Origin of the sequence: Burkholderia sp. Bmkn7 (genome assembly GCF_041103175.1) — a bacterium.
GTDB classification, from domain to species: Bacteria; Pseudomonadota; Gammaproteobacteria; order Burkholderiales; family Burkholderiaceae; genus Burkholderia; species Burkholderia cepacia.
In genome coordinates, this window is sequence record NZ_JBGCUH010000002.1 from 682,455 (window position 1) to 794,530 (window position 112,076).

Consider the following 112,076-nt stretch of genomic DNA (forward strand, 5'->3'; position numbering starts at 1 on the left):
GCGAACGGCACGAAACCCAGCATGACGGGCAGCGCCGCGCGCAATCCGCGGCCCATCTCGGCGACATAGGCGGGCTTGTCGCGAAGCCCTGACGACGTTGAAACGCTACTGCTCATTACTCCTCCTTCGGGGGAGGGATTGTCTGCTTTTTTGACTCGAATCGGGTTGCGTTGTGGCCATGATTTTCGGAGAATTTGGCATCGAACGAAGGATTTGGGAATTTCTTGGAATCGGATGCCAAATGAAACTTGACGCCATCGACCGCCGGATCCTGAGCGCGCTCCAGCGCGACGGCCGCATGCAGAACGTGGAACTCGCGCACGAGGTCGGGTTGTCGCCATCGCCGTGCCTGCGGCGCGTGCGGCTGCTCGAGGAAGCCGGCGTGATCGAGAAATACGTGGCCGTGCTGAATCCCGCGAAAGTCGGCAAGGGCCTGACGATCTTCACGCGCGTGTGGCTGAAGGGGCAGGACGCGGAATCCGTGAACCGTTTCGCCGACGCCGTCCAGCAGATGCCGGAAGTCGTCGAATGCCACCTGATGGCGGGCGACTGCGATTTCCTGCTGCGCGTCGTCGCGGCCGATATCGACGACTACCGGCGCTTCCAGATGGAAACCCTCACGCGCATCCCCGGCGTGCTGAGCGTGAAGACGGACATTCCGATGCAGAAGGTCAAGCTGACGTCGGCGCTGCCGACGTAACGCGACGCGGGCGCGCGGAGTTGCGACGACGGGTCGACGAACGGTCACGGCTCGGTGACAATCGCCCGATAGACTGACGCATCGCGCCGCTTCGGGCATGTCGCCCGTGTTGTCGCACGGCGTTCGATGCGCAAGCAACTAACGGTCAATGTCGACGCAAATGGGCAGGCGGCGCCGCGCGCCGGGTCATGCGCCGGCGCGGGTACGTTCCTTCTTGTCGGGCCATTCATGCAGCCATTCAACAATCCGTGGAATTCGCTGGAAATCGTCAAGCTCGTGCTCGGCGTGCTGACGCCGTTGTCGGTCGCGTGTCTCGGCTGGCTCGTCGCGCGCCGGCTGAAGCGCCTTGAACTGGTGCAATGGACCAACCAGCGATTGATCGAGAAGCGGCTCGCGCTGTACGACGCGGTCGCGCCGCAGCTCAATGCATTGCTGTGCTTCTACACGTGGATCGGCTACTGGAAGGACATCTCGCCGGACGACGTGATCCGCGCCAAGCGCGAGCTCGACCGCACGTTCCACATCTATCGTTACCTGTTCGACGACGACGTGTACGACGCGTATCACACGTATATCCATGCGCTGTTCGACATGCATACGGGCCCGGGCCGCGATGCGCGGATCCGCTCGCTGATCCAGGCGCCCGACGGCGACCGCAGCCTGCACGGTTCGTATGAGTGGAAACCGGTGTGGTCCGACCGTTTCGCGACGGCGAATGTCGTGCCGAAGGACGACGTGCTGCGCCACTACACGCAGTTGATGGAACGGCTGCGCGTGGCGCTGGGCGCGACGCGCTGAAGGCGGCGGCGCCCGCGCGCCGCCTCACCCCGGTATCGAAATCCGCCACCGGGCGGCGCGAATACCTGGCCTCGCACACGAAGCGGATGCGGAGTCCGGCCGCTGCTGACATGCTCGCGCCATCACCACTTGCGCGAGGTCCGTATGGTCGTCGACACCGGCCGCCAGCCGCTCATGATCCGCTCGCCCGGCGCGTGCCGGCGGCGCCTCTTCTGCGTCGGTTCTCCCGAAACGCATCATGTGTCGTTGCCGGTCGCACCGGAGATCGGCGACATCGTGTTCATTCGTGTGACCGTGCGGCCGTTCCTCGAGGTAGCGAGCGCAACGCGCTCATGGACGAATCACGTCGGCATCGTCGTCGGCGCGCGCGGCGGTGAAACGCTGATCGCGGAGAGCACGTTTCCGCTATCGCGCGTGACGACGATGTCGCGATTTCTCGCACGCTCCGATCGCGGCGCATGCGTGATCGCGCGGCTGAAGCAGCCGCTCGATGCAGAGCAGCGGCGGCGGCTTGTCGACGCGGCGATGCGCCGGACCGGCGTGGTCTACGACACGGGTTTCAATCTCGCGTCGCGCCGGCAGTTCTGCTCGCGGTTCGTGCGCGAAGTCGTGCGCGATGCGACGCGGATCGTGCTCGGCGACGTCGAGACCTTCGACATGCTGTTGCGCCGGAATCCCGATCATCCGCTCGGTTTCTGGAAAATCTGGTATTTCGGGCGAATCCCGTGGCGCCGCCGCACGGTGACGCCGGCGAGCTTGCTCGAGAGCGACGCGTTGCGGGTGGTGGCGGATACGCGCGGGTGTGTCAAGAACGGGCCTGAACCTGGCCGTTCGGGCGGCACCTGAATCGGGCGGCGGCTACGACTACTGCCGCCCCGCCACCGCAAGCCGCGCCGCCAATCCGACGAATACCGACCCAAGCAGATACTGAGGCAGTTTCGACGGCCGGCGGCGCGCGCCGATCCGCTGGCTCAGCCGGCTCGCGGAAAGAATGACCGCGCCGTTCACGACGAGTCCGATCAGGTTCAGCACCGTCGCGAGCACGAGAATCTGCCCGGCGATCGAACCGTGCTCGGGGCGCACGAACTGCGGAAACAGCGCGAGCACGAACAACGCCATCTTCGGATTCAGCAGGTTCGTCGTCAGGCCCTGACGGAAGATCGTCGCGGTCGAGTGGCGGCGTGGCGACGCGACGGGCGACAGCGCGGTCGCATCCGAACGGAAGGTTTTCCACGCGAGATACAGCAAATACGCGGCGCCTGCGAAGCGCACGGCGTCATACGCGAGCGGCACCGCGACAAAAAGCTGCGACAAGCCCAGCGCGGCCGCGAGCGCGTGGCAGTAGGTGCCGGCCTGAATGCCCGCGAGCGTCGCGAAGCCTGCACGCCGGCCCTGGCTCACGCTGCGGGACGCGATCAGCAGCATGTCGGGGCCGGGCGTGGCCGTCAGGGCGAGACATGCGCCGGAGAACAGCGCGAGCGTGGAGAGGTCGATCATGGCAGTCCCTTTTGTCGGTGCGGCGTAAAAGGGAGGTCAGTTTAGGAGGGCACGTGAGCGCGGTCAATCGAGCGAACGGACGATGGCCGGACCGCGCGGATCGCATGACACATGCATCATGCTCGCGCGATCAGCGCGCCCCCGGCTTGCGGCACGCGACCCGGTAGTCGATCACGGTATTCGCCGAAGGCTTGTCCGGCTCGCCGCCGGCCGTCGTCACGCCGAGCACGCCGGCTGCATTCCGGTAGCGCAGCGCGCAATACCCCATTCCAGTACCCGAACACGCTTCGGCTTCGAAGATGCCGTGCTTCGCGAGCGTTGCCGCACCGTCCGTTGCTTCCGGCTTCTCGCGCGGGCGCAGCGGTTGCCAGCCGTGCGCGATCAGGATCCTGCGTGCCGCATCGAGCGGCGCGCCGTACACGTTCGGCACGACCGCACGGCCGCCGCAGTGTGTGCTTTCGGCGGCGACACCGGTCAAGCGCAGGTCGCCGTTCTCTTCATGCAGTTCGCCGACGGGCGGTGCCGGGCCGTCGCCGCCCCAGATCAGCAGCGCGCCGTTTTCCAGCCGATCGACCGAGCCGAGCTGCCAGCCGGCCTTGCGCGCGGTATAGCCGAGCGCGACGAGCGTCGTGCCGTCGAATACGCCGATGTTGCCGTTGCGCGCGAAGCAGATCGCGCTCGTGCCGGCGCGGAAGCCGCTCGAGAACGTGACGACCGTGTAGCGCCCGAGCGGCGCCTCGGACGTCACGATCCAGTCGCGCTTCGCGACTTCGCGGCCGGCCGCGGTGGTCGTCTTCGCGCGATATCGCTCGCAAAACGGATCGAGCGAACCGTCCTCCGGCGAATGCGGCAGCACGCCGAGCGGCACGAGCGACGCGCCGGCGATATCGGATGCTGTCCGCAGCGGGGCGGCCGATGCCGTGCCGCCGAGCGCGGCCCAGGCAACGGCCGTGATCGCGGTGGCCGTCGCGAAACGACGGCCCGAAGCCAGAGCACTCAAGCGAGACACGCGGGCGATCTCCAGGGAAGCGGATACGGATGCGACGGTTGCGGTGTTCCGCACGTGTGCCGCCAACGACTCAGCCCTTCGCGACGACGTCGATGCGCAGCGCTTCACCGCCGTCGACGATCGCCAGCAGACGATCGACGTTCGGGTGCGCGCCCGGGCGGTTGCGTGCGTCGGCCGTATGTTCGGCGAACACGGCGAGGCCGTGCTCGGCCGCTTTCGCGTCGAGCGTGCCGAATGCCTGCTGCAGATAGTTGTACACCGCGAGCGAGCCCTGCTTGCCCGGCTGGTTCTCGATGGTCGCGACCACGTCGCCGTTCGCGCCGGCGAGATCGATGTGCGCGATACCGTCGATGGCCGGCAGTTGCGCGAGGTTGTCCTTGAATACAGGGGTCGGTTGAATCACTGAAAACACTCCGTCGGTCTGATCGTGGAAAGGTGGCGGCCTGTATGTTATCTGATTCGCCGTGATGCACTTTCCGACGCAACCGGGCGATTTGCACGGAGTCTGATCATCCGATCGCAGACGCGCACGGCGGCCGAATTTCATGACCGACGAGGCGGTGAGTCTCGCGTCGATCCGATCCCTTGGGTTTGCTTGCGGCTAGCCCGGGCCATCGCTGGCGGCAGCGAGAAGCGGAACGACCAGATCGCTGATCGGCGTCGGAATGCCGTGCGTTCGTCCGTAGCGCTGCACGACGCCGTTCCGGCAGTCCCATTCGAGCGGATGGTTGCCTTGTCGGTCGGCAAGGATGGACGTCCCTAAATCGGGCGGAAAGCCATGCAATCCATCGACGATTTCCTGCGGCACGTCATCGCCCAGCTTCGCGCCCTCCGCCCGCGCGACCTCGAGACATTCCCGCAGGTAGGCGAGCGACAGTTCGGTGATGTCGCTTCGCGTGTACATGCCGGCGCGGCGGCCGGTCAGCACCATGAGTCCCGCCACGGCGTTCTGCAAGAGCTTGCGCCACGCGAGCGAGATGAAATCCTCCGCCACCTCCGGCGCGCAGCGCGTGCCGTGCAAAGCGGCGACCACCACGTTGCTCGCCGGCGTATCGGGCAGCGTGAGCCGAGGCTTGCCCCGCAGCCACACCGATGCGCCCGATTCGCGCTGCGCCGGAAACCAGACGACCGACGGCACGACCGTGGCGCCGGCCGCATACGGCGCGAACGCGGCTTTCTGCTCGACGCCGTTTTGCAGCACGCAGACGACGGTATTCGCATCGCATAGCGCGGAGACCCAGGGTGCCGCACTCGCGATCTGCGTCGACTTGACCGCGACGAACACGAGATCGAACCTTTCCTCGACCGCGTGCGGATCGGTCAGTACGGGCCCGGGCACGACGATCTCGCCGCCGTCGAAGCGCAGCTTCAACTGTTCGTGGGCCGAGCGGCCGCAGATCACCGGCGTGCGGCCGGCTTCATGAAGGGCCGCGGCGACGGTCGTTCCGATTGCGCCCGGACCGACGAGGGCGACGGTCGGGTAGCCAGCGTTCGTCATGGTGTTCATCCTGTTCAGTCATCCGCCAGATGCGGGCGCAGTGCGAGGGCGAGCGGAAAAATCGCGAGGGCGGTCAGCGCGGTCGCATACGTGGCGCCATGCACACCGATCCTGTCGCCCAGGAAACCGTAGAGAACAGGCGATATCGCGCCGGATGCGATCGTCCCCGTGTAGAAGATCGCGAATGCGCGCTCGGTGCGCTCGGGTGCGGACATCTCCGGAACGGTTCCGTACAGCACCGACGAAGTGCCGTTGAGCATCATACCCAGAATCGGCAGCAGCACCATGGCGAGTGCCAACGGGAGATACATCACCGCGACGATGCACGCGGCTGTACCGCCCTCCGTGAGCAGCACCGTCCTGACCATACCCAGGCGCGCGCCCAACCAGCCACACAGGAATTTGCCGGCCGCACCGCCTATGAACACGAGCGCAAGCGCCGTTCCCAGCAGTTGCGGCGAGACACCCTTTGCCTTGAGCAGGAAAGGCAGAAATGTCAGCAGTCCCATGCGTACCGCCGTATCGAGCACGCCGATGGAAAAAAGCATGGGGAAGCCGCTTCCTCCGGTGCCGCTGCGTTGAGCGGACGCCTGTTCTTTGGCCGCCGTGTTGCTTGCGCCACGCGGCACGGCGGGAAACCAGAGCGCGATGACGGCGGCCACGACGCAGCCCAATCCGGCGACGATCCATAGCGCGTGACGCCACGGCATCAGGGTCACGAGCAGCGAAATGGCGGCCGGCAGTGCGGATTTCCCCAGATCGCCGGCAAAGTTGTAGATGCTCAGCGGGCCTCTCGCGTCGCGTCCATAGAGGCGGGAGACGGCGCCCGATGCGATCGGATGCTGCGTGCTGGATCCGCCGCCCGAAATCGCCAGCGCCACGCCCAGACCGAGCAGGCCACCCGACACGCCCGCGAGCGCATAACCGAGCGCGGCGAGCAGTGTGCCGAATGCGAGGGTCGTGCCGCTGCCCAGGTGTTGCGCGAGGCGCCCCGCAGACAACTGCAGCGTCGCCATCGTGCCGGCATAGATGCCGCGCAGGATCGCCAGGGCCGCAAAGTCGAGCCCGAATTCCGACTGCCACACCGGCAGCAACGCGTAGATCATGTCCGTATAACCATCGTGCATTGCGTGCGCAATGCAGGACAGCCACAGCACGCGCCGTCGGGGCGTTGCAGTCTCCCGCGTCACGAGAGGGGAAAAAACCGGCAGGCGCATCGTCATTTGCTCCGTGCGAGCGGTCGGTGGAAGCCGCTCGTGGCATCGTTTTCACGCTCGATGCGTCAATTTTATGGGGGAGGCAGCGGCCATTTCAATTGAACTAAAATCGCGTCAACGGAGAGAAAAAGTCACGTCATGAACGACAACCAGGACACGGCGAAGCATCGGGGCGAGTTGCCCCCGCTCAATGCGCTGCGCGCTTTCGATGCGGTCGCGCGGCACGGCAGCTTCGCGGGGGCGGCGGTGGAACTGCATGTCACCCACTGGGCCGTAGGCAAGCAGATCCGGCTGCTGGAGGACTGGTTCGGGCTGCCGTTGTTCGACCGTCGTCCGCGCGGTGTCGTGCTGACCGACGAAGGGGCCGCGTTGCTGAACGACGTCAGCCACGTGTTCGAGCGCCTCGGTACCGCGGTGGGGCGGCTGCGTCACGACACGTTCAAGCACCGGATATCGGGCGTCGTGCGGGTGAATGTGCCGATGAGCTTTGCGCTGTGCTGGCTGCTGCCGCGGCTCGCCGATTTCCATTCGCGATACCCCGACATCGACGTGAGGGTGTCGACGACATCGCGCAAGTTGCGCTATGTCGCCGACGCTTTCGATATCGGTGTGCGTTCCGGTCCCGAGCAGGGCGCGGGCGTCGTATCGCGCCCGTTGATGCCCGACCTGCGCGTGCCGGCCTGCAATCCCGCATTGCTGCGCCGGCATCCGATACAGGGCGTGGCCGACCTGCGCCATCACACCCTGCTGCATTCGGCCACGACGCGCTCCGCCTGGTCGCACTGGTTGCAGGAAGCGGGGGCTTCCGATCTGCGCGCCGCGCGTCATGTCGAATTCGATCATGTGAATCTTCAGCTCGGCGCGGCCATCGAGGGGCTCGGCGTGGCCCTGGCATCGCTGCCGCTGATCGGGCGCGATCTCGCCGAGGGGCGCCTCGTGTGTCCGATCGCGTCGCCTGTATGGCGTGCCGACGACTACATGCTGGTGACGAACGCCGATCGTGCCGACGATGCCGCGGTGTCCGCGTTCGAGCAGTGGATGGAACGCATGGCGGGCCGCGAGGCGGAATAGGCTCGCGGTGTCGATCCGCGCGATCGGCACCGCGATGCACTGGGCCGGCAGTGCGAGGCGGAACGAGGCGGTGCGGGGTCGGCGCAGCCGCCTCGCTACCGCCGGTGGAGGCATGACGAAGCGCCCGGTTCACTGCGATTGCGCCGGGCGCTTCGTTACCGTCCGGCGCCGGTCAACATGCCCGCTTCACGCGAACGTTCGATGTCGGGGCTGCGATACGCGCGCTCCGGAATCTCCGCGAGCCGCGACGCATGCACCTGCCGCGGCTCCAGCCCGTAGAACTTCTGGAAGCTCATGATCAGCGGCGACCACTTGTCCGGATCGATGCGGTCCGCGTAGCCGTCCATCAGCAGGTCGGGATGCACGTGCACGCGCTGGATGCGCAACTCGAACACGCGGATATGGCCGCGCAGGTCCGGCGCCTCGTCGCCGATCCCGTGCGTGGCCGCGACGACCGCTTCCATGTGCACCGGGCATTCGAGCGCACGCGGCGGCGCGACGGTTTGCGACGCGGTTGCGGTGAGCCCGGCCGAGCCGAACTTGTCGGGTTCGAAGACGTAGCCTTTCGCGCGCTTGCCGTCGGGCACCGGATGCGTGCCCGTCGTGCGTGCGATCCGGTCGACCGCGTCCGCCTGCGCCGACGACGGCAGGTTCAGCACGCATTCGCCGGTGCGCATCAGGTTGCGGGTGGTCTGCGAGCTGGCGGCGATGCCGATCACGCCGCGCCAGCCGAGCCAGAACGCGGACGAGATCGGCGCGAGATTGGGCGTGCCGTTTTCGTTCAGCGTGCTGACCAGCACGACGGGCGTGCCGAAATAGAGGATGTTCGGTTCGGTGACGCAATGCGGCGCATTCATGGCGGGTGCCCTCGGTGACGGATCAGTCCGCATGCTGATCCTGTCGCGGCGGCGCGGCGCTCCGAATCTTGTCGTGTCATTCCGGAAGGGCACAGGCGGCATGGGCGCCGCAACGGGCCGGCCGGCATCGCGCGCGCTTTTCCGCTAGAGTAGGAAATCGCAGGCCGCGACCGCGCGGCCACGTTCCGCCAACGCACACGAGGGCCCGATGGATACCGAGCAACGCTATACCGCCAATGCACCGACGCGCGCGGAAGTCGACGCACTGGGCGGCGCAACCGTCATCGAATTCGGCGCGAACTGGTGCGGGATCTGCGCGGGCGCGCAGCCCGCGATCGTCGCGTCGTTCTCCGCGCATCCCGCGGTGCGGCACCTGAAGATCGAGGATGGCCCGGGCCGCCCGCTCGGCCGTTCGTTCGGCGTGAAGCTGTGGCCGACGCTGGTGTTCCTGCGCGACGGTGTCGAGGTCGCGCGCGTCGTGCGCCCGGCCGACGCGAAGCAGATCGAAGCCGACGGCTTCGCCGCGCTGGCCTGAGGTCGCCGAGATGCAACAGGCCCTCACGCACATCGGCGTCGACACGCGCGGCAGCGGCCTCGTCGAATTCACGCCGCAGGTGCGTGCGTTCGTCGACCAGCAGGCGATCCGCACCGGCCTGCTCACCGTGTTCTGCCGCCATACGTCGGCGTCGCTGCTGATCCAGGAGAATGCGGATCCGTCGGTGCAGCGCGATCTCGAACGCTACTTCGCGACGCTCGCACCGGAGGACGCCACGCGCTACGAGCACGACACCGAAGGCGCAGACGACATGCCCGCGCATCTGCGCACGGCGCTCACGCAGGTACAGCTGTCGATCCCGGTCGAGCACGGACGCATGGTGCTCGGCACGTGGGAGGGCATCTACCTGTTCGAGCATCGCCGCGCCGCGCACCGGCGCGACATCGTGCTGCACCTGATCGGCGAATGAGCCTCGACGGGTGACGCCGCGCGCGGCTCGCAATGCGGTGCCTGTGCGCACACGGCATCGCGGGCTTACGCGAGCAGTTTCTCGACGAGCGCGCCGAGTTCGCGCAGGTGGACGGGCTTCGGCAGGAATGCGTCGAATACCCGCTTGTTCTCGCGCAGCGCAGCCGATTCATACGCGCTGACGCCGAGGATCGCCGGATGCCGGCCGTCGTCGTCGGGTTGCGCCACCGCGCGAATGCGCCGTGCGACGTCGAAACCGCTCAGGTCCGGCAGCTCGAGATCGAGCACGACGATGTCGTAGCGGCTCGCACCGAAGCGCGCGACGCCTTCCTGCCCGGTGCTGCACAGATCGACGTCGATGCCGAGCGCCGACAGCATCGCGCCGAGCGTTTCGCGTGCGTTGTCGTCGTCGTCGACCACCAGCGCGCGCCGGCCGCGGTATGCGGCCGCGTGCGGCAGCGCGGGCGCGTCGCCGGCCGCGTTGCCGGCGGTGTCGATGCCGGGCACTTCGGCCGGCAGCGTCACGACGAACTCGCTGCCTTCGCCCACCGTGCTGCGCACGTCCACATGCCCGCGCAGCGTCGTCACGATTTCGCGCACGACGGCGAGCCCCATGCCGATTCCGTCCACATGCAGCCCGACCGCGTCGTTCGCGCGATAGAACGGCTCGAAGATCTTCGACAGGTGCTGTTTCGCGATGCCGGCGCCCGTGTCGCGCACGGCGATCTTCAATTGCTGGCCGGCCGGCGCGTCGGCGAGCGTGATCGACACCTTGATCGATCCGCCGAGCGTGTACTTGACCGAGTTCTCGATCAGGTTCGACAGCACCTGGCGCAGCAGCTTGCGATCGGAGCGGATCGCGAGGTCGTGCGGCTCGACTTGCTGCGTGACCACGATCCGCCTGGCCGCGATCTTCTCGCGCAGCGGGTCGAGCACTTCGGCCAGCAGCGGCGCGATGGCGACGGTATCCAGCTCGGCGAGACGTTTCGTCGAGCGCAGCTTGATGTAGTCGGTCAGGTCCTTGACGAGCGCCTCGAGGGACAGCGCGGAATTCTGCAGCCGCCGGATCGTCTTCAGGTTCGCGTCCGACTGCGGGCGCGCGAGCAGGATCTCGACCGATCCGCAGATCGCCTGCAGCGGCGTGCGCAACTCATGGCTGACCATCCCGAGGAACGCGTTCTTCGCCTCGATCATCTCGAATGCACGATCGGACGCCTTGCGTTCCGCGTCGAGCGCCGCGTCCTGCCGTTCGAGCAGGTCGTCGCGCGTGCGCATCGTATAGAACAGCAGCAGGAACAACGCGCACAGGATGACGCCGAGCACGATGCCGAGGATCAGGATCGCGCGCTGCTTGTCCCTCAGCTGATGGAACGTGAAGTCGCGCTGCGCCATCTCGATCGCGCGGAAATAGTTCGCGAGGCCGTTGACCTTCGGCCAGTACGCATTCACGTCGTCGATCACCTGCCGTGCGCGCTGCGGCGAATCGCGCAACGGCGGCACGTCGCGCTTCAGGCGCGTCATGAATTCGCCGAGCGCGTCGATCTCGTTGCGCGCGCGCGGGATGCGCAGCCAGTACTGGGACACTTCCGACGGCCGCTGCAGAAAGCCGAACGACACCGACAGGCTGTCGAGCTGCATCTGGACGTGATTGAAGTCGTCGTCCTCGTGCGTCGCGTAGAGGATCAGTTGCCGGTCGAACCGCGTATAGACGTTCCGGTATTGCGCAGCGGTCCAGAACACGCCTTCGCGCGGCCCCTCGAGTACGCCTTCGTTGACCGAGGTGGCGAGGAGGTCCCACAGCAGGAACGCCCACGCGGCGAACCCCATGATCCACAGCGAGCCGAGGACCAGGATGATTTTTCTATTTTTCCATCGCCCGCGTTTCATTTCACCGTCAGGCCGATGATCTGCCATGCGAACTTGGCTTCGCCGAGCGGCGTCTTCAGTTCGTCGGGATACTGGTCGCGCGGGTACATGATCCACAGCGGGCCGTAGTTGTCGTTGTCGAGCACCTTGCCGTTCATCGTCCGCGCGAGGATCACGCCGTAGCGATCGGCGTCGGACACGGGAATCGTGAACGTGTACTCGTCGATGCAGCGGAACTCGATCTGCGTGCCGTGCGCGCCGACGGTCTTCAGGATGTCGGACAGGCGCGGGCCGGTGAAGGTCGCCTTCGGTGTCCAGCTCGTCGACGTGACGATCGTGTGCTGGGGCAGCGCCATCAGCGCCTGTTCGGAGAAGACGTAGGCCGTCTTGCCCGGCTGGTTGTGCCTGTCGATCCTGCCGTCGACGGTGAACGTGAACGACGAGGCAGCCCACGCCGCGGCGGCCATGCCGAGCAGGCAGGCCGTCAGCAGGCCCTTGGTCCAGATGGTCGGAATTCGCATGTCATTCCCTCGGTTTTGTCGTGTTGTGTGGTGGCTTGTGTTTCTGGTCTCAGTTCGCGGCGGCCGCGGCCGGCAGCGTGATTTTCAGTTCGCGCGCCACTTCGGCGAACAGGATCGGCAGGCGCACCGGCTTTTCCTCGCAGCGTGCGTTGTAGTGCGACACGATGTGCGCGATTTCGTCTTCGCTCGCTTCACCGGTCGAGATCTTGCCGGTCAGCAGGAAGATCGGCGCGCCGCTGTTCTCGCTCGAGCGGATGCCGCGCACGAGTTCGGCGGCGGTCTGGTCGCCGAGCATCCAGTCGAGGATGTAGCCGTCGAAATCCTCCACTTCGAGTGCCTTGCGGAACGATGCGCCGTCGAAGTACGGGATCGCGTTCACGCCTTTTTCGATGAAATATTCACAGATGGTTTCGGCGACGTCCTGCGAATCGTCGACCACGGCGATCCGCGCCGCATACACGTTCGGCTGGGTCGAGCGCAGCTCGATCACGTCGACCGGATACGTGCGGCCCTCGCGCGCGTGCTGACGCTCGGTGATGAGCCACTCGCCCTGCCACTGCAGCGCGACGAAGTCCGTCTCGATCTGGCTGCTGGCCTTGGTCGAGATCGCGGCGCGGCAGCGAAAGCGCCGCGACTCGATCACGAGCGTCGCGTCGATCATCTCGGCGGCGGCCGGCTGCGTGCCCTTGTCGTCGAGCAGAATCGCGGGCGGCACGCCGAAATGCGTCGCGATGTCCTGCAATTGCGACAGGTTCCACGGGATCATGCCCTTCATCTTGCGGGTGACGACAGAGAAGCTGAGGCCGAGCACGTTCGCGATCGTCGTGTTGTGACTTCGCGGCGGAATGCCGTTCCGGTTCAGTAGGTCGCGCACCTTGTTGGCGGTGATCAGATCGACGTTGGCCTGCTCGCTGTTGGACATCTCGATGGGGTCTCCAGGGGTTTTTGGCGAGGGAGAGCATATCAAAACTGACGTGACACGCAAACTTTGAAAAAGCGAATCACCTTGACATGCTGTTTTTCTCCATTATTATTGCTCACCACGTCACCTTTGTTTGTCGCGTCATGTTTGGAGATCGCAGCCGGCAACAGCCGGTACAACGAAAAGCGACAACAATGAAGCGGTGACTGAACGATTCGAAGAGAGAACCTGAGAGAGCCTTGGAGTGCGTGTCGGCGTCGACGGATTGTATCCGTTGCGCCGCGCGCCGCCGGGTGCGAGCTCACGGGGGTGAAAAGCTCGAAGAATTGCGGCGCCAATAAAACTTGAGGAAAGTACCAATGTTCCGCCGTCTACTCGCACCGGGGCTGCTGTTGCTATTGGCCGCGTGCGCGCAGGATCCGTCCGTCACTGGCAACACGGTGCGGATCTGCGACGACACAGGCTGTTCTGACCGTCCTAAAGATCAGGTGTCCTATCAGAAAAAGGACGATTCGGAAGACCGGGAAGATCCGCGCATCGCCGCGCTGAAGCAGACCGCGAAGACCCAGCCGAAGGCCGCCTACGACCTCGGCCTGCGCTATTTCCGCGGCGACGGCGTGCGCCAGGACAGCTACCAGGCCCTCAAGTGGATGCGCGAGGCCGCGGAGCGTGGCGACCTGCAGGCGCAGAAGGCGCTCGGCAGTTTCTACCTGTTCGGCCTCGAGGAAATGGGCTCCGATGCGCGCGAAGCGGAGAAGTGGCTGTCGATCGCAGCCGCCCGCGGCGACAAGGAGTCGAAGAAGCTGCTCGACCTTGCACGCAAGGCCAAGAAGGAAGACGAAGAAGACTGGAAATGGCGCACGCAATGGCGTGACGTCTATTACGGCTACTGGTACTCGGGCTATCCGTACTACGGCGTCTGGCAGCAGACGTACTGGTACTACTGACCGGGCCTGAAGCAACGGGGGCAGCAGCGGGGAGACCACCATCGCGCGCCAGCCGGGGGGCTTATCGAAGTTCGCACGAACACATAAGCCGAACAACGACTCTAATCGATCGACAACGACATGAAGACCAACCTTTCCCAACGTCTCACTCAAGGTGCGCTGGTTGCAGCGCTTTGCGCGTCCGTGGCGGGCTGCGGCGGCGTCGTGACGCCCGGCGGTCAGAACGCGGGCGTGACCGGTGCCGCCGCGGGCGGCACGAGCGCCGGCGCCGACACGGGGCTGCAGCGCTGCGCGTCGCCGCTCGGCACGATCGCCGTCGACGACGGCCGCAATGCCGACTGGTGGGGCCCGTTCGGCAGCGCGACCAAGATGACGACGATCGACCCGCTGCTGCGCCTGGCCGTCCAGCAGTCGAACTGCTTCGTGATCACGTCGATCGGCAACCAGAAGAGCGACGCGCGCCTGTCGCGCATCACGCAGCTGCAGCGCAACTCGGGCGAATACCGCGCGGGCTCGAAGCAGCAGAAGGGCCAGCGTGTCGCGGCCGACTACTACATGGAACCGCAGATCGTCATCAACGATTCGCCGATCGGCGGCATCGGCAGCATGATCGGCGGGCTGATCGGCAACAGCGCGGTGGCGGCGGTGGCCGGCCACCTGCAGACGAAGGCATCGGTCGTCACGCTGACGCTGTTCGACGTGCGCTCGGCCGTGCAGATCGCGGCATCGGAAGGCAGCTCGACGGCGACCAACTACGGTGCCGCGCTGGGCGGCTTCGGCGGCGGCGTGGGCGGTGCGCTCGCGGGCTTCTCGTCGACGCCGGAAGGCAAGGCGACCGTCGTCGCGTTCATCGACGCGTACAACAAGATGGTCGTCGCACTGCGCAGCTACAAGGCGCAGGACGTCAAGGGCGGCCTCGGCCGCGGTGGCCAGCTCCAGGTCAACTGACGTCCAGGGCCGGCGGTGCGCCGCCGGCCGGTTTCCGCTTCGCAATCGTCCGTGCGTGCGGCGTGAGCCGCGCGCGCCGGCTTCGTTCGTCCTGTTTGTCCTGTTCGTTTCGAGGTGATTCCGATGAAAGCCGTTGCATTGATCGCATTGACCTGTCTCGCGCTGACCGCCTGCGGCGGCGACGACAATTCATCACCTGCGTCGTCCGGCGGCGGATCGGGCACGAGCAACAACGGCGGCACCGGCGGGACGGGAAGCGGCGGTAGCGGCGGCTCGGGTGGGTCGGGCGGCTCAGGCAGCGGCACGCTGACGCTGCGCTACGACGCGCAGCCGACCGCGGCGGACCAGGCGAGCTTCCTGACGCTGCTCAACAGCGAAGGCGCGAAGGGCTACCGCTACCTGGGCGACTACTACTACGCCCCGTCCGACGGCGGCTCGCGCTCGATCTTCGTGAACGACGGCACCGTGCAGACCTACACGTACCAGTTGCAATCCGCGCCGGGCGACTGGACGACCTTCCTCAACCAGGCCAACACGCAGGGCACGAACGGCTATCGCTACGAAGGGCCGCTCACGTACGGCTACCTGTATCGCAAGGATGGCGGTTCGTCGGCCACCTACACGTATACGACGACCGGCCTGCCGGCCGACCCGAACGCGTTCCTCACGCAGGCGAACGGCCAGGGCCAGTCGGGTTACTGGTTCCTGGGCCCGATGGTGATCGGCTCGGTGCAGTCGAACGTGTACATGAAGAACAACGCGTCGAGCGCAACCTACACGTACGATGCGCTCACGCCGACGACGAGCGTCAGCGACTTCATCGCGCAGGCCAACAGCGAAGGTGCGAAGGGTTATCGCGCGAAGGGCGCGATGGTGTTCGGCAGCACGATCTCGTGGGTCTACGTGAAGGACCAGACGCAGTCGCCGACCTTCACGTACCAGTCGGCCGCGATCCAGTCGAGCGGCGCCAGCTTCGTCCAGCAGTCGAACACGTTCGGCGCGCAGGGTACCGCGTATCTGAGCGATCTCGCGCTCGGCGCCCCCACGCCGGTGATGGCGTCGTTCTATTTCAAGCCGGCGAACTGCACGGGGTTCCTGTGCACGACGCTCAACCCGCTCACGCAGAACTGACCTGCCGTCGTTCGACGGCCGCCGAAGTGCCTCGCCGCCTGAGCGGCGCTTCCGTGGGGGTATGCCGCTTGATGGCCCGCCCCCGCCTTTTTCCTCGCCTCCTCTTCCTCCCGGTTGCGCGTCGCAGGGTCCGACGTGCAGCCGGGATGTGTCCGAACGCCACATTTTCCCGCACCGAATTTCGGTCAAGTTCTAAATATCTGCTCAATAGGATTTGACGTGTACGAAACGGTTCATTTGGGGTGGACGCTCCCATACCCGTTTGGCATCGTCGGAATTCATTCCATCTTTTCCATGGTGAATTCCGGCCAGGCGTCGCACTTCGAATCGGCATCGTTCGAGGGCGCGACCCTCGTCGCGCGTCATGCCGCAGAGTCCGCTTCAATCCCTCCGCCGCTATCTGAGCATCTCGGTGTTCGGTGGCGGCATCGTCGTTACCATCCTGGTCCTGATCGCATGCGGTCTCGGGATGACGGCGATCGTCTCGGGGCATGTCGAGGGCGAGCGGCGCAATTACCTGAACGGGCTGGAGCAGACGCTCAACGAGATCCAGGTGAGCGAGACCTCGTTCCGCAACGGCGTCGCGAATGCGCAGCTGATCTGGCGCGAGGCCGATAGCGCGCCGGAATCGGTCGTCGATGCCTTCTTCGGCGACGACCAGCGTGTCGCGATCCGGCCGCATCCGTCGCTCGTGCTCGGCGTGCCGGGGCAGACCGGCGATCGCATCGAGGTGGCGCGCTACCTGTCGCTGTCGGTGCTGCTGGCGCGCATCTGCGCGGCGAGCTCGATCAATCGCGGGCGCACGCTGGAGGGCTACCACTACAGCACGCGCACGGGCATGTTCGGGCTGGTGCCGAACCGGAACCGCGACGACCCCGCGCTGGTGTCGCCCGACGATCGCGCACGCGTGCTGGACGCGCTGCGCATCGATTTCGAGCGCGCGTATCCGGGTGTCGTCGATAGCCGTCCGCACGTGCGCTGGCTCGCGCCGTTCATCGATCCCGTGTCGGGGCAGCCGCGCATCCGGATCGCGGCCGAAGCGCACGACAACGGTAAAACGTTTGCCGTGCTCGTCACCGAATATCCGCCCGAGTACCTGCTGTCATGGCTGGCCGACTATCGGCCCGACGGCGTGTTCACCATCGCGACGGCCGACGGCCGGCTCGTCGCGATGGATCCCGCCGTGGGCGACGCCGGCCGCGCGGCGCGCCTGCTGGAACTGGCCCGGTGGCGTGGCGGCGGCCCGTCGGGTTCGCCGGTGTTCCGCGACGGCTTCCTGATGTTTCACGGCAAGCTCGAATCGACGGGCTGGACGTTTACGTATGCGCTGTCGTGGGCCGACGTTGCGGCCGGCGTCGCGCATTCGGCGGGCACGCTGGCGGCGGCGACGCTGCTGACGCTCACCGTCATGTGGGTGTTGCTGCTGCGCTTTCACCGGCGCGAATTCGCGCCGCTCTATGCGCGCTCGCAGCGCGTGTTCGACAGCGAGGCGCTGTGCCGCAGCGTGATCGAGATGGCGCCGATCGGCCTTGGGCTGATCGCGCGCGACGACGGGCGCTGCATGCTGGCGAGTCCCGCGCTCAGGGAGATGGTCGCCCGCAACGGCGGCGATCATCGCGAGCTGTCGAACCAGATCGCCACCGCGTGGCAGGCGCACGTCGCGAGCGGTGGCGCGGGCCGCGTGCTGCACGACGATCTCGTGATCGGCAGCGGCGAAGCCGCGCACCTGCATCTCGAATTCATCGCATGCGGCGCACGCTATCAGGGCGCGGACGTGCTGATCGCCGCGGTCACCGATACCACCGCGAAGCACCAGCTGATGCAGAAGCTCGAAGAGGCCGTGCGCGCGGCCGATTCGGCCAATGCCGCGAAATCGTCGTTCCTCGCGGCGACGAGCCACGAGATCCGCACGCCGCTGAACGTGATCCTCGGCAACCTCGAACTGCTCGAACGCTCGGCGCTCGATGCGGTCCAGCACGGCCGCATCGGCACGTTGCGCACGTCGGCGACGAGCCTGCTCGCGCTCGTCAACGACATTCTCGATTTCTCGAAGATCGAGGCCGGCGCGATGCAGGTCGAGTCGATCGAGTTCGACGTGATCGCGACGGTCGCACGCGAGCTGAGCGGGTTCGCGCCGATCGCGAAGGCGAAGGGCCTGCAGCTGTTCTGCGAAATCGACGCGGCCTATACGCAGCGGGTGCGCGGTGATCCGACGCGATTCGCGCAGGTGCTCGGCAACCTGCTGAACAATGCGATCAAGTTTACGAGCACGGGCCGCGTGACGGTGCGCGTGGCCGTCGTTGCGGACGGCCACGGCGCGCCGGTGCTGTCGGTCGCGGTCGAGGATACCGGCATCGGCATTGCCGACGAGCATCGGCGCAAGCTGTTCAAGGCGTTCACGCAGGTCGATACGTCGATCACGCGGCGCTATGGCGGCACGGGGCTCGGGCTCGCGCTGTGCGACCGCCTCGTCGCGGCGATGGGCGGCAGCATCGGCGTGGAGAGCGAGCCGGGTGTCGGCAGTCGCTTCACGATCCGTCTGCCGCTCGGCACGAAAGTCGCGATGCTCGGCCGGCCGCACGGCGTGCGCGCGCATGCATGTGCGCTGACGCTCGTTGCCGCGCATCGCGAATGGCGCGAATTCGCGTTGCCGCACCTGCATGCTTGGGGATTCGACGTCGACGTGTACGACACCCTGTCGAGCCTGCCGGGCGATCTGGCGGGCCCGGTCGTGCTGATCGGCGATCCCGACACCTGGTCGCACGCCGAACTGGGCAACCTGCGCGGCTGTGCGCCCCTGATCCTCGCCACGCGCGATGGCCCGCTCGAACCGCACCGCGCAAGCGGCACGGTGCGCGTATCGAGTTATTCGCTCGGCGGGCTGCGCGCCGCGCTGTCGTGTTGCGCGTCGTGTCGCGGTGAAAGCGCGATTGCCGCTTCATCCGGTGGCGAACTTGCGCTTGTCGCCATGCCCGGCCGGCGGCGCGCCGGGGTGGCACAGTCACAGCCGTCCATCGCTCGTGCGCCGCGCGTGCTGGTCGCTCGCGACGAAGCCGTCGACGGGTCGATTTTCCGCGAGCAGCTGCATGCACTCGGCTGCACGGTGGCCGAGGCCGGGTCCGGGCGCGCGGTGCTCGAATCGCTGGCCGGCGGCGACTGGGACGTGCTGCTGATCGGCGCCGATCTTCCCGATCTGCGCGCGCACGAGCTGGCGGAAGCCGCGCGCGACCAAGGTGCCGCGTGCGACGTACTGGTCATCACGTCGCACGTGTCGCCCGATGGCATGCGCCGCTACCTGTCGGCAGGCGTGCGGCGCGTCCTGACGAAACCCGTGACGCTCGTCCACCTGCGCACCGCGCTTGCCTCTGTGTGGCAGCGGTGCGGTGCTGCGCCGGAAAGCGCGGCGAGCGCGCCGGGCGATCGCGAGGCGGCACTGCATGACAAGTAACCGGCAACACGGAACCCGGCAACGCATGTCCGACATGACAGGGGCAGAGTGCCTGCGCCGGTCGCAATGCACATTTCAAATCACACTGGAGGGGAAGACCATGCGTCACCTGGGGAAGATATTCGCATTGCTGATCGAATTCGCGGCGCTGTCCGAGCGGTCGCGCAAGGAATTTCTGACGATAATGAACGAGTATCTGCTGATGTCGCCGACTCAGAGACGGCGCGCGATCAACGATTGGAAAATGCGCCAGGAAGGTGCGCGGCATGACGAACCCGGCGAGTCGGTGCACCGATAGTGCGTGGTGGCGGGGCGGTACGTAGCGGGATCTCCCCGCGCCCGTCCGCCGAGACGCCCTCCGTATGATGGCGGCAGGCGGTGGAGGACCCGCACGGGCCAGCCGCTTGCAAGTGCCGCCTCTGGCACGTACGGGCGCGCCGCATAGCCGATTTCCCCGGTGACGCGTGTTCGATCCCTCAAACTGCGCGACGTGGCCATCGCAGCCCGTTCGCCAGTTGGCGCGCAGGATGCGCGATGCATCGACCGCCCGACCGGCAAACGCGGCCGGATTTATCTTAAAATTAGGTCACTATTGTCCGGCGGCCGTATGTAGCTGACGATCGGCCGACGGCGCGAGGATGCGAGCGTTGCGTCGTGCGCCGGATGCGTGACGGGAAGCCTCGGGGAGAAACAGGAGCATGGACGAATTTTCAGTGCGCGTGATGGTGGCGGATGATCATCCGGCGTCGGCGCTCGGGATGTCGCAGGCGATGCAAGGCAACAGCACGATCAAGCTGGTGGGCGCCGTTTCGAACTCGACGGATCTGGTCACGGCGCTCGATGCGCAGCCGAGCGACGTGCTCGTGCTCGACTACGTGATGCCAGGCGGCAAGTACGGCGATGGCCTCGTGCTGCTGTCGTTCCTGCAGCGTCGTTACCCCGCGCTGCGTATCGTGACGATCACGATGATCGACAACCCGAGCGTGCTGCGCGCGATCCAGAAGCAGGGCGTGCACTGCATCCTCAGCAAGTCGGATGCGCTGTCGCACCTGATCGGCGCCGTGCACGCGGCCTATGTCGGCGCGAACTACATGTCGCCGTTCGTGAAGCAACTGCTTCAGGATGGCGATGCGATGCCCGTCGCGCGCGCGCTGACGACGCGCGAGATCGAGGTGGTCCGGCTTTTCGGCGCCGGCTACACGGTGGGCGAGATCGCCACGCAGCTGCACCGCAGCAAGCAGACCATCAGTTCCCAGAAGTCGAGCGCGATGAAGAAGCTGGGGATCGTTCGCGACGCGGACCTGATCCGGTATGCGGACGAAGGCGACGTGCAGGATCCGTCCGCTCCGGGCGCACCCACCGCACGTGACTGACCTGGGCACACGGCTCGGCACCGGCCACAGGCAGGCGCGCAGCGCGGGCGGCACGGTGACGCACCGTTCCTGCGCGCATGTCCGATGCGTGACGGTTGCACCCGCGGCAAGCTGTTGCCAGCAAGGGCGAATACCGGCTCACGTTCGACGACAGTGAAACCACATCGAAGCGTATGCCCGACAAACTGAAAAGGCTGGCCGCGCAGGCTGCCGCCGTTGGCGGCAAACCGTTCGACCCGGTCCGGGTCCGGCGCCAGCAGTACGCGCTGCTGTACGGCGGCGGCGTGGCGATCACCGTGTTCATCGTGCTGTGTGCGTTCCTGGTCGTCCGGCTTGCCGTCGACGACTACGTTGCCCAGATGCGCTCGTCGTTCCTGCGGGAAGCGGCGCAACTGCACGGCGAGTTGCAGGTGACGAAGGTGTTGCTTGGACGATTCGCCGACAACATGACCGCGGCCAACAGCAACCCCGAAGTCGTGCCGCCGTCCGATCTGCAGACGTTGATCGACAATGGCGGCCGGCTCGATTGGCCGAACCCGTACGGGAAGTCGAGGGTCGTCGGGTTCGCCGATATGGCGCCGGGGCATTCGCCTGCTGCGTATCTGCGCTATATCGGCGCGCTCTACCGGATGGGCCACGCCGTGGCCACACCGTCGCCGGTTTCGATTGCGCTGAGTTTCTCGGCTTACCTGATCGGCGTGAACGACGACTATCTGGTGTTGTTCGGCGCTGAACTGGCTGCACGGGCCCCCGCGCGGCTGGCCCCGTCCGATCTGCGGGCGCTGGCGCGACGCCTCGAACCGGCGGGCGTCGATGACCGCGTCGTCATCGAGACGCGCGACGATCCGTTGCTTGGCAGGCCCGTGACCCGGATTGCGCAACGGCTGCGCAACGAGAACGGCGAGCCGTTCGCATGGCTTGTTTTCAACGGGCGTCCCGAACTCGACCGGATCATGGCGCCGCAGGCGCCGGACGAAGAGAAAGTGCTCGTCGACACGAGCGGGCATATCGTGATGGGGCGGACGCATGACAGCGGAGTCGTCGCGCGAATGCTCGATCGCGTGCTGAATCGGGATCGTGCGCCAGCCGTTCCGCATCGCATCGGCGGCCGCTTCGTGCTTGGGGATCGCCTGCCAGGGGCCGACCTCGTGCTGATCAAGAGCGTTTCGTGGCAAAGCGTGGCGATGGCCAATGCCACGCGTATCGGCATCACGTGCGCCCTGGCGCTGTTCGGCATCGCGGTGTTGTGGACCGCGATCGTCCTGTTCGACCGGCGCGCGCTGCGTCCTGCGAATCGGCGCGCGATACGCCTGATCGAAAGCGAGGCGCTGAATCGCACGCTGATTCGCACGGCGCCGGCCGGCCTCGCGCTGCTGTCGCTCGCCGACGGTGACGTGATCGTGCGCAACGATGCGATGGCTGCCTACGACAAGGCCGTTTCGGGGTCGCCGCTCGGCAAAAGACTGTGGCAGGTTTATCGCGATGAGGTGCGCGTCGACGATGGCGCGCACGGGCTCGTCACGCATGAATTCGCGATCGAGCACGCGGAACACGGCACCGCGTATCTCGATGCGCACATGGTGCGCGCCAAGTACCGCGGCATCGACGTGCTGCTGTGCACACTGATCGACATCACCGCGCGCAAGGAAGTGGAGGAGACGCTCCGTGCGGCGCGTGTGGCCGCCGAGGATGCGAACAAGGCCAAATCCACGTTCCTCGCGACGATGAGCCACGAGATCCGCACGCCGCTCAATGCGATCATCGGTAATCTCGAGTTGATGGCGCGCGGGGCGCTACCGTCGGCGGAGCGGCGGCGGTTGAATACGGTCGCTTCGTCGTCGGACACGTTGCTGCGCGTGATCAACGACGTGCTCGATCTTTCGAAGGCGGAGTCGAACCAGATGGTGCTGGAAAGCATCCCGTTCGATCTGCGTCGCCTGCTGGACGACGTGACCGCGATGTTCCGTCCGCTCGCGGAAGCGAAAAACCTCGGGCTTGCTTGTCGCGTAGCGCCGGAAGTGGCCGACGGCTACGTCGGCGATCCGACGCGGCTGCGTCAACTGGTGTCGAACCTCGTCAGCAATGCGATCAAGTTCACGAAGCGCGGCGACGTGACGGTCGAGGCGCGGCCCGCGCCGGCCGGTGCCGCGGGAAGACGAGTCGAGATCATCGTCCGGGATACGGGCATCGGCATTCCCGAAGACGGCGTGTCGACGCTGTTCGACGTCTATATCCAGACCGACGCATCGGTGTATCGCCGCTTCGGCGGCACGGGGCTCGGGTTGCCGCTGTGCAAGCGCATCGTCACGCTGATGGGCGGTGAGCTGAGCGTCGACAGTCGTCTTGGCGAAGGCACGACCTTCGTGGCCGCGTTGCCGCTGTCCGAAGCCGCACCCGGGTGGCGTATCGACGTGCCGGAACTGCCGGCGTTCGCGGATGCGGTGCGCGGTTATGGATCGGCATCGGAAGCGGATGACGAGTCCCGAGCGACGGCGGCGGCCGACGCGGGCCCGCCGGGCCGGGAGGACGACGAGGAGCCGCTGCGTGTGCTAGTCGCCGAGGATCATCCCGCGAGTCGCGCATTGCTGCGCGACCAGCTCGACGCGCTGCATTACGACGCGACGATCGTATCCAACGGCGTAGAGGCAATGCGCGCGTTTTTCGAGCATCCGTTCGACGTCGTGCTGACGGATCTCGGCATGCCGGAACTCGACGGGTTCGCGCTGGCGAATTTTCTGCGGGAGCAGGGCGCGACAGTGCCGGTGATCGCGATGACCGCGCACGCGACCGATGAGGACCGCCAGCGCTGCGAACGGGCAGGTACGGTGGAGGTCGTGCTGAAGCCGTTGTCGATCGGAACGCTCGAAGCGGTGTTGCGCCGGCATGGCGGGCGGCGGGTGGTGGCGAGCGGTGAGGCACATGCACCGGTGCGTGACAGGCCGTCAGTTGTGACCGATGAGATGCGGCAGACGTTACGCGAGGCGACGCTGCGTTCGCTGGCGGTGATCAGAGGCGCGCTGGCAGCTGGCGAGATCGATCTGATAAAGATCGAATTGCACTCGATGCGCGGCGGCTTTGCGCTGGCAGGCGATACCGAGGCAAGTGACGCGTGCGCGCGTGCCGAACGAACCGCGCCCGAAGACGGCATCGAAGCGATAAGGGCGGAATGGCCGGCGTTCGAGGCGCGGATCGAACGCGCGCTGGAACGGCTGTCCGGGAGCGGGTCGTGCGGCTCGCCAGAGCCGGTCTGATTTGCGACCGAGTGTGGCGCGATGTGGGCGCGCCACGATTGTCGATTCGCGGGCCCATGGCGCGGCGCATTGCTCGAAAAATGACATGGCGCAGTGCCGGAGAGCCGTGATGTGACTATTTGGTCGAGCCGTTTGAATGCGTGCCCGTTTCTTTCGCAGCCGCGCATGTCAGCATCACCTTCCCACGACTGTTCGGAACTCTTGGAACGTCGACCGCCATGCATTCCGGCATCGCTCGATCCCCGTCGAGTGATTGCGCCCCATCTCCCTCTTTGAACTCGACACGCGTGAACGCATGACTGTGCGCATCCACGCGATGCGTTAGATACCGACGCGTGCGCGGATACCCGTTTTCGGCGTTTTTCCGAACGGGACTAGCCGCGCGCCTTGCCGTTTTGCTCCTTCCGTCGTCTACCGACAACCGCTGCCATTGACAGTGAAGTGATCGCGATTCCCGCAACCCGAGCTTGCGTGACGCGCGTGAAGGGGGCTCATCACCAGGTGCGATCGGGGCGTCGAGGGAATTGTGATATCGAATTGACAATCAACGGCTTGAGCTTGCCGAAAACTGAAATTCGTACTCGTACTAGATTTTGCGGTCGACTTATAAAGATTGTCCTATTTATCGTCGATCGCGATTTCTTGAGAATATCGTTAGTGGAATTGATCTTCCACGCGGTGAATGTGAATTTAAATGCGCATTCAATCTCGCAGTATTAATTTTTAAAACAGAGGTCACTCAATGAAATTCAACAAACTCGTTCTGGCTCTGAGCATTACCGGTGCACTGTTCGCCGTCGCACAAACGGCGCAGGCCGATTCCGTGTCGAAGAAGATCACGCTGACCGCGCAGATCAACGACGGCATCTTCGTGTCGAAGCCGGACGGCTCGACGTGGTACGGCACGGAGGAACTCGACGCTAACGACTACACGCAGACGAAGTTCTCGAAGACGCTGCCGATCCGCGTGTGGACGAAGAACGCCGATTTCAACATTTCGCTGTCGCAACCGCTGAAGATGTCGAGCGGCTACTACGAAATGAAGAACCCGAAGGTCAAACTGACCAGCCAGTCGGGTGACTCCGAAGTCAAGTTCGGTGCGGTTCAGAAAATTACGCAAACCACTTCGGGCAACGGCGGCTTCGACGAAATCCACAACCTGACGATCAACGTGGATGCGCCTACGCAAGTCGGTACCCAGACTACCAACGGCAGCTACAGCGGCGATCTCGTCATGCTGTTCGAGCCGGTCACGACTGCAGCTCCGTAAAGCAGTAAGCAGGTTGACGGGAAGCTTCGCATCAGAGGCTTCCCTTTCAACACAGCGACAGGAAGTAAACGTGTGTCCATCCGTAAAACTCCTCCATAAGACATAACGTGTTCGCCGAAAAAGTACCCTTCCGATTCAACAAGCTGTGGATGGCTGCGTTTCTTTTTGTTTCATCGCACTCATTCGCAGAACTTAAGGTCTCGTACGGAGTTCCTGAAGGGTTCAGTGCGGCCGAGATGGATGATACCGCGAATTACGTGGCGACGTTCAACGGGCGGACCTTGCCGGGTTTTATCGGATATTCACATGAGAATGGCGTCCTTGAGTTCGACGCAAGCAAGTATGAAGAAAACGGAATTTCCAGAGACGACATCGATGAGTTAAGAAAGGTCGTCTCGCAACTCGACTACAAGCGTTGCCGCGACGGTTGCGATCTCGAGGTCGGCGGTTACTACGTGACGGTCGACAAGGTGAAGCGGTCGATTTCGATCCGGGACAAGCGCGACGACTACATCGCACCCGAGACGGGCATCGGTATCGTCAACAATCAGTCGATGGACCTGCGTGCCGCGTCCGGCGGCTACCGGGCCGTGAACGTCAACGGTAGCACCTGGGTCGGCCTTCCGTCGCAGAGCTACGGCTATGTGAGCTGGTACGCGAACCGGACCCAGTCGCGCTACGGCAGTGACAGTACGCGCGGCGTGTCGTCGTATTACTTGCAGAAGAACTTCTCCAGCACGTATGTGCGGGCAGGCAAGCAGAACAATATCGACTATACGTCGGGTTCGGTCAGCACGCTGCTTTCGCCGAGCTTCGACCAGTTCGTGACGGTCGGCAGCCAGGCGAACCTGCGGGTCAATAACAACAGCGGGTCGCTGATTCTATACGCGACCGCGGACGGGAATTACGAGTTCTACCGAAATGGCCGTCTGATCGTCAAGCGGCCTGCGGCAATCGGGCGCAACGAGGTCAGTTTTGCTGATCTTCCCGGCGGGTACTACACGATGGAAGTGCGCCTTGTCGATCGCAACGGAAATGTGATCAGCCGTGAAAACCGCGAAGTCAACAACCTCAATTTTGGAGCGGCAAGCGGAAATTCATGGCACGTCACGGCCGGCAAGGAGATGGATGAAGGCGGATTTCTGCTCGAAGCGGGACTGAGAAAAAATCTGAAGCAGTTCTATCTAAGCGCCTCGGCGCTTGCCGGACACGGTGGGAAGTGGGCTGCCGAGGTGAACGTCACGCGGCCGATGCAAATCGCGGGCGTCGACGTCACGCCGACGCTCGGCGTGTTGAGTGGCGAAACAAGTTTCGGCGGTTACGTCAATCTCTCGATGGCGAGCGAGGCGCTCGGCAGCCTGTCGGTGAGCCGCTACCAGAACACCAACGTGTCGCGCTTTTATCAGGGGCAGCCGAGCACGGCAGCGTCGTATAGCCGAAACATCCGCGGAGCCATCTTCGGATACAACTATCAGCAGTCGAACTTCGGCGAGTCGCATCAGGCCGAGGTTCGCTGGAATTATCGCCCGAACGGGCTGTGGGGTACGTTCGCGCTGGGTGTGCAGAAGCGCGGCTCCCAAAGCGCCAACGGGGGCTATGGCGTGTACTTCAACATGACCATGTCGCTTGACAAGGTACAAGGGAGTTTCAGCGCAGCACATTCGGGTGGGCAGACGCAGTTGAGCGGCGACGTCCGCAAGGATTTCCAGGACGGCTTCGGCACGTCGTCCGTCGGTCTCAACGCGAACCGCGTCGGCAGCAACTATGGCGTCAACGTCTACGGCAACCGGTCCGGCACGCGCGGCGACGCCTCGCTGAACATCGGCAACAGCAACGCGGGCAGCAACGTCGACTTCAACTACCGCGGCATGGTGGCGGCGAACAAGGACGGCATGGCGTTCGGGCGCTACAGCCCGAGCGGCAGCGCGATGTTGCTGACAACGCCGAAGGTTGAAGGCATGAAATACAGCTTCAATGTCGAAGGCAATCCGGTCGCGGGCGACAGCATCTATGCGGTGCCGCTGAACGCATATAACGATGTCGCGTTCGCCCGCGTGCTGAGTAGCAGCCAGGACCTCGACATGAACATCGAAGTGCCGGCGAATATCGTCCGTGCGCATCCGGGCCAGGTTTATTCGGCGAAGGCGCGCGTCGATATCAGCATGGTCTATAGCGGCTTCCTGACGGATGCTGCTGACGGCAAGCCCATCAATGGGAAAGTCGTCGAAACCGGCGATACGGTCCATCGAAACGGACTGTTCTCGATCGTCAGCAAGAAGATGCTGAGCGCAATCACGGTGCAGCAGGGCGACCACCGATACAGCTGCGACCTGAAGGACGCGAAGGGCAGCAAATACCGGTGCGAAATCGCGACTGAATCGAATATTGAAGAGGAACCGAAATGAACTTGAATATGCGAACCATGCTTCCCGCGCTGTGCGGGTTGCTGCTGGCTGCAGTTCAACCTGCACATGCCGAGGGTGAACTGATGGTGCTGCCGGCGACGACCAAGCTGTTCAACGCCCATGAGCAGAAGGTGACGGTCAAGAACATGGGGGACGCGCCGCTCTATCTGAACGTCTCGGTGCGGAAGGTAACGAATCCGGGCATGACGCCAGAAAAGAAGGTCGACCTGGGCGACCTCGAGCACCCGGGCCTGCTGGCCAGCCCGGACAAGATGACGCTCGGCCCGGGCCAGACCCGTGCGATTGTTCTGAAATCTCTCGTGGAGCCGGAACAGGAATCGATATACCGCCTGTACATCGTGCCGGTAAGGTCGCTCAAGGTCGATGAGGTACCGAAAGACAAGATCACGGCGCCGATGTCGGTCGCGATCGGCTACGGCGTACTTGTTCGCCATATGCCGCCGCCGGGCAAGCAGCAGTCTGGATGGACGCATCGCTGCGAGCGCGGCGGCGTGACGCTGGAGAACACGGGGAATGTTCGCGAGATTTTCAACAACGTGACGGTCGACAAGTCGGCGTCTCCGCAAACCATCGGGGTGTTCCCTGGAGTGCCGCAGCATTTCGCGACCAAGCGCATGACGCTGTCCGCCGACGACAAGCCGATCACGCTGGAATGTCCGTGATGAAGCACACGCGGCACTGGGTGCTGGGCGTGCTGGCGGTGTTCTGCTGCACGAGCAGCATGGCAGCGGGCATTTTGAAGTTGTCCCGCGCCGAGCTGACATTGACGCCGGACAAACCACCGGGAGAGTTGTGGGCCGAGAACGTCGGGGACACGCCGTTGTACCTCGATGTGACACAACAACTGGTTACGAACCCGGGACAAAGCCCGGAGTGCCTCGTGCCCGTTACTGACGTGCCGCAGCCCGCGCTGCTGGTGGTCCCCGGCCGTCTTGTGCTGGCGCCGGGGCAGAAATATCAGGTGATGCTGAAGGAACTCGCTACGCCGGCGCAGGCGCAGGTATGGCGTGTGACTTTCAGGCCGAGGGAACTGCTCGTGGTTGATACGGGGAGCGCTTCAGGGACACAGGCGCCGCTTGTCGTCAGTATTGGATATGGCGTCGTGGTTTATCAACTGGCTCGTCGAATGCCGCCGCAGTAAGGCGGTCGAGTGTGGGCATATGGTCGACCGGAGAGCGTGAGCGGGAGCGGGAGTCAAGACCCCGCATGGAACGCGTATTCTCATTGTAAACGGCGGTCATCAAGGGGAGGTTATGATGGAAAGGATATGGCGCGTCGGAAAAGGAAGATTTTTTATATCTTCAGTATTGGTATTTGCCATTCTTGCATTTTCTGGAATTGTTTCGGCTAAACCGGTTACCCAGGGTCGCGTCATATTAAGCACTACCTATTGTTATTGGGCGGACACTGGCTGGGCCTTTAATGTAAAGGTTAAGGTGTCGTTTTTGCAAGGATATGGGACGAATGGTAACAACGATTATGATTTCAAGAGTCGTGGAATTGCGGTGTATACGTACGACTCGCAAGGGAAGCCGAAGCTCAATAGTGCGGCTGTGAATTCGATGACAATGGACGGTGTGAGTTACGCTGCTAAATATGATGGGGACAAATTTGTGATGTTTAGTGGCTTCAATCCATCCACGGGTGCGACAGCGAAAACATGGAATACCAAAGCAGAGTTTGACACCTGGGTTGAGATCTTGCTTGATCCAGCCAAGCTCGGTGATTGGAAGGCTATTGCAATTAAGCCTGCTAATGTTACGAATGGTGATTTTGATGTTGTTCAACAGGGGGCGGCAGTATATTTTTATCCAGGAGTACCCAGCCGGTGCTTCGAATTGGCCGACCCGGAAAAACCAACGGCACCGCCGGTCAGTATCGGCATGACGGCGCCGGACTGGAACTTGGGTGAGTTGCAACCGGGCAATGACGTATCGAAGACTTTCACGAATGTGGCGGATCAGCTTTGCTTCACCTACACGGGCACGGAAGTCCGCGACAAGAAGTTCGTTATCAATGCGAGCAACGCCAACGGCGTAGCCAGCAATCGTTACCGCCTCAAGAACTTGAAGGACGCAACGCAACTCGTGCCCTATAGCCTGACATTGAACAGCGGTACGTCGACTGTGTCGCTACCGAATGCGAGCAATGCGGATGTCTCGTTCGACAGCTCGGGCAAAACCTGCTTCGTACCGACTTTCAAGGCGACAGTCGACTCGTCTGTGAAAGATGGCGATTACAGCGATGTGCTGACGTTCACCGTCGTCACAAAATCATAGGAGATCCCGTGAGAACGTCCACATTCTGTAGCGGGCTGATCGTGCTGCTGTTCGTGCCCGCTGTCGCACTGTCGCAGTCCGTGAACCTGAGCGGCAAGACCCAGAGCAAGGTTACTGCGCACGTGACCAAGCGTGATACGCTGACCGTGACTGACGACAAGGGCGGGTGGTTCGAAAGAGGTCTGGAAATGCGGCAGCTCGGCGGCTGGACGATGCCGTATGAAGTGCAGGCGCGGTTGAAGGTCGTGTCGACGAGCGGCGTGTTCCAGGTCCGGATGGATGAACCCCTGACGATTCGCAACCAGTCCAATGCTGCACAGGTGTTCCGGTCGCCGAAGGTCAACTTGGGCAACGAAGGCGGCGAACCAAAGGCGCTGTCGGTCGGACAGAGCACGTCATTCCAGAATCCCGCGCCGCCTGTGGCAGGCACGGATTCGGTCGGTTACTACAATCTCGCGATCTCTGCTTATCCGCCGGAAGGCGATTTCAAGAGCACGGTGGGCACCTACACCGGTGTCCTGTCGATGACGTTCGAACCGGTGGTCAAGGCGCCTTGACGACGCACTGATCGACGAACCGGCTTACGTGAGCAAACCTGCCGGGTTCTCGAAGTCGGCGTCGCTTGTTTTATTCCCGACGCCGCGTAGTCTTCCGGGCGCCGTTGGCGAGCCTCGTCTCATAGCGCGGCGCCGGTCGCGACACACTGCGCGATAAAGACTTGATCCGCGGTGCTGCTCGTATCGTGCGCTCATTCACGGACTCATGGACATGAAACTTCTCTCCTCCGTCTTCCCTGCCGCATATCTGGCCATATCCCTTCTCGCTCCAGTATCGTCCTTTGCTGCCATCGATCTGATGCCGAAGGAAGTGGAGGTCGGAGCGGATGCCACGACAGTGCAGGTCGTCAACAACGGCGACCGGCGCGAATACGTGACCATCTCGCTGTCTCGCCTGCTCAACCCCGGCGTGCCGTTGGACGACGAACGTCTCGAGCCTGTCGGGGATACGACACAACCTTCGCTTTATGCGTTTCCGTTTCGCATGGCCCTCGAGCCCGGACAAACCAAGACGCTCACGCTCAAGCCGTTGCGCTCCGTCGAGACGGAGACCGTATATCGGCTCGACGTCAAGCCAGTGGTGAAGATGCTCGGAACCGAGCAGAAGAAGGTGTTCGCCAATGTGGTCGTCAATCTAGGCTTCAGCGGGCTCGTCCGCCAATTGCCGGCGCAGAAGCGTCCGGCGCTTTCCGTCGTGTGCGATGCGAGTGGCGCGCGCCTGAGCGCAACCGGGAATGTGCGTTATCGGGTGGAGGGCGCCAAAGTGGATGACCGCGACGTCGGCGTCTTCAATGTCTATCCGGGTGAACCGCTTCCATTGAATGGACAGATTGTGTCGATTCCGGGGCATTCAGCGTGCAACACTGGCGCATCGAGGTAAGGGCGAGACCTCAGCAGTATCGGCATTCGAATTGGACAGGTTTCGTCAGATCAGTGCCGCCCGAGGTTGTAATCGACACTCGACGGGCTGAATCCGTTCGGTTCGCGCAGGATGAACAAGTCGTTGTCGTCTCCGGCACTCAGGCGGCCACGATCGTCACGTAGCGTGGACAAGCCGTTCGTCGCCTTGCGCAAGCAAGGCGACGAGATCACCGCCAATCCGTGAAGACCCACCACCGTTACCCTCCTTCTCTTCATCTTCACCCTCTCTGATGCGTTGTGCGAGGCGAGTGGCGATCATTTCATATTTCGCTTTGGCTAGCCAATTGGGTGGTCTACGCTGATCTCACACTCGTCACTCGCTGTTCAGGCATATCGACCCGCGGCGAGCATTCATTGAGATGCGGCAACGAGGTACTTGAGCGTGCCTTGCCGCAATCTGTCTTCTCGATCATACGAGAGCCGGCTCAACAGCCTGTTGCGATTGCATAATTCGGCAGGGTAAGTGCCGCAACCGAACACTCATCGTGCATGCATGACGACGTTGCAACATCATGTTCGTCATGCTTGCGCGACGGCATCGTTTGGGGCCAAAGTTAGCCCCTCCTACGTGGCGAACGGCATCGGGATACTCGGTGGGTGGCAATTATTTGTCGAACCGCGCGAAAGTCGGCTCGCCGCCGTATCGGTTTCGAGCAGGTTGAGGAAGATACTGCGCGGATGCTCGAGGTTTGGGATGCGATTACAGCGAGCGCGCCGGGATTCGGGACTTTTGTAGCCATTGATTCAGTGCCGCCACCATCGGACGTTCGATCCAGACATGGCACACATATCCGCATCCACAGACCGCGCAGAGCGTTGCGCACGCGGCCGCTATGCCGGCCCACGTGTGAAGATCCGCACGCACGCCGACGATCTTCTCGGCGATACCGATTACATACGGATGGATCAGGTAGATCGAATAACTGGCGGCACCGAGCGCAGCCATGATCCGGTTCGTGATCGACCAGTTCCGCATGTCGAGCGCGACCAGCGAGACGATCAGCACGCACGCCGGCACGCCCCACAGCGCGATGCGCGCGAACGCTTGCGGCGTACCGAAAAGCGCGTGAGACAACGGAATCGCCGCGACGGCGACGCATGCCGCGAGCACCCACGCCGGTGTGGCGATGCGACGCACGAAACCGGTTCGCAGTATCCGGTACGCCACCACACCCAGGCCGAACTCCAGCACGATCGGTTGCCCCAGATGGTGGGCGACCGTACCCGGTTTGCCGTCGATGGTCGCCCACAGGCAAAACGACGCGAGCATCAGCGCCGCGAACGCCGTCGCGAAGCGTGCGCGGACGCACGCCAGACTTGCTGCGACTACCACGTAGAACAGCATTTCGTATTCGAGGGTCCAGCCGTTCAGGTTGAGCGGCCCCCAATGACCGTTTTCCTTGACGTACGGTACAAACAACAGCGACTTGATCAGGTATTCGGGCGCCGCGGTCGTACTGTTCAGCCAGTGCGGGCGCAGCACGGCGATCGCGTAGATGCCGAGCGTCGTCACCCAATAGAGCGGCACGATCCGGACCAGGCGCTTGCGGAAGAACATACGACCTTCGCCCGGTGCGACCCACGACATGATGAACCCGCTGATCACGAAGAAGACGTCGACGCCGGCCTGACCGAATGGCAGCACGTGCATGTGATAGGCGACGACCGCGAGGGCCGCGAATGCGCGTGCGGTCTGGATATTGGGAAAGAACGCGCGGGGTGGCATGCCGTCGTTACGCATGAGTTCCTCCAGACGTGGCTGCTTGCGGTGTCGCCGGGGAGCGCCGCCGGCCGGCGGCGGCCCGGGATGCGCCGATTGCGCCGGACGCCCGGCTCGTCCCGCGCGTCGAACGCGACACGCCAGCGAACTGCATCGCGCACAGCAACGACACGCTCGACAGATGACGCGTGTAGCTACCCAGATCGGGCTCGAACAGCATCGATACGGCCGCGTGCCCGATGACGAGCGCGGCGAGCACGTCGCGACCGGCGCCGCCGTCGCCGCGCGCGCGGCGCCATACGGCGGCCAGCGCGATCCAGACGAACGCCTGCATCGCGAATTCCTTCGGCCCGGGCGAAAACAGCACCGGCAGATTCAGGCGCAGTACCGCATACAGGTAGTCGACGCAGAACGCGACGAACGAAACCGGCTCGAGCGGGTTGCGGAAACTGGTGCGCGCGCCGAAAGGCGATTGGTAGGCGAGATAGTCCGACGCCATGTCGCGCGGATGCAGCAGCAGGTAATACACGTCGTTCGGCAGCAGGAAGATCGCGAGCGGCACGGCCGGAATCAGCAGCATCCTGCGCGGCCACCCGCCGTGCCGGAACAGCAGCACACCGACCGCGACCGCGAGGATCAGCGCGAAATAGCTGCGCACGATGGCTGCGTACGCGCCGTACAGCACGACTGCGGCCGCGATCGCGACGAGCGTGGTGCGGCGCTGCGCGATTCGGGCGAGCATGATGGCCATCAGCACGACGAGCGTGTCCTTGCTCGCGACGAACAGATTGAAGAACACGCACGGCGCGAGCAGCACGATGCAGGCCGCCATCGATCCGGCGCGCGTACCCTGGCCGAGCACGCGCCAGATGCAGAGCGCACCGATCGACGCGACGAACAGGTGTGTGCCGGTCGTGCCGAGCGCGGCATAGACCTGCGCGACCGCGTCGAACGACGTGCCTTCGTAGGTGCTCGCGCCGCCGATCTGGCTCTGGATCTTCTCCGCGTCGCGAAACACGAACTCGGGCAGGAACGCGCCGGCTTTCGCATAGATGACCCAGTAGGCGAGCACGGCCAGCGCGGCGATCGCGCGTATCAGGCCGCGGCTGAGCCGCGGGCCTGCGCAAATCAGCTTATCCAGCATGACGCAGCTCCGTTGTTTGTGCGGCGAGTCGATGCCGGCGCGCGAGCCGTGCGACACTCAGCGCGAGCATCGCGGCGATCGCGACGCTCGTCGCGAGATGAGCGAATGCGGCGCCCACGACGCCTTCGCGAGCAATCAGTTGCGACGCGAGCGGCAGATACAGCAGTGCGATGGCAGTCAACGCGACCAGCACGATGCTGCCCGCACGCACCGCAATGGCGGCGGTCCACAGGACGTCCGCCGCCGCGCGCAGCACGAACGACGCGAGCAGTACCGCGAGCAGCGCGGCATGACCGGCGTCCGCCGGCTGGTGCGCGAACGCGAACAGATCGCGGCAGACGACCGCGATGGCGGCCGACGCGAGCAGCGTCACCGCCACGCTGGCTGCCACCGCGCGTCGCAATTGCCGGAGAAACGCGCCGGGCGTGTCGGCCAGTGTGCGCACGAAGCGCGGGCCGGCCGTCGCGACGACCGTCGCGAACGCGACCGTCTGCACGGCATTGGCGATCGACCACGCGAACACGTACTGGCCGAGCGCGTCGGCGCTCACCTGGCCGCCCGCGACGAAGCGTTCCGCATACTGCAGCGCCGCGAGGAGCACGCCCGCCGCATAGAAGGGCAGCCCGCGCAGCCAGACCGGCAGCACGCTCCCCGGATGAGCCTCGCACCCCGGAAAACGGATGCCGTGTACGCGGCGCGCGAACGTGTCGATCCGACGCAGGCATGCGACCACCACGCATGCGTTGACCGCGACCCAGATCGCAAACACCGTTTCGATCGATTGCATCGCGCCGGAAAGCAGTCCGGCGCAAGCGATGCCGGCCCATGCGCCGGTGCGCACGAACAGCAGCAGCGAAGCGGCGCGTGGTTGGTGCAGCGAGAACAGCCATCCGTTTGCCTCGAACGCCGCGTGCTCGGACAGCGCGACAAGCAGCACGCTCCAGGCAAGCGATGCCGGCAGCCCGAATCGTGCGAGCAGCGCGGCGGCGGGCTCGTTCAGCGTCGCCACGGCAAGCGCGGCGGCGAGCAGTACGTAGAGCGCGCCATAGACGACGCAGAGGCGACGCGCGTGAGCGATCGCCGGCATCGGGTTGGTTTCGCTCAGGCGGCGGTTCAGTTCCGGGCTGAAGCCGAGGCCAAGCACTTTCGACGCAATGACCGATGCGGCCACCGCCAGCCCGTACGCGGCAATCGCGTCGAAGCCGAGCGTGCGCGCGACGACGATCGCGAGCGCGAATTTCAGGCCGAGCGCCGAGAAGCGCAACAGAAGGCGTGTCAGCATCGTCCACCTTCGTCGATGCCGCCTGCGGCGCGCAGCGTATCGATCACGCGCACGCGGGCCGCACGGATGCCGGCGAAGCCGGTTTGTGCGGCGTCCCAGAACGCGGCCGTCGCGCCGGGCGCGAAGATCGTATCGAAGACGTCGGCGGGGTCGAAATCCGCGCCGTTGGCGACCCAGTCATTGAGCCGCATGTCCGAGTAGGCGCCGAAGCCCTTGCGTTCGTAGCTGACGTGGAACGCAGGGACGCCGTGCAGGATCGATTCGAGCGCGCCGTGCAGCCGCACCGACACCGTGACGTCGGGCCGGTCGTGCTCGAGCAATGACCTGAGCGGCACCGGTGTTTCGCGGATGCCGAGGCTGCGGTAGTACGCGAGATCGTCGTTGCCGCGACCGGTGCTCTGTACCGCGAAGCTGATCCGGCACGATGCGTTCGCCTGTTTGACGAGCCGCCGGATCGACGCGTCGTAGCGTGCGCGTTGCGCGGCGGACCACGCAGGCGCGCGGCGCAGCACGAATGCGATGTGCCGCACGTCGTGATTCGCGTGCGCCGCGCGCTGCAGGATCGCATCGCTGCGATGCTCGAAATCGAGCACGGCGAGATCGGGGGCGCGACGCGTGTTCGGATTCTCTGCGAGGAAGGCTGCGGAACGGTCATCGCGAACGAACACGGTGTCGAATCCGGCAAGCAGCGAGCGCTGGTGGGCGCCGACCGGATGGGCCGACAGTACGGGCCCGATGCTCTGCGGCAGATACACGGCTGGCTTGCCCGATGCGCGCGCCGCGCGCATCTGCAGCAGGTGCCCGGCTTCGAGCTTGAGCGCCTCGACGGGATTGCGCGCGCGCAGGTATCCACCGCCGACGCCGACGATCAGGTCGGCCCGGTCGAGCAGTTCGACGGTCGGGCGCAGCCGGCCATTCGCGCGCACGGGCAACGCGGCGCGGGCGGCCGCTGTGAGCCGGCGCCAGCCGCGATCGGCAAGCACCGGGGCCGGGCGGACGTCGTCGTGGCCGGCAAACGACGCGGGATCGGCGGCGACAACCGACACGCGTGTCGCGTCGCCGAACGCCTCTCGCAGCAGCGAGACGGACAGGTCGACCAGCAGGCCGTCGCCGGTGTTGCAGGCGCTGTACGCGTGCAGCAGCGCGACATGAGGGGATGAAGTCATGCGGGGTGTCCTTGTACGAGTGCGCGATACAGGTCGTGCGTGTGCCGCACCATCGTCGCGGCGGAGAATTGCGCGAGCGTCGCCGCGCAGTGGTCGCGCATGGCGTCGCGTCGCGCTGCGTCGCGGGCGAGCGTGACGACGGTGCGGGCGAATTGCGTCGTGTCGTCGTCGTTCGGCACGACTTCGCCGATGGCGTGCCCTTCGACCAGTTCGGTCACGCCCGCAACGCGCGATGCGACGATCGGTACCTGGGCGGCCATCGCTTCGAGGCACACGTAAGGAAACCCTTCATAGCGGCTCGGCAGCGCGAACAGGTCGAATGCGGAGAAATATCGGCTGGCGCGATCGACCGGGCCGACGACATGAAGATTCGGCGGCACGTCGTCGGCCTCGGGGCCGGCCGCCGCCGCGAAGTCGCCGGGGCCGATCGCGACGAGGCGCACGTCGAGGCCGCACTGGCGATAGACGCCGCGCGCGATCCGTACGAGCCGGTCGACGCCTTTCTGGTGGCTGAGGCGCCCGACGAAACCGACGACGATCGCGTCGTCCGGGAGGCCCAGCGCCTGCCGTGCGGTGCGGCGCGGCAGTGTCGCGGACGCCGCGACACCATTGGAGATCGTCGCGACGCGATGGGCGGGGATGCCGAGCGCGTCGTGCAGATGCCGCGCTTCGTCGCGCGAGACGGCGACGATCCGGTGCGAGCGGAAGTGGCCGAGCAACGCTTCGATCGTGCCGTACACGCGGCGCTGCAGGCCGCTCAGGGTCGGGTTGAGCGTGTAGATTGCGTGCGGGGTATACACGTGCCGCCACGGGCCGATGCACAGACGCGCGACTGCGCCGGCCTTCGAACTGTGGCTGTGCACGATGTCCGGACGAATCCGCAGCAGGCACCGATACACGTGCGCGACGGCCCACGCATCGCGCCAGCCGACGGCGCGATGCATGGGGACATGGTGCACGCTCGCGCACAGCGCCAGCACGCGCGCATCGAGGATCGTGCCGTCGAAGCGCCGGCCGCGCGGCACGATCAGGTGAAGTTCGACGTCGCCGGTTTTGCTCAGTCCGTCGATCAGGTCGGCAAGATGGACGGCCACGCCGCCGCCCGCCGCCTCGACGACGAGTGCGACACGAAGCGGTCGAATGCGGGGTGCGCGCGACGGGACGGATGTGCCGGCCGCTGGCGATGCGGCGGGGCGCGTTGCTTGGCCAGCGGCTCGGCGTTCGAGGTGTCGGAGATCGTTCATCGCGGTGCGCCTCGCCGAAAGCGCGCGACGAGCGAGCGCAGCGACCGTCCGATCGACAACGTCAAGCCACGACGCGGTGGCGTGTAGCAATACTCGGTGTAGCGATACGCGCCGTAGCGCGAACCGTAGCGGCCCGAGCGCGGATCGACGCCGTTGAGCAGCACGCCGCTTGCATCGACGCCGTTGTGCGCGAGACGCCGGATCGCTTCGCCGAGTTCGGCCACGCGCGTCGACGCCGCGCGGGCCGCGAGCAGCACGGTGCCCGCGTGGCGGCCGAGCACGACGGCGTCGGTGACGGCGAGGATCGGCGCGGCATCGATCACGACGCGGTCGTAGCGGGCCGACAGCGTGTCGAGCAGCGCGCCGACACGCTCGTCGACGAGCAGTTCCGCCGGATGCGCGGGGATCGCGCCGGTCGGAATGAAGTCGAGGTTGGGGATCACGTCGCGGCGGATCGCCGCGTCCGGCGTCGTGGTGCCGGACAGCAGCTCGGCGAAACCCGCCTCGCGCCCGACGCCGAGCGCGTCGTGCAGGTAACCGCGGCGCAGGTCGCCGTCGACGAGCAGCACGCGCTCGCCGTTGGCGGCCAGCAGCGCCGCGAAGTTCGACGCGACGAACGACTTGCCGGCGCCGGGCACGGGGCCCGTCAGCAGCAGCACGTTGTTGGGCGCGCGCTGCATCGCGAAGCGCAGCGCGGTGCGCAGGCTGCGCAGGCTTTCGACTGCCGGGTCGTGCGGCTGGAGCACGCTCAGCAGGTGCGGCCCCGGCAGCCGTTGCGCGCTGCGCCGGGCGACCTGCCGCTGGCCGGACGATGCCGGAACGGTCGCATAGACGTCGATGCCGAGCGGCCGCTCGATCTCGTCGGCGCTGCGCACGCCGCCGAACAGATAGTCGCGCACGAACGCGAGCGCGACGCCGAGCGCGAAACCGAGCAGCGCGGCGGCGGCGATCACGACGGGCCGGTTCGGGCGCACCGGGTCTTCGGGTGCGATGGGCGTGTCGACGAGCCGGACGCTGCCGGTCTTGCCGGCCTTGACCAGTTCGAGCTGCTGTGCGTTGGCGAGCAGCGCCGTGTAGAGATCGGTGTCGACCTTCACGTCGAGCATCAGGCGCACGGCGTTCTGCTGCAGGTCGGGCAGGCGGCCGACCTGGCGTTCGAACGACTGCTGTTCGCGTGCGAGCGTCGCAATCTGCGCATCGAGCGCGATCATGTCGGGATGGCCCGGCGCGAAACGCGCATTCATCGCGTCGCGCTTCTGCTCCAGTTCGAGCCGGCGCGTTTTCGCATCGGCCGATTGCTGGAGGATCAGCTTCGCTTCCTCATCGAGGTCGATCGCGCCGTTCGCATTGCGCATGTCGGTGTAGCGCTGTTCGGCGTCCTGCAACTGCTTCTTGAGCACCGGCAACTGCGCGTTGAGGAACGCGAGCGATTGCGCGGCGTCGGCGGACTTGCGCTCGATGTGCTGGCGCACGTAGTGGCTCGCGACGGCCTGCAACTGCGCCTGCACGCGCTGCGGGTCGGCGCCGCGCAGCGTCGCGACGATCACGCCCGATTGCTTGATCTTTTCCTGGACATCGAGCCCGCGGCGCAGCGCGTCGATCGTGCCGGCACGCGATTCGCGCATGAGCGTGAAGCGGGTGTCGGGCAGCGCGTCGATGCGGGTGACTTCGATGACGATCGGGCCGTAGGCGGTCGCGAACGATTCCGGGTGACCGAACGTACCCGTGACCGGCTTGGGCAGCGCGGCACCCGTCAGCCGGTAGCGCCACGAGTCGAGCAGCGAGAGTTCGAAGCGCTCGCCTTCGAGCGCCTTCGGCACATCGAAGCGCGCCAGTGTTGCGCTTTCGGCGCCCCACGCATAGCCGCCGATGCCCAGCAGGCCGGGGCGTGCGATTCCCGTGTTGAAGCGCGACACGAATTCGCCGACCACCGGGAAGCGCTTCGGCTGTACGACGATGTAGCTGCGCAGCTCGTCGACCGCACGCGTGACGACGAGCCGCGACGCGAGAATCTGCGCTTCGGCCGCGGCGCTCGACTTGATGTCGAACAGCGACGACACGTCGCCGAGTGCGCTCTTGGCGGCCGACGTGTCGCCGCTGTCCTCGACCTGCACCATGATGTCGGCCTGGTACTGGCGCGGTGCGAGGAACGCGTACAGCGTGCCGGCACCCATGCAGGCGGCGGTGACGGCGGCGATCAGCCAGCGTCGGGAAACGAGCACGTCGATCGCGCCGGCGAGATCGAGCTCGGCGTCGCGGTCGTGCGCGTGCTCGTGGGAAGGTGTGGATGTCATCGGTTCGAATCGGAAAGGGCAGGTGTGGGAGGGGCGGCCGGCGCGATGCGCGCGCACCATGCGTCGACGCCGCATTCGATGAGCCGCAGGCTGTGCTCGAACGACGCGCGCGGGCCCAGATAGGGATCGGGGACGTCGAAGCCGTGCGCGCGGCCGGTGGACGGATCGGGCATGCCGAGCCGGAACACGCGGCCGCGCATCGCCGGCAGGCGGCGTTCGAGCCGCTGTTGTTGGTCGGCGTCCATCGTCAGGATCAGGTCGGCGCGCATCGCGAGCCCGGGCGGCACGCGGCGTGCGCGGTGCGCGGCGATGTCGAGGCCGCGCTCGCGCATCAGGTCGACCGCATGCGGATCGGCCGGCTGGCCGTCGCGCGCGCCGAGGCCGGCCGATTGCACGTCGACGCCCGGCAGCCGCGCGCGCAACAGCGCTTCGGCCATCGGGCTGCGGCAGACGTTGCCGATGCACACGACGAGCAGCGTCGAGATCGCGCTCATTTGACGGCGAGCGCCGCGGTGGCGCTGGTATTGACGCCCGGCAACAGCAGGCTGAGCACGCGGCTGAAGCGCACGAGGCCGTTGCCGTCGACGTAGACGATGTCCTTCGGCTGCAGCTCGAACTCGTTCGCGAGCACCATCGACACCGGCGAGCGCGCGTCGAGGTGGAACACTTGCGGGCTGTCCGTGCCTGAGCCGCGGATCACGAACATCTGCGCCGCGTCGGCCGTGCCGGCGTTCACGCTGCCGGCCTGGGACAGCGCGTCGGACAGCGTCAGGCGCCCGTCGCGCGGCGGCACCGCGAGCGACGGCTTGTTGACTTCGCCCATCACGTACACGCCGTAGTCGCTGCGGGCCGGCACGTGTAGGAGATCGCCGGCGGCGAGCACGACGTCGGCCGGATTGCGGCCGTTGCGCAGCATCCGGCTCAGGTCGAGCGGATAGGTCACGCCGTCGCGCACCAGCGTCATGCGGCTCTGGTCGGCGGCCGGACTGAGGCCGCCCGAGCGGCCCAGCGCCTCGTACAGCGTCATCGGTACGTCGTTGACGGGCTGGGCGCCCGGCGTGCGAACCTCGCCGTCGATGTAGACCTGCTGCGAGCGGAACGACGCGACGCGCAACGTCACCTGCGGGCCGCGATACACGCGCGACAGCGCGGCGACGATCCGCGCCTGCGCGGCGTCGGCGGTCAACCCCGCGACGTGCACGGTGCCCGCGAACGGGAACGACAGGTTGCCTTTCGGATCGACGACGAAGCCGGATGCCGGATCCGCCGCGCGCGGCGCGTTCTGCGGCGCGGGGCCTTGCGACGCCGCGAGTTCGGGGTGGTCCCACACGGTGATCTGCAATACGTCGCCGGGGCCGATCCGGTACGGGCCGGGCGATGCGGCAAGCCGATCGGACTGCCCGGTTTGCCGGCTCGCCGATTGCGCATCGAGTTCGCGAATCAGGCCGGCATCGATCGGCGTGATCCGGAACGTGGGGGCACCGCTGGCGGCGTGCGCGTCTGCCGCGTCGGACGGCGGGCTCATCCGCATGCCGGGCGCGAGAACGCAGGCTGACAGCGTGACGCTCGCGGCCATGGCCAGCAGCAAACGCATGCAACGCGGATGGGCGGTATCGGATCGCTCGGGTGTCGGATTTGTCATCAGTTATCCTTAGTGATAGTCGGCGCTTCGAAAGGCGCGCGTTGCGTGCAGGTCAGTACGCGTTGTGATGCACCCAGCCGCGCAGAACGGTGGCCGAGACGATCCGCATGTCGAGCGAGAACGACCAGTTGCGCAGGTAATGGAGATCGGCCTCGACGCGGCGCTGCATCTTCTCGATCGAGTCGGTTTCGCCGCGCAGCCCGTTGATCTGGGCCCAGCCCGTGATGCCCGGCTTCACGCGATAGCGATGGATGTAGCCGTCGACGATCGGCTGATACAGGTTGTCGTGCTGGAGCGCGTGCGGGCGCGGCCCGACGACGGACATCTCGCCGCGCAGCACGTTGACGAACTGCGGCAGTTCGTCGAGGCTCGTGCGGCGCAGGAACGCGCCGATGCGCGTGACGCGGGGATCGCCGCGCGTGGCCTGCCGCACTTCACGGCCGTCGTCGTGCAGCCGCATTGTGCGGAACTTGAGGATCGTGAAGGTGCTGCCGTTCGCGCCCTGGCGCTGCTGCCGGAACAACGCAGGGCCCTTCGACGAGAGCCGCACCGCCGCCGCGATCGCGAGCAGCAGCGGCGCCGTGCCGATCAGCACCGCGGCCGCGAAGAGGCGATCGAAAACGGCTTTCTGAAGCAGCGCGCGGGACGACAGCGGCGACGCAACGAGATTGATCGCCGGCGCGCCGACGAGGTCGACCATGCCGCCGTCGAACATCGTCATCGCGCTGACGTCAGGCATGAGCCGGATGTTGACGAGATCGTTTCGAAACGCATCGATCACGGCCATCACGGTGCGCGTGTCGCCGATCGGCAGCGCGAGCCAGACTTCGGGGATCGCGTGCGCGCGTACGTGCTGCGCGAACGTGTCAAGCGCATCGAAGTGCGGGACGTCGGCGCGGACATCGGGGCGGGCATGGTCGGGATCGAATGTGGCGGCGGCGCGGAATCCTGCCGACGGCATCCGCGCAATCCGGTCGCGCACCGCGTCGCAATGGGCGCCGGTGCCGACGATCGCGACCGGATGGCCGCCTGCGGGCGGATGCCCGATCCGCCCGAGCGATCGGCTGGCGACGAGCCGAGGCACGCAGAGCGCGGCCCCGCTTGCGGCCGTCCAGAGGAGGTACCAGTTCGCCGGGATGCTCGACTCGGGCGCCAGCGTGTGCATCACGAGCGCCGCGCAGCCTTGCGCGAGCAGCCACGCGAGTACGGTGAGGATCGCCGCGCGGCGTTTCGTCCGTCCGTCCGGCATCCGGTAGATGCCGAACGCGGGGAACAGCATCAGCGCGAACGTCGCCGCGCAGGCAACGGCAGCCAGTTCGGGTGATCGGTCGGTGCCTGTATCGGGCAGCACCAGTGCCGCGGCCAGCGCGCCGATCGAGATCAGCGCGACATCGGACACGCGTGCGAGCGATCCCCCTGCGACGGGCGACTCGTGTGCTTGCCGGATTTCGAATGGCGTATCCATATACCCCTGCCCCTGTCGATTGGTCGGATGGGCGGTGCGTCGTGCGTTTTCGATGCCGATGCGTTGTCACCCCCGGATCGGGCCGAGGGGCGGCGGTCTTGCAGTGCATGGGATGGGCAATCGATGGACGACGACGGCGCCTGACTTTGTCGGCCGGTTGCGCGCGTGCATCGGCGGTTTTGGCCGTGCTGTTGCGGGCGAATGTTTGCAAAACGTTGCAATCGACTCGACCGTGACAATTTTCGGTAAGCAGGGAGGTGATTTAAATAGAACGCCTACTAAATGGGACACGTGAGGCTTAGTACAGGTACGAATGATTTGAGAGCACGTCCTATGGTCAATGTTTTTTGACAGACAAGTCGCGTCCGATGCGGGCGATGATCAGCGAGGAGGAAACGGGGGATGCCGCGTGCGAAGCGGCTGGGGGAGGGCGTGAAAGCGGCGGCGCACCGCGATGGGACGGGGCAAGCGGCAGCCAAAGGACGCAGGACGTGTCACAACGAAGAAACGGCACCGTCCCGATGTCGACAAAGTCGACCGGGCCGGCGCCGTGACGGCGCGCACGCGGGCGCGCCGGATCGCGATCGCTCGGGCGTTACCCGTTGCGGAAAATCTCCGCATACGCACTCAACGCCGGCACGCCGCCGAGATGCGCATACAGCACCTTCGACCCCGGCTCGAATTCTCCATTGCGCACCTTGTCGATCATCCCGTGCATCGATTTCCCTTCATAGACGGGATCGGTCAGCACGCCTTCGAGCCGCGCGCACAGCCGGATCGCTTCCAGCGTGCCGTCGTTCGGCAGGCCGTATTCCGGGCCGGCATAACGCGTGTCGAGCACGACGTCCTGTTCGTCGATGCGGCGCCCGAGCTCGACGATTTCAGCGGTATGCCGCGCGATGCGCGTGATCTGCGCATGGGTCTTTTCCGGTGTCGCCGACGCGTCGATGCCGATCACGCGGTCCGCGCGCCCGTCGGCCGCGAAGCCGACCACCATCCCCGCCTGCGTGCTGCCCGTCACCGAGCACACGACGATGTAGTCGAACTTGAAACCGAGCTGTGCTTCCTGCGCACGCACTTCTTCTGCGAAGCCGACGAAGCCGAGCCCGCCGAGCGGATGCTCGGAGCAGCCGGCCGGCACCGGATACGGCTTGCCGCCCGCCTGCCGCACGCTTTCCATCGCCTCTTCCCAACTGCGGCGAATGCCGATGTCGAAGCCGTCCGCCACGAGCCGCACGTCGGCGCCCATCATGCGCGACAGCTGGATGTTGCCGACCCGGTCGTACACGGGGTCGTCGTAGTTGACCCAGTGCTCCTGCACGAGCACGCATTTCATCCCGAGATGTGCGGCAACGGCCGCGACCTGGCGCGTCTGGTTCGACTGGACGCCGCCGATCGATACGAGCGTGTCGGCGCCCTGCGCAAGCGCGTCGGGGATCAGGTATTCGAGCTTGCGGGTCTTGTTGCCGCCGAACGCGAGGCCGCTGTTGCAGTCCTCGCGTTTCGCATACAGCTCGACCTTGCCTCCGAGGTGTGCACTCAGGCGCTTGAGCGGCTGGATCGGGGTCGGGCCGAACGTCAGCGGATAACGGGGGAAACGTTGCAGGTTCATCGACTCGGGTCTCCGGAAAGGCGAGGTGGGTACGGGAAGCAGCTCGTTCGGGAAGTGCCGGCACGCGGGCTCCCGATGGAAAAATGATAGGCAAGTACATACGAAATGAGCTTGCGAAATAAATGCCATCGGCCTACGTTGATAATGGATCAGGCGATGTAGAAGCAATTACGGATCGAAGAATTGGAGAGTGACGCAATGAAATTAAGCAGAAATGCCGCGGCGCCGGCCGACGCGGCGCCCGCGCTCGACCGCATCGATCGCGCGATCCTCAGGCAGCTTCAGCAGGACGCGTCGATCTCGAACGTGAGCCTCGCCGCGAAGGTGAAGCTGAGCGCGCCGGCGTGCCTGCGGCGCGTCGAGCGGCTCAAGGAGATGGGGATGATTCGCGGGATCGTCGCGCTGCTCGACCCGAAGCCGCTCGGGGCCGGCATGCTCGTCGTGATCGGCTTCGTGCTCGACCGGTCGACCCCGGAGGCGTTCGCCGCGTTCGAGAAGGCCGCGCAGAAGGTGTCGGGATGCGTCGAATGCCACGTCGTGACCGGCGAGTTCGACTACTTCATGCTGGTGCGCACGCGCGACAACGAGAGCTTCAACCGGCTGCATGCGGAGCAGCTGATCTATCTGCCGGGCGTGCGGCAGGTGCGCTCGTTCATGGTGCTCAAGGAGATTCTGTCGACGCACGCGTTGCCGGTGTAGTGCGGTTCGGCGGCGGGTGGTGTGGCGCGCGAGGCGTCAATGACCGTCGGTGGTCACGACATGCAACGGCCGATCCATGCAAAAACGCCGCGCAGGTCGCGCGGCGTTTTTGCGTCAGCGTTGCCAGGGCGGCGTATCCGGCGATGTGTCGTGCCGGTAGCGTTCGCGCGCGGCCCGCACGATGGCCGGGTCGATCTCGTGCCCGTCCGCCAGCGCCTTCAGCGCCGCGAGCACGATGCTTGCACGATCGACCTCGAAGAACGCGCGCAGCGCGTCGCGCGTGTCGCTGCGGCCGAATCCGTCGGTGCCCAGCGTCACGTAGCGGCGCGGCACGTACGCGCGGATCAGTTCGGGCACCGCGCGCACATAGTCGGTCGCGGCGATCACGGGCCCGCGCGTCGCGGCGAGCGCGCCGGTGACATACGGCGTGGCGTGCGGGTGGTCGTCGTCGAGCCGCGCGCGACGCTCGGCCTCCATCCCGTCGCGCTGCAGTTCGGTGAAGCTCGTGACGCTCCACACGGCCGCATCGATGCCCCAGTCTTCCTTCAGCATGCGTTGCGCGGCGATGACTTCGCCGAGGATCGCGCCCGCGCCGAGCAACTGCACTTGCGCGGTCGCATGCGATTCCGCCGCCAGCGGATACATCCCGTTCAGGATTCCTTCGCGCAAGGCTTGCGCATCGCCGCCGGGCATCGACGGCTGCGCGTAGTTCTCGTTCGTCACCGTCACGTAATAGAACACGTCGCGCTGCTGCTCGACCATCTCGCGCATGCCGGCATCGACGATCGTCGCGACTTCGTACGCGAACGCGGGATCGTATGCGCGGCAGTTCGGAATCGTCGATGCGGCGAGGTGGCTGCTGCCGTCCTGGTGCTGCAACCCTTCGCCGCCGAGCGTCGTGCGCCCGGACGTCGCGCCGACGAGGAAGCCGCGCGCACGCTGGTCGGCGGCGGCCCAGATCAGGTCGCCGATGCGCTGGAAGCCGAACATCGAGTAGTAGATGTAGAACGGCAGCATCGGCAGGTCGTGCACGCTGTACGACGTCGCGGCGGCGATCCACGACGAGATCGCGCCCGCTTCCGAAATGCCTTCCTCGAGGATCTGCCCACGCGTGTCCTCGCGGTAGTAGAGCATCGAGCCGAGATCCTCGGGTTCGTAGCGCTGGCCGAGCGGCGAGTAGATGCCGACCTGCCGGAACAGGCTCGCCATGCCGAACGTGCGCGCTTCGTCGGCGACGATCGGCACGACGCGCGGGCCGAGCTCGCGATCCTTGATCAGCGCGGCAAGCATGCGCACGAGCGCCATCGTCGTCGACATCTCGCGGCCGGCCGCATCCAGCGCGAACGCACCCCAGGCCGGCATCGAAGGGACGGTCAGCCCCTTCGATGCCGCCATCCGCCTTCTGGGCAGATAGCCTCCCAGGGCAGCCCGGCGGGCATGCAGGTAACGCATTTCCGGGCTGTCTTCCGCTGGCTTGTAAAACATCAACTGCTCGACGTCGCTGTCCGACAGCGGCAACCGGAAGCGGTCGCGAAACGCTTTCAGATCGTCGACGTCGAGCTTTTTCTGCTGATGGGTCGTCATCCGGCCCTGGCCGGCCGCACCCATCCCGTATCCCTTCATCGTTTTCGCGAGGATCACCGTCGGCTGGCCGCGGTGCGCGAGCGCTCGCGCATACGCGGCGTGCAGCTTGCGCGCGTCGTGGCCGCCGCGGCGCAGGCGGTCGATCTCCGCGTCGGTGAGCTGCGCGGCGAGCGCTTCGAGCGCAGGGTCCTGGCTGAAGAAGCGCGCGCGGTTGTATGCGCCGTCGTTCGCGGAGAAGGTCTGGAACTGCCCGTCGACCGTATCGGCGAACGCGCGTGCGAGTGCGCCGGCGTGATCGCGTGCGAACAGCGGATCCCAGTCGGAGCCCCACAGCACCTTGATGACGTTCCAGCCGGCGCCCGCGAACTGCGCTTCGAGTTCGTCGATCACGCGGCCGTTGCCGCGCACCGGGCCGTCGAGCCGCTGCAGGTTGCAGTTGATCACGAACACGAGGTTGTCGAGCCCCTCGCGCGCGGCGAGCGACAGCGCGCCGAGCGATTCGGGTTCGTCCATCTCGCCGTCGCCGAAGAAGCCCCACACGGTGCGGCCCGCAGTGTTCGCGAGGCCGCGATGCTGCAGGTAGCGCATGAAGCGCGCCTGGTAGATCGCGTTGATCGGGCCGATGCCCATCGAGCCGGTCGGGAACTGCCAGAAATCGGGCATCAGCCACGGGTGCGGATACGAGCACAGCCCGGGCCCGGTGATTTCACGGCGATAGTGCGTGAGGTGGTCCTCGCCGAGAAAACCTTCGAGATACGCACGTGCATAGACGCCCGGCGACGAATGCGGCTGGAAGTACACGAGATCGCCGCCCGGGCCGCTTTCATCGCCCGTGCCGGCCGGCGCCGCGCGGAAGAAGTGGTTGAAGCCGACTTCGAACAGGTCGGATGCCGACGCGTAGCTCGCGATGTGGCCGCCGAGCTCGCCGTACGCACGGTTCGCGCGCACGACCATCGCGAGCGCGTTCCAGCGCAGCGCGGCGGACAGCCGTTCCTCGAGATCGGCGTCGCCCGGATAGGGCGGCTGCTCGTGCGCGGCGATCGTGTTCACGTACGGCGTGACCGGGCCGCGCGGCGCCGCGAGCCCGCGGGTGTGCGCATGCGCGGCGAGCCGGCCGAGCAGGTACTGGGCGCGCTCCTTGCCGACGTGCGCGACGACGGCGTCGAGCGCCTCCAGCCATTCGACGGTTTCTTCAGGGTCGGTGTCGGCGTGAGCGCCGCCCGCGCGCCGCCGCGTGGCGTCGATACCGTTCGACAGGTCCGTCATCGCAGGTCTCCCGCGCGCCGGTCGGGAGCGGCGCGCATCAGTGGCAATCGGTCGGATCATGCTACCCGCCGATCCGCAAAATATGCGTCTGATTTCATTGGGATTTCACGCGCCGATAGTGTAAATATTCCGGTTGTGGCCACTCTTCCGGAATATTTCGACCATGAGTTCAAACCCGCGGCGGCTCGACCGCATCGATATCGGCATCCTGAACCAGCTGCAGCAGAACGCGCGGATCACGAACGCGGAACTCGCGCGTGCGGTGAACCTGTCGGCCACGCCGTGCTTCAACCGCGTGCGCGCGCTGGAGAAGCTCGGGCTGTTCCGGCAGCAGGTCACGCTGCTCGACCCCGAGCCGCTCGGGCTGCGGATCAACGTGTTCATCCAGGTCAGCCTCGAGAAGCAGGTCGAGGATGCGCTGCAGCGCTTCGAGGAGGCGATTTCGCAGCGGCCCGAGGTGATGGAGTGCTACCTGATGTCGGGCGATGCCGACTACCTGCTGCGCGTCGTGATGCCCGACATGCGCACGCTCGAGCGTTTCATCATCGAGCGCCTGACGACGATCCCCGGCGTATCGAACATCCGGTCGAGCTTCGCGCTGAAGCAGGTGCGCTACAAGACCGCGCTGCCGTTGCCGGCGTCCGGATTGACGCTCGTCGATCCGGACGAGGCGGCATCCGACTGGAGCTGAGCGGGGCATCGCACGCGCGCCTGCCAGCTTTTCGGCTGCCGGCTGCAGTCGGCAACCATGACAAAGCGCCGACGATTGCCCGACGCCGTCGAAAGGGGCCGCGTGAGGCACGACGGATCGCTGCCGCGGCGGCGCGCAGGGCGCTTGCATCGTCACGACGCCGCGCGGGACGATCGCGTATGCTCGTCCCGTCAGCGGCAACGGCGGCCGCCGTTGCCGGATCAATCGTGTGACGACCGATCAACGAGCGAGGGCATGATGGCTAGACAGACGATGGCGGAATACCTGGCGAAGACGCTGGCGGCAGCGGGCGTCGAGCGTATCTGGGGCGTGACGGGCGACAGCCTGAACGGCCTGTCGTTCAGCTTGAGCCAGATCGGCTCGATCCGCTGGATGCATACGCGGCACGAGGAAAGCGCCGCGTTCGCGGCCGGCGCGGATGCCGCGTCGACCGGGCGGCTCGCGGTGTGCGCGGGCAGTTGCGGCCCCGGCAACCTGCACCTGATCAACGGCCTCTACGACTGCCACCGCAATCATCAGCCGGTGCTCGCGATCGCCGCGCACATCCCGTCGACCGAGATCGGCCTCGGCTACTTCCAGGAAACGCATCCGCAGGAGCTGTTCCGCGAGTGCAGCCATTTCGCCGAACTCGTGACCAACGCATCGCAGTTCCCGCGCGTACTCGCGCGCGCGATGCGCACCGCGATCGACGAACGCGGCGTCGCGGTGATCGTGCTGCCGGGCGACATCGCGCTGGGCGACGGCCCGGACGAAGCGCCGGCATGGAGCGAATCGGCGCCGCCGTCGATCCTGCCGGCCGACGCCGATCTCGACCGGCTCGCGGCGCTGCTCAACGCGTCCGACGCGGTCACGCTGCTGTGCGGCAGCGGCACGCAGGGCGCGCACGACGAGGTGGTCGCGCTGGCCGACACGCTTGGCGCGCCGGTCGTGCATGCGCTGCGCGGCAAGCAGTTCGTCGAATGGGACAACCCGTTCGACGTCGGGATGACGGGGCTGATCGGCTTCAGCTCGGGCTATCACGCGATGGAATCGTGCGACACGCTGCTGATGCTCGGCACGGATTTCCCGTACCGGCCGTTCTATCCGTCGAACGCGAAGATCGCGCAGATCGACTGGAAAGGCTCGCAGCTCGGCCATCGTGCGCCGCTCGCGCTTGGTCTCGTCGGCACCGTGAAGGAAACGATCGCGGCGCTGCTGCCGCGCCTGACGCGCAAGACGCAGCGGCGTTTCCTCGAGAATGCGCTGAAGCACTACGCGGCCGCGCGCAAGGGGCTCGACGATCTCGCGGTAGCCGAGCCGCCGGGCCGCGCGATTCATCCGCAATACCTGACGAAGATCGTCGACGAAGTCGCGGCGGAGGACGCGATCTTCACGGCCGACGTTGGCACGCCGACGCTGTGGGCCGCGCGCTACCTGACGATGAACGGCAAGCGGCAACTGCACGGTTCGTTCAATCACGGCTCGATGGCGAATGCGATGCCGCAGGCGCTTGGCGCGCAGGGCGCGCATCCGGGGCGGCAGGTGGTGTCGCTGTCCGGCGACGGCGGGCTGTCGATGCTGCTCGGCGACCTGCTCACCGCGCGCCAGCTCAAGCTGCCGGTCAAGATCGTCGTGTACAACAACAGCCTGCTCGGCTTCGTGTCGATGGAGCTGAAGGCGGCCGGTTATCTGGATACGAACGTCGACCTGAGCCCGACCGATTTCGCGGCGATTGCGAAGGGCGCGGGCATCTTCAGCGTGCGGGTCGAGCACTCGGAGAACGTCGAGGAAGCGCTGCGCACGGCGTTCGCGCATGACGGGCCGGCCGTCGTCGACGTCGTCACGTCGAAGTACGAGCTCGCGATGCCGCCGAAGATCGAGCTCGCGCATGCGAAGGGCTTCAGCCTGTTCATGCTGCGCGCGATCCTCAGCGGGCGCGGCGACGAGATCGTCGAGCTGGCGAGAACCAACCTGCGGTAAGACGGGCCGCGCACGGGGCGGGCGCCGGCGGTTGATCCGGTACGAATTGATCAGGGGAATCAGGGTCAATCTTCACGTCGCCTTAAGTTTGCGTTTCCTAGAATCGATTTGATCGTCGCGCTTCCTGCGACGGACCGATTCGTCCAGGAGGATGCGCATGCCAAAGCCCCGTGTCGCCGTAGCCCTGTTCCATGAAGTCTTCGACGCGTCGTTGCCGGCGGCGCAATCGTTCGAGGGCTGCCTGTGATGTGGCCGAATGCGTGGCGTGTCTCGGCGCTGTTCGTGCGCGAGTGGGTCGGCCGTCCGGCCGCGGTGGGCGCGTTGTGCCCGAGTTCGCGGCAGCTGGCGCGCGAGATGGCCGATGCGGTGCCGGACGGCGACGGGCTGGTCGTCGAGCTCGGCGGCGGCACCGGCGCGATCACTGCGGCCTTGCTCGAACGCGGCGTCGCGCCACGGCGACTCGTCGTGGTCGAGCGTTCGCCGGCGTTCGTCCAGCACCTGCGGCGACGCTTTCCGGGCATCTCGATCGTGTCGGGCGACGCGCGGCAGCTCGGACGCCTGCTGCCGCCCGACGCGCGCGTCGACGCGATCGTGTCGTGCCTGCCGCTGCGCACGCTGCCGCGCCAGGACGTGACGGCGATCGTCGGCCAGTGCCATCGCGTGCTGTCGGCCGACGGCGTGATGATCCAGTTCACGTACGACCTGCGGCCGCCCGGCCGTCACCCGCTCGGCGATTCGGCATTCGTTGCCTGCGACAGCCGGATCGTGTGGGCAAACATTCCGCCAGCGCGCATCGTGACCGTGCGCAACATCGCCGCCGAACACGCGGAATGACGTCGCAGCACGCGCGGCGCCCGGCGGTGGCGCCTCGCCGTCGCCTTTCATAATTCATTCGACACCTTCCAGTTTCCATTCACATTGCCGTCACATCGGGTTCCTACCATCGCCTTTCATTTCGAAAGCATCAACGGCGGGGAGAACCGGCACCATGAATCGAATCAAAACGGCGGCGCTGCTGTGCGCGGGCGCCCTTGCGCTCGCCGGATGCGGCAGCGATGACGGCCCGACCAGCACGTCGCCTACCCAGCCGCCCGTTCAGACGGCCGCGCGCAACGTGATCTTCTTCCTCGGCGACGGCATGGGGATGACGACGCTGACGGCCGCACGCATCTACGGCGTCGGTGAAGACGGCGCGCTCACGATCGATACGCTGCCGGAAACCGCGTTCGTGAAGACCTATTCGAACGATGCGCAGGTGACGGACAGCGCGCCGTCGATGTCGGCGTACATGACCGGCGTGAAGACCAACAACGAAGTGATCTCGATGTCGCCCGACACGAAGGCGATCGAGCCGAGCGCGAGCCTGACCGGCAATTGCGGCGCGAACAACGGCAAATCGGCGACGACGCTGCTCGAGATCGCGAAGGCGAAGGGCATGGCCACCGGCGTCGTGACGACCACGCGCGTCACGCACGCGACACCCGCCGCGACCTACGCGCACGTGTGCCATCGCGATGCCGAGAACGACATCGCGGCGCAGCTCGTGCCGGGCGGCGCGGGCTACAACGGTGCGCTCGGCGACGGCGTCGACGTCGTGCTCGGCGGCGGCACGCAATTCTTCGTGCCGAAGGACGGCGGCGGCAAGCGCACCGACGGCCGCAACCTCGTCAACGAGCTGAAGGCGAAGGGCTATGCGTTCGCGCAGAACCGCGACGACCTGCTGGCCGCCGATGCGACGAAGAGCGGCAAGCTGGTCGGCCTGTTCTCGTCGAGCCACATGAGCTACGACCTCGATCGCGGCGCGACGAAGGAGCCGAGCCTCACCGACATGGCGACGCGCGCGCTCGACGTGCTGCAGAAGAATCCGAACGGTTATTTCCTGATGGTCGAAGGCGGCCGGATCGACCACGCGCTGCACGACACCAATGCGAAGCGCGCGCTGCAGGACACGGTTGCGTTCGACAACGCGATCAAGGCGACGATCGACAAGGTGCGCAAGACCGATCCCGACCTGAAGAACACGCTGATCGTCGTCACGGCCGACCACGACCACACGCTGGTGCTGAACGGTTATGCGGCGCGCACCGGCAAGACGGAAGCGGGCAAGGCCGGCGTGCTGGGCGTGCTGCGCAACTACCAGACGGGCGCGGTCGCGAAGGACGCGGACGGCGCGCCGTACACGATCATCGGCTTCGGCAACGGCGAGAACCGCGTGCAGGGCAGCCGCGCGGGCACCGCGCTCACCGACGCGGTGACGGGCGCCGACGACTATCGCCAGGAGGCGGTCGTGCGCATGGACAAGGGCAACGAGACGCACGGCGGCACGGATGTGTTCCTCGGTGCGATCGGCCGCGGCGCGGATGCGTTCCACGGCGTGATCGAGAACAACAAGGTCTTCGAGCTGGTGCGCAACGCGGTGCAGCTGTGAGCGCCGACTACACGGGTACAGGGGAATACAGGATGTCGACCATCAAGTGCATCGCGGCGGCGCTGGCCGTCGCGGGTTTCGCATGCGGCGCGGCGCAGGCCGCCGGCCAGGCGAAGAACGTGATTTTCTTTCTCGGCGACGGCATGGGGCCGACGACCGTGACGGCGAGCCGGATCTACAAGGTCGGTGAGTCGGGACAACTGACGATGGAGAAGCTGGCGCGCACCGCGCGCATCAAGACCTTCTCGAACGACGCGCAGACGACCGACAGTGCGCCGTCGATGGCCGCGTACATGACCGGCGTGAAGATGAACAACGAAGTGCTGTCGATGTCGTCCGACACGCGCGCGGTCGCGCCGGGCAGCGACGCGAACGGCAACAAGACGGTCAACAACTGCGCGCCGGGCAACGGCCAGCCGGTCGCGACGCTGCTGGAGCTGGCGAAGGCGCGCGGCAAGGCGGTCGGCGCGATCACGACGACCGAGCTCACGCACGCGACGCCTGCCGCGACCTATTCGCACATCTGCCATCGCGACGCGCAATACGACATCGCCGCGCAGGCGGCGCCGGGCGGCGCGGGCTACAACGCGGCGCTCGGCGACGGCGTCGACGTGCTGATGGGCGGCGGCCGCAACCACTGGACGCCGTTCGATCCGGTGGCCAACAAGCGCGGCCGCGCGGACGGGCGGAACCTGCTCAACGAGATGAAGGCGAAGGGCTACACGGTCGTCGCGACGAAGGATCAGCTCGCGCAGGCCGGCAACGGCAAGCTGGTCGGCCTGTTCAGTTCGACGAGCCATCTCGAGTACGAGCTGGACCGCGTCGCGGGCAAGGGCGAAGGGCCGTCGCAGCCGAGCCTTGCCGAGATGACGTCGAAGGCGATCGACGTGCTGTCGAAGAATTCGAACGGCTATTTCCTGATGGTCGAAGGCGGCCGGATCGATCACGCGCTGCACGGCACCAACGCGAAGCGCGCGCTCGAGGACACGGCGGCATTCGACGAAGCGATCCGCGTCGCGCTGTCGAAGGTCGACCTGTCGAACACGCTGATCGTCGTGACGGCCGACCACGACCACACGATGACGATCAACGGTTATTCGAAGCGCGGCAACCCGATTCTCGACATCAGCCGCAACTATCGCGACGGCCAGCCGAGCAAGGACGCCGACGGCAATACCTACACGACGCTGGTGTTCGGCAACGGCGCGAACCGGCCGAACGTGCGCGCGTCGGTCGATTCGGCCACCGCGACGAACGATGCGTATCTGCAGGAAGTGGGCGTGCGGATGGGCAGCGCGGGTTCGGAAACGCACGGCGGCGGCGACGTGATGCTGTTCGCCGACGGCGCCGATGCGAAGGCGTTCAAGGGCACGATCGACAACACGAAGGTGTTCGGTCTCGTGCGCTCGGCGTTCGGTTTCTGAGGCGGGTGATGGCACGATGAACAGGAACGCGCGATGAAACGCCAGATCTTCTGTGCGCTCGCCGGCGGGATGATTGCGCTGCCGGCTTGTGCAGCGGCCGATCTCGACGCCGTGCTGCTGCACGAGAGCCGCACGGTGACGGCCGACGGCGTGACGCGCACGACGCTGTATCGCGAACGGATGGTGCGGCGCGACGGGCACGTGTGGGTCGAACGCGTGCTGCCCGCCGCGTCGGCCGGCGGCGGGCAGGGTGACGATCACGATCATGACCACGATGCGGGCCCGGGCCGCCGCGCCGGCGTGCAACCGGCGGCCGCCCACGCGGGCCACAGGCATTTCAACTTCCAGGCGGCTGCACGGCATGTGACTTACGACGGCAAGACGGCCCGCATCGAGTACGTCGATGCGGCGAACCGGACGGTCGTCAGCGTGCCACCGGCCGAGTACGAAACCACGGGTTTCGACGGCTCGTGGGACAACGCGTATTACGTCACGCCGCCGTCGCAGCTGAAGCGGCTCGCGGTCGCGAAGCGCGGCGACGCGCCCGGCACCCTCTGGTACGAGCAGGCGGTCGATACGCCCGGCGCGCGCGGCGTGAACCGGATCCTGTGGAGCGAGACGCTGCAGGCGCCGCTGTCGGTCGAATACCGGAGTGCCGATGGCCGCGTCGTGCGCAAGCTGACGTTGACACCGGCGCCGGCCGCGCGGCGCGAGCCGCCGCCGTGGACGACGCTCGCCCGCTACGCGCGCAAGGAATACGCCGACTATCTGGATTGATCGGCGGGCGGCGACACGCTACCGATGACCCGACGGCTTCGGCCGATCGTGCGATGCGTACGCGGGGTTTACGGTCAGGCCGGCCGGTATCGCCATCGCGATACGGCCGGGCGCTGGCCGCTTTTTTCTTTTTCCGAAGTCGTGTCACCCGGCAGGGGCGGCCGACGATCCGCTAGAACCGCGCACCGTCGGGCACGCGCGTTGACGGCCGCGACGCGACCCGCTTGATGAAGCGGTCGAGCGGTGTCGCATAGCCGCGCGCGATCGCCGCGCTCAGCACTGCCGACAACGCCAGATACGCGATCAGCAACAGCAGCCGGGTGTCGCCATGCGTGGCCGACGGCGGCCAGAACGTGCGCAGCCCGCCGAGCACGATCAGGTGAAACAGGTACAGCTCGTAGCTCAGCGTGCCGGCCCGGCGCAACGGCGCGAGCAGGCGGCCCGGCGCGCGCGTGCCGTTGACGTGCGCGCCGATCAGCAGCACGGCCGTGCCGAGCGCCATCGCGGTGACGCCGGCGACGTGGCTTTCCGCGATCGGCCAGGCCAGATACAGCGCGGCCATCGCCGCCGCGACGAGCCCCTGCACGAGCGGCGCGGCGAGCCGCTGCCAGCGTTTGCGCTCGGCCAGCAACGCGGTGCAGCAGCCGATCGCGATCCCGTCGAACGACGCGAAGTACGCATAGAGGAACCCGCCTTCGTCGCCGGCATGCGTGAAGCGGTACACGGGCCCGATCGCGGCGATAACCACCCAGAACGCGACCAGCCGCGCATCGCGGCGCAGCGCGATGCACAACAGCGGAAACGACAGGTAGAACACCTCTTCGACAGACAGCGACCACAGCACGCCGAGCGCGTAGTTGACCCACCCGTATGCGCCGATCAGCACGTTCATCCAGAACGTCAGCGACGCGAGATTCACGAGCCAGAACGACACGGCGATGCCCTCCGGCGCGTGGTTCCGGAAGATCGGCACGCCGGCCGCCGCGAGGCCGTTGACGAGCGCGAGCAGCAGGAGCAGGCACGGGACGATGCGCGCGACGCGCGACACGTAGAACGCGCGCACGTCGACCGCGCCGAGGTTGCCCCAGCGGTGTCGCGCATTAGACGTGATCAGGTAGCCCGAGATCGCGAAGAACATCGTCACGCCGTAGTTGCCGTTGCGCACCACCGCATGTACCGTTTCCCAGCCGAATACGCGCGCGAGCGACGTCTCGCGCAGCGAGTAGGGGATGTTGAAGTGATGCAGCAGGACGAGCACGATCGACATCCCGCGCAGCAGGTCGATCCGCGCGTTGCGCGGGCCGGCGCTCATTGCGGCCTGCCCGGTTCGGCGAGGGCGGGCAGCGTCGCCAGGAACGTGTCGCGTGCGCGCAGGCCGGCGTTCGGCGTCTGCCGTTCGTCGTCCTGTATCAGGTACGCGAACGCGAGCGTGCGCGGCCCTTTGGCCGCCCAGCCGACGAACCAGCCATACGCATGCGACGCATCGTACTTGCGCCCCGGCGACCCGGTGCCCGTCTTGCCGTGCACGATCCAGCCGCCGGGCCGTGTGTCGATCAGCGTGATGCGCTCGGTCATGTCGTACGCGTGCGCGCTGACGGGCAGTGTCCGGTTCGCGATCTTGCGCATGAAGCCGACCTGTTCGAGCGGCGAGATGCGCAGCGATGAATTGACCCAGGCGCCCATCACGCCGTTCAGTTCGCCCTGCGGGCTGGTCGCGTCCGCGTTGCCGTAGCCGAATGCGCTCGTGTATTGCTGGAAGCGCGCCTGCCCGAGCGCCTGGGTGACCTGCTGCGAGTACCAGAACACCGACAGCTTCATCCAGCGCGCCGGATCGGTCGGCTCGCGCCACGGCGCGCCGCCCCAGTCGGGGTAGCCGGTGTGGAACTCGAGCGTCGGGGTGTGCGCGTCCTTCAGGACGCCCGCATCGAAGCCCATCAGGCTGATGGCGACCTTGAACGTCGACGCGGGCGTGACGCGGGTCGCGCAGTCGCCTTGCTGCACGAGCACCTGGCCGGTGGTGGCGTCGGCGACGACGGTGCAGACCGGGCGGGCATGGGAAGTCGCGGCGGCCAGAAGGCCGGCGGCGAGGGGGAACAGCGCGCGGCGCCAGTGCTTCAAGTGACACTCCTCGGGGATGGGCGGCAGGCGCACGGCACGAGTGAAAGGTGGCGGGCCGTGCGTAATGAAGGCGACGGCCGGCATCGAGGAAGGCGGGGATGGCGGCCGTTGCGCAGGCCCACAGTGTATCGACGGATCGTCGTCCGTTGACCTGTCACGGTTGCCGGGGCGATTGCGCGCCGGTTGCCCGTTCCGGCGTCATCGGCCGGTCACGCGCGTTGCAGCGCGCATGAAAAAACCCGCCAGCAGGCTGGCGCGTGCGGGCGGGCGAAGACACCTCGGGCCGACCGGCGCGGGTGTCGCGTGAAGAACGGAGAACCGGGTTGCGTCAGAACTTGTGGCGCAGCGCGAGACGCACGGCTACCTGGTTCGACGTCGACGACGGTGCGTCGGTGCCGGGGATGAACGCGTTGTCGAGGATCGAGTTCGTCTTGTCGCCGGCGATGTGCTGGTACGCGGCCTGCACGTACACGTCTGTGCGCTTCGACAGGTTGTAGTCGGCCATCAGCCCGACCGAGTGGATCTTCGGTTTCGCGTCGCCGGTCGACGCGTCGTACTTCTCGAGCGACAGCACGTACTGCGCGCCGACCATGAACGCCGGCGTGATCTGGTACGAACCGTTGACCTCGAAGTTCTGGTACTTGATCGCGCTGACCGTCGCGCCCGGTGCGATGATCGCGCCCGGCGTGCCGAGGTAGCCGTTGCCGGTCGGGTTCTTGTAGTTCGAGTTCGTGTACGCGAAGCCGACCGTCGCGGGCCCGAACGTGTAGTTGATGCCCGCGCCGAACACGCGCATGCGTTCCGCGATGTAGCTCGCGTCGTTCGCGGTGATCGCGCCGGCCGAGCCGTTGCCCGGATGGTTCGCCTGCAGGTACGCGGCGCCGATCAGCAGCCCGTTGTTCTGGTACTGCGCGCCGAAGCTGTACGCGCGGTTGTCCGAGAAGTTCGTGCTGTTGCTGAAGCTGTATGCGCCGCCGAACGTGAAGCCGCCGAAGTTCGGGCTCGCGTACTTCACCGTGTTGTCGAGGCGGAACGAGTTGTCGGTGTTGTCGTTGTCGAACGGGTGCGCGAGCAGATAGCCGCCCCAGTTGCCGTTGGCCGTGGTCGGCGCGAGATAGTCGACGACGGAGTCGTACTGGCGGCCGAACGTCAGCGTGCCGTACTGCGCCTGGCTCAGGCCGACGTACGCCTGGCGGCCGAACATGCGGCCGCCCTGGTTGAGCCGGCCGGAGTTCACGTCGAAGCCGTTTTCGAGCTGGAAGATCGCCTTCATGCCGCCGCCCAGATCCTCGCTGCCCTTCAGGCCCCAGCGGCTGCCCTGCGCGTAGCCGCTCGCCATCTCGTAGACGTGGCCGGTGCCGACGTTGTTCGTGTAGTTCAGGCCTTCGTCGATCACGCCGTACAGCGTGACGCTGCTCTGCGCGAACACGGGGGCGGCGAAGGTTGCCGTTACGGCGAGCGCCGTCAGGGTCTTTTTCATTGAGAGATCTCCGGGATATCCAGCTTCTTGTATCGGTTGTCGTGGGCGCAACCGGCGAGGCGCGCCCCGTCATCCGGGGCGTTTCCGGCGCAGCGCGCGCGGCGCCGGAAACGCGCGATGCGCGGCGGCGCGGCGACCGGCTGTGCCGGGTCGTGTCTCCTCCGATGACACCGCGCATTCTTCCCAAGCCGAAGAGGAACCGAAAGCGAGTAATTTCGATGGATGGGATCGGGTTCGCCAATGGGGTCGCGACCGGCCGTTTCGACAGTCGAAACCGTGTGCGCGGCGCCGCGCGCCAACGCCGGTCGCGCCATCGCCGGACGGGGGCGCGACGCAGCCTGGCGGGGCCCGTGCGCAGGCGCGGGAAATCGGACGAGAGGCCCGCCAGGCGGGCCTGGCGGGGCACCCGGAGATCGATTGGCGCTGCCGATAGCCATGATCGGAATTACTCGTTTCCCTAAACATATTGGCGGCTGAAACATGCAGGCTGACCGGACGTGGCTGGATGCACGATTCGCCGGTCGCCGCGCATGCCGCGACGCACAAACAACAGATTCGATTTGGAGACGACCCACCATGCAGATTCGACGACTGAAAACGGTCCTTCTCGCCGCCGCGGCGATCCTGTCCGCGCCCGCGGCCCACGCGGCCGGCGGCGCGTGCGCCGACGGCAAGACGGTCCATTTCGCGGGCATCACGTGGGAGAGCGGGTCGTTCGCGACCGAAGTGCTGCGGCAGATCATGGAGAAGGGCTACGGCTGCAAGACGGACGTCGTGCCGGGCAGCACGGCCGCCACCGAAACGGCGCTCGCGCGCAACGACCTGCAGATCTGGGCCGAGCAGTGGACGGGCCGCAGCGAGATCACCGCGAAGGCTGTCTCGTCGGGCGCCGTGAAACTGATCGGCGACACGCTGCCGGGCGGCACGACCGAAGGCTGGTTCGTGCCCGACTACGTGGTGAAGGGCGATCCGGCGCGCAACATCAAGCCGGTCGCGCCCGGGCTCGTGTCGGTCGACGATCTGCCGAAGTTCAAGCAGGTGTTCGCCGACGAGGAGGAGCCGGACAAGGGCCGCTTCCTGAACTGCCCGACGGGCTGGGACTGCGAGCGAGTGAACACGCGTCTGCTGAAGGTGCTGAAGCTCGACCAGTCGTACACGAACTTCCATCCGGGCACCGGCGCGGCGCTCGACGCGGCGATCGCGTCCGCGTACCAGCGCGGCGCGCCGATCGTGTTCTATTACTGGGGCCCGGCCGCGCTGATGGCGAAGTACAAGTTCACCGCGCTGAAGATGCCGGCCTATAACGACGCATGCTGGAAGACGCTGCGCGACGAGAGCAGCACGCACCAGTGCGCGTCGTCGTACATGGTGTCGCGGCTGACGGTCGGCGTGTCGAAGCCGTTCGCCGATGCAAACCCCGATCTCGTCGGCGTATTCGGCAAGGTGCGTTTCCCGATGGACTTCCTGAACCAGACGATCCTCGAGATGACGACGAAGAAGATCGACGGCGCGGCGATGGCCACGCAGTTCCTGAAGACCCGCCAGGACATGTGGAAGCAGTGGGTGCCGGCCGACGTCGCGCAGAAGATCGCCGACAGCCTGAAGGGCGCGTAACCTGCGCGCGGCGGCGGGCCCGCGCCCGCCGCCGCCGTCACGCGCCTTCGCGGCGCGACGGAGAATCAACATGAACGGCTTCTTTCTGCACCTGTCGATCGCCGACTGGGTGAACAGCGCGCTCGAGACTTTCGTCGCGCAATACGGCGACAGCTTCCATCACTTCAGCGTGCTCGTGTTGCGCTACCTGCTCGTGCCGCTCGAAGGCGCGTTGCGCGTGGCGCCGCCGTGGCTCGTGCTGCTGGTCGTCGGCGCGATCGCGTGGAATGCGACGCGCCGCATCGGCCTCGGCGCGCTTTTCATGCTGCTGCTCTACGCGATCGGCTGCTTCGGCCTGTGGGACAAGCTGATGCAGACACTCGCGCTGATGCTCGTCGCGACGGTGCTGTCGGTCGCGATCGGCGTGCCGGCCGGCATCCTCGCGTCGCGCAGCGCGTGGCTGCGGCGGATGCTGCTGCCCGTGCTCGACGTGATGCAGACGCTGCCGAGCTTCGTGTACCTGATCCCGGTGCTGATGCTGTTCGGGCTCGGCAAGGTGCCCGCGATTCTCGCGACGATCATCTATGCGCTGCCGCCGCTGATCCGCCTGACCGATCTCGGCATCCGCCAGGTCGATCCGGACGTGACGGAGGCCGCGCGTGCGTTCGGCACGACGCGCTGGCAGCTGCTCGTCAACGTGCAGCTGCCGCTCGCGCGGCCGAGCATCATGGCCGGCATCAACCAGACGACGATGATGGCGCTGTCGATGGTCGTGATCGCGTCGATGATCGGCTCGCGCGGGCTCGGCGAGGACGTGCTCGCGGGCATCCAGACGCTCGACGTCGGCAAGGGCACGCAGGCCGGCCTCGCGATCGTGATCCTCGCGATCGTGATCGACCGGATCAGCCAGGGCTTCGGCCAGGAGCGTCGCGCGCGCCGCCGGCTCGCGCAGCAGCGCCGGCAGAAAGGCGCGTCGCGCGTGCCGTACCGGCTGCCGCGCAAGGCGCAGCCGGCGGCCGTCGATTCGAATCAGGCGACGCAATCGTCGCGCGCATAGGAACGGAGGCAGACATGGCGACCATCGACGTCAAACACGTGTACAAGCTGTTCGGGCCGCAGGCCGCGCATGCGCGCGTGCTCGACCTGCTGCGCTCGGGCAGGCGCAAGGCCGAGGTGCTGGCCGAAACGGGCTGCAACGTCGGGCTCAACGACGTGAGCCTCGGCATCGAGTCGGGCGAGATCTTCGTGATCATGGGGCTGTCGGGTTCCGGGAAATCGACGCTCGTGCGGCACTTCAACCGGCTGATCGAGCCGACGGCCGGCGAGATCGTGATCGACGGCAGCGACGTGATCAAGCTCGACGCGCACGGGCTGCGCGAGCTGCGCCGCTACAAGGTCAGCATGGTGTTCCAGAACTTCGGGCTGCTGCCGCACCAGACCGTGCTCGACAATGCCGCGTATGCGCTGCGCACGCGCGGCGAGAAGCGGCAGGACGCGGCCGACGCCGCGCGCAACTGGCTGACGAAGGTCGGGCTCGACGGTTATGGCGATCATTACCCGGACGAGCTGTCGGGCGGGATGCGGCAGCGTGTCGGGCTGGCACGCGCGCTGGCGGCCGATACCGATGTGCTGCTGATGGACGAGGCGTTCTCCGCGCTCGATCCGCTGATCCGCACCGAGATGCAGGATCAGCTTCTCGAATTGCAGGCGACGCTCGCGAAGACGATCGTGTTCATCACGCACGATCTCGACGAGGCGCTGCGCATCGGCGACCGGATCGCGATCCTGCGTGACGGCACGCTCGTGCAGGTCGGCACGCCGGACGACATCCTGTCGCGTCCGGCGGACGATTACGTGAAGCGGTTCGTCGAGAAGCGCACGAGCGTGAACTGACGCGTCGTGCCCGGTCAGGCCGCGCGGTGCGCGGCCGTCGTCAGCACGATCTTGCCGACGTGCTCGCCCGAGTCGATCAGCACGTGCGCGCCGCGCGCGTCGTCGAGCGCGAAGGTGCGGAACACCTGCGGCTTGACCGTGCCCGCCGCGACGTGCGGCCACAGGTGCCGTTCGAGTTCGGCGATGAGTGCGCCTTTCTCCTCCGGCGTGCGCGAGCGCAGCGTCGAGCCGATGTGCGTGAGGCGCTTGGTCATCATCGGCCACACGTCGAGTTCCTTCGCCGGCCCGGCGAGCGCGCTGACCTGCAGGATCCGCCCGTTCATCGCCGCGGCCCGGTAATTGCGCGCGACGTAGTCGCCCGCGATGATGTCGAGGATCACGTCCACGCCCTTGCCGGCGGTGATCCTGTCGACTTCGGCCACGAAATCTTCTTCCCGGTAATGCACCGCGTGATCCGCGCCGAGGCGCAGGCTCGCGGCGCGATGTGCTTCCGAGCCGACCGTCGTGATGACGGTCGACGCGCCCATCGCCTTCGCGATCATCGTCGCGGTGGTGCCGATGCCCGACGCGCCGCCGTGGATCAGCACCGACTCGCCTGCCTGCAGCCGCCCGCGCTGGACCAGGTTCAGCCAGACAGTCAGGAACGTTTCCGGCATCGCCGCGGCTTCGATCATGTCGAGGCCGGGCGGCAGCTTCATCGTCGTGAGGTGATGGGCGACCGCGTATTCCGCATAACCGCCGCCCGTCACCAGCGCGCTGACCCGGTCGCCCGGCGCGAAGTCGCGCACGGCTTCGCCGGTCGCGACCACTTCGCCCGCGATTTCCAGGCCCGGGATGTCGGATGCGCCGGGCGGCGGGTTGTAGAGCCCCTTGCGTTGCAGCACGTCCGGGCCGTTCACGCCGGCGGCGTGAACCCGGATCAGCACTTCGTCGGCTTTCGGCCGCGGCACCGGGCGACGTGCGGTCGCGAGGACTTCGGGGCCGCCGGGGCGGGTGATTTCGACTGCCGCCATGTCGGCGGGAACGGGGGAGAGCGTATCGGACATGTTTGCCTCGGAAAGACAGATGAGTGATCGGTGAAAAAAGTATAGGCTTGGGCCTTGATGAATTCGCGCAGCGATTTTCACGACCACAGATGCAAATTTGCATCACACCGGGAGAGGGCGCTTGAACTGGGACGATGCACGGATTTTTCTCGCGATCCACCGTGAACGCAGCCTACGCGGCGCTGCGCGGGCGGTCGGGCTCGACCAGGCGACGGTCGGCAGGCGGCTCGCGGCGCTCGAGCGCGCGCTCGGGGCGACGCTGTTCCTGCGCACGTCGGCCGGGTACGTGCCGACCGCGGTGGGCGAGGTGGCGCTGCGCAACGTGGAGAAGATGGAACAGTCGGCGATCGATCTGGTGCGGCAGACGCAGGGCGTCGACCGGCGCCTCGCCGGCGACGTGCGCGTGACGACGACCGATACGATCGGGCTCGAATTCGTGATGCGCGCGATGCGCAACCTGCACGACGAGCATCCGGACGTGCGCGTGCTGCTCAACACGTCGACGCAGGTGGAGAACCTGGCCAAGCGCGAGGCGGACATCGCGATCCGCACGATCAAGCCCGACAATCCCGATCTGCTCATGCGCCGGCTCGCCGCATGGCCGACGGCGCTGTACGCGTCGGAGGAATACCTGGAGCGGCATGGCGAGCCGGTGCCCGGCACCGGCTTCGAAGGGCATGACCTCGTGTGCTTCCTGCCGCACCTGAATGCGCGCAGCCCGCTGACGGTGGTCGGCGAGCCGGTGCGCGCGGGGCGGATCGTGTCGGCGCTGAATTCGAATCTCATGCTGCGCGCGGCCGCGCGCGCCGGGCTCGGGCTCGCCGAACTCCCGGTGCCGATCGCGGAGCGCGACGGGCTGGTGCGCGTGTGGCCGGCACGCACGTCGTCGCGGCCCTATGAAGTCTGGATGGTCACGCACAAGGATCTGCGGCATACCGCGCGGATGAGCGCGATGATCGATCACATCGTGCGGGTGTTCGACGAGGTGGAGGCGCGGGGCAGAGCGGGGGACTGAATGTGACTCGAAGGACGGGAGGCGGCACGCTGCGATGTGCCGGCGATCCGCGGGATCGGCCCGGGCGGGTGTGACCGGTTCGATGCGGGCGAGCGGCCTTGGGGGCGTGAATGACGAACGGCGGCGGTGATTCTACGGTGAACGAGAGGGCTCGATGAACCGATTCAGTGTGGACGGAAAAGCGCTTGGCGACTGGGCGAAGTTTCACGACTACTTCGCGGGCGAATTCGGATTTCCGGGTTACTACGGCCGGAACATGGATGCATGGAATGATTGCATGAGCGACTATTGCTACGAGCACGGCATCGTGTCGCTGCGGATCGACGATGCGGGAGCGTTGAAGGAGCGCAATCCGGAGATTTTCGCCGCACTCGTCGAGTGCAGCGCGTTCATCAATTGGCGAGCAACGAAGGAAGGGGGGGACCCGTTGATCGTGTTGTCCTATTGGGTATAGTCAGCGGCGCTGACGTTGCATCGAGTGGCGTCGTGAAGCCGATTGCCGGGACGGCAATCGGCGAACACGCAGCCGCCTCAATGCGTGACCGTTTCCCGTTCGCTTGCGCTCACGGCAGACGCTTCGCCGTGCCCCGCATCCGCCAGGATCAGATCCGCGCCTTTCTCCGCGACCATCATCGTCGGCGCGTTGATGTTGCCCGACGTGATGTTCGGGAACACCGACGCATCGACGATCCGCAGCGCCTGCAGCCCGTGCACGCGCAACGAAGCATCGACCACCGACGTCGCCGCGTCCGGCCCCATCGCGCATGAGCCGCACAGATGGTAGATCGAACCCGACTGCTCGCGGAAATACTGCAGCATCGCCTCGTCGGAATCGACCTGCGGCCCCGGCGAGATTTCCTCGACGGTCATCGACTTCAGCGCCGGCGCGCGCATCAGCGCACGGATCACCTTGCTGCCCTGCACGGCTTCGTCGAGATCCTTCCGCGTGGTGAGCGCGTTGACGTGGATCTTAGCGGCATCTTCCGCGCGGTTCGATGCGATCTCGATCGTGCCGCGGCTCGTCGGCCGGCACGGGTTGAACGCGATCAGGAATCCGGAGTAAGGCTCGGGCTTGATGCTCGCGCGGTCGCTCTTCGGAATCCGGTACGACAGCGGGTTGAAGTAGAGCTGGAGGTTCGGTTCCTGCGCATCGTCCGTGCCGCGGAAGAAGCCGCCGGCCTGGTTCACGCTCATCGCGAGCGGCCCGCGCTTCGTCAGCAGGTAGCGCAGCCCGATCTTCATCTTGCCGAGCAGCGTGCCCATCTCGTCGTTCAGCGTCGGCCGGTTCGCCTTGAAGTAGAAGCTCACGCACAGGTGGTCCTGCAAGTTGCGGCCGACGGCCGGCAGCGCATGCACGAGCGGCACGCGCCGGCGCGCGAGCAGCGCCGGATCGCCGACGCCCGACAGCTGCAGCAGCTTCGGCGTATCGACCGCGCCGGCCGCGAGGATCACCTCGCGCGCGGCGACGAATGTTTCGTCGCCATGCGCGCCCGCGACGACCACGCCGGTGGCGCGCGTGCCGTCGAAGGTCACGCGCCGCACGAGCGCACCCGGGCGCAGCGTGAGGTTCGCGCGGCCCAGCGCGGGACGCAGGTACGCGAAGCTGCTGGAGCAGCGTTCGCCGTTCTTCGTGTTCAGGTCGTAGATGCCCGCGCCTTCGAACTGCGCGCCGTTGAAGTCGTCGGTGCGCGGCAGGTTCAGTTCGCCGCAGCCCTTCAGGAATTCGTGGACGATGGGATGCACGTCGGCCTTCATCGACGTGATGTGAATCGGCCCCGTCGCGCCGTGATGCTGCGGATCGGTCGCGCCGGCCGCGTGGGTTTCGAGCTTGCGGAAGTAGGGCAGCACGTCGTCGTACGCCCAGCCCGGATTGCCGGCGGCCGCCCAGTCGTCGTAGTCGCTGCGCTGGCCGCGCACATAGACCATCGCATTGATCGAGCCCGACCCGCCGACCACCTTGCCGCGCGGGCAGTACAGCTTGCGATCGGCGAGCTGCGCCTCGGGCTCGCTGTAGTACATCCAGTTGTAGCGGCGGTTGTAGTAGGTCTTCGTGAAGCCGACCGGCACCTTGAACCAGAACGACGCGTCGCGTTCGCCCGCCTCGAGCAGCAGCACCGAGTGCCGGCCCGATTCGCTCAGGCGGTTCGCGAGGATGCAGCCGGCCGAGCCCGCGCCGACGATGATGTAGTCGTAGCTCATGTCTGTCCTTTGCGCTCAGCCCTTCGCGGGGGAGAGATCCTTCACGTCGACGGGGTGTTCGCCCATCTGCAGGTGCAGCCGTTCGCCCGTGTACGGCGTGTGGCGCCGCACGACGTCCATGTCGAGCTCGATGCCGAGGCCCGGCTCGTTCGACGGGATGATGTAGCCGTCCTCCCAGCGGATCGGCGTCTTCACGACTTCGGCATGGAAACCGCCCCACGTCATGATGCTTTCCTGGATCAGGAAGTTCGGCGTGCAGGTCGCGAGCTGGATGCTCGCGGCGGCGCCCACCGGCCCGTTGTACAGGTGCGGTGCGATCTGCGCGTAGTGCACTTCGGCGAGCGTCGCGATCTTCTTCGCTTCGAGCAGGCCGCCCACGCGCGCGACGTTCAGCTGCAGGATCGACGCGCCGCCCGCCTGCAGCAGCTTGTGGAACTCGTACTTGGTGGTCAGGCGCTCGCCGGTCGCGATCGGGATCGACGTGTGCTTCGCGACCTGCGCGATCGCTTCTTCCTGGCCGGGGGGAACCGGCTCCTCGAACCACAGCGGGTCGTACTTCTCGAGCCGCTTCGCGAGCCGGATCGCCGACGACGGCACCATCTGCCCGTGCGTGCCGAACAACAGGTCGGCCTTGCTGCCGACGGCTTCTCGCACCTTGCGGCAGAACGTCTCGCAGCGGTCGAGCACGTCCAGCGACAGCTGGTGGCCCGAGTAGGCCGTGTACGGGCCGGCCGGGTCGAACTTCACGGCGGTGAAGCCGAGCTTCACGTTCTCGGCCGCGCATTCGGCCGCGAGATCGGGATCGTCGTAGTCGTATTCGCCTTTCGCGTTCTTCGGGTACAGGTACGTGTACGAGCGCAGCCGCTCGTGGATCTTCCCGCCGAGCAGTTCGTACACGGGCTTGCCGGCGGCCTTGCCGATGATGTCCCAGCACGCCATTTCGAGGCCGCTGACGACGCCCATCATCGTGAGGTCCGGTCGCTGCGTGAAGCCGCTCGAATAGGCCTGGCGGAACAGCCGTTCGACGTGATGCGGGTCGCGGTTCAGCAGGTGGCGTTCGAACACGTCGTCGATGATCGGGGCCATCGCCTTCGGGCCGAACGTCGCCGAATAGATCTCGCCGACGCCTTCGATGCCGTCGTCGGTCTTCAGCTTCACGAAGATCCAGTACATCCCGCCGACATGCGGCGGCGGCACGGCGACGATATGGGTTTCGAGCGAAACGATCTTCATGCGGACTCCTGGATTCGGTGAATGCGGGTGAGACGGTATTTGAGGAAGGCGGCCGCGCCCGCGCCGCAGAGCGCGATGGCCGCGATATAGCCGAAATAGAGCTGGTAGCCGTGCGCGCCCGGGAAGGTCTGCGTCACGTAGCCGTTGATCAGCGGCACGAACACGTCGGGCGAATAGCCGAGCACCGAGATCAGGCCGATCGCGAGGCCCGCGCAATGCGCCGGCACCTTGCAGTCGTCGAGCAGCGACCAGTACAGGCCGCGGATCGCATAGGTGAGGATGCCGATGAACAGCACGAGCACGACGAGCATCGCCTGCGGGCTGTGCGCGGGCGCGGCGATCAGGCCGACGAGCGACAGCGCGGCGAGCAGCAGCGCCCAGAACAGCACCGACACCTTCGATACGCGGTCGCCGAGGAAGCCGCCGCCGATGCCGCCGATCGGGCGCATCCACAGCTTGAGCGTCGTGATGAAGCCGGCCGCCGTTGCGCTGAGCCCGAAATTGCCTTCGTGCAGATAGGCCGAGAAGCTGTAGGTCGCCCAGAACACCTGGTAGCCGCAGAACACGATCGCGGCGACGAGCCACAGCTCGGGGATCGCCGCGAGCGTCTTCAGGTCGGTCAGCACGTTGCCCTGCCGGTCGTTGCCGGTGCGGCGCTTCGCGGCGGCCGCACGGCCGCTCGTGCCCGCCGGATCCTTCACCAGCGCGAGCAGCACGCCGAGCGCGATGCAGAAGAACGCGTACAGGTGCACGACGAGCCTGAAGCCGGCCGCGTCGGTGCCGCCGTGCGTTTGCGTCACGTAGGCGAACAGCGTGATCGCGATCGTCGCGAGCAGCGCCTCGACGAGCCCGCGGCCGCCGTCGAGCAGCCCGAAGAAGCGGCCCTGTTCGTCGGGGCCCGCGATCATGTTCACGCGTTTGATCACGGCCGCCCAGAACGTGAGGCCGGTGGTCAGCCCCCAGCCGCCGAAGATCAGCACGAGCGTGTTGAACGACGGCCCGGTCGCGTAGACGAGCCCGAGCGCGCCCGTCGCGAGCAGCGAGAAGCAGATCAGCCAGCGCGGCGACAGCCGGTCGGCGAGCCAGCCGCTCGGCAGGTAGCTGACGAGGAAGATCGTGCCGAGCGACGAGTACAGGTAGCCGAGCTGCACGTCGTCGATATGGAAGAACTGCAGCATCGTCGGCTGGTACACCTGCCGCAGATACAGCATCGGATAGATCGCGCCCGCGGCAATCACGAGCAGCAGCAGTTGCAGGTAGCGTTGCGCGCGGGAATGCTGCGACGCGTGAGCGGCGAGCGCTTCGTCTTGCAACGCGAGCGACGCCGCGGGCGTCGACGGTTGGGTCGGCATGATGTCTTCCTCCATCAGGCGTCCTTGAGGCGGACGCCTGCAGTTTTTTTATGGTCTGGTCGGGTCAGGGCCGGCGCGCGGCGTCGTGCCCTGGTATGCGCGCCGGAAACGGTGCGTGGGTATCGCGGTGTCAGTACTTCATGACGACGAGGCGCGTCTGCGTGAATTCGAGCATTCCGTGCTTGCCGTCGTCGCCGCCGAGGCCCGAACGTTTCCAGCCGGCGTGGAAGCCCTGGTACGGATCGGCCGGCGTGCGGTTCACGTACAGCTCGCCGGCTTCGATCGCGTTCGCGACGGTCATCGCGGTGCGGTAGTGCTCGGTGTAGAGCACCGACGACAGGCCGAACTGGTGGTCGTTCGCCTGCGCGATCGCTTCGTCGATCGTCGCGTAGCGCAGCACCGGCATGATCGGGCCGAAGGTCTCCTCTCGCACGATCTCCATGTCCTGCCGCACGCCGGTGAGCAGCGTGGCCGGGTAGAAGAAGCCGGGGCCGTCGGGGATCGCGCCGCCGGTTTCGAGCGTCGCGCCTGCCGCGATCGCGCGTTCGACCATCGCGTGGATGTGCGCGCGCGCCGATGCGCTGACGAGCGGGCCCATCCGCGTGGCGTCCTCCGCCCGGTCGCCGATGCGTACGGCCGCCATCTTCTCCTTCAGCAGTGCGACGAAACGGTCGTGCACGCTGTTGTGCACGTACACGCGCTCGATCGCCGTGCAGAGCTGGCCGCAATGAGTCGTCTTCGACGCGACGAGTGCAGCGGCCGCGCGTTCGAGATCGGCGTCGGGCTCGATGATCGCGGGCGTCTTGCCGCCGAGTTCGAGCGACGGCTTCGCGATGTTCGCCTTGCAGTAATCGAGCACCTTGCGGCCGGCGTTCACGCTGCCGGTCAGCGTGATCATCCCGACTGCCGGGTGCGTGCACAGCGCTTCGGCCGTCGCGTGATCCATCGTCAGGATGTTGACGACGCCCGGCGGGAAGCCCGCCTCGTCGACGGCCTTCGCGATCTCGAACGCCGACACCGGCGTGTGGTTGCTCGGCCGCACGACCACGGTGTTGCCGGCGATCAGCGCGGGCGCGACCTTGCGCAGCAGCGTGTAGACGGGATAGTTGAACGGGATCAGGCACGCGACGACGCCGATCGGCTCGCGCTGCAGGAACAGGTTCTCGTCGGGCGTGTCGCTCGGGATGATCTCGCCCTCGATCCGGCGTGCCCACTCGGCGTGATAGCGCGTGATCTGGCCCGCGTAGACGGCTTCGTTCGACGCGTCCTCGACGCTCTTGCCGGATTCCTGCGCGAGTGCCGCGCCGATCTCGGGTGCACGCGCGGTCAGCGCGTCGGCGAAGCGGTGCAGGTACGCGGCGCGCTCGGCGCTCGGCAGCTTGCGCCACGCCTTCTGCGCGGCGGCTGCGGCGTCGACGGCGGCGAGTGCGTCGGCCGGCGTCGCGGCCGGCACGCGCGCGAACGGCGCCTCGGTGGCGGGATTGTGGACGACGATGAACGCGTCGCTTTCCGGGGCGACGAAACGGCCGTTCACGTAATTGCGTTCGGTGCGCATGAAGTGACTCCTCCGATGAATGCAGGCGGATCGCTTCGGGTGGCGACACGCGCGGCACGGGACAGAGGCCATTCTCTTCATGCGTTTAGCGCACGACAAACGACTTATTTTCGTGCCGGGCATGAGAAAAACGCACGTTACTCGGCGAATCGGCCGGAGTCGGCCGTCCGGCAAGGCTGCTGCGGTGGTGGCGGGATGGAGCGCGGGCGGCGGCCCTGTCGTATTTTCGACCGGTCAGCGTGCGGATCGGTGCGGGAGCCGGTAAGGTGTCGCCCGCGGTTGGCGGTTGGCGGTTGGCGGTTGGCGGCCGGCGGTCAGCGGCCAGCGGCCAGCGGTCGGCGGCGGGAGGCGGATCGCGAGTCAGGCCAGCGGCACTTGCGGAAGCGGCGACGACGGTTCGAGGTGGCGCTTCGCGAGCCACACTTCCTGCTGCAGCCAGTCGCGGAACTGGACGATGTGCGGCAGGTTCGTCTGTTCGGGCCGCGTGACGAACCAGTACGACTGATGGCCGTCGACGTGCACGTTGAGCACCTGCATCAGCTGCCCGGTCGCCAGTTCGCGCGCGACCATGTGGCGATCGGCGATCGTGATCCCGAGGCCGTCAATCGCCGCGCGGATCGCGTGGTCGAGCAGGTCGAATTCGTAGCCGCCGCGCGTGTCGACGTCGGCGATGCCGGCGGCCTTCAGCCAGTGCTGCCAGGTCAGGTAGCGCTGGTCGTCGGTGGCGAGCACGTGCAGCAGCGTGAAGCGGTTCAGGTCGATCGGCGCGCCGTCCTGTCGCAGCCGCGCATACAGCGCGGGCGCGCAGACGGCGATATGCTGCTCCTGCATCAGCAGTGCGTTGTCGAAGCCGTCCCATTCGCCGTCGCCGAACCGGATTGCGCAGTCGAGCACGCGCGATTCGCCGAGACTGTCGTGAATGCGGGTCGTGAGGCTCAGCTCGAATTCGGGATGCGCGTCGCGCAGCCGGCCGAGCCGCGGCATCAGCCAGCGCGCGGCGAAGGTGGGCGGCACGTTCGCACGCAGGCGGTTCAGGTGGGTTTTTTCCTGCAGGCTGCGTACGGTCAGCTCGATCTTGTCGAACGATTGCTGCAGTGCGCGCAGCAGCACGCGGCCGGCCGCCGTCAGTTCGAGCTGGTGATGACGCCGCTCGAGCAGGGTTTCGCCGAGCTGGCCCTCGAGCTGGCGAACCTGGCGGCTCACCGCGCTCTGCGTTACGTTGAGCAGTTCGGCCGCGCGCGTGAAGCTGCCGGTGCGGCCGGCCATCTCGAAGGCTTTCAGCGCGTTCAGCGCCGGCATCTTGCGTCTCACGGGGCGGTGTCGTGTTTGGTGCGGGATGCTTATTGTAGGCGGGCGGCGCGGGCGCGGGGACGATGAATGGAGGCGAACGAGGGGGCGGGCCCTCGGGGGTTTTACGGCGCGGCGGCTGGCGCGCACGGTTGTGATCGGGCGGCACGCGGGATGGACGGCGGTGACGGCCGGCAACGGCACGAACGACACTAAAGATACGAACGATACGAACGAAGGGGACACATATCATGCGACGCCTGCCATCGTTGATCGCGCTGCGATTTTTCGAGGAGACCGCGCGTCACCTGAGCTTCAACCGTGCGGCGGTTTCGCTGTGCGTGACCCAGGGGGCGGTGAGCCGGCAGATCCGGCTGCTCGAGGAAGCGCTCGGCGCGCGGCTGTTCGAGCGCGATCACAAGGGCGTGCGCCTGACCGAGGCCGGCCAGCGCTTGCTGCCGTTCATCGGGCAGGCGTTCGACACGATCGAGCGCGGCGTCGACGAAGTCGCCGCCACGCGTCCGGGTGCGAAGCGGCGCCTGACGGTGTCGCTGCCGCCGACGTTCGCGACGCAGTGGTTCTCGCCGCGGCTCGGCACGCTCGCGGAGACGCTGCCCGACGTCGAGCTGTCGATCCGCACCGAGCCGGCCGACGATTGCCATTGCCACATCCGCTTCGGGCGCACGGCGCGCGCCGGGATGCAGTCGGAACTGCTGATGATGGAGCGGCATGCGCTCGTCGGTGCGCCGCGTTATCGCGGCGATGCGCTCGACGTGCTGCTCGGCCGGCTGCCGTCGCTGCATGTGCTGCACGAAGGCAAGCGCCTGACGCTGTGGGCCGACTGGTGCGAGCAGGCGGGCGTGCCGGTGGCGCGGATCGGCGACGGCATCGAGTTTTCCACGCTCGAACAGGCGATCCGCGCGGCGCGCAAGGGGGCGGGGCTCGCGGTGGTCGACCTGAACATGATCGAGGAGGAGATCGCCGAAGGCAGCCTCGTGCGGCTGTCGCCGGTGCAGCCGATCGGGCCGTTCGGCTATTGGCTCGATGTCGAGCCGGAGAGTGTCGCGGTCGAGCACGTGCTTGCGTTTGCCGCGTGGTTGCGGGAGCAGGTGGGGCGGAAGGGGTAGGGGGCGACCGTGGGACGCGGCTGATCGGAATGCGGGAAAAATCGGATCGGTCTGCACCGGTCGCACACGGCTTCCAACTTTGGCGTCCGTTAAAGATCGTTACCAACGCGAGACCTGTACGCTCGATGTCGAGCCGGGCCAGACGGCTTCTTCCCGTCGTTGCCGGCTACGCGTCAGGGTCGTGTCCGAAGTGCATGAGTGTCTCCCGGCGGCCGCTGGCTTCGATTTCGGCGATCGATTCGACCGGCAACTGGCACTTGGAGAGATCGATACGCCCGACGTTGAAGACGGCGCGTCGAGGCGGGGATGCCGGCATGTCGGCCGGCCGTGTGTCGTGCCCGATGGCGGACTGGCGCATGACGCGCGCCAGGCTTCGATGGAGTTCGTTTGCGACGAGCGTATCGAGGAGTTGCCTCGCTTCGGAGACGAGAGCAACGCGATGCCGGTTCGCCGGCCGGCCCCGCTTTGCCGTGGCGCGCGCGATCCGGAATCCGGCAATCGGCGTGTGCTTTGCGTTCATTCGTAAATCCCCTTTTCGATCAGGTATCTTTGCAGCGCCTTCACCGATGTGCCGTGCGGTGCGACGTCGAATGACATCCAGCGATGTGATCCCGCCACACGCCAGAAATCTCGCCCGAATCGTGTGGCATAGAGCGCACGCAGCGACCGGAGCGATCCGTCGGCAAGACCGGCCGGGCGCCCCTGGAAATACTGGAACAACGCCGCTTCATCGCTGCACTTGTCGGGAATGGGCGCGTCGAAACCGAACCGAGGCCATGCGTAGTATCCGAGTAGCCGGCGCCCGCCCGGTTTGGGCGCGGCCTTCCGGCCCCCCGCTGCGAATGCAATGATTCGGCTGATGCCCAACGTATCAGATGCCCTGACGATGCGCCACAGCATCGCCGCGCCGAGTCCCGCGATTGCGTTGTCGACGAGATCGATCGTCTTGAGTTCAAGTAGGGACGTGTCCGATTCTCGACGCACCGATACGCGGTTTTCGGATCGGATCCAGATGGTGTTCGTGACCGAGAGCGTCAACCAGCCTCTGCTGTCGAGATAGGCTTGAATCTCCGATCCGGTGGGCGCTCCGCACAACGAAACCAGCAACGCGTCGGGAACGTGACCGTCCACCCCCAGCAACGCGGAAATATCCAGGCCGTTTCGTTCGACCGCGAGCCGATCGTCGAAGTACGTCGTCTCGTACGGCAGGACATGGCTGAGGTCGGCAAGGCGGGCGGGCATGGTTGCGGTCGCAAAGCGGAAAACCCCAGCATAGCGCCGCGAATCCGCCGTGCAGAGTCCGCCGAACGGCCAACCGCGAGGCGGAACGCCTGCCGTCCCGCCCGCCTTACGACCAGTCGAACGTCAGCAGCGCCACGCGGCTGACCGGTTCGTAAAACAGGAGAATCCAGTCGGCGCCCGCCGCGCGATATTCCCATCCGGTCACGCCGGCGACGAAGCGAAAGCGCGCACCGTCGGGGCCGATCGGCCGGATGTCGTCTGGATCGCTGTCGTCGACCGGGAAATCCGACGTGCCCGACCAGTTGCCCCAGCCGACCGATCCGCCAAGCTGGTCGACGAGATTGCACGGTTTTTCACGGCTGAAATCGCGCTCGTCCGGCGCGTACCGGTTCGACGAGTAGAGCACGCCGTATTCGGCGAACCGCTTGCGCGCAGCTTCGATGCTGGCCTGTTGCTCGGCGTAATGCGCCTCCAGTTCCTTGCGATAGGTTGCGTCGCGCGGGGCGGGCGGGTTTTCCAGATAGAAGTAGCGCGCGTCGCCGAGCAGCGTGTAGCGGTTGTTATCGTCGAGCCGGAACCCGATCCAGTTCGCGCGAAGATAGTCGTTGTGGTACGCGGCCGTGTCCTGCCCGACGAGCCCGTCATAAGGTTCGACCGGGCTGAGCAGGTGGATCCAGCCCTGCCACGACGGATCGACCGTCGCCAGGTCGATCGACACGAGCGGATGCAGATGGCGCGCGAGTGCGGCATCGGGCTCGGCAAAGACGTCGGTGTCCGGCGGGTAGACCTTCAGGCCGGGTTGTGGCGTGACGATGTCTTCAATCATGATCGGTGTCCGCATGGTGGGCGTTCGGCAAGGCTACACGAGTGAAGGCGAAACCCGGATGAATGCCGGCGCCGCCGCAGCCTGCCTGAATCCCGTTCCGTCCATTCACCCGATCGGCCGTGAAAGTGTTCGTGCCGGTCCGTCCGGAGCGTGTCTTCTTGATAATAGTTGATAACCGGGGTACGCTCGGCGGATCGAATTCAATCCGGTCGGGAGGTCGACATGATCAGTGCGGAACTGGGCCAGCAACTGGAGGCTTATGTCGCGAAGCTGGTCGAATCGGGGCGCTACGGATCCAAGAGCGAAGTGCTGCGCGAAGGCGTGCGCCTGATCCAGGATCGCGAGGCGCAACTGAATGCGCTGGACGCGGTGATCGCGCGCAGCCTGGCCGATGCGGAAGCAGGACGCGGCGCCGAGGCGGCGGAAGTCTTCGATCGTCTCGAGGCGAAGTATCGGGCGCAGGCGGATCGGCAGGCCTGATCGTGCGCCTGTCCGATTTTGCGATTGACGAACTCGAAGCGGTCGCCGATTACATCGCACGCGACAACCCGCAACGCGCCGTGACGTTCGTGCAGGAGATTCGCGACAAGTGTTTGGGGCTGGCCGCGATGCCGCTGGCGTTTCCGCTGGTGCCGCGCTTCGAGCGTCACGGCGTGCGGCACCGCGTGCACGGCAACTACCAGATCTTCTATCGGGTCGTCGGTGATCCGCCGGCGCGGATCGACATTCTTCACATCCTGCACGGCGCGCGGGACTACGCGTCGATTCTGTTCTGAACGAACGCGCGCATCGCATCGCGCCCGGAATGCGCGAACCCGGCCACGGCCGGGTTCGTTCGAATCGCGATGGGCACCGCCGGCGCGCATCGGCGGCGAGTCGAAGCGAAAGCCTCGAGCGTGACGAAGCAGGCGGCCACGCCGCCCGCCTGCCGCGTCAATGCCCCGACGCCTCCTCCAGCGTCAGATGCTTCGTCTCCGGCGCCCACGCGATCGACACGATCATCCCCACCAGCAGCACGCCCGCGAGCGCGAACATCGTCGCGTGAAAGCCGAGCGTCGCGATGCCGGCCGGCAGCAGGAACGTGCCGATCGCCGAACCGAGCCGGCTGCACGCGATCGCGAGACCCACGCCGCTCGCGCGGACTTCGGTCGGGAAGCACTCGGGCGGGAACACGCCGACGAGGTTGCTGAACGCCGACATCGTCAGCGTGAAGATCGCGAACGCGACGATCATCGCGACGGCCGCCGCCGACGGCAGCACCGCGAGCGCGACGAGCGACGCGCACGTCACGGCGAACGAACCGATCAGGAAACCGCGTCGCGACAGCCGGATCGTCAGCCAGATGCCGATCAGCGCGCCCAGCACGAGGAACGCGTTCAGCAGCAGGTCCGCACCGAAACCCTCGGCGAGGCCGATCGTCTTCAGGATCGTCGGCAGGAACGTGTAGATCGCGAAATACGGAATCACGAGGCACACGAAGAACGCGCAGTTGAAAAGCGTGCGGCGGATCAGGTCACGCTGGAACAGCCGCGCGAAGCCGGCATTCGCATGCGGTTCGGCCGAGCCGTCGAGCATCACGTGCGGCCCGAAATGCTTCGCGACGATCGCGCGTGCTTCCTGCACGCGGCCCTGGCCGAGCAGCCAGCGCGGCGATTCGGGTGTACCGATCCGCAGGACCAGCACGATCAGCGCAGGCAAGGCAGCCGATGCGAGCAGCCAGCGCCATGCGTCGGGCGTGGCGTCGCCGTACGCAAGGCCGAGCACATTCGCGGCGACATAGCCGATCGTCCAGATCACGCTGAACGAGCCGAGCAGCGCGCCGCGATGCTTGCGCGGCGAGAATTCGGCGAGGATCGCGTGGCCGACGGTGAAGTCGCCGCCCATCCCGAAGCCGATCAGCACGCGCAGTACGCACAGTTCGAGCGGCGACGTGACGAAGAACTGCGCGAACGCGGCCGCCGTGATGATCACGAAGCTCGTCAGGAAGATCTTCTGCCGGCCCATCCGGTCGGACAGCCAGCCGAACACGAGGCTGCCGAAGAAGATACCGATCAGCGCCGAGCTGCCGATCATCCCCATCCAGAACGCGTCGATCGGCATCTGCCTGCCGAGCGCGGCGAGCGCGTAGCCGATCGTGCCGAGCGTGTAGCCTTCGGTGAAATGCGCGCCGAACGTCAGGCCGGCGATCTTCACGTGGAAACGGTTGAGCGGCACGTCGTCGAGCGCGACGGGGCGGTGCGGCGCATCGGCGCCACGCGACAGCGGCAACGCGCGCGCGGTGCCGGATTGAACGTTGGCTTGGGTCAAGCTGCCTCCTGGATTGTTATCTGGCGCGCGGCGGCGCGCGCAGGCGGCGCGGCGCTGCGCCGCGAGCGCTGAGCAAGGCGCCGCGCGGCCGCCGCGCGCGGCGCGGGTCGACCGCGGGGAGCGGTCAGCGGCCGAGGCCGGCCATCAGCGTGTACTTGAGTTCCACGTATTCGTCGAGGCCGTACTTCGAGCCTTCGCGGCCGAGCCCCGATTGCTTGACGCCGCCGAACGGCGCGACTTCGGTCGAGATGATCCCGTCGTTGACGCCGACCATTCCGCTTTCCAGTGCACCCGACACGCGCCACGCGCGGCCGAGATCGCGCGTATAGAAGTACGCGGACAGCCCGAACGGCGTATCGTTGGCCGCGGCGACGGCCTCTTCCTCGGTCGTGAAGCGGAAGCAGCCGGCGACGGGGCCGAAGGTTTCCTCTTCGGCGATCAGCATGTCGGCCGTCATGCCGGTCAGCACGGTCGGCTCGTAGAACGTGCCGCCGAGCACGTGACGCTTGCCGCCGGTGAGCGTGTGTGCACCCTTCGCGACCGCATCGGCCACGTGCCGCTCGACCTTGCCGAGCGCCGCCTCGTTGATCAGCGGCCCCTGGTCGACCTCACCCGCGAGCGCGTTGCCGACGCGCAGCGTGCGCACGGCGTCCGCGAGCTTGCGCGTGAATGCGTCGTACACGCCGTCCTGCACGAGAAAGCGGTTCACGCACACGCAGGTCTGGCCCGTGTTGCGGAACTTCGACGCGATCGCGCCCGCGACCGCCGCATCGAGATCGGCATCGTCGAACACGATGAACGGCGCGTTGCCGCCGAGTTCGAGCGACAGCTTCTTCAGCGTGTCGGCCGACTGCTTCGCGAGCAGCTTGCCGACCCGCGTCGAGCCCGTGAACGACAGCTTGCGCACGACGGGCGAACTCGTCAGCGTCTCGCCGATCGCGACCGCGTCGCCCGACACGACATTGAACACGCCGGCCGGCACGCCCGCGCGCTCGGCGAGCACCGCGAGCGCGAACGCCGACAGCGGCGTTTCCTCCGACGGCTTCAGCACCATCGTGCAGCCGGCCGCGAGCGCGGGGCCGGCCTTGCGCGTGATCATCGCGAGCGGGAAATTCCACGGCGTGATCGCCGCGACGACGCCGACCGGCTCGCGCGTGACGACGATCTGCGCATCCGGCTTCGGGCTCGGGATCACGTCGCCGTACATGCGCTTCGCTTCTTCCGCGAACCATTCGAGAAAGCTCGCCGCGTACGCGACTTCGCCGCGCGCTTCCGCGAGCGGCTTGCCTTGCTCGCGCGTCAGCAGCTCGGCGAGCGCGTCGCGATGTTCGAGCATCAGCTCGCCCCAGCGCTTCACGCGTGCGCCGCGTTCCTTCGCGGTCAGTGCGCGCCACGCGGGGAGCGCGTGCGCGGCTGCGTCGATGGCGCGCTGCGTTTCGTCGGCGCCGCCTTTCGCGACTTTCGCGATCGTCTCGCCGGTCGCGGGGTTCAGCACCGGATAAGTTGCATCGCTCGCGCCATGCGGTTCGTGCCATTCACCGCCGATGTAATGGCCGGTCCTCAGAAATTCGTTCATCGTGTGTCGTTCCTTCAGGGCCTCAGTCCGTCGCGAAACTGCCTTGCGCCGGACGCGACGCGCGCGCGATGCGCTTGCCGGCCGTGTAGTCGTTGATCAGGTCGCACGGCGTGTAGTTGCGCTCCAGTTCGTGCAATTCCTCTTCGGTGAGCTGCGTCTCGAGCGCGCCGAGCGCACTGTCGAACTGCGCGACGGAATCCGCGCCGACCAGCATGCTCGCGACGCCGGGGCGGCTCAGCACCCACGCCTGCGCGATCTGCGCGGGCGGCACGCCGCGGCGCTTCGCGACCTTCGCGACCGATTCCGCGATCGCGAGCGATGACGCATCGCCGTACATCTGCGCGGTGAAGAAGTCGGTCTGGTTGCGCGTCGATTGCGGCTCGCAGGTCAGCAGGCCGCGCGCGAGCGGGCTGAACACCGACACGCCGACGCCCTGGTCGATGCAGTACGGCACCATCTCGCGTTCCTCCTCGCGATACGCGAGGTTCAGCTGCAGCTGCATGTTGATCGGCTTGTCCCAGCCGTGTCGTTCGCAGGCCTGCATGATTTTCGCGAACTGCCACGTGTACATCGTCGATACGCCGATATAACGCGCCTTGCCCGCGCGCACGATGTCGTGCAGCGCGCTCATCGTTTCCTCGACGGGCGTGTTCACGTCGAAGAAGTGCAGCATGAAGATGTCGACGTAATCCATCCCGAGCCGCTTCAGCGAAGCGTCGATGCCGTCGAGCACGTGCTTGCGCGAATGGCCGCCCGCGTTCGGGTAGCTGCCCATGTCGTAGCCGACCTTGGTCGTCACGACGAGCTCCTCGCGGCGCGCGTTGCGTTTCAGGATGCGGCCGACCACTTCCTCGCCGACACCCGTCGAATAGAAATCGGCGAGATCGATGAAGTTGACGCCGGCGTCGAGCGCGCGGCGCACGATCGGCTCGCTCTGCGCTTCGTCGAAGATCCAGGGTTTCCAGTCGGGGGTGCCCATGTTCATCGTGCCGAGACACAGGCGGGACACCTTCAGGCCGGACTGGCCGAGGCGGACGTATTCCATGCTTCCTCCAGGTGCGGCCTTGTGTCGGCCGCTTGTCGTCTTCAGTTTTTCTTCGGGGCGTAGAACGGGTTCGACACGTCGCGCGCGGCGGCGAATACCGCGTCGCGATGCGGCAGCCCTTCCATCGCGGCGACGATCGCGGTGCGGCACGCGCGATAGTTGTTCTCGAACACGGCATCGAGATCGTCGGTCTGCGGGTTCACCCAGTTCGCCGACACGACGACCCAGTCGTTCTCCGCTTCGGGCGGCAGCGTGCCGTTCTCGAGCGCTTCGGCGACGGCCTTCGCGATGCCGGCCTGCGACGCGCCCCACGTGGCGTTGCCGTGGAAATCGCCGGCGATCTGCGCTTTGTTGACGTACAGCGTGAGCGGCTTGGTCGGCACGCCCGGCTGCGCGATCACGACGAACGGCGCATGGCCGGCCGACGGCGTCGCGAGGGCCGTGGCGAACGCCTGGCCCGCGGGGCCGTTGCGCGGGCCGACCAGCACGTTGATGTGCGCGAGGTTGACGCCGGGGCCTTCGAAGCCTTCGCCGATATAAAGCTGCCTGGGTTGGGATGCGGTCATTGCGATGTCTCGTCGATGAGGTTGGGTGTGAGGCGATTGTGGTGGGCCGCGACGCGGTCGGTGAATCGATGTTTCCTGATCGGGCTATGAGTTTTCGTCGTCTCCGGGAAAGCCCTTGGCCCGTCACGCGGACGCCCGCCGGGCGGGCCTCGGCCGGTGTCGTGACGGCGGGCGGGGCGGGATCGGCGGGTGGGCATTCGCGTACCGGCTCCGGGTTTGTCATACCCGGGCAGGGGTTGGAGGGCCGGGCGCATCCGGACAACAATCGGCGTACTCCGAGCCCTATCTTTCGTCTTCCCTTCTTTTTTCGAAAGCGAGTAATTCCGATGGCTGCCATTCAAAGGCCCGATTGGTCGAAGCTCAGTTCGCTCGATCCGGAACTGATCCGGGCATTCGTCGCCGTGGTCGAGAGCGGCGGTTTCACCGCGGCGGCCCGGCAACTGCATCGCACGCAGTCGACGATCAGCCTGCGCATCCGCACGCTCGAGGAGCGGCTCGACACGCATCTGTTCATGCGCAACAGCCGACGGCTCGAACTGTCACGCGACGGCGAGAATTTCCTGATCCATGCGCGCCGCATCATCCAGGTGCAGAACGACGCGATCCTCGCGCTGAAGCAGGCGAGCAGCGATCGCGGCGTCGTGCGCTTCGGGCTGCCGGAGGACTACGCGGAGCTGTGGCTGCCCGACCTGCTGAAGTCGTTTTATGCGATGCGGCCGGGCGCGCGCTTTCACGTGCATTGCCGCACGTCGCTCGAACTGCTCGAACGGCTGCAGGCCGGCGAGCTCGACGTCGCGCTCGTCGTGCGGCACGGGCCGAACGCGGGCGGGCGGCTGCTCGGCCGGCACGATGTCGTGTGGGCCGCGCACCGCGATTTCGTGCTCGGCCCGCAGGCGTCGGTGCCGCTCGCGCTGTTTCCGGAGACGTGCTGCTACCGGCAGCGCGGGCTGCAGGCGCTCGCGACGGCCGGGCGGCCGTATCACGTCGTCTATACGAGCCAGAGCCCGACCGGCATCAAGATCGCGGTGAACCACGGCGCGGCCGTGACGATGATCGACCGCTGCACGCTGCCCGAGAACTGGCGCGTGCTCGACGAGACGGACGGGCTGCCGCTGCTGCCGGCGGCCGATCTCGAACTGCATCGCTCGCCGGGCATCTGCGATCCGCTGACCGACGATCTGGTGTCGCTGATCGAATCGATGGTCGACGAGCGGCGGCGTGCGTCGCTCGAAGCGTTCGCGTAGCGCGGCGGCCGACGCACGGCGTGATGGCGCGAATCGTGGCGGGTGGCGTGCGGTCGCGGCGCGCGCATCGCGACCGCACGGCAGGCGGCCAGCCGCTGGCCACTGGTCATTGACGTGTTGTGTCCCCGTGCCGTTTTTTGCACGGACGGCCCGTTTTTTTGCACGACGTTTATGCGGTCTCTTCTAAGCTGGGGACGTGTCGAACAGCCGAGACGGCTTCCGTCCGCTCCATGACCTTCATTCATCCCGTTCCCGCCTTCGATGTCGCCGGCCGCCAGTTGCGCGCCGGCGCACCCGACAACGTCATTCCGTTCCCGCCGCCGCGCCCGCGCCTGCACTTGCCCGTCACGCTGACGGCCGACTCCGGAGAACACGCGCACGCGCGGCTCGCGGCGCTGCTGCATTCCCCGCTCGGCGTGTACGTCGTCGGCGCGCGTGCCGTGCGCGACGTGGTGCACGTGCACTTCGACATCGCGCCGGAAGACCTGGATTTCACGCTGCACATGCTGATCGAGCAGCAGGCCGATGCGGTGATCGGGCCGGTCGCGCGCCGGTTGCGCGTGGGGCCGAAGGCACGGTGAAGCCGGGAACGGCTGTTGCTCGTGGATGGTGGTTCGTTCCTTGGTGGCTTGTCCGATCCGCCGCCCGGTCGCCGGTCGCCGTGCCGTCCGCCGTCAGGCGGCGGACAGGCGCGCGATGCTGCGTGCGCGGTGCCGATCATGCATGCGGAGGAGTCATGGATCTATTGGAAGCAGTCCCTGTCGTGCGGCCGGCGAGCGTCCGGTTACGGACGGCGTCGCTGCCGTCGGGCCAGCAACTCGAGCGTCAGCTCGTGACGACGGTGCGCGTGGCCGAAATGCTGTTGCATCAGGCGATCGTCGTGCCCGACCGGCATCAGTGGTCGGTGGACACCGAGCGGGTCGACGCGGCCGGCGGGCCGCTTGCAGCCTGGGAGCGCTTCGTGACCTGGCGGATCGGCAAGGTGTTCGCAGCGACGGTCAGCCCGGCCGCGCGCGTCAACGATCGCGACCAGGTCGCGGTCGAGATCCGGCTCTGTCTGCCCGAACAGGACTACGTGGCCGGGCGGCGCGTGAGCACCTTCGGCCGCCGCCACGGCAACCGCTTCGGCGCGACGCTGTCGGTCACGTCGGGCGCGCAGTGGGGCTGGCAACGGGCGGAGCACGTCGCGCCGGAACACACGCAGGTATGCGGCGATACGCTGGAGGCGCTCGTCGATCGGGTGGCCGCGAACGTCAACGCGGCACTGGGCGCGGCCGGTTTCGGCGCGATGCGCTGATCACGCGTCGCCGGTCTGCCCGGTCTGACGCTGCAGGTCTTCCATCAACTGCTCCGCGAGAAAGTCGCACGGCGGCCGCTTCGATTTCGTGCTGCGCGCGAGGATCAGTTCGAGCGGCGGCAGGTCGGGCAGCCCGTGCGCGCGGCCGAGCATCGACAGTTGCGCGGGAATCGCGCAGCGCGCGAGCGGCGCGACCGCGAGGCCGGCCTCGACCATGCTGAGCAGCCCGAGCAGGCTCGGGCTTTCATAGGAGGTGCGGTACGGCACCTTCGCGCGTTCGAGGCTGCGGATCGCGTTCTCGCGCGCGACGCTGCCCGGCATGAACACGGCGATCGGCAGCGGCCGCTCTTCCCACACGCGCGGCCCGTTCGTCATCGCGGCCCACGCCATCGGCTCGTGGCGGATGAAGTCGCCGGACAGCCCCTTGATGCGCGTGCCGCAGACGAGATCGACGGTGCCTTCCTTGATCAGCGGCGCGAGCGCGCTGCTCGGCAGCCCCATCACCTGGATCTCGACCTTCGGGTAGGTCGCCGAGAACTTCTTCAGCACCGACGGCAGCAGCGAAGACGCATAGTCGTCCGGCACGCCGATCACGACCTTGCCGGTCACTTCCGGCCGCACCACGGCCGCCCACGCCTCGTCGCGCAGCGCCAGCATTCGTCTGGCGAATCCCAGCAGCACCTCGCCTTCACGCGTCAGCACGATGCTGCGCGGCTTGCGCACGAACAGCGGCCGCCCGATCGCGTCTTCCAGGCTCTTGATCTGCATGCTCACGGCCGACTGCGAACGGTTCACGGCCTCGGCCGCGCGGGTCATGTTGCCGGTCTCCGCGACGGCGACGACGGTAGCCAGCACGTCGTGATCGAGCATCTTCATGGGTATCAGGAAAACTGAACGTAACGATCAACATTATGCGTTTTTATTGTTGCTGTGTGTCTGCCATAGTGCGATCACGCTGACGTTTCGCCCGAGGGCGGCGCGGCGTTCGGGCCGGACGATCCGGCGTGCGGGACTGAACAGGGAAGCGTGGTGTATCGATGATGGACCATCCGTTGCGCGCCGCGCTGGCCGCGGAATTACATGCCCGGCCGTTCCTGCGGCTCGCCGAAGCCGTGTCGCTCACGCATTACGCGATCTACGCGGACGGCCAGCCCGACATCCACGAAACGCTGCTGCACGCGCTGTGCCGCGATACCGGCATCGCCGCGCCGCACGAAGGCGCAACGCACTACGCGGTGCAGTCGCCGAGCGGCTGGCACCTGAAGTGGGAGCGCCACACCGAATTCTCGACCTTCACGTTCGTCGCGCCGCGTCGCGACACCGGTTATTTCGACGATCTCGCGATCGAAGGCATTCCGGCCGCGTGGTTCGCGCGGCTTGCCGGCATCCGCTTCGTCGCGGTGCGCATGGAGTTGCTCACGGGCGACGCCGCGCGGCTCGTCTGCGGCGACCTGCGCCGCTGGATCGACGGGCCCGCGCTCGTCGGCAGCAACGTGCTCGGCGGCGGCAAGGTGTTCTGCGACTGGCATGTGCGCGACGACGGTTTCATGCGCTTTCTCGTCGTCGACGAGGATTTCCGCGAGGAGCAGGGCGGCCGCCTGCTGCAGCGCCTGCATGAAATCGAGACGTACCGGATGATGGCCCTGCTGGCGCTGCCCGTCGCGCGCCGGATGAGCCGCGAGCTCGACGAGATCCACGCGGCGCTCCATGCGCTGATGCAGCGGATGGACGCGAGCGGCGCCGACGGCGACGACACCGCGTTGCTCGTCAAGCTCACGCATCTGGCGGTACGGGTCGAGTCGCTGTCGGGATCGGGCGCGCGCTTCAGTGCGTCGCGGGCGTACGAGAAGCTCGTGCTGGCACGCATCCACGAACTGCGCGAGGAACGCATCGAAGGGATGCCGACGATCGCCGAATTCATGGAGCGGCGTTTCGCGCCGGCGATGGAAACCTGTCGCAGCGTATGGGCGCGCCACGAACAGATCGCCGCGCGGATCGCGCGGGCGGTCGACCTGCTGCGCACGCGCGTGAACCTCGCGCAGGAAAAGGACGTGACGCGTTTGCTGGCCGGGATGGAGCGCACCGCGCGCAACCAGCTGCATCTGCAGCACGCGGTCGAGGGGCTGTCGGTGGCCGCCATTTCGTACTACGTGCTGTCGCTCGCGACGGCGGCGTTCAAGGCGCTGCACGTGATGAACCTGCCGGTCGATCCCGAACTGGCGGAAGGCCTGCTGATCGCGCCGGTCGTGTTCGCGGTGATTCACATCACGCGGCGCACGCGCGCGCAGCTGGCGCGATCGGAAGCCGCGCATGACAGCGCACATGACGGCGCGGCAGTGCATGCGGCGGCGTTGAAGCAGGTCGGTTAGAACATCGAAAACTTGATCAGGTAAAGGAGTGGAGATGACTTTTTCGCAGAAGCAACCGGAGTTCTACAGCGGTTTCGATGCCGCGTTCGACGAACCGGCACCGGACGAAGCGGGCGTGCCGGAGGCCGCGCGCGTGACGTCATATCAGGCCGTGCTGCAGGAGCCGATGACGTCGCTCGTCGGGAATACGATCGATCGGCCGGACGTCGCGGCGGTGGCGATTCTCGGTTACAACTGACGCAGTGCCGGGCGGGTGGGCTGCGCAGTCCCTTCCCGATTACCCGGCGGCACGCATGCGCGGCATCGTCGGGTACGCCACCCATCGGGCGTCGATCTTGCGGCCGGGTAGAAAGTGAAACTCGATATAACCGTCGCGCCGGTTCGGCAAAGCCGGCACGGCGACGTCGGTTTCGACGATGTCGGGCGCCTGGTTCCGGGCGTCTTCTTCAGGCGTCAGATCGTACGTGATCCTGACGTGCCAGGTCTTCTTGCCGCGCGGCACGCTCATGCAGCACATCGTGCCGCCCCCGCCGCCGAACTGGCGCGCGTGCACGCTGCCCGCGCCGAAGCCATCCACCACGAAACTGTAGACACCACGATCGGTGTAATTGAATCCCACGACGCGATACGGGCCGTCGGCGCGCGTCTGTGCGTGGATCCACCAGGCCGCGCCCGCCAGCAATGCCGCGACGGCAACCGGGTTGAGTATCAGGCGGCGTAGCAGGTTCGGCATGTCGGTGTTCCAGTGAGTCGGTTCGGCGGCACGATCGGTCGCCGCTAGCGCCAGGGTGCGTGTCGTGCACCACGGCGGCCGAGGTCATCGCGCGCGTCTGACCGCCCCCGCTCCGTGCGCCAGCGCCAGTTCGACGAACGCGCGCGCGGCCGCGCTCCGGTATGCCCCCTTTCGTTGCAGCAGCACGGCCGTGCGCCGCAGGACGGCCGGATCGAGCGCGATGGCGACGAGATCGTCGTGCCCGCTCGCGATCGTCGCGGGCAGCAGCGTCGCGAGGTTCGTGCGGCGCACGATCTCGATCACGGCTCCCAGCGAATTCGCTTCCATCGACACGCGCGGCCGCACGTCGTGTTCGCGGAAATAGCGATCGATCTGCACGCGAGTCGCGAACTCGGCCGTGAGCAGCACGAGCGGCGCGTCGTGCAGCGCGCGCAGGCCGGCCTTGCGTTTTCCGGCGAGCGCATGCCGGCGGTTCACGACGAGCGCGAGCGTTTCGACCAGCAGCGGTTCCGCCGCGATATCGGCCGTCTGCACCTCGTCGAACGCGATGCCGACATCGAGCTCGTCGTCGACGAGCAGCGCCTCGATGCGCTCCTGCGACATCTCGCGCACCGACAGCGACACCTCCGGATAGCGGCCGTGAAACGCCTCGACCAGCGGCCCGACGAGATAGCTCGTGAAGGTCGGCGTGACGGCGATCCGCAACGAGCCGCGGCTGAGATCCTGCACATCGTGAATGGCACGCCGGCCTTCCGCGAGATCGTGCAGCGCCTGCCGCGCATAGCGGAAATACACGTCGCCGGCGTCGGTCAGCCGCGTCACGCGCCCGGTGCGGTCGAACAATTGCGCGCCGAGCGTCTCCTCGAGCTGGCGGATCTGCTGGGACAGCGCGGGCTGCGACACATGCAGCGCGGCGGCCGCGCGCGTGAAGCTGCGATGCTCGGCGACGGCGAGGAAGTAGTGGATATGGCGCAGCAGCATGGCGGTTCCTATAAGTCCTGCTTATCAGCTAGATCATAAATCAGTCTTTTACCTTATTGGAAGCCCGGCGTAACCTGCTCTTCATCGATTCCACCCGCACCGGAGAACACGCGATGAAGGACATCATCGAAGGCTTCCTGAAGTTCCAGCGCGACGCGTATCCGGCGCGCGCCACGCTGTTCCGCGATCTCGCGCGCAGCCAGCATCCGCGCGCGCTGTTCATCTCGTGCTCGGACAGCCGGCTCGTGCCCGAACTCGTCACGCAGCGCGAACCGGGCGACCTGTTCGTGATCCGCAATGCCGGCAACATCGTGCCGTCGTACGGCCCCGAGCCGGGCGGCGTGTCGGCGTCCGTCGAATACGCGGTGGCCGCGCTGCGCGTGACCGACGTCGTGATCTGCGGCCATTCCGATTGCGGCGCGATGACCGCGATTGCCACCTGCCAGTGCATGGACCACATGCCGGCCGTCGGCCACTGGTTGCGTTATGCCGATTCGGCGCGCGTCGTGAACGAGGCGCGCACGCATCGCAGCGAACGCGAACGGATCGACTCGATGGTGCGCGAGAACGTCGTCGCGCAACTGGCGAACCTGAAGACGCACCCCGCCGTGCGGCTCGCGCTCGAAGAAGGGCGGCTCGCGTTGCACGGCTGGGTCTACGACATCGAATCGGGCTGCATCGACGCCCATGACGGCGCGACCGGCCGGTTCGTCTCCCTGGCGGACCATCCCGAGGTCCGCGCCACGCCCGCGACGCTTCCCGTCGCGGCCTGAATCGCTCCCACCCCACCACGAGGAATTGCCATGATCCAGTCCCAGCACAGCCAGACCGCCCGCCACGCGCTCGCGGAGACCGTCGTTCTCGCGAAGGCGCGCAAGAACCTGTCGTTCGCGCAGCTCACCGAAGGCACGGGCCTGAGCGAAGCGTTCGTGACGGCCGCGCTGCTCGGCCAGCATGCACTGCCGGCCGATGCCGCGCGCAATGTCGCCGACAAGCTCGGCCTCGACGACGACGCGGTGCTGCTCCTGCAGACGATCCCGCTGCGCGGCAGCATCGACGATCGCGTGCCGACCGACCCGACGATTTACCGCTTCTACGAAATGCTGCAGGTGTACGGCACGACGTTGAAGGCACTCGTACACGAGAAGTTCGGCGACGGCATCATCAGCGCGATCAATTTCCGGCTCGACGTGAAGAAGGTCGACGATCCCGAGGGCGGTTCGCGCGCGGTGATCACGCTCGACGGCAAGTACCTGCCGACCAAGCCGTTCTGACGCCGGCGCGGCGCTGCGGCAGCGGTGCCGCGCAGGTTCCCGCCCGACGAGCATCGGCCGGTTGAAGCCGCCGCACGTTCCCGCCATTCCGTTTCAACGAGGACGCAGCCATGGATTTTGTGAAACGCACGATCGATCTTGCGATGAAGAACGTGGAAGAGGGCGGCCGCCCGTTCGCGACGGTGATCGTCCGCGACGGCGAGATCGTCGCGGAGAGCCCGAACCTCGTCGCGCAAACCAGCGACCCAACCGCGCACGCCGAGATCCTCGCGGTGCGCGACGCGTGCCGCAAGCTCGGCACCGAGCACCTGACCGACTGCGAGATCTACATTCTCGCGAGCCCGTGCCCGATGTGCCTCGGCTCGCTGTACTACTGCAGCCCGAAACGCGTGGTCTACATCACGACGCGCGAAGACTACGCGCCGTTCTACCGCGACGACCGCAAGTATTTCGAGCTCGACACGTTCTATGCCGAATACGCGAAGCCGATCGAGGAACGCCGGCTGCCGATGGTGCAACAGAAGCACGGCGGCGCGATCGACGTGTACCGGCGCTGGAAGGAACTGAACGCGAAGTGACGTGACCCGCGCGGCGCCCAGGCCGCGCGTTGCAGCCGCCCGGCTGCTCGTTTTCCCCACCCTCCGTTTCGTCTTCCGTGTCATCCGGCGGCGCCCGTGCCGCCGGGGCGCCCGCGCTGCCGCGCGACGCGGGTCGTGCCCCCGTTTTCCCGCGTTCCCAAACATCGATCCCGTTCAATGTCCGGAACGGAAATCCGCGATCCAAAAGGTTTTTGACGGGTTTAAAAATTCGCACTGGAGACGACGAAAACGTGCGGAAAGCCCGATGAAAACCGATGAAACCTTCATGACAGCCAGCGTGGTGGCCGCGGTCGTTCGCGACTGATCGCCATCGATCGCCGTGCGTTTTCCCTGCCTGTTTCGTTGCGCCATTCGTTCCGGACGAGGAATCGCTCGATCCCTCTCCGCCAGCACCGCTCGACTGCCGCCGGTCGCGCGTGACGCCTGAGATTCGCTTACCTGCTTGAAACGGACCATCATGAAACGGGATTCATTCAGTACACCTGATGCGATGCATCGACCGACGACGCACATGCTCGAGCCGAACGACACGTTCGTCCGCATCGAAAACGTCGTGAAGAAATTCGGCGACAGCACGGCCGTCGACAACGTGAACCTGACGATCGCGAAGAACGAGCTGTTCGCGCTGCTCGGCAGCTCCGGCTGCGGCAAGTCGACGCTGCTGCGCATGCTCGCCGGGCTCGAGACGGCCACCTCCGGCAAGATCTTCGTCGACGGCGAGGACCTCGCGTCGCTGCCGCCGTACCGACGCCCGGTCAACATGATGTTCCAGTCGTACGCGCTGTTCCCGCACATGACGGTCGAATCGAACGTCGCGTTCGGCCTGAAGCAGGAAGGCACGCCGAAGAACGAGATCCGGGAACGCGTGGCCGACGCACTCGCGCTCGTGCAGATGAGCAAGTACGCGAAGCGCAAGCCGCATCAGCTCTCCGGCGGCCAGCAGCAGCGCGTCGCGCTCGCGCGCTCGCTGGTCAAGCGCCCGAAGCTGCTGCTGCTCGACGAGCCGATGTCCGCGCTCGACAAGAAGATCCGCCAGAAGACCCAGCTCGAACTCGTGAACATCATCGAGAAGGTCGACGTGACCTGCGTGATGGTCACGCACGACCAGGAAGAGGCGATGACGATGGCGAGCCGCCTCGCGGTGATGAGCGAGGGCAAGATCGTGCAGATCGGCTCGCCCGGCGAAGTCTACGAATACCCGAACAGCCGTTTCTCGGCCGAATTCATCGGCTCGACCAACCTGTTCGAAGGGCGCGTGGTCGAGGACGAACCCGACCACATCTTCGTCGAAAGCGACGACCTCGAGGCACGCATGTACGTGAGCCACGGCGTGACGGGCCCGCTCGGGATGCCGGTCGGCATCTCGGTGCGTCCGGAACGCGTGCACGTGTCGCGCGAGAAACCGGGCTCGAAGCACAACTGGGCACGCGGCGTCGTGACCGACATCGCGTACATGGGCAGCTACTCGCTGTACCACGTGCGCCTGCCGAGCGGCAAGACGGTGGTGTCGAACCTGTCGAGCTCGCACCTGATGAACGACAACGCGCCGGCGTGGAACGACGACGTGTTCGTGTCGTGGTCGCCGGCCAGCGGCGTCGTGCTGACGCAGTGAGGACGCCACGATGAGAACCTCCGCTTCCACTCCGTCCGCGCCGGTGTCTGCCGGCGCCGCGAGCACCGGCGCCGGCCGCGCGCGCCCGGGCCGTTTCTCGATGCTGTCGCGCTTCCTGCCGTCGGGCCGCAGCGTCGCGATCGGCGTGCCGTTCCTGTGGCTCGCGATCTTCTTCGCGCTGCCGTTCGTGCTGGTGCTGAAGATCAGCTTCGCCGACCAGGTGATGGGCATCCCGCCGTACACGTCGCTCGTCGAGATCAAGGACGGCGTCGTGCACTTCGCGCTGCAGCTGTCGCACTACGCGTTCCTGCTGCAGGACGACCTGTACATCGCGACCTACCTCAGCTCGCTGAAGATGGCCGCCGTGTCGACGGTGCTGTGCCTGCTGATCGGTTATCCGATGGCGTACTACATCGCGCGCTCGGAACCGAACCGCCGCAACGTGCTGATGATGGCCGTGATGCTGCCGTTCTGGACGTCGTTCCTGATTCGCGTGTACGCATGGATCGGCATCCTGAAGGACGACGGCCTGCTGAACCACACGCTGATCGCGCTGGGCATCATCCACACGCCGCTGCGGCTCTATCACAGCGATGCAGGCGTCTACATCGGGATGGTCTATTCGTACCTGCCGTTCATGGTGATGCCGCTGTACGCGCACCTCGTGAAGATGGACCTCACGCTGCTCGAGGCCGCATACGACCTGGGCGCGAAGCCGTGGGTCGCGTTCACGCGCATCACGCTGCCGCTGTCGAAGAACGGGATCATCGCCGGCAGCCTGCTGGTGTTCATCCCGGCGGTGGGCGAGTACGTGATTCCGGAACTGCTGGGCGGCGCCGACACGCTGATGATCGGGCGCGTGATGTGGGATGAATTCTTCAACAACATGGACTGGCCGATGGCGTCCGCGGTGACGGTCGCGATGGTGATGCTGCTGCTGGTGCCGATGGCGCTGTTCCAGTACTACCAGGTCAAGGAACTGGAGGGCGCGAAATGATCAAGCCGAGCAAACCGCTGTCGACGGGCGTCCTCGCCTTCGGCTTCCTGTTCCTGTACATCCCGATCATCAGCCTGGTGGTGTACTCGTTCAACGAGTCGAAGCTGGTGACGGTGTGGTCGGGCTTCTCGCTGAAGTGGTACAGCGCGCTGCTGGACGACGACGAGCTGCTGACCGCCGCGTGGCTGTCGCTGAAGATCGGCCTGTTGACGGCCACCGCGTCGGTCGTGATCGGCACGTGGGCGGGTTTCGTGCTCGCGCGCTTCGGCCGCTTCAAGGGCTTCACGCTGTACACGGGGATGATCAACGCGCCGCTGGTGATTCCGGAGGTTATCCAGGGCATCTCGCTGTTGTTGCTGTTCGTTGCGCTGGAGCAGATGTTCGGCTGGCCGAAGGGGCGCGGGATGGTGACGATCTGGATCGGCCACGTGATGCTGTGCGTGTCGTACGTGGCGATCATCGTGCAGTCGCGCGTGAAGGAGATGAACAAGTCGCTGGAGGAGGCGGCGCTCGACCTGGGCGCGACGCCGCTGAAGGTGTTCTTCGTGGTGACGCTGCCGTTGATTTCGCAGGCACTGCTGTCGGGGGGGCTGCTGTCGTTCACGCTGTCGATCGACGATCTGGTGCTGTCGGCGTTCCTGTCGGGGCCGGGGTCGACGACGCTGCCGCTGGTGGTGTTCTCGCGCGTGCGGCTGGGGCTGAACCCGGAGATGAATGCGCTGGCGACGCTGTTCATCACGGCCGTGACGATCGGCGTGATCGTCGTGAACCGGATGATGATCGCGCGGGAACGGCGCCGCGTGGCGGACATGAAGGCGGCGTTCGCGGTGGCGTGAGGGCGGGCATGATGGTGTGACGGCACGACGAAAGCGACGGCGGGCGCATGACGGGCCCGCCGTTTGCGTGGGTCGCTTGCTCGCGGGGAGGGAAGCGGGGCGATCGTGTGCGGTGTGCGCGCTCATGACCGAGCGGGTCGGCTACGGTTACGGTGACTGTGGCGACGCCACGTGCAAGGCGGCGCAGCCGCCGCGATTCGCAACGGTGCCTTCGGCGCCGGGTTTCGGGTTCCCGATTTGGCCGATCGACGTGTGGGAATGCCACGTCGCACGCGATATCGCGCGCTAGCCGCGCGGTCGCCACGCGGCGGGCGACGCGCTATAGTCGTGCGACGCCCGCCGACGGTGCGATACACCCGGCGGCCCATTCACTGACGCGCTCTGCCGATGACAGCCCTTCCCGACGTTACCCTGCGACTGACCGACACCGAGCAGCCGGCCGCACACGATTTCATCAGCCGCAAGCTCGGCGAATTCAATCACGCGATGACGGGGCGCGCCGACGCGGCCACGCTCGACGTGTACGTGACCGATCCCGCGACGGGCGAGATCGTGGGCGGCCTGACGGGGCGCACGTCGCTCGGCCTCTTCTTCATCGATCTGTTCTACCTGCCCGAATCGCTGCGCGGCGGCGGGTTCGGCAGCCGGCTGCTGCGCGAGGCCGAAGCGGAAGCGAAACGACGCGGATGCGCGCGGGCGGTGCTCTACACGATCTCGTTCCAGGCGCCGGATTTCTACCGGAAGCAGGGTTACGAAGCATTCGGCGAAGTGCCGTGCGAACCGGAAGGCACGTCGCGCGTGTTCATGGTGAAGGTGCTTTGAAAACCGGCTCGGCCGGCGCGCGTCGCGCGGTCAGATTGTCGTGGCGATCACCTTTCGCGTGTAGCTGGCGAGAGTGGCCGGATCGACGAACCGGCCTCTGAAATATCCGTCGCCGTTCGCGTCGGATACGAGCGTCTGATCAGCAACGCTCCAGCGCGTACGACAGGTCGGCGATCAGGTCGTCCGGATGTTCGAGCCCGACCGACACGCGGATCAACCCTTCCGACACACCGGCCGCTGCGCGCGCGTCGGCCGGCACGCCCGAATGCGTCGTCGACGCCGGATGGCAGATCAGCGACTCCGTGCCGCCGAGACTGACCGCCGACTTGAAGAGCGTCAGGTGGTTGATGAACCTGAACGCCTGCTCGCGGCCGCCGTCGAGGATGAACGCGAACGTCGAGCCGGGCCCGCTGCACTGGCGCCGGTAGACGGCCTGGTAGGCCGGATCGTCGATGAGCTCGGGATGCAGCACGCGCACCGGCCGATGCGGATTGCCGGCGAGCCAGCGGGCGACGGCGCTGCCGCTGCGCGCGGCCTGCTGCATGCGCAGTACGAGCGTTTCCATCGAGCGCGTGATCATCCACGACGAATGCGGGTCGAGCTGCGAGCCGAGCGTGCTGCGGACCGAGCGGATCTTCGTGATCAGGCTGCGGGTGCCCGTCACGCCGCCGGCGACGAGGTCGCTATGCCCGCCGATGTATTTCGTCAGCGAGTACACGCTCAGGTCGATGCCTTGCCGCGACGGCTTCTGATACAGCGGCCCGAGCAGCGTGTTGTCGCAGACCGACAGCGGGCGATAGCCGTGCCGCGCTTCGAACGCATCGATCTCGCTGCGCAGCCCGTCGAGGTCGAACAGCGCGTTGGTCGGGTTGGCGGGCGTCTCGATGTAGCACATCCGCACGTTGCCCTTTTGCGCGGCCGCTTCGAGCGCGGCGCGGATCGCGCTGGTGGACAGCCCGTCGGCGATCACTTCGGAGCGGATGCCCCACTCGGGCAGGAACTTCGAGATCAGCGTTTCGGTGCCGCCGTACAACGGCACGGACTGGACGACGCAGTCGCCCGGCCGCAGGAACGTCAGCAGGATCGCGGCGATTGCCGACATGCCGCTCGACGTCACGACGGCGGCTTCGGAATCTTCGAGCAGCGCGAGGCGATCCTCGACGATCTCCAGGTTCGGGTGATTGAAACGGCTGTAGACGAGGCCCGCGCCTTCGCCTTCCGGTGAAGGCTTGCGCCCGGCGACGACGTCGAAGAATTCGGCGCCGTCCTCGGCCGTGCGGAACGCGAACGTCGACGTGAGGAACACGGGCGGCTTCACCGATCCTTCCGACAGGAACGGATCGTAGCCGTACGACATCATCTGGGTTTCGGGATGGAGTTCCCGGTCTGCAATCTTGCGCTTGTGGTAGTTGCGATAGGCCATGCGGTGCTCCGTGCAGGGGTGGTGAGGAACGGCCGTTGCAGCGGCGGCACGACGTGTGCGGCACCGGGTAGGCACCGTTCGTCGCGACCGCGTGACGCGATACTACCCGAAGGCATGGCCTTCGTGACGCGGGGCTGTCACTATCGAGAGGGTGTCGCCTGTTCGACGATCATGTCGTACAGCGCACGGGCGGCCGGCGACAGTTGCGCGCTCCGGCGCGTGACGAGCACGAGCGTGCGCGACACCGCGGGCTCGACGAGTTCGATCGTGCGGATCATCGGGTACGCGTTCTTCTGGATCGCGAGCTTCGGTACCACCGCCGCGCCGAGCCCCTCCGCGACGAGCCCGAGCGCCGTCGAGCTGCGCTGTACTTCGTAGAACGAATGCAGCGACACGCCGCTCGTCTTCAGCGCGCCGTCGAGCAGCCCGCGATTGCCGCTCACTTCGCCGGCGAAGATCAGCGGATGCGGTTGCAGGGCGGCCCAGCGAATGCGCCGCCGCTTCGCGAGCGGATGATCGTCGCGGCACACCAGTACATACGGGTCGCTCGTCAGCGGGACGTTGACCAGTTCGGGATGCTGGTCGCCGGCGATGCCGATGCCGAACTCGGCCTCGCGATGCAGCACGGCCTGCAGCACCGACGCCGACGCGTGATCGAGGATCTTCACGCGATCGTGCGGGCGGTGCGCGGAAAATGCGCGCAGGATGCGGGGCAGGTATTGCACGCCGACCGTCGGCACGCACGCGATCGTGACGTCGCCGCGCTGGCTCAGGCCGGTTTCGCGAATTTCGGTGAGCGCGTCGGACAGCTCGTTCAGCAGCCGGCGCGCTTGCGGCAGGAAACGCCGGCCGATTTCGGTGAGGGTGGTGCGGCGCGTGGTGCGCTCGACGAGCGCGACGCCGAGAAAGGTTTCGAGCTTGCGCAGCCGCTGCGTGATGGCCGTCTGCGTGACGTGCAGCGTATCGGCCGCCTGCCGGAAGCTGCCGCCGTCGGCGATCGCGACGAAAGCCTGGACACCGAGCGTATCGATCTTCATCAGAATTTTGAATCAATCACGATATTAAATTCATTTTACTGAACTTCACGACAGCCGCAGAATGCTTCGCATCGACGGCCCCCAGCACCGCGCACGCGGGCAGCGGCACGGCCGTCCATGCCGACCAGGAGGAGAACGACATGACGACCCCACTCGATCGATACGCGGCCCAGTACGTGCAATTCGAGGACGAACGCACGCGGCCCATCCGCGATCTGCTCGCCGCCGTGCCGAACACGCCGATCCGTACCGCGATCGACATCGGCTGCGGGCCCGGCAATTCGACGGAGGCGCTGATCGCGCGTGCGCCGGACGCAACGGTCCACGGAATCGATGCGTCGGCGGACATGATCGACGCCGCGCGCACGCGCCTGCCGGACCTGCGTTTCGACGTCGTGGATATTTCCACGTGGGACGATCCCGGCGGCTACGACCTGATTCTCGCGAATGCGGTGCTGCAATGGGTGCCCGCGCACGACACGCTGTTTCCGTCGCTCGTCGGCCGGCTCGCGCCGGGTGGCCATCTGGCGGTGCAGATGCCCGACAACCTCGACGAACCCGCGCATCGGCTGATGCGCGAGGTCGCCGCGGCCGGGCCGTGGGCGGACAAGCTGAAAGGCGCGGCGCGCACCGAGCGGTTCGATGCGCGTCATTACCACGCGCTGCTGTCGCCGCTGTGCTCGCGCGTGGACGTGTGGCGCACGACCTACTACCACCCGCTGCGCGGCGGTGCCGATGCGGTCGTCGAATGGTTCAAGGGGAGCGCGCTGCGGCCGTTCCTCGCGGCGCTCGACGACGGCGAGCGCGCGGCGTTTCTCGCGCGGTATCGCGACGCGATCGCGGGCCCGGGCGGCTATCCGACGCTTGCCGATGGCACCGTGCTGCTGCCGTTCCCGCGTCTGTTCATCGTGGCGACGCGGGCATGATCCGGATGTGGCGCGCGTGAGAGGCGGCAAGGACGCGCGTTCGGCGGTGCGTCAGCGCGCCGGCCGCATCGATTCCGGGTCGACCGTGCGGATCCGTGCGGTCTGCCCGTCGCGCAGGTCCTTGTACCAGAACAGCGCGACTTCACCGTCGTTTTCGTCGTCCGCGTACAGCAGGCGATCGTGGCCGCCCAGCACGAAGCCCGAGCGGGCATAGGTGCTGCACGCGGCGACGTTGTTCGACTGCGTTTCCAGCCGCATGAAGCCGAACCCGTGGCTGCGCGCCCAGGATTCGGCGGCCGCGAGCAGCAACTGTCCGATGCCTTGCCGCCGGCTGCGGCGGTCGACGGCCAGCTCCGCGATCTCGGCCATCCCGTTCCAGCTCTGGCTGATCGCCACGAAGCCGGCGAGCCGGCCGCCGGCCGTCGCGCGAAAGAGCGCCGTTTTGCCGGTCGCCTCGTCCGCCCAGCCGGCCGGATCGAAGCCGTAGTGCTTGCGGCGCGCCGGCAGCGCGCGCAGATCGAGCAAGTCCTGATACGGCGCGTTCAATTCCCACGCGATGTCGAACGAGAAGTCGCATCGATCCAGTTCGTCGGCGGGAATCGCGCTCGTCTGTTCGATGCTGATGTGTTCGGCTCGGTCCATGTGTCGGTGTCCTGTCTTCTGCGGGATGGCGTGGTGTCGTCGGTGATGCGATCGCCGGCATCGTGAGGTGCGCCGCATCGAGTGTGTGCGTGCTGCGGATTTTTGCGCCCGCACAGTTCGCCGCGCGCGAGACCGGCACAGACTGGCTCCTCCCGTGACGGCAAAACGCGGGCAAACCGTGAACCGGATGGCGACGCAAACGTGTGCGGGATGCGCGCGCCAGCCAGCGCGCACTTTCAACCGCCTGATTATGCTGGATTTCGGCATGAGGCAATCGCCGGCATCGACGCGATGCGGGCTGTCGTGCGTCGCGACTTCGATCCGGGTGACCGCCGGCCGCCTGCGGAGGAAAGACGACAGGATTCCGAATAGTTGTTTACCGTTTCGTGACGACTCGATATGTTCCGGAAAATATATCGAAGGGCGTGGCGTCGTCAGGCGCTACGTCGTCCACCCGCTCCACGAAAGCCGGAAGAGATGCTGACCTGCATCGCCGGAGCAACGCGTCGTCGCGGCATGCGCAATCGGTGCGCACGCTCGCCGGCGCTGCAACACAGGCGGCCGCTCGCGGCATGCCACATCAGCAGGCCCATACCGGTACCGAAGCGAAGCATCGTGCGTGCGCATGACGCGTATGTGCGCGCGGCGATCCGGTGGCTCGCGTTCGTCAATCAGTCGGTGATTCGTCAACACGCCGCGCGTCACGCTACGATGCAGGCGCGCGTCGACCACAACAGGAAGTGAACATGAACAAGACCATCGCGGCCGCAGCGGCACTCGGGATGTTCGGTACCGCCGCACACGCGCAAAGCAGCGTCACGCTCTACGGGCTGATCGATGCGCCCGTCGCGCGGGCAGCGCGAAGGGGAACGCATTCGGGCGCAACGCGGCACGTCGCGCCCGAATGCGTGCCGGCCCCATGCAGGCGGCCGGCACGGCACGGCCAGGCCGCCGTCAGATGTTGATCGTGACGGGCCCGGCGAGGGGCGTGTAGCCGTCGTCGAACAGATACCACGCGTCGTACTGCCCCGACGCCAGCGTGCTGTTGGCCGCGGACGAGAACAGCAGCGAGCCGGTGCTTTTCGGCAGGTATGCCCACGACTTGTAGCTGCCCTTGGTCGGCTGCGCGCCATGCGCGAAGATGCCCACCCAGTTCTTCGGGCTGTGGCTCCACGGCGGCGCGACGTAGTCGAAGCGCAGCGTGCCGAACGTCGAGCCCTGCGACGCGAGCGACGCGACGAACTTCTTGCCGGTATTGCCGATCGCCGAATCCGTGAGCAGGGTGCCGGATTGCGCCTGCACGCAGCCGGCTACGCGGCGCAGGAAATTCGGATCGTTCGCGTCGCGGATGCTGGCGTCGTACCAGCCGCCGTCACCGTACCACGTGACGGCTTGCGTCGCGCCGGCGGCGACCGTGACCGACTGCCGCGTGTTCATGCCGTACGCGTTGTCGGTGAGCTGGAACGTCGTCGCGACCGAGCCGGCGGCGTTGTCGAGCGTGATCTGTACGTTGCCGTTGGCCACGTCGTAGCACAGGCTGATTTCGGCGGTCGATCCGGTGTTGCCGGACGAGCCGATGCTGCCGCGGAACGTCTGCAGGAAGCCGTTCGGGCCGTAGACGGAATAGTCGTAGCTGCCGCCGGCATTCAGCGCGAGCGAATCCGACAGGTTCGCGCACTGGCCCGCGCCGGCCGCGATCGTGTAGTGCCGGGGGATCGTGCTCGTGCCGTCGACCCATACCTGCAGGTGGACGCCGGCGGTGCCGGTGTTGGTCATCGTCAGCGACAGCGCGTTGCCGGCGCGATTGACCTTGCCTTGCACGAAGAACTCGTAGGGCAGGCGGCAGGCGGTGCTGCGGCCGGCCGTCTGCGCCGGCACCGCGGTGGTGGTCGGGTAGGGGATCGGGACGGCCGGGCCGTTCGGGTTCATGTTGCTTGCCGGCGGCTGGATCGCGGGAACCGTCTGGTCGGCGTTCGAGAAATCGAAGGCCGACGTCAGGTCGCCGCAGACCGTGCGTCGCCACGGCGTGATGTTGGTTTCCTGTAGCCCGAAGCGCGCTTCCAGAAAGCGGATCACCGATGTGTGATCGAAGACCTGCGAATTGACCTTGCCGCCCTTCGACCACGGCGAGATCACGAACATCGGCACGCGCGGGCCGAGCCCGATCGGCACGTCGCCGCTCGCCGAGCCGTCCGATGCGGCGCCGCTGCCGGAGACGAATTCGGCGGCCGTCGAGACCGTGGAGCGGCCGGTGCCGGCAGCGGAACTGGCCGGGACGGCCGGCGGCATGTGATCGAACAGCCCGTCGTTCTCGTCGTACATGACGAGCAGCACCGTGCTGGCCCATACCGCCGGATTCGACGTCAGCGCATCGAGGACGCTGCTGACGTACCATTCGCCGCCGCTCGCGGCCCACGACGGGTGCTCGCAGTATGCGTAGGGCGCGGCGATCCACGATACCTGCGGCAGCGTGCCGTTGGCGACGTCGGCCCGCAGCTGGCTGAAGAGGTTCGTGTCGTATTCCTTGCCGCCGCCTGACGGGTCGATCTGCGTGCCGTTGAGCGCCGGCGCGAGCGGGTCGCCTGCACCGAGGTTCTGGTATTGCCTGAAGTTCAGGATGACGTTGTCGCCGTAATTGCCGTTCCACCAGAGATCGCTTTTGGAGCCGTTGTATTCGCCGTAGCCATGTGCGGCATCGAGGCCGTTGCCCTTGTCCTGGTAGAACTTCCACGTCACGCCGGCCGTGTTCAGGCGCTCCGGTATCGTGGTCCAGCCGGTGCCCGTCATCGTGTTCGTCGTGTACGGCGAGTAACCGGCGACGTTGCCGCAGCACCCGGTCCACAGATACAGGCGGTTCGGGTCCGTCGGGCCGAGCATCGAGCAGTGGTACGCGTCGCACACCGTGAACGCGCTCGCCAGCGCGTAGTAGAACGGGATGTCCTTCTGCGTGAAGTAGTACATCGTGCCGCTGGTCTTCGCGTCGGCCCAGTTGTCGTAGCGGCCGTTGTTCCAGGCACTGTGCGTGCCGTTCCAGCTGTGATCCAGGTCGCCGTAGTAGGTGTCGCCGTTCGCCGTGCCGGAGGGCGGGGACGGGTTGAACGGAAACACGTAGGACATCAGCCAGGGCTGGCGCCACACCGGATACCCGCTCGAAATCACGACCGGCCGAGGGTCGCCGAAGCCGCGCGCGCCGCCCAGCGTGCCGAGGTAGTGGTCGAACGAACGGTTTTCCTGCATCAGGATCACGACGTGCTTCACGTCCTGGATCGTGCCGGTGACGGTGGCTGCCGGAATGGCCTGGGCGCGCGCGATGCTTTCGGGCAGCATGCCCGTGATCGCGGTCGCGCCGGCGAGCTTCAACGCATCGGCGAGGAACTGACGTCGTGTCGTGGGTTTGTTTTGCATGATCGCTCTCTGTCGTGGATGGCCGGCCCCGGGGCCAGCGTCGGTCAGTGGCACGTGCTCGCGCAGTGCAGGACGGGCGTGGATGCCGAACCCGGTGCGGCCGCGCGCGCGGCCGCCACGTTGGCCGCGGTGCCCGAGTCGCCATCGCCGCAAGCGGCCAGCGTGCACAGCAGCGCGATCATGAAAACGCCGCGCCAGTGCGGAAAGCGGCTTTCCGAACGGCGCGACCTGACGACAGGCTTTCTATTCGACTCGAATCGGATTCCTGAATGATCGAGGCCGGTGCTGCGTGTTCCGTATTTCATTACCCCTCCCGACATGAAAATGGACAGCAGAGAATATCGCCCGAATCAGAACAACTTCATGACAGGCCACCCGCGCGTGCCTGCCACCTGCAAAAGCCTCGAATCGGGATTGGTGGCGACCGGATGCGTGACGTAATCGAGCAGCGGCACGTCGTTGATCGAGTCGCTGTAGAAGTAGGTGCGCTCGAAATCCGACGGCGCGTAGCCGAGCGATTCCAGCCACGCGGTCGTGCGCACGATCTTTCCTTCGCGGAAGCTCGGCACGCCGGTGCTGCGCCCGGTAAACGCGCCATCCGGCGTGCCGTCGTCGGTATCGAGTTCGATGCCGAGCAGGTGCTCGATGCCGAATTCGGCCGCGATCGGCCGCGCGACGAAGACGTTGGTCGCCGTCACGATGCAGCAGAGATCGCCGTTTTCGCGATGCCGCCCGACCAGCTCGCGCGCCTGCGGCGTGATCGCCGGACGGATCACTTCGTCCATGAACCGCGCATGCCAGCGCTCGAGCACCTTGCGCGGATAGCGGGTGAGCGGCGCGAGCGTCACGGCGAGATACGCGTTCATGTCGAGCGTGCCGGCCGCGTAATGACCGTAGTGCTCGTCGATCAGCGCGGCGTGCGCGTCGTCCTCACGCCAGCCGACCCGCGAGATGAAGCGGGCCCAGGCCTGGTCGCTGTCGAGCGGCAGCAGCGTGTGGTCGAGATCGAACAGCGCGAGATTCTTGTACATGCCGGGTTCCTTGTCTTGCGGGCTTACGCGCCGATCCGCTTGTCGATCGCATCCTTCGCATTCTTTCCGTCGATGGTCGTCACGCCGTCGAGCCACTTCGACAGCACGCCGGGATGCTTCTTCGCCCATTCCCTGGCCACCGCGACCGGGTCCGCGTGATTCATGATCGGCACCATCAGCTGGTTCTCTTCGTCGGTCGTGAACTTCAGGTTGGTCAGCAGCCGGCCGACGTTCGGGCAGCGTTCGAGATAGCCCGGCGTGACGAGCGTGTAGACCTTCGCCGACCCGTAGTTCGGGCCGAACACGGTGTCGCCGCCGTCGAGATAGGTGATCCGGTAGTCGATGTTCATCGGATGCGGCTCCCAGGCCAGGAACACGATCATCCGGTGCTCCTGCACGGCGCGCGTCACCTGCACGAGCATGCCGGCCTCGCTCGATTCGACCAGCTTGAAGCCGCCGAGCCCGAACTCGTTCCTGTCGATCATTCGCTGGATCAGCGCGTTGCCGTTGTTGCCGGCGCCGATCCCGTAGATCTTGCCGTCGAGCTGGTCGCGGAACCTGGCGATATCGGCGAAGCGCTTGAGCCCCTTGTCGGATGCGTATTGCGGTACGGCCAGCGTATAGCGCGCGCCGACCAGGTTGGGCTCTGGCAACTGGTGGACGGCGCCGGCGTCCACGAACGGCTTCACCGTCGGCGTCATGCTCGGATCCCAGTAGCCGAGGAAGGCGTCGATCTGCGCTTTCTTCACACCGGCCAGCACGATCGGCGGCGACGCGATCGTCTTGGTCGCCTCGTAGCCGAGCCCGTCGAGCAGCATCATCGCGACACCGGTGGTGGCCGCGATGTCGCTCCAGCCGACGTCGCCGAGCGTCACCTTTTTACAGACGTCGCCTTCCGATGCGTGAGCGGGGGCCGTCGCCAGCGCCGCCAGCAGGGTTGCGGCCAGCATCCATGCCTTCTTCATCATGTTGGTCTCCTAAGCAAGTGTTCCGGATCGTATTGCCTGAATGGTCTGACGATTAATCGTGCCGATCGGATGAAACAAACGAACCTGGGTCTGGCTTTGCAGTTTTTCGTACCGTATATTAGAAAGCACAAAATCGCAAGATTGCACAAAAATACAACTCGCCGGGTGCCGGGTGCGGCAACGGGCGGGCGCAGGCAGGAAGAACCGGACGGCGGCCCCATGCGGGCCGCGCTTCATCGGATGGACCAGGCAAAGCAAGGAGATCTCGAATGATCAGTCAGCTGGAAATCGTGTCCCGCCTGTTGTTGGCGGCATTGCTCGGGAGCCTCGTCGGCATCGAGCGCGAGCGCCTGTCGTGGGCGGCCGGATTGCGCACCCACATGCTGGTGGCGGTGGGCGCCGCGCTCGTGATGGTCGTGTCGGCGTTCGGCTTCGCGGATGTCCAGAACGCGAAAAACGTGTCGCTGGACCCGTCGCGCGTCGCCGCGCAGGTGGTGTCGGGCATCGGCTTCCTCGGCGCCGGTTCGATCATGCTGCGCGGCGAGATCATCCGCGGCCTGACGACCGCGGCGAGCCTGTGGGTCGTGGCGGCGGTCGGGCTGGCCGTGGGCGGCGGCATGTATGTGGCCGCAATTGCCGCGACGGCGATCGTGCTCGCGATCCTGGCCGGCCTGAAGCCGATCGAGAAACGCTTGTTCGCGACGCGGCAGCGTTGGGGCGTGCGTATCCTCGCGAGCCGCGGCGCCGTGAAGCTGACGTCGCTGCAGGCGATGCCCGGCATCGACCAGGCGCGCATTGTCCGGTTCATCATCGAACAGGACGACGCCGCGCCGGACGACGACCGCATCCACGTGGTGTTTTCGAAGATGACGAGCAGCGAGTGCCAGGCGGTGCGTCAATCCCTGCAGACCCTCGTCGGCATCAAAAAACTGGAGGAGAGCGCTGCGTAGTTCGCCGTTCGAATAACATTGACGTTCATTCCGAGGACATTCCATGTGGCAAGAAGAGCGATACCAGAGAATCCGGCTTCTGTTATCGAAGATGCAGCGGGTTTCCACCGACCGGATCATGGCCGACCTGAACGTGTCGCGGGAAACCGTGCGTCGCGATCTCGTCGATCTCGAAGCGCTCGGTGAACTGAAGCGCGTGCACGGCGGTGCGGTGCAGGTGGGCGACGAAGCGCCGATCGCCGAACGCGCGCAGACCCACGTGAAGGCGAAGCTGGCGATCGCGCGTGCGGCGGCCAGGCTGGTCACGGGCTCGCAGACGCTGTTCATCGACGCGGGCACGACCACGACGCTGCTGGCCGAGGAACTGGCGAAGCTGTCAGGCCTCACGATCGTCACGAACTCGATCGACGTCGCGCTGAAGATGCGGTCGAGCGACCCGGGGCAGGCGAGGAACGAGACGATCCTGCTCGGCGGGATGATCGGCACCCGCGCGGCCGCGACAGTCGGCGACGGCACGGTCGCCGAGATCTTCCGCTATCGCGCCGATCTCGCGCTGCTGTCGCCGGTCGGCGTCGATGCCGTCCGCGGCGCGACCAACTACGACCGGATGGAAACCGAAGTGGCGCGCGCGATGGTGAGCAACGCGGCGGACGTCGCGATCCTGGCCGATTTCAGCAAGCTCGGCACGAACAGCCGGATCAGCTTCTGCGAGCCGGCGCGGATCGGCGCACTGGTGACGGATGCAAAGGCGGAATCGGTCGACAGTTTCAAGAGCCTGAAAAAGGTCATCAAGAACATCGTGCTGTCGTAGCGCCGGGCGGCGCGGGGCACGATCGGCCGCCGTTATGCCGCCCATGCGGCGCGCATTCTGCCGGCCGGCTTTTTCGCGGCGTAATATATCCGCCGATACGACGCAGGCCCGCCCACCGGTAGGCCGTCATGGAGGCGGGCGATGGAGAAGGCTGGGACGGCGGCGTTTTCGGCGCAACAGGCGCAACAGGCGCAACAGGCGCAACAGGCGCAACAGGCACAACAGGCACAACAGGCACAACAGGCACAACAGGCACAACAGGCACAACAGGCGGCGGCAGGCTCGGTCGCACTAACGGGCGCATTCGTGCGGCCGATGACGGTGACCCTCGACGATCTGCGCCGGCACGCGAGCGCGACGGCCGAGCCGTTCGACCTGCGCTGCTTCACGACGAATCGCTTCATCCGCTCGGTCGCGCCGTATCGCGGCGCGCGGCTGAAGGACCTCCTCGACGCGGCCGGGCTGCGCAACGACACGCCGGGCGACTTCAAGCGCATGGTGTTCATCGCGCATGCGCACGACGGCTACGCGGTCACGTTTTCCTGGCATGAACTGTTCAACACGCCGGTCGGCGAACACGTGATCGTCGCGTTCGAATGCGGCGACGCGCCGCTGTCGATCGACGACGGCGCGCCGCTGCTGTTCTCGGGCGCCGACCTCGTGCCCGCGCCGCGCCACGTGAAGCGGCTGGCCGGCATCGTCGCCCGCGTGCTCGAGGTCTGAACCGGCGCGCGGGCGGCATGCGTCGCATCGGCCATCGTGTATGCTTGCCCGCATCGTTCAAAGGGCGGCACAACATGAAGACACCGGCACACCCCAAGCCTGAAGTGCGATTCAGGATGCGTATCCAGCAGGCCGACACGATCGCGCTCGGCCCGGGCAAGGTCGCGCTGCTCGAAGCCGTGCACGAACACGGTTCGATTTCGGCGGCGGCGCGCAGCCTGAAGATGTCGTACCGGCGTGCGTGGCTGCTGATGGACGAACTGAACCGCTCGCTGAAATCGCCGGCGACGGTGTCCGAGCATGGCGGGCAGAGCGGCGGCGGCAGCGTGCTCACGCCGGTCGGCGAGGAGATCATCCGCCTCTATCGCGGGATCGAGGCGCGTGCCTACGCGGCGTGTGCCGACGAAATCGCCGCGCTCACGAAAATGGTGCGGCGCTGATGCGCGCGCTGCGCGAGCGCTTGCCCGGGGCCTGTTGATGCTGACGACGCGCTTGCACTGACCCGCTGAAGGGCAGAGGGAGCGCGTCGAAGCGAATCAGGTCTAGCCGTGCCGCAGGCAGAAGCGCGGCGTGCCGCCCGCGGCGGCATCCGGCGCCATGACGTCGCGCGCCTGTGCATCGAGCCGCCCGATCAGTTCGACGAAGCTGGCGACGCTGGCCGTCCGCAGCGGGTAGTACGCGACGTGGTGGCGTTCGCAGATGCGCTTGAGCAGGTTCATCGAATCGTGGTCGATGCAATCGACCGGGAACACGACCATGTGCGCGCCCGGTAGCGCGGCGGCCAGCAAGCCCTTGCGATCCTCGATACCGCCGTCATGCAGCGTCACGTCACCGCCCGCCGTTTCGACGATCCGCCTGATCGCACGGTTCGAGCCCGGGCGCCCGCCGACGTAGACCAGACGTGTGCCCCGCAGGATCGACAGCGGATCGGCCGCGTGTTCGGCGGGATCGTCCGCCGACGCCTGCACCGCCTGTTCGATCGCACTCGCTTCGGCGCGCAGCGTCTTCACCATCGCCATCAGGTCGTCGAGCCGCGCGCGCATCGCGCGTGCGCTCGCCTGTTCCGCGGCGATCCGCTGCTCGGCCGCCTCGCGGCGGCTCGTATGCAGCGCGAGTCGTTCATCGCGCGCGGCCAGTGCTTCGCGCAGTTCGTGGACTTCGTCGCGCAATGCGCTTTCAGCCGCCGGCGGCTGCGCGTTCCGACGCGCAACGACGGCATCCCGCTCGTGCAGCGCCGCGTCGCGCTGCGCGCTCATTTCTTGCAGGCGCGCCTGCTGCCGGTCGATCTTCGCGTGCAGCGCCGCATTCTCCTCCTCCAGCGCGACCAGCCGCCGGATATCGGCGCGATTGGCCGCGCCGACCAGGTGCGACAGCATGTGCAGGTCGCCGAACGCGGCCTGGCGCACGGCCATCGTCGTGCGCGGATGCGTCATCAGCGCCCAGTAGGCGGGCGGGATGTCGCCGCTCTTGAGCGCCTCCTTCCAGCGCGCAAGAAGGTCATCCGCATCCTGTGCACTGTCGAATGCGCGGATCGCGCCGGCGTAACGCTCGTCGAGCGCCTTGTGCAATGCCTTGGCGCCGGCCGTGCCGTCGATCGCGAGCTCGACGGCGGCGTGATGGATGTCGAGGTCGGTCGCGTGCTGGCGGTCGAGGTCGGTGTATTTCGGCACGAGCCTGCGCAGCTCGTGCGTGGTCAGGCAGGTGCCGATGATCGAGCAGTGCAGGTTCGCGTCGAGCTCGGACAGGCGCGTGCGGCGCTTCAGCTCGGTCAGTTGCGCGCGCGACGGCGCGCAGCATGCATCGACCCGCGTGCCGGTTGCCGCGGGCGGATTACCGCCGGGCGACGAGAGATCCGCCGTGCGGGCAAGGCGAAAGGGCGGAGCGTGCATGTTGACCTCTGTCCGGCATGGTCGGGCCGGAGACGGATGCGCGAAAGATTCTCGAAATATACCACGGAATATAACGAACGAAATTCGGGGGAAATCACCGGGCAATGCGGCGTGGTGCGGCGTGGTGCAGTCAGCAGAGCGCGGTGGGGCGGTCGGTGAGCGGCAGGGCGGCGGAGGGCGATGCCGGGGCGGACGGTGAAACGGGACGCGATGCCGGCGCGTGGCGCTCCATCACGTACTCGACGCACAGCCCGACGAACAGCACGTCGACGCGCTCCAGCGCGTCGACTGCGTCGCGCATCGCGGCCGGGTCGTTGCTGAACGAATCGGAGAACACGTCGTCGCGTGTGCGTTCGAGGCGGCGCGCGTGGCCGATCGCCCGTTCGAGTTCGGGCAGGCGCGTGAAGCGGGCGGTGCGTGCGTCGTCTTCGAGCGTGGACAGCAGTTCACGAAAGCCCATCGCGGACAGCGCATCGTCCTGCGCGTTTTCAGCGTGCGCAGTCGAGAACATCCGGATGAAGCGCACGACGCTGCCGCGCAGGCGCCGGAACGCGTCGACGACATCCGTGATCTGCTGCGCACGCGCGTCGCTCGACAGCGGCCTGAGCGCGCTGATCTTGTGCGCGAGCGGCTGTTCCCGTGCGGTGCGCTGCGGGGCGCGATCCGTCGGCGTGCGGGGCATGGCGAATCTCCGGAAGTGCTGGTTGCGATATATTCTACGGAACATATCGGGTGCGCGAAAAAACGGCACCATGCACGAGACATGGTGCCGTCAGCGGCCCTGGTAACGACCCTCGCAACCGCCCTCGCAACCGCCCTCGCAACGGCCCTCGCAACGGCCCTCGCAACGGCCCTCGCAACGGCCCGAGCAACCGCCCAAGCAACCGCCCAAACAACCGCCCCAACAACCGCCCGAGTCACTCGATGTCGCGCCCGCCCGTTCCGAACGCGACCGTGAAGCCGAGAACCACGCTGCCGCACAAGGGCTGCACGCGGCCCCCGGCCCCCGGCCCCATCGGGCACATCCGCCCCGCGTTCGTGAATGCGCCCGCGCCTAATGCTGCCGCGTGAGCGCCGCCGGCAGCACGGCGGCCCGGGTGCCGGCCGATTCGTCCACCGTCGTCCTGCCGCCGTCCCGAAAGAACGCCTGCTCGGCGGCGTTGTTCATCACGAGGATGCTGATGCGGCGATTGGTCGGCTCGTCCGCGACGTTGCGGTCGAGCGGCAGGACATCCGCGAGCCCGCGCACCTGGAGCAGCTTTTCTTCCCGCAATCCGCCCGCGACCAGCGCGCGCCGCGCGGCGTTCGCGCGATCGCTGGAGAGCTCCCAGTTCGAATAACCCGTGGGGCCGTCGCGATACGGCGTCGAATCGGTATGGCCCGCAATCGACACGCGGTTGTCGACATCGTCGAGTGCCGTACCGATCTGCGTGAGGATCGCGGTGGCATACCCTTCGGGATGCGAACTGCCCGACGCGAACATCGGGCGCTTGAGCGAATCGACGATCTCGATGCGCAAGCCCTCGTGAGTGATCGCGATCCGGATCTGGTCCTGGTACGCGCGCAATGACGGGCTCTGTGCAATCGCCGCGGTCAGCTTCGCCTTCAGGCGCTCGAGCTTCTGCGTATCGACGATGTCGGCCGGTGCCGCGGGCGAACTGGCCGGCACCGGTTGCGCTTTCGCGTCGATGGCCGGCGCCGGGTCCGACAGGTCGCGGCCGCCGCCCTGCACGACGCTCGGGCGCGGCGCCTGTGCGTCTTTCCCGCCGGACAGGAGCGTCGACAGCGGCGTGTTGAAGTAATCCTCGATCCCCTGCTTGTCGTATTTGGACACCGAGCCGAGCAGCCACATCAGCAGGAAGAACGCCATCATCGCCGTGACGAAATCGGCGTAGGCGATTTTCCAGGCGCCGCCGTGGTGGGCGTCGTGGTCCTCGCCTTTCTTGCGGCGCACGACGACGAGCGGTGCCGAGGCGGACTGTTTCGACGGGTTGGAGCGATTGTCGGCCATGGCGCCTCCGTTATGCGGGCCTGGGCGACTTCGTCGCGCGGACGGCCTCGTCGAGCTCCTTGAAGCTCGGGCGATCGGCTGTGAACAGCACCTTGCGGCCGAACTCCACCGCCACCGCCGGCGCGTAGCCGCTCATCGACGCGAGCAGCACGGCCTTCACGCACTGGAACGGCTTGGCCGCGGCGCGGCCCTTCGCATTGAGCAGATCCGCGAGCGGGCCGACGAAGCCGTACGCGAGCAGGATGCCGAGGAACGTGCCGACGAGCGCGCCGGCGATCATCTTGCCGAGCACGGCGGGCGGCGCGCCGACCGAGCCCATCGTATGCACGACACCCATCACCGCCGCGACGATGCCGAACGCAGGCAGGCCGTCCGCCATCTTCTGGATCGCATTGGCCGCGACGGATGCCTCTGCATGGTGCGTATGCAGTTCTTCGTCCATCAGGTCCTGCATCTCGAGCGCATTCACGTTGCCGCCCGACATCATCCGCAGATAGTCGACGATGAAGTCGAGCAGGTGATGGTCTTCGAGCACGTGCGAATACTTCTGGAACAGCGGGCTTTGTTCGGGCGCGTCGACGTCGGCCTCGAGCGCCATCATGCCGTCCTTGCGCGCCTTCTGCAGCAGCTCGTACAGCAGCGCGATCAGTTCGACGTACTGCTGTTTCGTATAACCGCCGCCCTTGAAACAGGTCGGCAGGCTCTTGATCGTCTTCTTCAGCGTCGCGACCGGATTGCTGACGACGGATGCACCCAGCGCGGCGCCGAAAATGCACAGCAGTTCGAACGGTTGCAGCAAGGCCGGCAAGTGGCCGCCCACGCCGATAAAGCTGCCGATCACCGATCCGATCACGACGATCCACCCGATGGCTACAAACATGATTACCTCTTGCGCGGCTCGCGCGGCTGCATCTGTTGTCGAAAAGCGGGCGGGACGTCCGGCCATCCCGCTCCATGCCCGCGACGGCGCCGGATCGTTGCGTGTCGAATGCGAATCCGGCGGCCGTCCCGATGTATCGCGGCGCGACGCGGGTCGGCGGGTGTTGATGCAATAACGGCGGTCGCCGGGGTGACTGAACCCGTGATTCCACGTAGCGCGCGCGATTCACGCGTGGCACACGTTTGCGAGCGGCGGTATGCGCGATTTGCTTGATCGAAGTCAAAAATTGGGCGCCTTCGCGCGAATTTCCGTCTGGAGGCGGCCCGGAACACGGCGGCGAACGACACACCCATCGCGACGGAAGGCGCCGCGCGGAACGCCGGGGAACGCGGCGCGCGGCGCGTTCCCCGGCCGGCGCGGGTTCGCGCGCCGGCAGGGTTTTCATCAGGACATCCGGGGCGCCGCACGATCCATCATGGAGAAAGCACCGTCGCAGCCAACCGCAGGAGGGCGCACCGTGACGTCCGATCCCACTTCCTCGACCGCCTTCGTGTTCGCCGGCGGCGGCAGTCTCGGCGCGATCGAGGTCGGCATGCTTCGCGAGCTGGTCGCGAGCGGCGAACGGCCCGATTGCGTCGTCGGCGCGTCGGCGGGCGCGATCAACGCCGCCTATTTCGCCGGCCGGCCGGACGAGGACGGCGTCGCGATGCTCGCCGCGCTGTGGTGCCGGATCCGCCGCCAGGACATCATGCCGTTCTCGATGCGCAGCCTCGTCGCGATGCTGCTGCGCAACCGGCCGCATCTGGTCGAGGCCGATGCGCTGCGCCTGCTGCTGGAAAGGAACCTGCCGTACCGGCGGATCGAGCAGGCCGCGTTGCCGCTCCATATCGTCGCGACCGACGTGCTGAACGGCCGGGAAGTCGTGCTGTCCGCCGGCCCGGTCGTGGATGCCGTGCAGGCCAGCGCGGCGATTCCCGGCGTGTTTCCGTCGGTCAGCATCGGCGGCGTGGAACTCGTCGACGGCGGCGTCGCGAACAATACGCCGATCTCCGTTGCGATCGCGCTCGGCGTCAAGCGGATCGTCGTGCTGCCGGCCGGGTTCGCCTGCGCGTTGCGTGTACCGCCGCGCAGCGCGATCGCGCATGCGACGCACGCGCTGACGCTCGTGATCGCGCGGCAACTGGTGCGCGATCTGGAGTTGTACGGGGCACGCGCGCAAATCCACGTCGTGCCGCCGCTCTGTCCGCTCGACGTGTCGTCATACGAT

Annotated in this window: 107 protein-coding genes (2 of these 107 cut by a window edge); 56 read left to right on the top strand and 51 right to left on the bottom strand. The window is 66.5% G+C overall.

The annotated features are described in order from the left end of the window. On the bottom strand, positions 1–116 hold the 5' end (the start) of the coding sequence (locus AB3K92_RS08965) for an AzlC family ABC transporter permease (RefSeq protein WP_048021436.1). The gene continues 619 nt to the left of window position 1, outside the view; 116 of the gene's 735 nt are visible here — the first part of the coding sequence; the start codon lies at positions 114–116; its stop codon lies beyond the left edge, outside the window. Between the two features lie 125 nt (positions 117–241). Between AB3K92_RS08965 and AB3K92_RS08970 the strand changes: the two genes are divergently transcribed. From AB3K92_RS08970 to AB3K92_RS08980, 3 genes are all read left to right on the top strand, one after another. Beyond that, entirely contained in the window at positions 242–700 is a 459-nt protein-coding gene (locus AB3K92_RS08970; protein ID WP_006749370.1) for an Lrp/AsnC family transcriptional regulator, read from the top strand. A 228-nt stretch (positions 701–928) separates the two neighbouring features. Then, positions 929–1,498: a hypothetical protein gene (locus AB3K92_RS08975; RefSeq protein WP_048021440.1), complete on the top strand. Its 570-nt coding sequence runs from the start codon at positions 929–931 to the stop codon at positions 1,496–1,498. A 144-nt stretch (positions 1,499–1,642) separates the two neighbouring features. Next, on the top strand, positions 1,643–2,344 hold the full coding sequence (locus AB3K92_RS08980; protein ID WP_369464858.1) for a YebB family permuted papain-like enzyme: 702 nt from the start codon (positions 1,643–1,645) through the stop codon (positions 2,342–2,344). A gap of 18 nt (positions 2,345–2,362) precedes the next feature. Here the strand turns inward: AB3K92_RS08980 and AB3K92_RS08985 are convergent, their stop codons facing one another. The 5 genes from AB3K92_RS08985 to AB3K92_RS09005 all read right to left on the bottom strand — a co-directional run bounded on the left by AB3K92_RS08985 (position 2,363) and on the right by AB3K92_RS09005 (position 6,719). Further along, positions 2,363–2,995, bottom strand: coding sequence for a LysE family translocator (locus AB3K92_RS08985; protein WP_059488607.1), 633 nt, complete (start codon positions 2,993–2,995; stop codon positions 2,363–2,365). A 130-nt stretch (positions 2,996–3,125) separates the two neighbouring features. Further along, complete coding sequence (locus tag AB3K92_RS08990; protein ID WP_369465770.1) at positions 3,126–3,950, bottom strand: hypothetical protein; 825 nt, start codon at positions 3,948–3,950, stop codon at positions 3,126–3,128. Between the two features lie 124 nt (positions 3,951–4,074). Continuing rightward, positions 4,075–4,407, bottom strand: a complete 333-nt coding sequence (locus tag AB3K92_RS08995; RefSeq protein ID WP_369464859.1) for a DUF2322 family protein — start codon at positions 4,405–4,407, stop codon at positions 4,075–4,077. 198 nt (positions 4,408–4,605) lie between these two features. Further along, complete coding sequence (locus AB3K92_RS09000) at positions 4,606–5,502, bottom strand: oxidoreductase (RefSeq protein ID WP_048021565.1); 897 nt, start codon at positions 5,500–5,502, stop codon at positions 4,606–4,608. A gap of 14 nt (positions 5,503–5,516) precedes the next feature. Continuing rightward, on the bottom strand, positions 5,517–6,719 hold the full coding sequence (locus AB3K92_RS09005) for an MFS transporter (protein ID WP_369465771.1): 1,203 nt from the start codon (positions 6,717–6,719) through the stop codon (positions 5,517–5,519). A 138-nt stretch (positions 6,720–6,857) separates the two neighbouring features. Between AB3K92_RS09005 and gcvA the strand changes: the two genes are divergently transcribed. Continuing rightward, a complete protein-coding gene (gcvA, locus tag AB3K92_RS09010) occupies positions 6,858–7,790 on the top strand; it encodes a transcriptional regulator GcvA (protein ID WP_021160576.1) in 933 nt (310 codons plus the stop codon). A gap of 155 nt (positions 7,791–7,945) precedes the next feature. Here gcvA and AB3K92_RS09015 read toward each other — a convergent pair whose 3' ends face one another. Further along, on the bottom strand, positions 7,946–8,647 hold the full coding sequence (locus AB3K92_RS09015; RefSeq protein WP_059621188.1) for a flavin reductase family protein: 702 nt from the start codon (positions 8,645–8,647) through the stop codon (positions 7,946–7,948). Positions 8,648–8,855: 208 nt separating this feature from the next. On the opposite strand from AB3K92_RS09015, the gene AB3K92_RS09020 reads away from it, so the two are divergent. Further along, positions 8,856–9,182 carry a thioredoxin family protein gene (locus AB3K92_RS09020; protein ID WP_021160574.1) on the top strand — a complete coding sequence of 109 codons (327 nt, stop codon included), beginning with the start codon at positions 8,856–8,858 and terminating at the stop codon, positions 9,180–9,182. A gap of 10 nt (positions 9,183–9,192) precedes the next feature. After that, positions 9,193–9,612, top strand: coding sequence for a secondary thiamine-phosphate synthase enzyme YjbQ (locus tag AB3K92_RS09025; RefSeq protein ID WP_369464860.1), 420 nt, complete (start codon positions 9,193–9,195; stop codon positions 9,610–9,612). Between the two features lie 65 nt (positions 9,613–9,677). Here AB3K92_RS09025 and atsR read toward each other — a convergent pair whose 3' ends face one another. Genes atsR through AB3K92_RS09040 form a run of 3 tightly spaced genes read right to left on the bottom strand, consistent with a single transcriptional unit; the run spans position 9,678 to position 12,920 of the window. Next, a complete protein-coding gene (atsR, locus tag AB3K92_RS09030; RefSeq protein ID WP_059652564.1) occupies positions 9,678–11,498 on the bottom strand; it encodes a hybrid sensor histidine kinase/response regulator AtsR in 1,821 nt (606 codons plus the stop codon). Then, positions 11,495–11,998 (bottom strand): molybdopterin-dependent oxidoreductase, encoded by a 504-nt coding sequence (locus AB3K92_RS09035; RefSeq protein WP_048021454.1) that lies wholly within the window; start codon positions 11,996–11,998, stop codon positions 11,495–11,497. The genes atsR and AB3K92_RS09035 overlap by 4 nt, the downstream gene beginning before the upstream one ends. Positions 11,999–12,047: 49 nt before the next feature. Then, entirely contained in the window at positions 12,048–12,920 is an 873-nt protein-coding gene (locus AB3K92_RS09040; protein ID WP_021160570.1) for a helix-turn-helix domain-containing protein, read from the bottom strand. Between the two features lie 359 nt (positions 12,921–13,279). Between AB3K92_RS09040 and AB3K92_RS09045 the strand changes: the two genes are divergently transcribed. The 14 genes from AB3K92_RS09045 to AB3K92_RS09110 all read left to right on the top strand — a co-directional run bounded on the left by AB3K92_RS09045 (position 13,280) and on the right by AB3K92_RS09110 (position 31,430). After that, positions 13,280–13,867 (top strand): tetratricopeptide repeat protein, encoded by a 588-nt coding sequence (locus tag AB3K92_RS09045; RefSeq protein WP_021160569.1) that lies wholly within the window; start codon positions 13,280–13,282, stop codon positions 13,865–13,867. A gap of 120 nt (positions 13,868–13,987) precedes the next feature. Further along, the gene (locus AB3K92_RS09050) at positions 13,988–14,815 is read left to right on the top strand and encodes a hypothetical protein (RefSeq protein WP_021160568.1); all 828 of its coding nucleotides are present in this window, start codon (positions 13,988–13,990) and stop codon (positions 14,813–14,815) included. A 123-nt stretch (positions 14,816–14,938) separates the two neighbouring features. Then, a complete protein-coding gene (locus AB3K92_RS09055) occupies positions 14,939–15,946 on the top strand; it encodes a hypothetical protein (protein WP_369464861.1) in 1,008 nt (335 codons plus the stop codon). 364 nt (positions 15,947–16,310) lie between these two features. Beyond that, entirely contained in the window at positions 16,311–19,394 is a 3,084-nt protein-coding gene (locus tag AB3K92_RS09060) for an ATP-binding protein (RefSeq protein WP_369464862.1), read from the top strand. A 25-nt stretch (positions 19,395–19,419) separates the two neighbouring features. Next, the gene (locus AB3K92_RS09065; protein WP_308043792.1) at positions 19,420–19,692 is read left to right on the top strand and encodes a hypothetical protein; all 273 of its coding nucleotides are present in this window, start codon (positions 19,420–19,422) and stop codon (positions 19,690–19,692) included. 400 nt (positions 19,693–20,092) lie between these two features. Next, complete coding sequence (locus AB3K92_RS09070) at positions 20,093–20,767, top strand: response regulator (protein ID WP_059498274.1); 675 nt, start codon at positions 20,093–20,095, stop codon at positions 20,765–20,767. A gap of 173 nt (positions 20,768–20,940) precedes the next feature. Then, complete coding sequence (locus AB3K92_RS09075; protein ID WP_369464863.1) at positions 20,941–24,018, top strand: ATP-binding protein; 3,078 nt, start codon at positions 20,941–20,943, stop codon at positions 24,016–24,018. A 742-nt stretch (positions 24,019–24,760) separates the two neighbouring features. Next, complete coding sequence (locus tag AB3K92_RS09080; protein ID WP_060280148.1) at positions 24,761–25,288, top strand: fimbrial assembly protein; 528 nt, start codon at positions 24,761–24,763, stop codon at positions 25,286–25,288. A 236-nt stretch (positions 25,289–25,524) separates the two neighbouring features. Further along, positions 25,525–27,693, top strand: a complete 2,169-nt coding sequence (locus AB3K92_RS09085; RefSeq protein ID WP_369465772.1) for a TcfC E-set like domain-containing protein — start codon at positions 25,525–25,527, stop codon at positions 27,691–27,693. Further along, positions 27,690–28,376, top strand: a complete 687-nt coding sequence (locus AB3K92_RS09090; RefSeq protein ID WP_155630331.1) for a pilus assembly protein — start codon at positions 27,690–27,692, stop codon at positions 28,374–28,376. Before AB3K92_RS09085 ends, AB3K92_RS09090 begins: the two co-directional genes overlap by 4 nt. Continuing rightward, the gene (locus AB3K92_RS09095; protein WP_059498265.1) at positions 28,376–28,855 is read left to right on the top strand and encodes a hypothetical protein; all 480 of its coding nucleotides are present in this window, start codon (positions 28,376–28,378) and stop codon (positions 28,853–28,855) included. Before AB3K92_RS09090 ends, AB3K92_RS09095 begins: the two co-directional genes overlap by 1 nt. A 115-nt stretch (positions 28,856–28,970) precedes the next feature. Continuing rightward, a complete protein-coding gene (locus AB3K92_RS09100; protein ID WP_369464864.1) occupies positions 28,971–29,993 on the top strand; it encodes a hypothetical protein in 1,023 nt (340 codons plus the stop codon). Positions 29,994–30,001: 8 nt separating this feature from the next. Then, on the top strand, positions 30,002–30,550 hold the full coding sequence (locus tag AB3K92_RS09105; protein ID WP_060280146.1) for a hypothetical protein: 549 nt from the start codon (positions 30,002–30,004) through the stop codon (positions 30,548–30,550). A 211-nt stretch (positions 30,551–30,761) separates the two neighbouring features. Beyond that, positions 30,762–31,430 carry a hypothetical protein gene (locus AB3K92_RS09110; protein ID WP_226206262.1) on the top strand — a complete coding sequence of 223 codons (669 nt, stop codon included), beginning with the start codon at positions 30,762–30,764 and terminating at the stop codon, positions 31,428–31,430. A gap of 741 nt (positions 31,431–32,171) precedes the next feature. Here the strand turns inward: AB3K92_RS09110 and AB3K92_RS09115 are convergent. The 10 genes from AB3K92_RS09115 to AB3K92_RS09160 all read right to left on the bottom strand — a co-directional run bounded on the left by AB3K92_RS09115 (position 32,172) and on the right by AB3K92_RS09160 (position 45,040). Beyond that, positions 32,172–33,212: an acyltransferase family protein gene (locus AB3K92_RS09115; protein WP_369464865.1), complete on the bottom strand. Its 1,041-nt coding sequence runs from the start codon at positions 33,210–33,212 to the stop codon at positions 32,172–32,174. Continuing rightward, positions 33,205–34,335, bottom strand: a complete 1,131-nt coding sequence (locus AB3K92_RS09120) for a hypothetical protein (RefSeq protein WP_369464866.1) — start codon at positions 34,333–34,335, stop codon at positions 33,205–33,207. The genes AB3K92_RS09115 and AB3K92_RS09120 overlap by 8 nt, the downstream gene beginning before the upstream one ends. Continuing rightward, positions 34,325–35,617 carry a lipopolysaccharide biosynthesis protein gene (locus AB3K92_RS09125; RefSeq protein ID WP_369464867.1) on the bottom strand — a complete coding sequence of 431 codons (1,293 nt, stop codon included), beginning with the start codon at positions 35,615–35,617 and terminating at the stop codon, positions 34,325–34,327. Before AB3K92_RS09125 ends, AB3K92_RS09120 begins: the two co-directional genes overlap by 11 nt. Continuing rightward, entirely contained in the window at positions 35,611–36,783 is a 1,173-nt protein-coding gene (locus tag AB3K92_RS09130; RefSeq protein ID WP_369464868.1) for a polysaccharide pyruvyl transferase family protein, read from the bottom strand. Before AB3K92_RS09130 ends, AB3K92_RS09125 begins: the two co-directional genes overlap by 7 nt. Beyond that, positions 36,780–37,877: a glycosyltransferase family 4 protein gene (locus AB3K92_RS09135; protein WP_369464869.1), complete on the bottom strand. Its 1,098-nt coding sequence runs from the start codon at positions 37,875–37,877 to the stop codon at positions 36,780–36,782. The genes AB3K92_RS09130 and AB3K92_RS09135 overlap by 4 nt, the downstream gene beginning before the upstream one ends. 146 nt (positions 37,878–38,023) lie before the next feature. After that, on the bottom strand, positions 38,024–40,321 hold the full coding sequence (locus tag AB3K92_RS09140) for a polysaccharide biosynthesis tyrosine autokinase (protein ID WP_369464871.1): 2,298 nt from the start codon (positions 40,319–40,321) through the stop codon (positions 38,024–38,026). Then, positions 40,318–40,815: a low molecular weight protein-tyrosine-phosphatase gene (locus tag AB3K92_RS09145; protein ID WP_060225757.1), complete on the bottom strand. Its 498-nt coding sequence runs from the start codon at positions 40,813–40,815 to the stop codon at positions 40,318–40,320. Before AB3K92_RS09145 ends, AB3K92_RS09140 begins: the two co-directional genes overlap by 4 nt. Further along, on the bottom strand, positions 40,812–41,963 hold the full coding sequence (locus AB3K92_RS09150; protein WP_124628126.1) for a polysaccharide biosynthesis/export family protein: 1,152 nt from the start codon (positions 41,961–41,963) through the stop codon (positions 40,812–40,814). The genes AB3K92_RS09145 and AB3K92_RS09150 overlap by 4 nt, the downstream gene beginning before the upstream one ends. Before the next feature lie 52 nt (positions 41,964–42,015). Beyond that, complete coding sequence (locus AB3K92_RS09155) at positions 42,016–43,428, bottom strand: undecaprenyl-phosphate glucose phosphotransferase (RefSeq protein ID WP_369464872.1); 1,413 nt, start codon at positions 43,426–43,428, stop codon at positions 42,016–42,018. A 595-nt stretch (positions 43,429–44,023) separates the two neighbouring features. Beyond that, the gene (locus AB3K92_RS09160) at positions 44,024–45,040 is read right to left on the bottom strand and encodes a 1-aminocyclopropane-1-carboxylate deaminase (RefSeq protein WP_059587145.1); all 1,017 of its coding nucleotides are present in this window, start codon (positions 45,038–45,040) and stop codon (positions 44,024–44,026) included. A 198-nt stretch (positions 45,041–45,238) separates the two neighbouring features. On the opposite strand from AB3K92_RS09160, the gene AB3K92_RS09165 reads away from it, so the two are divergent. Then, complete coding sequence (locus tag AB3K92_RS09165; RefSeq protein WP_059587147.1) at positions 45,239–45,739, top strand: Lrp/AsnC family transcriptional regulator; 501 nt, start codon at positions 45,239–45,241, stop codon at positions 45,737–45,739. A gap of 114 nt (positions 45,740–45,853) precedes the next feature. On the opposite strand, the gene mdeB is transcribed toward AB3K92_RS09165, so the two are convergent. Next, complete coding sequence (mdeB, locus tag AB3K92_RS09170; protein WP_369464873.1) at positions 45,854–48,589, bottom strand: alpha-ketoglutarate dehydrogenase; 2,736 nt, start codon at positions 48,587–48,589, stop codon at positions 45,854–45,856. 163 nt (positions 48,590–48,752) lie between these two features. Between mdeB and AB3K92_RS09175 the strand changes: the two genes are divergently transcribed. The 6 genes from AB3K92_RS09175 (at position 48,753) to AB3K92_RS09200 (ending at position 55,889) form a co-directional block, all read left to right on the top strand. Then, positions 48,753–49,280 carry an Lrp/AsnC family transcriptional regulator gene (locus AB3K92_RS09175; protein WP_027789923.1) on the top strand — a complete coding sequence of 176 codons (528 nt, stop codon included), beginning with the start codon at positions 48,753–48,755 and terminating at the stop codon, positions 49,278–49,280. A 258-nt stretch (positions 49,281–49,538) separates the two neighbouring features. Next, entirely contained in the window at positions 49,539–51,260 is a 1,722-nt protein-coding gene (poxB, locus tag AB3K92_RS09180) for a ubiquinone-dependent pyruvate dehydrogenase (RefSeq protein ID WP_059488708.1), read from the top strand. 243 nt (positions 51,261–51,503) lie between these two features. After that, positions 51,504–52,094: a class I SAM-dependent methyltransferase gene (locus AB3K92_RS09185; RefSeq protein WP_059621208.1), complete on the top strand. Its 591-nt coding sequence runs from the start codon at positions 51,504–51,506 to the stop codon at positions 52,092–52,094. Positions 52,095–52,248: 154 nt separating this feature from the next. Then, entirely contained in the window at positions 52,249–53,688 is a 1,440-nt protein-coding gene (locus tag AB3K92_RS09190) for an alkaline phosphatase (protein WP_369464874.1), read from the top strand. Between the two features lie 32 nt (positions 53,689–53,720). Further along, positions 53,721–55,112, top strand: coding sequence for an alkaline phosphatase (locus AB3K92_RS09195; protein WP_059587199.1), 1,392 nt, complete (start codon positions 53,721–53,723; stop codon positions 55,110–55,112). A 33-nt stretch (positions 55,113–55,145) separates the two neighbouring features. Then, positions 55,146–55,889 (top strand): hypothetical protein, encoded by a 744-nt coding sequence (locus AB3K92_RS09200; RefSeq protein ID WP_021160539.1) that lies wholly within the window; start codon positions 55,146–55,148, stop codon positions 55,887–55,889. Between the two features lie 172 nt (positions 55,890–56,061). On the opposite strand, the gene AB3K92_RS09205 is transcribed toward AB3K92_RS09200, so the two are convergent. From AB3K92_RS09205 to AB3K92_RS09215, 3 genes are all read right to left on the bottom strand, one after another. Then, a complete protein-coding gene (locus tag AB3K92_RS09205; protein ID WP_059553729.1) occupies positions 56,062–57,201 on the bottom strand; it encodes an acyltransferase in 1,140 nt (379 codons plus the stop codon). Further along, on the bottom strand, positions 57,198–58,007 hold the full coding sequence (blaOXA, locus tag AB3K92_RS09210; RefSeq protein ID WP_369464875.1) for an OXA-1043 family class D beta-lactamase: 810 nt from the start codon (positions 58,005–58,007) through the stop codon (positions 57,198–57,200). Before blaOXA ends, AB3K92_RS09205 begins: the two co-directional genes overlap by 4 nt. A gap of 328 nt (positions 58,008–58,335) precedes the next feature. Continuing rightward, positions 58,336–59,487 carry a porin gene (locus AB3K92_RS09215; protein ID WP_059652508.1) on the bottom strand — a complete coding sequence of 384 codons (1,152 nt, stop codon included), beginning with the start codon at positions 59,485–59,487 and terminating at the stop codon, positions 58,336–58,338. A 576-nt stretch (positions 59,488–60,063) separates the two neighbouring features. On the opposite strand from AB3K92_RS09215, the gene AB3K92_RS09220 reads away from it, so the two are divergent. From AB3K92_RS09220 to AB3K92_RS09230, 3 genes are all read left to right on the top strand, one after another. Continuing rightward, the gene (locus AB3K92_RS09220; RefSeq protein ID WP_369464876.1) at positions 60,064–61,101 is read left to right on the top strand and encodes an ABC transporter substrate-binding protein; all 1,038 of its coding nucleotides are present in this window, start codon (positions 60,064–60,066) and stop codon (positions 61,099–61,101) included. Positions 61,102–61,171: 70 nt separating this feature from the next. Next, entirely contained in the window at positions 61,172–62,137 is a 966-nt protein-coding gene (locus tag AB3K92_RS09225; protein ID WP_059498223.1) for a proline/glycine betaine ABC transporter permease, read from the top strand. Between the two features lie 14 nt (positions 62,138–62,151). Then, positions 62,152–62,973, top strand: a complete 822-nt coding sequence (locus tag AB3K92_RS09230; protein ID WP_059621212.1) for a glycine betaine/L-proline ABC transporter ATP-binding protein — start codon at positions 62,152–62,154, stop codon at positions 62,971–62,973. 14 nt (positions 62,974–62,987) lie between these two features. On the opposite strand, the gene AB3K92_RS09235 is transcribed toward AB3K92_RS09230, so the two are convergent. Further along, on the bottom strand, positions 62,988–64,019 hold the full coding sequence (locus AB3K92_RS09235; RefSeq protein ID WP_124475607.1) for an NAD(P)H-quinone oxidoreductase: 1,032 nt from the start codon (positions 64,017–64,019) through the stop codon (positions 62,988–62,990). A gap of 121 nt (positions 64,020–64,140) precedes the next feature. Here AB3K92_RS09235 and AB3K92_RS09240 point away from each other — a divergent pair, with 121 nt between their 5' ends. Continuing rightward, entirely contained in the window at positions 64,141–65,034 is an 894-nt protein-coding gene (locus tag AB3K92_RS09240) for a LysR family transcriptional regulator (RefSeq protein WP_369464879.1), read from the top strand. 154 nt (positions 65,035–65,188) lie between these two features. Beyond that, on the top strand, positions 65,189–65,488 hold the full coding sequence (locus tag AB3K92_RS09245) for a barstar family protein (RefSeq protein ID WP_059652498.1): 300 nt from the start codon (positions 65,189–65,191) through the stop codon (positions 65,486–65,488). Positions 65,489–65,565: 77 nt separating this feature from the next. Here the strand turns inward: AB3K92_RS09245 and AB3K92_RS09250 are convergent, their stop codons facing one another. From AB3K92_RS09250 to AB3K92_RS09270, 5 genes are all read right to left on the bottom strand, one after another. Further along, the gene (locus AB3K92_RS09250; RefSeq protein ID WP_059621215.1) at positions 65,566–67,233 is read right to left on the bottom strand and encodes a GMC family oxidoreductase; all 1,668 of its coding nucleotides are present in this window, start codon (positions 67,231–67,233) and stop codon (positions 65,566–65,568) included. A gap of 15 nt (positions 67,234–67,248) precedes the next feature. Beyond that, positions 67,249–68,466: a mandelate racemase/muconate lactonizing enzyme family protein gene (locus tag AB3K92_RS09255; RefSeq protein WP_369464880.1), complete on the bottom strand. Its 1,218-nt coding sequence runs from the start codon at positions 68,464–68,466 to the stop codon at positions 67,249–67,251. Next, entirely contained in the window at positions 68,463–69,818 is a 1,356-nt protein-coding gene (locus tag AB3K92_RS09260; protein WP_369464881.1) for an MFS transporter, read from the bottom strand. The genes AB3K92_RS09255 and AB3K92_RS09260 overlap by 4 nt, the downstream gene beginning before the upstream one ends. Positions 69,819–69,948: 130 nt before the next feature. After that, positions 69,949–71,373: an aldehyde dehydrogenase gene (gene aldA / locus AB3K92_RS09265; protein WP_369464882.1), complete on the bottom strand. Its 1,425-nt coding sequence runs from the start codon at positions 71,371–71,373 to the stop codon at positions 69,949–69,951. A gap of 360 nt (positions 71,374–71,733) precedes the next feature. Further along, positions 71,734–72,672 carry a LysR substrate-binding domain-containing protein gene (locus tag AB3K92_RS09270; protein ID WP_011356424.1) on the bottom strand — a complete coding sequence of 313 codons (939 nt, stop codon included), beginning with the start codon at positions 72,670–72,672 and terminating at the stop codon, positions 71,734–71,736. A gap of 239 nt (positions 72,673–72,911) precedes the next feature. Between AB3K92_RS09270 and AB3K92_RS09275 the strand changes: the two genes are divergently transcribed. Further along, entirely contained in the window at positions 72,912–73,787 is an 876-nt protein-coding gene (locus tag AB3K92_RS09275; RefSeq protein ID WP_021160522.1) for a LysR substrate-binding domain-containing protein, read from the top strand. Positions 73,788–73,953: 166 nt separating this feature from the next. On the opposite strand, the gene AB3K92_RS09280 is transcribed toward AB3K92_RS09275, so the two are convergent. From AB3K92_RS09280 to AB3K92_RS09290, 3 genes are all read right to left on the bottom strand, one after another. Further along, complete coding sequence (locus AB3K92_RS09280; protein WP_048021516.1) at positions 73,954–74,307, bottom strand: hypothetical protein; 354 nt, start codon at positions 74,305–74,307, stop codon at positions 73,954–73,956. Beyond that, positions 74,304–75,029, bottom strand: coding sequence for a hypothetical protein (locus AB3K92_RS09285; RefSeq protein ID WP_048021518.1), 726 nt, complete (start codon positions 75,027–75,029; stop codon positions 74,304–74,306). The genes AB3K92_RS09280 and AB3K92_RS09285 overlap by 4 nt, the downstream gene beginning before the upstream one ends. Before the next feature lie 106 nt (positions 75,030–75,135). Then, positions 75,136–75,855, bottom strand: a complete 720-nt coding sequence (locus AB3K92_RS09290) for a hypothetical protein (protein WP_369464883.1) — start codon at positions 75,853–75,855, stop codon at positions 75,136–75,138. 222 nt (positions 75,856–76,077) lie between these two features. On the opposite strand from AB3K92_RS09290, the gene AB3K92_RS09295 reads away from it, so the two are divergent. Both AB3K92_RS09295 and AB3K92_RS09300 read left to right on the top strand, forming a co-directional pair. Then, positions 76,078–76,335: a type II toxin-antitoxin system ParD family antitoxin gene (locus tag AB3K92_RS09295; RefSeq protein WP_048021519.1), complete on the top strand. Its 258-nt coding sequence runs from the start codon at positions 76,078–76,080 to the stop codon at positions 76,333–76,335. Then, positions 76,332–76,631 (top strand): type II toxin-antitoxin system RelE/ParE family toxin, encoded by a 300-nt coding sequence (locus AB3K92_RS09300; RefSeq protein WP_048021583.1) that lies wholly within the window; start codon positions 76,332–76,334, stop codon positions 76,629–76,631. Before AB3K92_RS09295 ends, AB3K92_RS09300 begins: the two co-directional genes overlap by 4 nt. A gap of 157 nt (positions 76,632–76,788) precedes the next feature. Here the strand turns inward: AB3K92_RS09300 and AB3K92_RS09305 are convergent, their stop codons facing one another. From AB3K92_RS09305 to fae, 4 genes are all read right to left on the bottom strand, one after another. Further along, positions 76,789–78,123 carry an MFS transporter gene (locus AB3K92_RS09305; RefSeq protein ID WP_060049268.1) on the bottom strand — a complete coding sequence of 445 codons (1,335 nt, stop codon included), beginning with the start codon at positions 78,121–78,123 and terminating at the stop codon, positions 76,789–76,791. A gap of 163 nt (positions 78,124–78,286) precedes the next feature. Next, positions 78,287–79,738: an NAD-dependent succinate-semialdehyde dehydrogenase gene (locus tag AB3K92_RS09310; protein WP_369464884.1), complete on the bottom strand. Its 1,452-nt coding sequence runs from the start codon at positions 79,736–79,738 to the stop codon at positions 78,287–78,289. Between the two features lie 22 nt (positions 79,739–79,760). Beyond that, positions 79,761–80,783: an aldo/keto reductase gene (locus tag AB3K92_RS09315; protein ID WP_021160515.1), complete on the bottom strand. Its 1,023-nt coding sequence runs from the start codon at positions 80,781–80,783 to the stop codon at positions 79,761–79,763. 41 nt (positions 80,784–80,824) lie between these two features. Continuing rightward, positions 80,825–81,349 carry a formaldehyde-activating enzyme gene (gene fae / locus AB3K92_RS09320; RefSeq protein WP_369464885.1) on the bottom strand — a complete coding sequence of 175 codons (525 nt, stop codon included), beginning with the start codon at positions 81,347–81,349 and terminating at the stop codon, positions 80,825–80,827. Positions 81,350–81,675: 326 nt separating this feature from the next. Between fae and AB3K92_RS09325 the strand changes: the two genes are divergently transcribed. The 3 genes from AB3K92_RS09325 (at position 81,676) to AB3K92_RS09335 (ending at position 83,890) form a co-directional block, all read left to right on the top strand. After that, positions 81,676–82,593: a LysR substrate-binding domain-containing protein gene (locus AB3K92_RS09325; protein ID WP_027789893.1), complete on the top strand. Its 918-nt coding sequence runs from the start codon at positions 81,676–81,678 to the stop codon at positions 82,591–82,593. Positions 82,594–82,823: 230 nt separating this feature from the next. After that, a complete protein-coding gene (locus tag AB3K92_RS09330) occupies positions 82,824–83,174 on the top strand; it encodes a hypothetical protein (protein ID WP_059858042.1) in 351 nt (116 codons plus the stop codon). Positions 83,175–83,329: 155 nt separating this feature from the next. Next, positions 83,330–83,890: a hypothetical protein gene (locus tag AB3K92_RS09335; protein ID WP_059553713.1), complete on the top strand. Its 561-nt coding sequence runs from the start codon at positions 83,330–83,332 to the stop codon at positions 83,888–83,890. Here AB3K92_RS09335 and AB3K92_RS09340 read toward each other — a convergent pair whose 3' ends face one another. Further along, positions 83,891–84,766, bottom strand: a complete 876-nt coding sequence (locus AB3K92_RS09340; RefSeq protein WP_021160509.1) for a LysR family transcriptional regulator — start codon at positions 84,764–84,766, stop codon at positions 83,891–83,893. Between the two features lie 161 nt (positions 84,767–84,927). Between AB3K92_RS09340 and AB3K92_RS09345 the strand changes: the two genes are divergently transcribed. Together AB3K92_RS09345 and AB3K92_RS09350 are read left to right on the top strand one after the other, a co-directional pair. After that, a complete protein-coding gene (locus tag AB3K92_RS09345) occupies positions 84,928–86,259 on the top strand; it encodes a DUF3422 family protein (RefSeq protein WP_111999427.1) in 1,332 nt (443 codons plus the stop codon). Between the two features lie 34 nt (positions 86,260–86,293). Then, complete coding sequence (locus AB3K92_RS09350; RefSeq protein WP_318827717.1) at positions 86,294–86,497, top strand: hypothetical protein; 204 nt, start codon at positions 86,294–86,296, stop codon at positions 86,495–86,497. 39 nt (positions 86,498–86,536) lie between these two features. On the opposite strand, the gene AB3K92_RS09355 is transcribed toward AB3K92_RS09350, so the two are convergent. Together AB3K92_RS09355 and cynR are read right to left on the bottom strand one after the other, a co-directional pair. Then, complete coding sequence (locus tag AB3K92_RS09355; protein ID WP_021160506.1) at positions 86,537–86,992, bottom strand: DUF3304 domain-containing protein; 456 nt, start codon at positions 86,990–86,992, stop codon at positions 86,537–86,539. 84 nt (positions 86,993–87,076) lie between these two features. Beyond that, positions 87,077–87,973: a transcriptional regulator CynR gene (cynR, locus tag AB3K92_RS09360; protein ID WP_048021536.1), complete on the bottom strand. Its 897-nt coding sequence runs from the start codon at positions 87,971–87,973 to the stop codon at positions 87,077–87,079. Between the two features lie 113 nt (positions 87,974–88,086). On the opposite strand from cynR, the gene AB3K92_RS09365 reads away from it, so the two are divergent. From AB3K92_RS09365 to AB3K92_RS09375, 3 genes are all read left to right on the top strand, one after another. Next, positions 88,087–88,746, top strand: a complete 660-nt coding sequence (locus AB3K92_RS09365) for a carbonic anhydrase (RefSeq protein WP_027789886.1) — start codon at positions 88,087–88,089, stop codon at positions 88,744–88,746. 30 nt (positions 88,747–88,776) lie between these two features. Further along, positions 88,777–89,247: a cyanase gene (cynS, locus tag AB3K92_RS09370; RefSeq protein WP_021160503.1), complete on the top strand. Its 471-nt coding sequence runs from the start codon at positions 88,777–88,779 to the stop codon at positions 89,245–89,247. Between the two features lie 110 nt (positions 89,248–89,357). Continuing rightward, positions 89,358–89,825 (top strand): nucleoside deaminase, encoded by a 468-nt coding sequence (locus AB3K92_RS09375; RefSeq protein WP_021160502.1) that lies wholly within the window; start codon positions 89,358–89,360, stop codon positions 89,823–89,825. 174 nt (positions 89,826–89,999) lie between these two features. On the opposite strand, the gene AB3K92_RS09380 is transcribed toward AB3K92_RS09375, so the two are convergent. Then, on the bottom strand, positions 90,000–90,305 hold the full coding sequence (locus AB3K92_RS09380) for a hypothetical protein (RefSeq protein WP_249454087.1): 306 nt from the start codon (positions 90,303–90,305) through the stop codon (positions 90,000–90,002). A 31-nt stretch (positions 90,306–90,336) separates the two neighbouring features. Here AB3K92_RS09380 and AB3K92_RS09385 point away from each other — a divergent pair, with 31 nt between their 5' ends. From AB3K92_RS09385 to AB3K92_RS09400, 4 genes are all read left to right on the top strand, one after another. Beyond that, positions 90,337–91,458 carry an ABC transporter ATP-binding protein gene (locus tag AB3K92_RS09385; RefSeq protein WP_226167724.1) on the top strand — a complete coding sequence of 374 codons (1,122 nt, stop codon included), beginning with the start codon at positions 90,337–90,339 and terminating at the stop codon, positions 91,456–91,458. A 10-nt stretch (positions 91,459–91,468) separates the two neighbouring features. Then, a complete protein-coding gene (locus AB3K92_RS09390) occupies positions 91,469–92,455 on the top strand; it encodes an ABC transporter permease subunit (protein WP_369464886.1) in 987 nt (328 codons plus the stop codon). Continuing rightward, positions 92,452–93,291 carry an ABC transporter permease subunit gene (locus tag AB3K92_RS09395; RefSeq protein WP_369464888.1) on the top strand — a complete coding sequence of 280 codons (840 nt, stop codon included), beginning with the start codon at positions 92,452–92,454 and terminating at the stop codon, positions 93,289–93,291. Before AB3K92_RS09390 ends, AB3K92_RS09395 begins: the two co-directional genes overlap by 4 nt. 387 nt (positions 93,292–93,678) lie before the next feature. After that, positions 93,679–94,113, top strand: a complete 435-nt coding sequence (locus AB3K92_RS09400) for a GNAT family N-acetyltransferase (RefSeq protein WP_059709975.1) — start codon at positions 93,679–93,681, stop codon at positions 94,111–94,113. Positions 94,114–94,252: 139 nt separating this feature from the next. On the opposite strand, the gene AB3K92_RS09405 is transcribed toward AB3K92_RS09400, so the two are convergent. Both AB3K92_RS09405 and AB3K92_RS09410 read right to left on the bottom strand, forming a co-directional pair. Then, a complete protein-coding gene (locus tag AB3K92_RS09405; RefSeq protein WP_369464889.1) occupies positions 94,253–95,536 on the bottom strand; it encodes a cystathionine gamma-synthase family protein in 1,284 nt (427 codons plus the stop codon). Positions 95,537–95,676: 140 nt separating this feature from the next. Further along, positions 95,677–96,573 carry a LysR family transcriptional regulator gene (locus tag AB3K92_RS09410; RefSeq protein WP_021159947.1) on the bottom strand — a complete coding sequence of 299 codons (897 nt, stop codon included), beginning with the start codon at positions 96,571–96,573 and terminating at the stop codon, positions 95,677–95,679. A 140-nt stretch (positions 96,574–96,713) separates the two neighbouring features. On the opposite strand from AB3K92_RS09410, the gene tam reads away from it, so the two are divergent. Continuing rightward, entirely contained in the window at positions 96,714–97,499 is a 786-nt protein-coding gene (gene tam, locus AB3K92_RS09415) for a trans-aconitate 2-methyltransferase (protein ID WP_059489061.1), read from the top strand. A gap of 51 nt (positions 97,500–97,550) precedes the next feature. On the opposite strand, the gene AB3K92_RS09420 is transcribed toward tam, so the two are convergent. Further along, complete coding sequence (locus tag AB3K92_RS09420; RefSeq protein ID WP_021159949.1) at positions 97,551–98,141, bottom strand: GNAT family N-acetyltransferase; 591 nt, start codon at positions 98,139–98,141, stop codon at positions 97,551–97,553. 477 nt (positions 98,142–98,618) lie between these two features. Here AB3K92_RS09420 and AB3K92_RS09425 point away from each other — a divergent pair, with 477 nt between their 5' ends. Further along, complete coding sequence (locus AB3K92_RS09425; RefSeq protein ID WP_369464890.1) at positions 98,619–98,885, top strand: hypothetical protein; 267 nt, start codon at positions 98,619–98,621, stop codon at positions 98,883–98,885. 2 nt (positions 98,886–98,887) lie between these two features. Continuing rightward, on the top strand, positions 98,888–99,106 hold the full coding sequence (locus tag AB3K92_RS09430; RefSeq protein WP_059627683.1) for a hypothetical protein: 219 nt from the start codon (positions 98,888–98,890) through the stop codon (positions 99,104–99,106). On the opposite strand, the gene AB3K92_RS09435 is transcribed toward AB3K92_RS09430, so the two are convergent. Then, positions 99,096–101,546 carry a phosphocholine-specific phospholipase C gene (locus tag AB3K92_RS09435; protein ID WP_369464891.1) on the bottom strand — a complete coding sequence of 817 codons (2,451 nt, stop codon included), beginning with the start codon at positions 101,544–101,546 and terminating at the stop codon, positions 99,096–99,098. The genes AB3K92_RS09430 and AB3K92_RS09435 overlap by 11 nt on opposite strands. 78 nt (positions 101,547–101,624) lie before the next feature. Between AB3K92_RS09435 and AB3K92_RS09440 the strand changes: the two genes are divergently transcribed. Beyond that, positions 101,625–101,819, top strand: a complete 195-nt coding sequence (locus AB3K92_RS09440) for a hypothetical protein (protein ID WP_021159954.1) — start codon at positions 101,625–101,627, stop codon at positions 101,817–101,819. A 77-nt stretch (positions 101,820–101,896) separates the two neighbouring features. Here AB3K92_RS09440 and AB3K92_RS09445 read toward each other — a convergent pair whose 3' ends face one another. Then, on the bottom strand, positions 101,897–102,577 hold the full coding sequence (locus AB3K92_RS09445) for an HAD family hydrolase (protein ID WP_369464892.1): 681 nt from the start codon (positions 102,575–102,577) through the stop codon (positions 101,897–101,899). Between the two features lie 23 nt (positions 102,578–102,600). Continuing rightward, complete coding sequence (locus tag AB3K92_RS09450; RefSeq protein ID WP_225723416.1) at positions 102,601–103,542, bottom strand: choline ABC transporter substrate-binding protein; 942 nt, start codon at positions 103,540–103,542, stop codon at positions 102,601–102,603. 272 nt (positions 103,543–103,814) lie between these two features. On the opposite strand from AB3K92_RS09450, the gene AB3K92_RS09455 reads away from it, so the two are divergent. The 4 genes from AB3K92_RS09455 (at position 103,815) to AB3K92_RS09470 (ending at position 106,469) form a co-directional block, all read left to right on the top strand. Then, positions 103,815–104,495, top strand: coding sequence for an MgtC/SapB family protein (locus AB3K92_RS09455; protein ID WP_027789870.1), 681 nt, complete (start codon positions 103,815–103,817; stop codon positions 104,493–104,495). A gap of 43 nt (positions 104,496–104,538) precedes the next feature. After that, positions 104,539–105,306 (top strand): DeoR/GlpR family DNA-binding transcription regulator, encoded by a 768-nt coding sequence (locus AB3K92_RS09460; protein ID WP_027789869.1) that lies wholly within the window; start codon positions 104,539–104,541, stop codon positions 105,304–105,306. Positions 105,307–105,447: 141 nt separating this feature from the next. After that, a complete protein-coding gene (locus tag AB3K92_RS09465; protein WP_369464893.1) occupies positions 105,448–106,029 on the top strand; it encodes a molybdopterin-dependent oxidoreductase in 582 nt (193 codons plus the stop codon). Between the two features lie 116 nt (positions 106,030–106,145). Next, entirely contained in the window at positions 106,146–106,469 is a 324-nt protein-coding gene (locus AB3K92_RS09470; RefSeq protein WP_021159959.1) for a winged helix-turn-helix domain-containing protein, read from the top strand. Positions 106,470–106,571: 102 nt separating this feature from the next. Here AB3K92_RS09470 and AB3K92_RS09475 read toward each other — a convergent pair whose 3' ends face one another. The 4 genes from AB3K92_RS09475 to motA all read right to left on the bottom strand — a co-directional run bounded on the left by AB3K92_RS09475 (position 106,572) and on the right by motA (position 110,809). Beyond that, positions 106,572–107,918 (bottom strand): DUF2325 domain-containing protein, encoded by a 1,347-nt coding sequence (locus AB3K92_RS09475; protein WP_369464894.1) that lies wholly within the window; start codon positions 107,916–107,918, stop codon positions 106,572–106,574. 130 nt (positions 107,919–108,048) lie between these two features. After that, a complete protein-coding gene (locus AB3K92_RS09480; RefSeq protein WP_369464895.1) occupies positions 108,049–108,600 on the bottom strand; it encodes a hypothetical protein in 552 nt (183 codons plus the stop codon). Positions 108,601–108,972: 372 nt separating this feature from the next. After that, entirely contained in the window at positions 108,973–109,929 is a 957-nt protein-coding gene (motB, locus tag AB3K92_RS09485) for a flagellar motor protein MotB (RefSeq protein ID WP_021159962.1), read from the bottom strand. Positions 109,930–109,939: 10 nt separating this feature from the next. Then, positions 109,940–110,809 carry a flagellar motor stator protein MotA gene (motA, locus tag AB3K92_RS09490; protein ID WP_369464896.1) on the bottom strand — a complete coding sequence of 290 codons (870 nt, stop codon included), beginning with the start codon at positions 110,807–110,809 and terminating at the stop codon, positions 109,940–109,942. A gap of 517 nt (positions 110,810–111,326) precedes the next feature. On the opposite strand from motA, the gene AB3K92_RS09495 reads away from it, so the two are divergent. Beyond that, on the top strand, positions 111,327–112,076 hold the 5' portion of the coding sequence (locus tag AB3K92_RS09495) for a patatin-like phospholipase family protein (protein WP_021159964.1). 135 nt of this gene lie beyond the right edge of the window; 750 of the gene's 885 nt are visible here — the first part of the coding sequence; the start codon lies at positions 111,327–111,329; its stop codon lies beyond the right edge, outside the window.

Excerpts from the sequence above, each read along its gene's own strand:
- AB3K92_RS09410 (WP_021159947.1), bottom strand. The coding sequence starts at position 96,573 with ATGAAGATCGATACGCTCGGTGTCCAGGCTTTCGTCGCGATCGCCGAC.
- AB3K92_RS09160 (WP_059587145.1), bottom strand. The coding sequence starts at position 45,040 with ATGAACCTGCAACGTTTCCCCCGTTATCCGCTGACGTTCGGCCCGACC.
- motA (WP_369464896.1), bottom strand. The coding sequence starts at position 110,809 with ATGTTTGTAGCCATCGGGTGGATCGTCGTGATCGGATCGGTGATCGGC.
- AB3K92_RS09155 (WP_369464872.1), bottom strand. The coding sequence starts at position 43,428 with ATGGATACGCCATTCGAAATCCGGCAAGCACACGAGTCGCCCGTCGCA.
- AB3K92_RS09085 (WP_369465772.1), top strand. The coding sequence starts at position 25,525 with ATGGATGATACCGCGAATTACGTGGCGACGTTCAACGGGCGGACCTTG.
- AB3K92_RS09090 (WP_155630331.1), top strand. The coding sequence starts at position 27,690 with ATGAACTTGAATATGCGAACCATGCTTCCCGCGCTGTGCGGGTTGCTG.
- AB3K92_RS09315 (WP_021160515.1), bottom strand. The coding sequence starts at position 80,783 with ATGGAATACGTCCGCCTCGGCCAGTCCGGCCTGAAGGTGTCCCGCCTG.
- AB3K92_RS09395 (WP_369464888.1), top strand. The coding sequence starts at position 92,452 with ATGATCAAGCCGAGCAAACCGCTGTCGACGGGCGTCCTCGCCTTCGGC.
- tam (WP_059489061.1), top strand. The coding sequence starts at position 96,714 with ATGACGACCCCACTCGATCGATACGCGGCCCAGTACGTGCAATTCGAG.
- AB3K92_RS09350 (WP_318827717.1), top strand. The coding sequence starts at position 86,294 with ATGACTTTTTCGCAGAAGCAACCGGAGTTCTACAGCGGTTTCGATGCC.
- AB3K92_RS09005 (WP_369465771.1), bottom strand. The coding sequence starts at position 6,719 with ATGCGCCTGCCGGTTTTTTCCCCTCTCGTGACGCGGGAGACTGCAACG.
- AB3K92_RS09050 (WP_021160568.1), top strand. The coding sequence starts at position 13,988 with ATGAAGACCAACCTTTCCCAACGTCTCACTCAAGGTGCGCTGGTTGCA.
- AB3K92_RS08985 (WP_059488607.1), bottom strand. The coding sequence starts at position 2,995 with ATGATCGACCTCTCCACGCTCGCGCTGTTCTCCGGCGCATGTCTCGCC.
- AB3K92_RS09225 (WP_059498223.1), top strand. The coding sequence starts at position 61,172 with ATGAACGGCTTCTTTCTGCACCTGTCGATCGCCGACTGGGTGAACAGC.
- AB3K92_RS09250 (WP_059621215.1), bottom strand. The coding sequence starts at position 67,233 with ATGAGCTACGACTACATCATCGTCGGCGCGGGCTCGGCCGGCTGCATC.
- AB3K92_RS09065 (WP_308043792.1), top strand. The coding sequence starts at position 19,420 with ATGTCCGACATGACAGGGGCAGAGTGCCTGCGCCGGTCGCAATGCACA.
- AB3K92_RS09365 (WP_027789886.1), top strand. The coding sequence starts at position 88,087 with ATGAAGGACATCATCGAAGGCTTCCTGAAGTTCCAGCGCGACGCGTAT.
- AB3K92_RS09190 (WP_369464874.1), top strand. The coding sequence starts at position 52,249 with ATGAATCGAATCAAAACGGCGGCGCTGCTGTGCGCGGGCGCCCTTGCG.
- mdeB (WP_369464873.1), bottom strand. The coding sequence starts at position 48,589 with ATGACGGACCTGTCGAACGGTATCGACGCCACGCGGCGGCGCGCGGGC.
- AB3K92_RS09460 (WP_027789869.1), top strand. The coding sequence starts at position 104,539 with ATGTGGCAAGAAGAGCGATACCAGAGAATCCGGCTTCTGTTATCGAAG.
- AB3K92_RS09110 (WP_226206262.1), top strand. The coding sequence starts at position 30,762 with ATGAAACTTCTCTCCTCCGTCTTCCCTGCCGCATATCTGGCCATATCC.
- AB3K92_RS09430 (WP_059627683.1), top strand. The coding sequence starts at position 98,888 with ATGAACAAGACCATCGCGGCCGCAGCGGCACTCGGGATGTTCGGTACC.
- AB3K92_RS09165 (WP_059587147.1), top strand. The coding sequence starts at position 45,239 with ATGAAATTAAGCAGAAATGCCGCGGCGCCGGCCGACGCGGCGCCCGCG.
- AB3K92_RS09445 (WP_369464892.1), bottom strand. The coding sequence starts at position 102,577 with ATGTACAAGAATCTCGCGCTGTTCGATCTCGACCACACGCTGCTGCCG.
- AB3K92_RS09425 (WP_369464890.1), top strand. The coding sequence starts at position 98,619 with ATGCTGACCTGCATCGCCGGAGCAACGCGTCGTCGCGGCATGCGCAAT.
- AB3K92_RS09385 (WP_226167724.1), top strand. The coding sequence starts at position 90,337 with ATGCATCGACCGACGACGCACATGCTCGAGCCGAACGACACGTTCGTC.
- AB3K92_RS09330 (WP_059858042.1), top strand. The coding sequence starts at position 82,824 with ATGACCTTCATTCATCCCGTTCCCGCCTTCGATGTCGCCGGCCGCCAG.
- AB3K92_RS09310 (WP_369464884.1), bottom strand. The coding sequence starts at position 79,738 with ATGAACGAATTTCTGAGGACCGGCCATTACATCGGCGGTGAATGGCAC.
- AB3K92_RS09480 (WP_369464895.1), bottom strand. The coding sequence starts at position 108,600 with ATGCCCCGCACGCCGACGGATCGCGCCCCGCAGCGCACCGCACGGGAA.
- AB3K92_RS09145 (WP_060225757.1), bottom strand. The coding sequence starts at position 40,815 with ATGAGCGCGATCTCGACGCTGCTCGTCGTGTGCATCGGCAACGTCTGC.
- AB3K92_RS09335 (WP_059553713.1), top strand. The coding sequence starts at position 83,330 with ATGGATCTATTGGAAGCAGTCCCTGTCGTGCGGCCGGCGAGCGTCCGG.
- AB3K92_RS09140 (WP_369464871.1), bottom strand. The coding sequence starts at position 40,321 with ATGACATCCACACCTTCCCACGAGCACGCGCACGACCGCGACGCCGAG.
- AB3K92_RS09290 (WP_369464883.1), bottom strand. The coding sequence starts at position 75,855 with ATGATTGAAGACATCGTCACGCCACAACCCGGCCTGAAGGTCTACCCG.
- AB3K92_RS09340 (WP_021160509.1), bottom strand. The coding sequence starts at position 84,766 with ATGAAGATGCTCGATCACGACGTGCTGGCTACCGTCGTCGCCGTCGCG.
- AB3K92_RS09325 (WP_027789893.1), top strand. The coding sequence starts at position 81,676 with ATGGCTGCCATTCAAAGGCCCGATTGGTCGAAGCTCAGTTCGCTCGAT.
- AB3K92_RS09070 (WP_059498274.1), top strand. The coding sequence starts at position 20,093 with ATGGACGAATTTTCAGTGCGCGTGATGGTGGCGGATGATCATCCGGCG.
- AB3K92_RS08970 (WP_006749370.1), top strand. The coding sequence starts at position 242 with ATGAAACTTGACGCCATCGACCGCCGGATCCTGAGCGCGCTCCAGCGC.
- AB3K92_RS09175 (WP_027789923.1), top strand. The coding sequence starts at position 48,753 with ATGAGTTCAAACCCGCGGCGGCTCGACCGCATCGATATCGGCATCCTG.
- fae (WP_369464885.1), bottom strand. The coding sequence starts at position 81,349 with ATGACCGCATCCCAACCCAGGCAGCTTTATATCGGCGAAGGCTTCGAA.
- AB3K92_RS09000 (WP_048021565.1), bottom strand. The coding sequence starts at position 5,502 with ATGACGAACGCTGGCTACCCGACCGTCGCCCTCGTCGGTCCGGGCGCA.
- AB3K92_RS08980 (WP_369464858.1), top strand. The coding sequence starts at position 1,643 with ATGGTCGTCGACACCGGCCGCCAGCCGCTCATGATCCGCTCGCCCGGC.
- AB3K92_RS09045 (WP_021160569.1), top strand. The coding sequence starts at position 13,280 with ATGTTCCGCCGTCTACTCGCACCGGGGCTGCTGTTGCTATTGGCCGCG.
- cynR (WP_048021536.1), bottom strand. The coding sequence starts at position 87,973 with ATGCTGCTGCGCCATATCCACTACTTCCTCGCCGTCGCCGAGCATCGC.
- AB3K92_RS09025 (WP_369464860.1), top strand. The coding sequence starts at position 9,193 with ATGCAACAGGCCCTCACGCACATCGGCGTCGACACGCGCGGCAGCGGC.
- AB3K92_RS09380 (WP_249454087.1), bottom strand. The coding sequence starts at position 90,305 with ATGATGGTCCGTTTCAAGCAGGTAAGCGAATCTCAGGCGTCACGCGCG.
- AB3K92_RS09465 (WP_369464893.1), top strand. The coding sequence starts at position 105,448 with ATGGAGAAGGCTGGGACGGCGGCGTTTTCGGCGCAACAGGCGCAACAG.
- AB3K92_RS09400 (WP_059709975.1), top strand. The coding sequence starts at position 93,679 with ATGACAGCCCTTCCCGACGTTACCCTGCGACTGACCGACACCGAGCAG.
- AB3K92_RS09150 (WP_124628126.1), bottom strand. The coding sequence starts at position 41,963 with ATGACAAATCCGACACCCGAGCGATCCGATACCGCCCATCCGCGTTGC.
- AB3K92_RS09035 (WP_048021454.1), bottom strand. The coding sequence starts at position 11,998 with ATGCGAATTCCGACCATCTGGACCAAGGGCCTGCTGACGGCCTGCCTG.
- gcvA (WP_021160576.1), top strand. The coding sequence starts at position 6,858 with ATGAACGACAACCAGGACACGGCGAAGCATCGGGGCGAGTTGCCCCCG.
- AB3K92_RS09095 (WP_059498265.1), top strand. The coding sequence starts at position 28,376 with ATGAAGCACACGCGGCACTGGGTGCTGGGCGTGCTGGCGGTGTTCTGC.
- AB3K92_RS09275 (WP_021160522.1), top strand. The coding sequence starts at position 72,912 with ATGCGACGCCTGCCATCGTTGATCGCGCTGCGATTTTTCGAGGAGACC.
- poxB (WP_059488708.1), top strand. The coding sequence starts at position 49,539 with ATGGCTAGACAGACGATGGCGGAATACCTGGCGAAGACGCTGGCGGCA.
- AB3K92_RS09120 (WP_369464866.1), bottom strand. The coding sequence starts at position 34,335 with ATGCTGGATAAGCTGATTTGCGCAGGCCCGCGGCTCAGCCGCGGCCTG.
- AB3K92_RS09215 (WP_059652508.1), bottom strand. The coding sequence starts at position 59,487 with ATGAAAAAGACCCTGACGGCGCTCGCCGTAACGGCAACCTTCGCCGCC.
- AB3K92_RS09270 (WP_011356424.1), bottom strand. The coding sequence starts at position 72,672 with ATGCCGGCGCTGAACGCGCTGAAAGCCTTCGAGATGGCCGGCCGCACC.
- AB3K92_RS09255 (WP_369464880.1), bottom strand. The coding sequence starts at position 68,466 with ATGAAGATCGTTTCGCTCGAAACCCATATCGTCGCCGTGCCGCCGCCG.
- atsR (WP_059652564.1), bottom strand. The coding sequence starts at position 11,498 with ATGAAACGCGGGCGATGGAAAAATAGAAAAATCATCCTGGTCCTCGGC.
- cynS (WP_021160503.1), top strand. The coding sequence starts at position 88,777 with ATGATCCAGTCCCAGCACAGCCAGACCGCCCGCCACGCGCTCGCGGAG.
- AB3K92_RS09075 (WP_369464863.1), top strand. The coding sequence starts at position 20,941 with ATGCCCGACAAACTGAAAAGGCTGGCCGCGCAGGCTGCCGCCGTTGGC.
- AB3K92_RS09345 (WP_111999427.1), top strand. The coding sequence starts at position 84,928 with ATGATGGACCATCCGTTGCGCGCCGCGCTGGCCGCGGAATTACATGCC.
- AB3K92_RS09040 (WP_021160570.1), bottom strand. The coding sequence starts at position 12,920 with ATGTCCAACAGCGAGCAGGCCAACGTCGATCTGATCACCGCCAACAAG.
- aldA (WP_369464882.1), bottom strand. The coding sequence starts at position 71,373 with ATGCGCACCGAACGCAATTACGTGAACGGCCGTTTCGTCGCCCCGGAA.
- AB3K92_RS09200 (WP_021160539.1), top strand. The coding sequence starts at position 55,146 with ATGAAACGCCAGATCTTCTGTGCGCTCGCCGGCGGGATGATTGCGCTG.
- AB3K92_RS09195 (WP_059587199.1), top strand. The coding sequence starts at position 53,721 with ATGTCGACCATCAAGTGCATCGCGGCGGCGCTGGCCGTCGCGGGTTTC.
- AB3K92_RS09235 (WP_124475607.1), bottom strand. The coding sequence starts at position 64,019 with ATGTCCGATACGCTCTCCCCCGTTCCCGCCGACATGGCGGCAGTCGAA.
- AB3K92_RS09100 (WP_369464864.1), top strand. The coding sequence starts at position 28,971 with ATGGAAAGGATATGGCGCGTCGGAAAAGGAAGATTTTTTATATCTTCA.
- AB3K92_RS09130 (WP_369464868.1), bottom strand. The coding sequence starts at position 36,783 with ATGACTTCATCCCCTCATGTCGCGCTGCTGCACGCGTACAGCGCCTGC.
- AB3K92_RS09450 (WP_225723416.1), bottom strand. The coding sequence starts at position 103,542 with ATGAAGAAGGCATGGATGCTGGCCGCAACCCTGCTGGCGGCGCTGGCG.
- AB3K92_RS09125 (WP_369464867.1), bottom strand. The coding sequence starts at position 35,617 with ATGCTGACACGCCTTCTGTTGCGCTTCTCGGCGCTCGGCCTGAAATTC.
- AB3K92_RS09355 (WP_021160506.1), bottom strand. The coding sequence starts at position 86,992 with ATGCCGAACCTGCTACGCCGCCTGATACTCAACCCGGTTGCCGTCGCG.
- AB3K92_RS09375 (WP_021160502.1), top strand. The coding sequence starts at position 89,358 with ATGGATTTTGTGAAACGCACGATCGATCTTGCGATGAAGAACGTGGAA.
- AB3K92_RS09280 (WP_048021516.1), bottom strand. The coding sequence starts at position 74,307 with ATGAACGCAAAGCACACGCCGATTGCCGGATTCCGGATCGCGCGCGCC.
- AB3K92_RS09220 (WP_369464876.1), top strand. The coding sequence starts at position 60,064 with ATGCAGATTCGACGACTGAAAACGGTCCTTCTCGCCGCCGCGGCGATC.
- AB3K92_RS09015 (WP_059621188.1), bottom strand. The coding sequence starts at position 8,647 with ATGAATGCGCCGCATTGCGTCACCGAACCGAACATCCTCTATTTCGGC.
- AB3K92_RS08975 (WP_048021440.1), top strand. The coding sequence starts at position 929 with ATGCAGCCATTCAACAATCCGTGGAATTCGCTGGAAATCGTCAAGCTC.
- AB3K92_RS09020 (WP_021160574.1), top strand. The coding sequence starts at position 8,856 with ATGGATACCGAGCAACGCTATACCGCCAATGCACCGACGCGCGCGGAA.
- AB3K92_RS09115 (WP_369464865.1), bottom strand. The coding sequence starts at position 33,212 with ATGCGTAACGACGGCATGCCACCCCGCGCGTTCTTTCCCAATATCCAG.
- AB3K92_RS09390 (WP_369464886.1), top strand. The coding sequence starts at position 91,469 with ATGAGAACCTCCGCTTCCACTCCGTCCGCGCCGGTGTCTGCCGGCGCC.
- AB3K92_RS09060 (WP_369464862.1), top strand. The coding sequence starts at position 16,311 with ATGCCGCAGAGTCCGCTTCAATCCCTCCGCCGCTATCTGAGCATCTCG.
- motB (WP_021159962.1), bottom strand. The coding sequence starts at position 109,929 with ATGGCCGACAATCGCTCCAACCCGTCGAAACAGTCCGCCTCGGCACCG.
- AB3K92_RS09435 (WP_369464891.1), bottom strand. The coding sequence starts at position 101,546 with ATGCAAAACAAACCCACGACACGACGTCAGTTCCTCGCCGATGCGTTG.
- AB3K92_RS09420 (WP_021159949.1), bottom strand. The coding sequence starts at position 98,141 with ATGGACCGAGCCGAACACATCAGCATCGAACAGACGAGCGCGATTCCC.
- AB3K92_RS09055 (WP_369464861.1), top strand. The coding sequence starts at position 14,939 with ATGAAAGCCGTTGCATTGATCGCATTGACCTGTCTCGCGCTGACCGCC.
- AB3K92_RS09080 (WP_060280148.1), top strand. The coding sequence starts at position 24,761 with ATGAAATTCAACAAACTCGTTCTGGCTCTGAGCATTACCGGTGCACTG.
- AB3K92_RS09470 (WP_021159959.1), top strand. The coding sequence starts at position 106,146 with ATGCGTATCCAGCAGGCCGACACGATCGCGCTCGGCCCGGGCAAGGTC.
- AB3K92_RS09260 (WP_369464881.1), bottom strand. The coding sequence starts at position 69,818 with ATGCCGACCCAACCGTCGACGCCCGCGGCGTCGCTCGCGTTGCAAGAC.
- AB3K92_RS09295 (WP_048021519.1), top strand. The coding sequence starts at position 76,078 with ATGATCAGTGCGGAACTGGGCCAGCAACTGGAGGCTTATGTCGCGAAG.
- AB3K92_RS09455 (WP_027789870.1), top strand. The coding sequence starts at position 103,815 with ATGATCAGTCAGCTGGAAATCGTGTCCCGCCTGTTGTTGGCGGCATTG.
- AB3K92_RS09245 (WP_059652498.1), top strand. The coding sequence starts at position 65,189 with ATGAACCGATTCAGTGTGGACGGAAAAGCGCTTGGCGACTGGGCGAAG.
- AB3K92_RS09475 (WP_369464894.1), bottom strand. The coding sequence starts at position 107,918 with ATGCACGCTCCGCCCTTTCGCCTTGCCCGCACGGCGGATCTCTCGTCG.
- AB3K92_RS09405 (WP_369464889.1), bottom strand. The coding sequence starts at position 95,536 with ATGGCCTATCGCAACTACCACAAGCGCAAGATTGCAGACCGGGAACTC.
- AB3K92_RS09205 (WP_059553729.1), bottom strand. The coding sequence starts at position 57,201 with ATGAGCGCCGGCCCGCGCAACGCGCGGATCGACCTGCTGCGCGGGATG.
- AB3K92_RS09285 (WP_048021518.1), bottom strand. The coding sequence starts at position 75,029 with ATGCCCGCCCGCCTTGCCGACCTCAGCCATGTCCTGCCGTACGAGACG.
- AB3K92_RS09230 (WP_059621212.1), top strand. The coding sequence starts at position 62,152 with ATGGCGACCATCGACGTCAAACACGTGTACAAGCTGTTCGGGCCGCAG.